General features: G+C 70.8%; 98 protein-coding genes, 1 tRNA gene and 1 pseudogene (1 of these 100 running past the window's edge). 57 read left to right on the top strand and 43 right to left on the bottom strand.

Translation table 11 applies throughout. The features are described from left to right. From E4P42_RS15435 to E4P42_RS15410, 6 genes are all read left to right on the top strand, one after another. Window positions 1-424: the 3' portion of a general stress protein gene (locus E4P42_RS15435; protein ID WP_135126945.1), read on the top strand. The gene continues 104 nt to the left of window position 1, outside the view; only the last 424 of its 528 coding nucleotides appear in the window; its start codon lies off the left edge, out of view; the stop codon is at window positions 422-424. A 176-nt stretch (window positions 425-600) separates the two neighbouring features. Further along, window positions 601-2,043, top strand: coding sequence for an ABC transporter substrate-binding protein (locus tag E4P42_RS15430; protein WP_167759497.1), 1,443 nt, complete (start codon window positions 601-603; stop codon window positions 2,041-2,043). An 83-nt stretch (window positions 2,044-2,126) separates the two neighbouring features. Further along, on the top strand, window positions 2,127-2,984 hold the full coding sequence (locus tag E4P42_RS15425) for a carbohydrate ABC transporter permease (RefSeq protein ID WP_245234042.1): 858 nt from the start codon (window positions 2,127-2,129) through the stop codon (window positions 2,982-2,984). Window positions 2,985-3,088: 104 nt separating this feature from the next. Beyond that, entirely contained in the window at window positions 3,089-3,913 is an 825-nt protein-coding gene (locus tag E4P42_RS15420; RefSeq protein ID WP_209305787.1) for a carbohydrate ABC transporter permease, read from the top strand. A gap of 4 nt (window positions 3,914-3,917) precedes the next feature. After that, window positions 3,918-5,171, top strand: a complete 1,254-nt coding sequence (locus E4P42_RS15415; protein ID WP_135126941.1) for an ABC transporter ATP-binding protein — start codon at window positions 3,918-3,920, stop codon at window positions 5,169-5,171. After that, a complete protein-coding gene (locus E4P42_RS15410) occupies window positions 5,168-5,761 on the top strand; it encodes a suppressor of fused domain protein (protein WP_135126940.1) in 594 nt (197 codons plus the stop codon). Before E4P42_RS15415 ends, E4P42_RS15410 begins: the two co-directional genes overlap by 4 nt. Here the strand turns inward: E4P42_RS15410 and corA are convergent. After that, on the bottom strand, window positions 5,758-6,867 hold the full coding sequence (gene corA, locus E4P42_RS15405) for a magnesium/cobalt transporter CorA (protein ID WP_135126939.1): 1,110 nt from the start codon (window positions 6,865-6,867) through the stop codon (window positions 5,758-5,760). The genes E4P42_RS15410 and corA overlap by 4 nt on opposite strands. A gap of 141 nt (window positions 6,868-7,008) precedes the next feature. Between corA and E4P42_RS15400 the strand changes: the two genes are divergently transcribed. Beyond that, window positions 7,009-8,184 carry an NADP-dependent malic enzyme gene (locus E4P42_RS15400; protein WP_135126961.1) on the top strand — a complete coding sequence of 392 codons (1,176 nt, stop codon included), beginning with the start codon at window positions 7,009-7,011 and terminating at the stop codon, window positions 8,182-8,184. Window positions 8,185-8,192: 8 nt separating this feature from the next. Next, on the top strand, window positions 8,193-9,029 hold the full coding sequence (locus E4P42_RS15395) for a glycine betaine ABC transporter substrate-binding protein (protein ID WP_167759496.1): 837 nt from the start codon (window positions 8,193-8,195) through the stop codon (window positions 9,027-9,029). Here E4P42_RS15395 and E4P42_RS15390 read toward each other — a convergent pair whose 3' ends face one another. After that, a complete protein-coding gene (locus E4P42_RS15390) occupies window positions 9,030-9,860 on the bottom strand; it encodes an SDR family oxidoreductase (RefSeq protein WP_135126938.1) in 831 nt (276 codons plus the stop codon). A 103-nt stretch (window positions 9,861-9,963) separates the two neighbouring features. On the opposite strand from E4P42_RS15390, the gene E4P42_RS15385 reads away from it, so the two are divergent. Next, the gene (locus tag E4P42_RS15385; protein ID WP_135126937.1) at window positions 9,964-10,335 is read left to right on the top strand and encodes a DUF732 domain-containing protein; all 372 of its coding nucleotides are present in this window, start codon (window positions 9,964-9,966) and stop codon (window positions 10,333-10,335) included. Between the two features lie 85 nt (window positions 10,336-10,420). On the opposite strand, the gene E4P42_RS15380 is transcribed toward E4P42_RS15385, so the two are convergent. Beyond that, window positions 10,421-14,236, bottom strand: coding sequence for a multifunctional oxoglutarate decarboxylase/oxoglutarate dehydrogenase thiamine pyrophosphate-binding subunit/dihydrolipoyllysine-residue succinyltransferase subunit (locus E4P42_RS15380; RefSeq protein WP_135126936.1), 3,816 nt, complete (start codon window positions 14,234-14,236; stop codon window positions 10,421-10,423). A gap of 179 nt (window positions 14,237-14,415) precedes the next feature. Beyond that, window positions 14,416-15,171, bottom strand: a complete 756-nt coding sequence (locus E4P42_RS15375) for a hypothetical protein (protein ID WP_135126935.1) — start codon at window positions 15,169-15,171, stop codon at window positions 14,416-14,418. Between the two features lie 149 nt (window positions 15,172-15,320). On the opposite strand from E4P42_RS15375, the gene E4P42_RS15370 reads away from it, so the two are divergent. Further along, window positions 15,321-16,622, top strand: a complete 1,302-nt coding sequence (locus E4P42_RS15370) for a multidrug effflux MFS transporter (RefSeq protein WP_135126934.1) — start codon at window positions 15,321-15,323, stop codon at window positions 16,620-16,622. Window positions 16,623-16,817: 195 nt separating this feature from the next. Next, complete coding sequence (locus E4P42_RS15365) at window positions 16,818-18,662, top strand: MFS transporter (RefSeq protein WP_135126933.1); 1,845 nt, start codon at window positions 16,818-16,820, stop codon at window positions 18,660-18,662. On the opposite strand, the gene E4P42_RS15360 is transcribed toward E4P42_RS15365, so the two are convergent. Next, window positions 18,659-22,075: a TM0106 family RecB-like putative nuclease gene (locus tag E4P42_RS15360; RefSeq protein WP_135126932.1), complete on the bottom strand. Its 3,417-nt coding sequence runs from the start codon at window positions 22,073-22,075 to the stop codon at window positions 18,659-18,661. The two genes, E4P42_RS15365 and E4P42_RS15360, sit on opposite strands and share 4 nt — an antisense overlap. Before the next feature lie 31 nt (window positions 22,076-22,106). After that, window positions 22,107-22,646 (bottom strand): LppP/LprE family lipoprotein, encoded by a 540-nt coding sequence (locus tag E4P42_RS15355; RefSeq protein ID WP_135126959.1) that lies wholly within the window; start codon window positions 22,644-22,646, stop codon window positions 22,107-22,109. Window positions 22,647-22,746: 100 nt separating this feature from the next. Between E4P42_RS15355 and E4P42_RS15350 the strand changes: the two genes are divergently transcribed. The 3 genes from E4P42_RS15350 to E4P42_RS15340 all read left to right on the top strand — a co-directional run bounded on the left by E4P42_RS15350 (window position 22,747) and on the right by E4P42_RS15340 (window position 26,371). Further along, window positions 22,747-24,420: a DEAD/DEAH box helicase gene (locus E4P42_RS15350; RefSeq protein ID WP_135126931.1), complete on the top strand. Its 1,674-nt coding sequence runs from the start codon at window positions 22,747-22,749 to the stop codon at window positions 24,418-24,420. Next, window positions 24,417-25,589 carry an acyltransferase gene (locus tag E4P42_RS15345; RefSeq protein WP_135126930.1) on the top strand — a complete coding sequence of 391 codons (1,173 nt, stop codon included), beginning with the start codon at window positions 24,417-24,419 and terminating at the stop codon, window positions 25,587-25,589. The genes E4P42_RS15350 and E4P42_RS15345 overlap by 4 nt, the downstream gene beginning before the upstream one ends. Before the next feature lie 65 nt (window positions 25,590-25,654). After that, window positions 25,655-26,371 (top strand): siderophore-interacting protein, encoded by a 717-nt coding sequence (locus tag E4P42_RS15340; protein ID WP_135126929.1) that lies wholly within the window; start codon window positions 25,655-25,657, stop codon window positions 26,369-26,371. On the opposite strand, the gene E4P42_RS15335 is transcribed toward E4P42_RS15340, so the two are convergent. From E4P42_RS15335 to E4P42_RS15325, 3 genes are all read right to left on the bottom strand, one after another. Continuing rightward, window positions 26,343-26,924: a TetR/AcrR family transcriptional regulator gene (locus E4P42_RS15335; protein ID WP_135126928.1), complete on the bottom strand. Its 582-nt coding sequence runs from the start codon at window positions 26,922-26,924 to the stop codon at window positions 26,343-26,345. The two genes, E4P42_RS15340 and E4P42_RS15335, sit on opposite strands and share 29 nt — an antisense overlap. Further along, a complete protein-coding gene (locus E4P42_RS15330; RefSeq protein WP_135126927.1) occupies window positions 26,924-28,144 on the bottom strand; it encodes a cytochrome P450 in 1,221 nt (406 codons plus the stop codon). The genes E4P42_RS15335 and E4P42_RS15330 overlap by 1 nt, the downstream gene beginning before the upstream one ends. A gap of 150 nt (window positions 28,145-28,294) precedes the next feature. Continuing rightward, the gene (locus E4P42_RS15325; RefSeq protein WP_135126926.1) at window positions 28,295-29,662 is read right to left on the bottom strand and encodes an FAD-binding oxidoreductase; all 1,368 of its coding nucleotides are present in this window, start codon (window positions 29,660-29,662) and stop codon (window positions 28,295-28,297) included. Window positions 29,663-29,834: 172 nt separating this feature from the next. Here E4P42_RS15325 and E4P42_RS15320 point away from each other — a divergent pair, with 172 nt between their 5' ends. Both E4P42_RS15320 and E4P42_RS15315 read left to right on the top strand, forming a co-directional pair. After that, window positions 29,835-32,174 (top strand): arylsulfatase, encoded by a 2,340-nt coding sequence (locus E4P42_RS15320; RefSeq protein ID WP_135126925.1) that lies wholly within the window; start codon window positions 29,835-29,837, stop codon window positions 32,172-32,174. A gap of 66 nt (window positions 32,175-32,240) precedes the next feature. Then, on the top strand, window positions 32,241-32,912 hold the full coding sequence (locus E4P42_RS15315) for a helix-turn-helix domain-containing protein (protein ID WP_135126924.1): 672 nt from the start codon (window positions 32,241-32,243) through the stop codon (window positions 32,910-32,912). Here E4P42_RS15315 and E4P42_RS15310 read toward each other — a convergent pair. Continuing rightward, window positions 32,909-34,147: an MFS transporter gene (locus E4P42_RS15310; protein WP_135126923.1), complete on the bottom strand. Its 1,239-nt coding sequence runs from the start codon at window positions 34,145-34,147 to the stop codon at window positions 32,909-32,911. The genes E4P42_RS15315 and E4P42_RS15310 overlap by 4 nt on opposite strands. 76 nt (window positions 34,148-34,223) lie before the next feature. Here E4P42_RS15310 and E4P42_RS15305 point away from each other — a divergent pair, with 76 nt between their 5' ends. Genes E4P42_RS15305 through E4P42_RS15295 form a run of 3 tightly spaced genes read left to right on the top strand, consistent with a single transcriptional unit; the run spans window position 34,224 to window position 37,295 of the window. Continuing rightward, the gene (locus tag E4P42_RS15305; RefSeq protein WP_135126922.1) at window positions 34,224-35,054 is read left to right on the top strand and encodes a uracil-DNA glycosylase; all 831 of its coding nucleotides are present in this window, start codon (window positions 34,224-34,226) and stop codon (window positions 35,052-35,054) included. Continuing rightward, window positions 35,054-36,193: an FAD-dependent monooxygenase gene (locus E4P42_RS15300; RefSeq protein ID WP_135126921.1), complete on the top strand. Its 1,140-nt coding sequence runs from the start codon at window positions 35,054-35,056 to the stop codon at window positions 36,191-36,193. Before E4P42_RS15305 ends, E4P42_RS15300 begins: the two co-directional genes overlap by 1 nt. Window positions 36,194-36,245: 52 nt before the next feature. Next, on the top strand, window positions 36,246-37,295 hold the full coding sequence (locus E4P42_RS15295; protein ID WP_135126920.1) for an LLM class flavin-dependent oxidoreductase: 1,050 nt from the start codon (window positions 36,246-36,248) through the stop codon (window positions 37,293-37,295). On the opposite strand, the gene E4P42_RS15290 is transcribed toward E4P42_RS15295, so the two are convergent. Together E4P42_RS15290 and E4P42_RS15285 are read right to left on the bottom strand one after the other, a co-directional pair. Next, window positions 37,292-37,741 (bottom strand): nitroreductase family deazaflavin-dependent oxidoreductase, encoded by a 450-nt coding sequence (locus E4P42_RS15290; RefSeq protein WP_135126919.1) that lies wholly within the window; start codon window positions 37,739-37,741, stop codon window positions 37,292-37,294. The two genes, E4P42_RS15295 and E4P42_RS15290, sit on opposite strands and share 4 nt — an antisense overlap. A 29-nt stretch (window positions 37,742-37,770) precedes the next feature. After that, window positions 37,771-39,519: a GAF domain-containing protein gene (locus tag E4P42_RS15285; RefSeq protein ID WP_167759495.1), complete on the bottom strand. Its 1,749-nt coding sequence runs from the start codon at window positions 39,517-39,519 to the stop codon at window positions 37,771-37,773. Between the two features lie 115 nt (window positions 39,520-39,634). Between E4P42_RS15285 and E4P42_RS15280 the strand changes: the two genes are divergently transcribed. The 5 genes from E4P42_RS15280 to E4P42_RS15260 are packed head-to-tail and all read left to right on the top strand — an operon-like array spanning window position 39,635 to window position 44,121. Further along, on the top strand, window positions 39,635-40,714 hold the full coding sequence (locus E4P42_RS15280; RefSeq protein WP_245234038.1) for an ABC transporter substrate-binding protein: 1,080 nt from the start codon (window positions 39,635-39,637) through the stop codon (window positions 40,712-40,714). Beyond that, entirely contained in the window at window positions 40,711-41,553 is an 843-nt protein-coding gene (locus tag E4P42_RS15275; protein WP_245234037.1) for an ABC transporter permease, read from the top strand. Before E4P42_RS15280 ends, E4P42_RS15275 begins: the two co-directional genes overlap by 4 nt. Continuing rightward, window positions 41,550-42,344, top strand: coding sequence for an ABC transporter permease (locus E4P42_RS15270; protein ID WP_135126917.1), 795 nt, complete (start codon window positions 41,550-41,552; stop codon window positions 42,342-42,344). The genes E4P42_RS15275 and E4P42_RS15270 overlap by 4 nt, the downstream gene beginning before the upstream one ends. A 29-nt stretch (window positions 42,345-42,373) precedes the next feature. Next, window positions 42,374-43,132 (top strand): ABC transporter ATP-binding protein, encoded by a 759-nt coding sequence (locus E4P42_RS15265; protein WP_135126916.1) that lies wholly within the window; start codon window positions 42,374-42,376, stop codon window positions 43,130-43,132. Continuing rightward, window positions 43,129-44,121 carry an amidohydrolase family protein gene (locus tag E4P42_RS15260; RefSeq protein ID WP_135126915.1) on the top strand — a complete coding sequence of 331 codons (993 nt, stop codon included), beginning with the start codon at window positions 43,129-43,131 and terminating at the stop codon, window positions 44,119-44,121. Before E4P42_RS15265 ends, E4P42_RS15260 begins: the two co-directional genes overlap by 4 nt. Window positions 44,122-44,126: 5 nt before the next feature. Here the strand turns inward: E4P42_RS15260 and E4P42_RS15255 are convergent, their stop codons facing one another. Both E4P42_RS15255 and E4P42_RS15250 read right to left on the bottom strand, forming a co-directional pair. Next, window positions 44,127-44,552, bottom strand: coding sequence for an HIT family protein (locus tag E4P42_RS15255; protein WP_135126914.1), 426 nt, complete (start codon window positions 44,550-44,552; stop codon window positions 44,127-44,129). Between the two features lie 23 nt (window positions 44,553-44,575). Then, window positions 44,576-45,043, bottom strand: a complete 468-nt coding sequence (locus E4P42_RS15250; protein ID WP_135126913.1) for a glyoxalase/bleomycin resistance/extradiol dioxygenase family protein — start codon at window positions 45,041-45,043, stop codon at window positions 44,576-44,578. A 28-nt stretch (window positions 45,044-45,071) separates the two neighbouring features. On the opposite strand from E4P42_RS15250, the gene E4P42_RS15245 reads away from it, so the two are divergent. Together E4P42_RS15245 and E4P42_RS15240 are read left to right on the top strand one after the other, a co-directional pair. Continuing rightward, window positions 45,072-45,902 (top strand): helix-turn-helix domain-containing protein, encoded by an 831-nt coding sequence (locus E4P42_RS15245; protein WP_135126912.1) that lies wholly within the window; start codon window positions 45,072-45,074, stop codon window positions 45,900-45,902. Window positions 45,903-45,926: 24 nt separating this feature from the next. Then, window positions 45,927-47,309 carry an amidase gene (locus E4P42_RS15240; protein ID WP_209305786.1) on the top strand — a complete coding sequence of 461 codons (1,383 nt, stop codon included), beginning with the start codon at window positions 45,927-45,929 and terminating at the stop codon, window positions 47,307-47,309. A gap of 9 nt (window positions 47,310-47,318) precedes the next feature. Here E4P42_RS15240 and E4P42_RS15235 read toward each other — a convergent pair whose 3' ends face one another. Then, window positions 47,319-47,819 carry a DNA-deoxyinosine glycosylase gene (locus E4P42_RS15235; protein ID WP_135126910.1) on the bottom strand — a complete coding sequence of 167 codons (501 nt, stop codon included), beginning with the start codon at window positions 47,817-47,819 and terminating at the stop codon, window positions 47,319-47,321. 11 nt (window positions 47,820-47,830) lie between these two features. On the opposite strand from E4P42_RS15235, the gene E4P42_RS15230 reads away from it, so the two are divergent. Beyond that, a complete protein-coding gene (locus tag E4P42_RS15230) occupies window positions 47,831-48,964 on the top strand; it encodes an adenylate/guanylate cyclase domain-containing protein (RefSeq protein ID WP_135126909.1) in 1,134 nt (377 codons plus the stop codon). Here the strand turns inward: E4P42_RS15230 and E4P42_RS15225 are convergent, their stop codons facing one another. The 4 genes from E4P42_RS15225 to E4P42_RS15210 are packed head-to-tail and all read right to left on the bottom strand — an operon-like array spanning window position 48,965 to window position 53,848. Continuing rightward, window positions 48,965-51,172 carry a cation-translocating P-type ATPase gene (locus tag E4P42_RS15225; protein WP_135126908.1) on the bottom strand — a complete coding sequence of 736 codons (2,208 nt, stop codon included), beginning with the start codon at window positions 51,170-51,172 and terminating at the stop codon, window positions 48,965-48,967. Continuing rightward, a complete protein-coding gene (locus E4P42_RS15220) occupies window positions 51,169-51,369 on the bottom strand; it encodes a heavy-metal-associated domain-containing protein (protein WP_135126907.1) in 201 nt (66 codons plus the stop codon). Before E4P42_RS15220 ends, E4P42_RS15225 begins: the two co-directional genes overlap by 4 nt. 50 nt (window positions 51,370-51,419) lie before the next feature. After that, window positions 51,420-52,988: a class I adenylate-forming enzyme family protein gene (locus tag E4P42_RS15215; protein WP_135126906.1), complete on the bottom strand. Its 1,569-nt coding sequence runs from the start codon at window positions 52,986-52,988 to the stop codon at window positions 51,420-51,422. A gap of 5 nt (window positions 52,989-52,993) precedes the next feature. Further along, on the bottom strand, window positions 52,994-53,848 hold the full coding sequence (locus E4P42_RS15210) for an AIM24 family protein (protein ID WP_135126905.1): 855 nt from the start codon (window positions 53,846-53,848) through the stop codon (window positions 52,994-52,996). A 156-nt stretch (window positions 53,849-54,004) separates the two neighbouring features. On the opposite strand from E4P42_RS15210, the gene E4P42_RS15205 reads away from it, so the two are divergent. Then, the gene (locus E4P42_RS15205; protein WP_209305785.1) at window positions 54,005-54,568 is read left to right on the top strand and encodes a hypothetical protein; all 564 of its coding nucleotides are present in this window, start codon (window positions 54,005-54,007) and stop codon (window positions 54,566-54,568) included. On the opposite strand, the gene E4P42_RS15200 is transcribed toward E4P42_RS15205, so the two are convergent. From E4P42_RS15200 to E4P42_RS15190, 3 genes are read right to left on the bottom strand one after another with little or no spacing between them, the layout of a single operon-like run. Next, window positions 54,565-56,742, bottom strand: coding sequence for a molybdopterin-dependent oxidoreductase (locus E4P42_RS15200; RefSeq protein WP_135126904.1), 2,178 nt, complete (start codon window positions 56,740-56,742; stop codon window positions 54,565-54,567). The two genes, E4P42_RS15205 and E4P42_RS15200, sit on opposite strands and share 4 nt — an antisense overlap. A 60-nt stretch (window positions 56,743-56,802) precedes the next feature. After that, a complete protein-coding gene (locus E4P42_RS15195) occupies window positions 56,803-58,686 on the bottom strand; it encodes an ABC transporter ATP-binding protein (protein WP_135126955.1) in 1,884 nt (627 codons plus the stop codon). An 8-nt stretch (window positions 58,687-58,694) separates the two neighbouring features. Continuing rightward, window positions 58,695-60,437 (bottom strand): ABC transporter ATP-binding protein, encoded by a 1,743-nt coding sequence (locus tag E4P42_RS15190; RefSeq protein WP_135126903.1) that lies wholly within the window; start codon window positions 60,435-60,437, stop codon window positions 58,695-58,697. 77 nt (window positions 60,438-60,514) lie between these two features. On the opposite strand from E4P42_RS15190, the gene E4P42_RS15185 reads away from it, so the two are divergent. Further along, complete coding sequence (locus E4P42_RS15185) at window positions 60,515-61,105, top strand: DUF3558 domain-containing protein (RefSeq protein ID WP_135126902.1); 591 nt, start codon at window positions 60,515-60,517, stop codon at window positions 61,103-61,105. Beyond that, on the top strand, window positions 61,102-61,653 hold the full coding sequence (locus E4P42_RS15180) for a DUF3558 domain-containing protein (RefSeq protein WP_135126901.1): 552 nt from the start codon (window positions 61,102-61,104) through the stop codon (window positions 61,651-61,653). Before E4P42_RS15185 ends, E4P42_RS15180 begins: the two co-directional genes overlap by 4 nt. Before the next feature lie 48 nt (window positions 61,654-61,701). Here the strand turns inward: E4P42_RS15180 and E4P42_RS15175 are convergent, their stop codons facing one another. Continuing rightward, window positions 61,702-62,226 (bottom strand): histidine phosphatase family protein, encoded by a 525-nt coding sequence (locus E4P42_RS15175; RefSeq protein ID WP_135126900.1) that lies wholly within the window; start codon window positions 62,224-62,226, stop codon window positions 61,702-61,704. 132 nt (window positions 62,227-62,358) lie between these two features. On the opposite strand from E4P42_RS15175, the gene E4P42_RS15170 reads away from it, so the two are divergent. The 4 genes from E4P42_RS15170 (at window position 62,359) to E4P42_RS15155 (ending at window position 68,498) form a co-directional block, all read left to right on the top strand. Beyond that, window positions 62,359-63,510 (top strand): exonuclease SbcCD subunit D, encoded by a 1,152-nt coding sequence (locus E4P42_RS15170; protein ID WP_135126899.1) that lies wholly within the window; start codon window positions 62,359-62,361, stop codon window positions 63,508-63,510. Further along, window positions 63,507-66,140 carry an AAA family ATPase gene (locus E4P42_RS15165; RefSeq protein WP_135126898.1) on the top strand — a complete coding sequence of 878 codons (2,634 nt, stop codon included), beginning with the start codon at window positions 63,507-63,509 and terminating at the stop codon, window positions 66,138-66,140. The genes E4P42_RS15170 and E4P42_RS15165 overlap by 4 nt, the downstream gene beginning before the upstream one ends. Before the next feature lie 28 nt (window positions 66,141-66,168). Continuing rightward, window positions 66,169-67,716 (top strand): GMC family oxidoreductase, encoded by a 1,548-nt coding sequence (locus tag E4P42_RS15160; RefSeq protein WP_135126897.1) that lies wholly within the window; start codon window positions 66,169-66,171, stop codon window positions 67,714-67,716. A gap of 92 nt (window positions 67,717-67,808) precedes the next feature. Next, window positions 67,809-68,498, top strand: a complete 690-nt coding sequence (locus E4P42_RS15155; protein WP_305801108.1) for a histone H1-like repetitive region-containing protein — start codon at window positions 67,809-67,811, stop codon at window positions 68,496-68,498. A gap of 39 nt (window positions 68,499-68,537) precedes the next feature. Here E4P42_RS15155 and E4P42_RS15150 read toward each other — a convergent pair whose 3' ends face one another. From E4P42_RS15150 to E4P42_RS15130, 5 genes are all read right to left on the bottom strand, one after another. Then, window positions 68,538-70,199, bottom strand: coding sequence for an ABC transporter family substrate-binding protein (locus E4P42_RS15150; RefSeq protein ID WP_135126896.1), 1,662 nt, complete (start codon window positions 70,197-70,199; stop codon window positions 68,538-68,540). A gap of 11 nt (window positions 70,200-70,210) precedes the next feature. Next, window positions 70,211-72,046, bottom strand: coding sequence for an ABC transporter ATP-binding protein (locus E4P42_RS15145; RefSeq protein WP_135126895.1), 1,836 nt, complete (start codon window positions 72,044-72,046; stop codon window positions 70,211-70,213). Beyond that, the gene (locus E4P42_RS15140) at window positions 72,043-72,948 is read right to left on the bottom strand and encodes an ABC transporter permease (protein WP_135126894.1); all 906 of its coding nucleotides are present in this window, start codon (window positions 72,946-72,948) and stop codon (window positions 72,043-72,045) included. The genes E4P42_RS15145 and E4P42_RS15140 overlap by 4 nt, the downstream gene beginning before the upstream one ends. After that, the gene (locus E4P42_RS15135; protein ID WP_135126893.1) at window positions 72,945-73,922 is read right to left on the bottom strand and encodes an ABC transporter permease; all 978 of its coding nucleotides are present in this window, start codon (window positions 73,920-73,922) and stop codon (window positions 72,945-72,947) included. Before E4P42_RS15135 ends, E4P42_RS15140 begins: the two co-directional genes overlap by 4 nt. Window positions 73,923-74,015: 93 nt before the next feature. Then, a complete protein-coding gene (locus E4P42_RS15130; RefSeq protein WP_135126892.1) occupies window positions 74,016-74,255 on the bottom strand; it encodes a hypothetical protein in 240 nt (79 codons plus the stop codon). Between the two features lie 168 nt (window positions 74,256-74,423). Between E4P42_RS15130 and E4P42_RS15125 the strand changes: the two genes are divergently transcribed. From E4P42_RS15125 to E4P42_RS15080, 10 genes are all read left to right on the top strand, one after another. Further along, the gene (locus E4P42_RS15125) at window positions 74,424-75,128 is read left to right on the top strand and encodes a response regulator transcription factor (RefSeq protein WP_167759498.1); all 705 of its coding nucleotides are present in this window, start codon (window positions 74,424-74,426) and stop codon (window positions 75,126-75,128) included. Next, window positions 75,103-76,701, top strand: coding sequence for a cell wall metabolism sensor histidine kinase WalK (locus E4P42_RS15120; protein ID WP_135126890.1), 1,599 nt, complete (start codon window positions 75,103-75,105; stop codon window positions 76,699-76,701). The genes E4P42_RS15125 and E4P42_RS15120 overlap by 26 nt, the downstream gene beginning before the upstream one ends. 22 nt (window positions 76,702-76,723) lie before the next feature. Continuing rightward, the gene (locus E4P42_RS15115) at window positions 76,724-78,607 is read left to right on the top strand and encodes a glycosyltransferase family 39 protein (protein WP_135126889.1); all 1,884 of its coding nucleotides are present in this window, start codon (window positions 76,724-76,726) and stop codon (window positions 78,605-78,607) included. 47 nt (window positions 78,608-78,654) lie between these two features. Then, window positions 78,655-79,929 carry a bifunctional glycosyltransferase family 2/GtrA family protein gene (locus E4P42_RS15110; RefSeq protein WP_167759494.1) on the top strand — a complete coding sequence of 425 codons (1,275 nt, stop codon included), beginning with the start codon at window positions 78,655-78,657 and terminating at the stop codon, window positions 79,927-79,929. Between the two features lie 28 nt (window positions 79,930-79,957). Continuing rightward, a complete protein-coding gene (locus tag E4P42_RS15105; protein ID WP_135126953.1) occupies window positions 79,958-81,832 on the top strand; it encodes a glycosyltransferase family 39 protein in 1,875 nt (624 codons plus the stop codon). Window positions 81,833-82,112: 280 nt separating this feature from the next. After that, the gene (cysD, locus tag E4P42_RS15100) at window positions 82,113-83,042 is read left to right on the top strand and encodes a sulfate adenylyltransferase subunit CysD (RefSeq protein ID WP_135126887.1); all 930 of its coding nucleotides are present in this window, start codon (window positions 82,113-82,115) and stop codon (window positions 83,040-83,042) included. Window position 83,043: 1 nt separating this feature from the next. After that, window positions 83,044-84,900: a sulfate adenylyltransferase subunit CysN gene (cysN, locus tag E4P42_RS15095; RefSeq protein ID WP_135126886.1), complete on the top strand. Its 1,857-nt coding sequence runs from the start codon at window positions 83,044-83,046 to the stop codon at window positions 84,898-84,900. Then, entirely contained in the window at window positions 84,897-85,625 is a 729-nt protein-coding gene (locus E4P42_RS15090) for a 3'(2'),5'-bisphosphate nucleotidase CysQ (protein ID WP_135126885.1), read from the top strand. Before cysN ends, E4P42_RS15090 begins: the two co-directional genes overlap by 4 nt. 14 nt (window positions 85,626-85,639) lie before the next feature. After that, window positions 85,640-86,239, top strand: coding sequence for a cysteine hydrolase family protein (locus tag E4P42_RS15085; protein ID WP_135126884.1), 600 nt, complete (start codon window positions 85,640-85,642; stop codon window positions 86,237-86,239). A 9-nt stretch (window positions 86,240-86,248) separates the two neighbouring features. Continuing rightward, window positions 86,249-86,734, top strand: coding sequence for an RrF2 family transcriptional regulator (locus E4P42_RS15080; protein ID WP_135126883.1), 486 nt, complete (start codon window positions 86,249-86,251; stop codon window positions 86,732-86,734). Between the two features lie 6 nt (window positions 86,735-86,740). Here the strand turns inward: E4P42_RS15080 and E4P42_RS15075 are convergent, their stop codons facing one another. From E4P42_RS15075 to E4P42_RS15065, 3 genes are all read right to left on the bottom strand, one after another. Continuing rightward, window positions 86,741-87,811 (bottom strand): dihydrodipicolinate reductase, encoded by a 1,071-nt coding sequence (locus tag E4P42_RS15075; protein WP_135126882.1) that lies wholly within the window; start codon window positions 87,809-87,811, stop codon window positions 86,741-86,743. After that, window positions 87,811-88,200 (bottom strand): VOC family protein, encoded by a 390-nt coding sequence (locus tag E4P42_RS15070; RefSeq protein WP_135126881.1) that lies wholly within the window; start codon window positions 88,198-88,200, stop codon window positions 87,811-87,813. Before E4P42_RS15070 ends, E4P42_RS15075 begins: the two co-directional genes overlap by 1 nt. A 68-nt stretch (window positions 88,201-88,268) precedes the next feature. After that, window positions 88,269-89,798 carry an HNH endonuclease signature motif containing protein gene (locus E4P42_RS15065; RefSeq protein WP_135126880.1) on the bottom strand — a complete coding sequence of 510 codons (1,530 nt, stop codon included), beginning with the start codon at window positions 89,796-89,798 and terminating at the stop codon, window positions 88,269-88,271. Between the two features lie 161 nt (window positions 89,799-89,959). Here E4P42_RS15065 and E4P42_RS15060 point away from each other — a divergent pair, with 161 nt between their 5' ends. Beyond that, window positions 89,960-90,208 carry a hypothetical protein gene (locus E4P42_RS15060; RefSeq protein WP_135126879.1) on the top strand — a complete coding sequence of 83 codons (249 nt, stop codon included), beginning with the start codon at window positions 89,960-89,962 and terminating at the stop codon, window positions 90,206-90,208. A gap of 48 nt (window positions 90,209-90,256) precedes the next feature. Here the strand turns inward: E4P42_RS15060 and E4P42_RS15055 are convergent, their stop codons facing one another. From E4P42_RS15055 to E4P42_RS15045, 3 genes are read right to left on the bottom strand one after another with little or no spacing between them, the layout of a single operon-like run. Next, window positions 90,257-91,150, bottom strand: coding sequence for a DUF4097 family beta strand repeat-containing protein (locus E4P42_RS15055; protein WP_135126952.1), 894 nt, complete (start codon window positions 91,148-91,150; stop codon window positions 90,257-90,259). 20 nt (window positions 91,151-91,170) lie between these two features. After that, entirely contained in the window at window positions 91,171-91,815 is a 645-nt protein-coding gene (locus E4P42_RS15050) for a response regulator transcription factor (RefSeq protein WP_135126878.1), read from the bottom strand. Beyond that, window positions 91,803-93,110: a histidine kinase gene (locus E4P42_RS15045; RefSeq protein WP_167759493.1), complete on the bottom strand. Its 1,308-nt coding sequence runs from the start codon at window positions 93,108-93,110 to the stop codon at window positions 91,803-91,805. Before E4P42_RS15045 ends, E4P42_RS15050 begins: the two co-directional genes overlap by 13 nt. Window positions 93,111-93,279: 169 nt before the next feature. Between E4P42_RS15045 and E4P42_RS15040 the strand changes: the two genes are divergently transcribed. Together E4P42_RS15040 and E4P42_RS15035 are read left to right on the top strand one after the other, a co-directional pair. Then, on the top strand, window positions 93,280-94,161 hold the full coding sequence (locus E4P42_RS15040; protein ID WP_135126950.1) for an LLM class flavin-dependent oxidoreductase: 882 nt from the start codon (window positions 93,280-93,282) through the stop codon (window positions 94,159-94,161). Between the two features lie 3 nt (window positions 94,162-94,164). Continuing rightward, window positions 94,165-94,836, top strand: a complete 672-nt coding sequence (locus E4P42_RS15035) for a DUF899 domain-containing protein (RefSeq protein WP_245234035.1) — start codon at window positions 94,165-94,167, stop codon at window positions 94,834-94,836. A 130-nt stretch (window positions 94,837-94,966) separates the two neighbouring features. Here E4P42_RS15035 and E4P42_RS15030 read toward each other — a convergent pair. Beyond that, window positions 94,967-95,962, bottom strand: a pseudogene (locus E4P42_RS15030) (glycosyltransferase); the annotation flags it as partial. 100 nt (window positions 95,963-96,062) lie between these two features. On the opposite strand from E4P42_RS15030, the gene E4P42_RS15025 reads away from it, so the two are divergent. Together E4P42_RS15025 and E4P42_RS15020 are read left to right on the top strand one after the other, a co-directional pair. Then, complete coding sequence (locus tag E4P42_RS15025) at window positions 96,063-97,037, top strand: Gfo/Idh/MocA family protein (RefSeq protein WP_135126876.1); 975 nt, start codon at window positions 96,063-96,065, stop codon at window positions 97,035-97,037. Continuing rightward, window positions 97,030-98,121, top strand: coding sequence for a zinc-binding alcohol dehydrogenase (locus E4P42_RS15020; RefSeq protein ID WP_135126875.1), 1,092 nt, complete (start codon window positions 97,030-97,032; stop codon window positions 98,119-98,121). The genes E4P42_RS15025 and E4P42_RS15020 overlap by 8 nt, the downstream gene beginning before the upstream one ends. A 63-nt stretch (window positions 98,122-98,184) precedes the next feature. Here E4P42_RS15020 and E4P42_RS15015 read toward each other — a convergent pair whose 3' ends face one another. The 6 genes from E4P42_RS15015 to E4P42_RS14990 form a co-directional block, all read right to left on the bottom strand. Then, window positions 98,185-98,613 carry a hypothetical protein gene (locus E4P42_RS15015; RefSeq protein WP_135126874.1) on the bottom strand — a complete coding sequence of 143 codons (429 nt, stop codon included), beginning with the start codon at window positions 98,611-98,613 and terminating at the stop codon, window positions 98,185-98,187. Between the two features lie 254 nt (window positions 98,614-98,867). Then, window positions 98,868-99,686, bottom strand: a complete 819-nt coding sequence (locus E4P42_RS15010; RefSeq protein WP_135126873.1) for a mycofactocin-coupled SDR family oxidoreductase — start codon at window positions 99,684-99,686, stop codon at window positions 98,868-98,870. 2 nt (window positions 99,687-99,688) lie between these two features. Beyond that, window positions 99,689-100,522 carry an oxidoreductase gene (locus E4P42_RS15005; protein WP_135126872.1) on the bottom strand — a complete coding sequence of 278 codons (834 nt, stop codon included), beginning with the start codon at window positions 100,520-100,522 and terminating at the stop codon, window positions 99,689-99,691. Window position 100,523: 1 nt separating this feature from the next. Then, complete coding sequence (locus tag E4P42_RS15000) at window positions 100,524-101,777, bottom strand: DUF1214 domain-containing protein (protein WP_135126871.1); 1,254 nt, start codon at window positions 101,775-101,777, stop codon at window positions 100,524-100,526. Then, window positions 101,774-102,964, bottom strand: coding sequence for a sulfotransferase (locus E4P42_RS14995; protein ID WP_135126870.1), 1,191 nt, complete (start codon window positions 102,962-102,964; stop codon window positions 101,774-101,776). The genes E4P42_RS15000 and E4P42_RS14995 overlap by 4 nt, the downstream gene beginning before the upstream one ends. A gap of 4 nt (window positions 102,965-102,968) precedes the next feature. After that, a complete protein-coding gene (locus E4P42_RS14990) occupies window positions 102,969-103,412 on the bottom strand; it encodes a nuclear transport factor 2 family protein (RefSeq protein WP_135126869.1) in 444 nt (147 codons plus the stop codon). 77 nt (window positions 103,413-103,489) lie between these two features. On the opposite strand from E4P42_RS14990, the gene E4P42_RS14985 reads away from it, so the two are divergent. After that, window positions 103,490-104,380, top strand: a complete 891-nt coding sequence (locus E4P42_RS14985) for an SDR family NAD(P)-dependent oxidoreductase (RefSeq protein ID WP_135126868.1) — start codon at window positions 103,490-103,492, stop codon at window positions 104,378-104,380. A gap of 10 nt (window positions 104,381-104,390) precedes the next feature. Here the strand turns inward: E4P42_RS14985 and E4P42_RS14980 are convergent, their stop codons facing one another. Next, complete coding sequence (locus E4P42_RS14980; protein ID WP_245234034.1) at window positions 104,391-106,316, bottom strand: SpoIIE family protein phosphatase; 1,926 nt, start codon at window positions 106,314-106,316, stop codon at window positions 104,391-104,393. A gap of 727 nt (window positions 106,317-107,043) precedes the next feature. On the opposite strand from E4P42_RS14980, the gene E4P42_RS14975 reads away from it, so the two are divergent. Next, on the top strand, window positions 107,044-107,994 hold the full coding sequence (locus tag E4P42_RS14975; protein ID WP_135126867.1) for an esterase family protein: 951 nt from the start codon (window positions 107,044-107,046) through the stop codon (window positions 107,992-107,994). A gap of 72 nt (window positions 107,995-108,066) precedes the next feature. On the opposite strand, the gene E4P42_RS14970 is transcribed toward E4P42_RS14975, so the two are convergent. Continuing rightward, a tRNA-Arg gene (locus tag E4P42_RS14970) sits at window positions 108,067-108,142 on the bottom strand. A 99-nt stretch (window positions 108,143-108,241) separates the two neighbouring features. Between E4P42_RS14970 and argS the strand changes: the two genes are divergently transcribed. The 6 genes from argS to E4P42_RS14940 form a co-directional block, all read left to right on the top strand. Beyond that, complete coding sequence (gene argS, locus E4P42_RS14965) at window positions 108,242-109,894, top strand: arginine--tRNA ligase (protein WP_135126866.1); 1,653 nt, start codon at window positions 108,242-108,244, stop codon at window positions 109,892-109,894. Between the two features lie 35 nt (window positions 109,895-109,929). Further along, entirely contained in the window at window positions 109,930-111,309 is a 1,380-nt protein-coding gene (lysA, locus tag E4P42_RS14960; RefSeq protein ID WP_245234040.1) for a diaminopimelate decarboxylase, read from the top strand. 4 nt (window positions 111,310-111,313) lie between these two features. Beyond that, window positions 111,314-112,639 carry a homoserine dehydrogenase gene (locus tag E4P42_RS14955; protein WP_135126864.1) on the top strand — a complete coding sequence of 442 codons (1,326 nt, stop codon included), beginning with the start codon at window positions 111,314-111,316 and terminating at the stop codon, window positions 112,637-112,639. Next, window positions 112,636-113,718 (top strand): threonine synthase, encoded by a 1,083-nt coding sequence (thrC, locus tag E4P42_RS14950; RefSeq protein WP_135126863.1) that lies wholly within the window; start codon window positions 112,636-112,638, stop codon window positions 113,716-113,718. The genes E4P42_RS14955 and thrC overlap by 4 nt, the downstream gene beginning before the upstream one ends. Window positions 113,719-113,729: 11 nt before the next feature. Then, a complete protein-coding gene (gene thrB, locus E4P42_RS14945; RefSeq protein WP_135126862.1) occupies window positions 113,730-114,674 on the top strand; it encodes a homoserine kinase in 945 nt (314 codons plus the stop codon). 291 nt (window positions 114,675-114,965) lie between these two features. After that, a partial coding sequence (locus E4P42_RS14940; RefSeq protein WP_209305783.1) for a Rho termination factor N-terminal domain-containing protein occupies window positions 114,966-115,343 on the top strand: 378 nt, incomplete at its 3' end.

Raw genomic sequence — 115,343 nt, 5'->3', positions numbered from 1 at the left:
GCCGATCGGTTCCTACTCGACCTACGCCGAGGCGCAGCGCGCGGTCGACCACCTGTCCGACCAGCAGTTCCCGGTGCAGCAGGTGACCATCGTCGGCGTCGACCTGATGCAGGTGGAGCGGGTCACCGGGCGGCTGAGCTGGCCCAAGGTTCTCGGCGGCGGTGTGCTGACCGGGGCCTGGCTGGGCCTGTTCATCGGCCTGATCCTCGGCTTCTTCAGCCCGAATCCGTGGAGCGCGCTGCTCACCGGTGTGGTGGCCGGTGTGTTCTTCGGTCTCATCACCTCGGCGATCCCGTACGCGATGGCGCGCGGCACAAGAGATTTCAGCTCGACCATGCAGCTGGTGGCCGGCCGCTACGACGTGCTGTGCGACCCGCAGACCGCCGAGCAGGGCCGGGATCTGCTGGCGCGCTTGACGATCTGAGGCGCCCGCGCGCCCGGTCACGCCGCGTCGGGCTATGACACGCTGAGGTCACGATCGGGCCAGGAATCGTCCGGCTCGGGCGCCGAAGTGTTGCACATCACGCTCATCTGCCTCTACGGTTTGCCCGCGGGAGGTTCCCGCCCAAGGCCCCGGCGGCGGTATCGGACACGGCTCCGATGCGCTGCTCCGGCGGCTTTTCGGAGGCGGACGGGAGGCGCGCGTTGCGGGCTCGGCGGCTCTGTGCTGCAGCACTCGCCGCGCTGACGGCGGCGTCGACAGTGTCGGCGTGCAGTTCCGGCGGCGGCGGACTGGTCATCAACTTCTACACGCCGGCCAACGAGATGGCGACGTTCACCGCGGTCGCGCAGCGGTGCAACGAACAGCTCGGTGGGCGGTTCACCATTCAGCAGCTCAGCTTGCCCAAGGGCGCCGACGATCAGCGGCTGCAACTCGCGCGCCGGCTGACCGGTAACGACTCGTCGCTCGACGTGATGGCGCTCGACGTGGTCTGGACGGCGGAGTTCGCCGAAGCGGGCTGGGCGCTTCCGCTGTCCGACGACCCGGCGGGGCTGGCCGAACGCGACGCCACCACCGACACGCTGCCCGGTCCGCTGGAGACGGCGACCTGGCAGGACAAGCTCTACGCGGCGCCCGTCACCACCAACACCCAGTTGCTCTGGTATCGCGCCGATCTGATGGCCCAGCCGCCGCAGACCTGGGACGCGATGGTGGCCGAGGCCACCCGCCTGCACGCGGAGGGCAAGCCCAGCTGGATCGCGGTGCAGGCCAAACAGTACGAAGGCCTGGTGGTGTGGTTCAACACGCTGCTCGAGAGCGCGGGCGGCCAGGTGCTCTCCGACGACGGCGAGACCGTCACGCTGACCGACACCCCCGAACACCGGGCGGCGACGGTCAAGGCACTGGAAATCATCAAGGCCGTCGCCACCGCCCCCGGCGCGGACCCCTCGATCACCCAGACCGATGAGGGCACCGCGCGGCTGGCGCTCGAGCAGGGCAAAGCCGCGCTCGAGGTGAACTGGCCGTTCGTGCTGCCGTCGATGCTGGAGAACGCGGTCAAGGGTGGCGTCGGCTTCCTGCCCCTCAACCAGCGACCGGACCTGGCGGACGCGATCAACGACGCGGGCACCTTCTCACCCACCGACGAGCAGTTCCGCGCCGCCTACGATGCGAGCCGCGAGGTGTTCGGGTTCGCGCCGTTCCCGGCGGTGCAGGAGGGCCAGGAGGCCCGCGTGACGCTCGGCGGGCTGAACCTGGCGGTCGCCAATACCAGCCGGCACCGCGCCGAGGCCTTCGAGGCGATCCGCTGCCTGCGCAACCAGGAGAACCAGCGCTACACGTCGGTCGAAGGTGGCCTGCCCGCGGTGCGCGCCTCGCTCTACGACGATCCGGCGTTCCAGGCCCGCTACCCGCAGTACGACATCATCCGCCAGCAGTTGATCAACGCGGCGGTGCGGCCGGCCACGCCGTCCTATCAGGCGGTTTCGACGCGCATCTCGGTGGCGCTGTCGCCGATCACCGACATCGACCCGGAACGCACGGCCGACGAACTCGCCGAGCAGGTGCAGAAAGCCATCGACGGCAAGGGGTTGATCCCGTGACGGCCACCGCGGAACCCGCGACCACCACCGCGCCGCCCACCGCGGCCACCGGCGGCACCGACGACAGCAGGTCCGAGCGGCGGCTGGCGTTCCTGCTGATCTCGCCCGCGGTCTTCCTGATGCTCGCGGTCACCGCGTACCCGATCGCGTACTCGGTGTGGCTGAGCCTGCAGCGCTACAACCTGGCCCAGCCGGCGGACACCGAATTCGTCGGGCTGCAGAACTACATCACGGTGCTCAGCGACGGGTACTGGTGGAGCGCGTTCGCGGTGACGCTGGGCATCACGATCGTCTCGGTGGCCATCGAGTTCGTCCTCGGCATGGCGCTCGCGCTGGTGATGCACCGGACGATCTTCGGTAAGGGCGTGGTGCGCACCGCGATCCTGGTGCCGTACGGCATCGTCACGGTGGCCGCGTCCTACAGCTGGTACTACGCGTGGACGCCGGGCACCGGATATTTGGCCAACCTGCTGCCCGAAGGCAGTGCGCCGCTGACCGAACAGTTGCCGTCGCTGGCGATCGTCGTGCTCGCCGAGGTGTGGAAGACCACGCCGTTCATGGCGCTGCTGCTGCTGTCCGGATTGGCGCTGGTGCCGCAGGATCTGCTCAACGCCGCGCAGATGGACGGCGCCGGCGCGTGGAAGCGGCTGGTGAAAGTCATTCTGCCGCTGATCAAACCGGCCATCCTGGTGGCGCTGCTGTTCCGCACGCTCGACGCGTTCCGCATCTTCGACAACATCTACGTGCTGACCGCGGGGGCGAACAACACCGGATCGGTGTCGATCCTGGGCTACGACAACCTGTTCAAGGCATTCAACCTCGGGCTCGGTTCGGCGATCAGCGTGTTGATCTTCCTGTCGGTGGCGATCATCGCGTTCATCTACATCAAGCTGTTCGGGGCCTCGGCCCCAGGCTCCGACGATGCGGAGGCGCGGCGATGAGCGCTTGCGCGAAGAGCGGAGGGCACCGATGAGCGCTTGCGCGAAGAGCGGAGGGCACCGATGAGCGCTTGCGCGAAGAGCGGAGGACACAGGTGAACGAGCGGGTGGGTGCCGGTCGGGCGACCGGATGGGCCGTCATCAACATCCTGGTGGTGCTCTACGCGCTGTTCCCGGTGCTGTGGATCCTGTCGCTGTCGCTGAAGCCGACGTCGAGTGTCAAGGACGGCAAGCTCATTCCCAGTGAGATCACCTTCGACAACTACAAGGGGATCTTCTCGGGCAACGCGTTCTCCTCCGCGCTGATCAATTCGATCGGTATCGGGCTGATCACCACCGTGATCGCGGTGCTGTTCGGGGGGATGGCCGCCTACGCGGTGGCGCGCTTGGCGTTCCCCGGTAAGCGGCTGCTGATCGGGGTGGCGCTGCTGATCGCGATGTTCCCCCAGATCTCGCTGGTGACACCGTTGTTCAACATCGAGCGCAGCCTCGGCCTGTTCGACACCTGGCCCGGCCTGATCATCCCTTACATCACGTTCGCGCTGCCGCTGGCGATCTACACGCTGTCGGCGTTCTTCCGGGAGATCCCGTGGGATCTGGAGAAGGCCGCGAAGATGGACGGCGCCACCCCGGCGCAGGCGTTCCGCCGCGTGATCGCGCCGCTGGCCGCGCCGGGCATCGTCACCGCCGCCATTCTGGTGTTCATCTTCGCCTGGAACGACCTGCTGCTGGCCCTGTCGCTGACCGCGACGGAACGGGCGATCACCGCACCGGTGGCGATCGCGAACTTCACCGGCAGTTCGCAGTTCGAGGAGCCGACCGGGTCCATCGCCGCCGGCGCGATGGTGATCACGATTCCGATCATTATCTTTGTTCTCATCTTCCAGCGACGGATTGTCGCCGGGCTGACGTCCGGTGCGGTGAAGGGGTAATTCGATGGCCGAGATCGTCTTGGACCGGGTGACCAAGAGCTACCCCAACGGCGCGACGGCCGTGAAGGATCTGTCGATCACGATCGCCGACGGCGAGTTCATCATCCTGGTCGGCCCGTCCGGGTGCGGAAAGTCCACGACGCTGAACATGATCGCGGGGCTGGAGGACATCTCGTCGGGTGAACTGCGCATCGGCGGGCAGCGGGTCAACGACAAGGCACCCAAGGATCGCGACATCGCGATGGTGTTCCAGTCCTACGCGCTGTACCCGCACATGTCCGTACGGCAGAACATCGGCTTCCCGCTCACGCTGGCCAAGGTCCGCAAGGAGGACATCAACGCCAAGGTGGAGGAGGTGGCCAAGATCCTCGACCTCGCCGAACTGCTGGACCGCAAACCCGGTCAGCTCTCCGGCGGCCAGCGCCAGCGCGTGGCGATGGGGCGGGCGATCGTGCGCAATCCCAAGGCATTCCTGATGGACGAACCGTTGAGCAACCTGGACGCCAAACTGCGCGTGCAGATGCGCACGGAGATCTCCCGGCTGCAGGACCGGTTGGGGACGACCACCGTGTACGTCACCCACGATCAGACCGAGGCCATGACGCTCGGTGACCGCGTGGTGGTCATGCTGGCCGGGGTGGCACAGCAGATCGGGTCGCCCGAAGAGCTGTACAACCGGCCGGCCAACCTGTTCGTCGCCGGCTTCATCGGATCCCCGGCGATGAATTTCTTCCCGGCGGAGATGACCGATGTCGGGGTGCGGCTGCCGTTCGGTGAGGTCACGCTGACCACCGAGATGTACGACCTCGTCAATCGGCGCGGCAAGCCGAAGAAGGTCATCGTCGGTGTGCGTCCCGAGCATCTCGAGGACGCGGCGGTCCTCGACGGCTACGCGCGGATTCGGGCGCTCACCTTCGACGTCAAGGCGGACCTGGTCGAGTCGCTGGGCGCCGAGAAGTACATCCACTTCCGCATCGAAGGCGCCAGTGCGCACGCCGACCAGTTGGCGGCGCTGGAGTCCGGGACGGGCGAAGACGAGTTCGTCGCGAGGGTGTCCACCGAATCCACCGCCCGACAGGGCGAGACCGTGTCGCTGGCGTTCGACACGTCGAAGCTGGTGATCTTCGACGCCGAGTCGGGGGAGAACCTCACGATTCCGCCCGCAGGCAGCGACGCACCCACGCCGCCGGTCACCCCCGAGCCCGACGAGCGGGCCCTCGCGGACGCGGGTGAGGAACCGGCCAAGCCGGCCGAGTGACCGACGTCCTGGCCGCGGTGCGCGCCCACCTGGGCGCGCACTACCGCCGGAACGGGATCGACGCCGAACCCGTCGCCGCGACCGTGACGTTCCTGGGCACCGAGCAGGTCGAGGTGCTGCGCTTCGGGCCGGATTCGCACGGCGTCGCACACTACGTGTCGCTGGGCTGTTCGCGGCACCCGATGTTCGACCCGACCGAGATGGTGACCGACCCGGTGCACGGCCCCCGCGCGGAGATCGTGGTGTCCCTGCGCGGGTCGACGCCGAAGGGCCTCGCCCGCTCGGTCGCGGTGGTGGCCGCGGCGCCCGCGGTGGAGGGGTTGGTGCTCGAGGCCGGCGCGCTGATCGACCTCGAGTCACCGCTGTGGGAGGGCGCCCCGTTCACCGCGTTCCTGTTGGGCGACAGCGATATCGACGACGTCGAGCTTCCCGGTCCGATGCCTGCGGTGCGGATCTTCTCGGCGACGCCGATCACCGCGACCGAGGCCGCGTGGGTCCGGCTCAAAGGCGCCGACGCGATGCGCGAGGCGTGGGTCAGCGACGGGGTCGACGTCCTGGACCCGGCCAGGCGGGCGGCCAGTCCGTCCTAGAGCCAGTGGTTGCGCCGGAACGTGCGGTACAGCAGGAAGCAGATCGCCGCCATCACCGCCAGCACCGCCGGATAGCCGTAGGTCCAGTGCAGTTCGGGCATGTTGTCGAAGTTCATGCCGTAGATGCCCGCCATCGCCGTCGGGACGGCCGCGATCGCCACGTACGCCGAGATCTTGCGCATGTCGATGTTCTGCTGCATCGACACCTTGCCCACCGCGGCCTGCACCAGCGAACTGAGCACCTCGTCGTAGCTGGCGATGCGGTCGGCGGCCTGGGTGTTGTGGTCGAGGACGTCGCGGAAGTAGCGCCGGATCTCCTTGGAGATCAGGTCGTTGTGGTCGCTGCCGATGCGCTGCAGCGCCAGGGTCAGCGGGCTGATCGCCCGCCGCATCTCGACGACCTCCCGCTTCACCAGATAGATCTGTTCGATGTCGGTGGCGCTGCGGGGGGAGAAGACGTTCTCCTCCAACGCGTCGATGTCGGTCTCGACCGAATCGGTGACGTCGAGGTAGGAGTCGACGACGTGGTCGGCGATCGCGTGCATCACCGCGTACGGCCCGAGTGTGCAGCGCGCCGGGTTCGTGTCCATCCGGTGGCGCACTCCGGCCAGTCCGCCGTGGTCGCCGTGGCGGACCGTGACCACGAAGTCGGTGCCGACGAAGATCATGATCTCGCCGGTCTCCACGATCTCGTGCGTCTTGGCGACCGATTCGTGTTCCACATAGGTGATGGTCTTGAGCACCAGGAACAGGGTGTCGTCGTAGCGTTCGAGCTTGGGCCGCTGATGGGCGTGCACCGCATCCTCGACCGCGAGTTCGTGCAGGCCGAACACGTCGGCGACCGCCTGCATCTGATGTTCGTCGGGTTCGTGCAGTCCGATCCAGACGAACGCGGACGTGCCTTCGCCCTCGAGTTCGCGGACCTTGGCCAGGGCGGCGCCGTGGGTGTACTTGCCGGGCAGCCGGGTCCCGCCGGCGTAGACGCCGCAGTCCACCGTCGCGCGGGCGACCGGGACGTGAATGCTGCGGGCGTCGGGTTCGATCGAGGTGTTCGGCCGGCCGCCCTGGCGCAGCAGCGACGGTGGCAAGGCGCGGAACGACGGCATGCGAACCTCCCCTCGACGGCGATCGGCCCGGGTCGGACCTGCACAGATGGTACGCGCCAGTTCTGTGGGAGCCCGTTCTCACCGAGGGGGAAGGGCACCCGGTGAGAAGCCGGGGTCCGATACTGTAGCGCCGTGACTGAGATGGTGCGCACACCGCAGGTCGTCATCGACGAGGCCGAGATCTTCGCTGCTCACGAGGGTGGCAAACTCTCGGTGGAACTCAAGGAGCCGTTGGACACCCAGCGCGCCCTGTCGATCGCCTACACGCCGGGGGTGGCGCAGGTGAGCCGCGCCATCGCCGCCGACCCCACGCTGGCGGCCCGCTACACCTGGGCCAACCGGCTGGTGGCGGTGGTCAGCGACGGCAGCGCCGTGCTGGGCCTCGGCGACATCGGCCCGGCGGCGTCGCTGCCGGTGATGGAGGGTAAGAGCGCGCTGTTCAAGACGTTCGGCGGGCTCGATTCCATCCCGATCGTGCTGGACACCAAGGACCCCGACGAGATCGTCGAGACCCTGGTGCGGCTGCGGCCCACCTTCGGCGCGGTCAACCTCGAGGACATCTCGGCGCCGCGCTGCTTCGAGATCGAACGCCGCGTCATCGAGGCACTGGACTGCCCCGTCATGCACGACGACCAGCACGGCACCGCGATCGTCGTGCTGGGCGCGCTGATGGGGGCCTGCAAGGTCCTCGACCGCGACATGCACACGCTGCGCATCGTGATCTCCGGCGCCGGCGCCGCCGGGGTGGCGTGCGCGAACATCCTGCTGGCGGCGGGCGTCGCCGACATCACCGTGCTCGACAGCAAGGGCATCGTGCACACCGGCCGCGACGACCTCAACCCGGTCAAGGCCGAATTGGCCGAACGCACCAATCCGGCGGGCCGCACCGGCGGTGTCGCCGAGGCGCTCCACGGCGCCGACATGTTCCTGGGTCTGTCGGCCGGTGTGGTGCCCGAGGCGCTGATCGCCACCATGGCCCCCGGCGGCATCGTGTTCGCGCTGTCCAACCCGGACCCGGAGATCCATCCCGACGCCGCGCGCAAGCACGCCGCCGTGGTGGCGACCGGGCGTAGCGACTTCCCGAATCAGATCAACAACGTGCTGGCGTTTCCCGGGGTGTTCCGCGGCGCGCTGGACGCCGGTGCACGCCGCATCACCGAGCGAATGAAGGTGGCGGCCGCCGAGGCGATCTTCTCGGTGGTCGGCGACGAGCTCGCGGTGGACCGCATCGTGCCCAGCGCGCTGGATCCGCGGGTCGGCCCCGCGGTCGCCAAGGCCGTGGCGGCGGCGAGCCAGACTGACACCGAGCAATCCTGAGCCGCCGCATGGCGTTGCGCCGGCTGATGGTGGCCGTGTGCGCGGTGGTGCTGACCGCGTGCGGTAACCCGGCGCCCGGCCCCTCGCTGACCCTGGGGTCGGGAGAGGACGCCGAATCGCAGCTCACCGCGCACCTGTACGCGGCGGCCCTGCGGTACTACGGCACCGGCACCCGGGTCGAACCGTCGGCCGAGCCATTGCGCGCGCTCGACGCCGGCGAGGTGTCGGTGGTGCCCGGCTTCACCGGCCGGCTGCTCGAGCGTTTCCAGCCCGGCGCGACCGCGCGCGCCGACGAGCAGGTCTACCGGCAGATGATCTCGTCGCTGCCCGAGGGGGTGGCAGCCGGTGACTACACCACCTCGGCGGAGGACAAACCCGCCGTCGCGGTCACCGAGGCCACCGCGGCGGAGTGGGGCGGCGGGGAACTGTCCGCGCTGACCCGACGGTGCGGCGAAGTGCGCTTCGGTGCGGTGCGCGGGAACCGCCCGCCGGCCGCGGTCGGCACCTGCCGGCTACCCGGACCGCAGACATTCACCAACGCGGACGCGATGTTCGCCGCGCTGCGGGCCGGCCGTATCGACGCGGCGTGGACGACGACGGCTGCGCCGGGTGTTCCGGCCGACGTGGTGCTGCTCGCCGACGGCACGTCGCTGATCCGGGCGGAGAACGTGGTGCCGCTGTACCGGCGCAACACGCTGGGCGAGGCGCAGATCCTCGCGCTCAACGAGGTCGCCGGGGTGCTCGACACCGCGGCGCTCGCCGAGATGCGGGGCCGGGTGAACGACGGCGCCGACCCGGCCGTGGTGGCCGACGAATGGCTCGCCGAGCACCCCCTGCGGGACTGACTAGTGCGTCGAGGGCATCAGCTTCGAGGTCACCGACGAGAACAGCCGCTGGTAGTGCGGGCCGGTGACGCGCACGATGATGTCGAGCACCTTCGCGTCGTTGCCGATGAGCACGCGGGCCTTGTTCTTGCGCACCCCGTCGAGGATGACCCGCGCCGCGGTCTCCGGTGAGGTGGTGGCGAGCTTGCGGTCGAAGGTCTTGGCCAGCTCCTGCGGGTCGAGGCCCTCGGCGGCGGTGGCGTTGCGGGCGATCGCGGTCTTGATGCCCCCGGGATGCACGGTCGTCACCTTCACCGGGTGACCGGCCACGGCCATCTCCTGGCGCAGCGCCTCGGTGAAGCCGCGCACCGCGAACTTCGCGGCGTTGTAAGCGGCCTGGCCGGGCACCGAGAACAAGCCGAACACGCTGGAGACGTTGACGACGTGGCCGTCACCGGAGGCGATGAGGTGCGGCAGGAACGCCTTGGTGCCGTTGACGACGCCCCAGAAGTCGACGTCCATCACCCGTTCGATGTCCTTGAACTGGCTGACCTCGATGTCACCGGTGAACGCGATGCCGGCGTTGTTGTAGATCTGGTTGACCTTGCCGAAGTGCTCCCTGACCTCGTCGGCGTAGAGCAGGAACGCCTCGCGTTCGGTGACGTCGAGCCGATCGGCCTTCACCGGCGCGCCGATCTCCTTGATACGCCGCTCGGTGTCGGCGAGTCCCTCGGTGTTGACGTCGCTGATCGCGACGCTGGCGCCGGAGCGGGCCAGCTCGATGGCCAGTGCCTGACCGATTCCCGACCCGGCGCCGGTGACGACGGCGACCTTTCCGGCGAAGCCCTGCATGCGTTGTCTCCTCGTGTCGGTTGACTCGTGTCGAGGCTAGTCGGTACCTGCGGTACCGCCGCAGTGGGGTAACGGCCGGGCGCCGCGGGGCGATGGTCCTGGCATGAAGCGCACCACCCGCACGGCCGCCGCCACGCTCGCCGTCTCCGCCGGCCTGATGGGCGCGGCGCTCTCTGCCGGACCGGCCACCGCCCACGCCGACACCGCCACCGACGTGTTCCTCGCCGCCCTCGACGGGCCCGGGCTGGCCGGTCTCGACTCGGCCACCGCCGCCCGCGTCGGCCAGCAGGTGTGCCCGATGCTGGCCGAACCGGGTCAGAACCTGGCCAACGTCGCCGCCGACGTCTCCGAAGCGATCGGCCGTCCGCTCGGCCCGGCCACGATGTTCACCGGCCTGGCGATCCAGATCTTCTGCCCGGGCGCGGTGGCGGCGCTGGCCTACGGTCAGTCGCCGATCCCGCTGCCGGGGCTGTAGCGGCGCGCCGGCCGAGCCCCGAAAGAGAAGTCAGGGTCGTGATCCGCGGAGGATCACGACCCTGACTGCTATCTGAACCGCGGGGCTACGGCGCGAACGCCTCGTCGAGGATCTCCTGCTGCTCGACGGCGTGCACCTTCGACGAACCCGACGACGGCGCCGACATGGCCCGGCGCGAGATCCGCTTGATGCCGGTGAAGTGGTCGGGCAGCATCTCGGGCAGCGTCAGACCGAACGACGGCCACGCACCCTGATTGGCCGGCTCCTCCTGCACCCAGAATTTCTCCTCGACGTTGGGGTAGCTGTCCAGCGTCTCGGCCAGCCGCCGCTTGGGCAGCGGGGCGAGCTGCTCGACCCGCACGATCGCGACGTCGTCCCGCTTCTCCTTGGCCTTCCGGGCGGCGAGTTCGTAGTAGATCTTGCCGCTGGTCAGCAGGATCCGCTTGACCTTCGACCGGTCACCGTCACCGTCGGTGTAGGTGGGCTCCTCCATCACCGAACGGAACTTCTGCTCGGTGAAGTCGCGGATGTCGGACACCGCGGCCTTGTTGCGCAGCATCGACTTCGGGGTGAAGACGATCAGCGGACGCTGGATGCCGTCGAGGGCATGGCGGCGCAGCAGGTGGAAGTAGTTCGCCGGGGTGGACGGCACCGCGATGGTCATCGACCCCTCGGCCCACAGCTGCAGGAACCGCTCGATGCGGCCCGACGTGTGGTCGGGACCCTGACCCTCGTGGCCGTGCGGCAGCAGCAGCACCACGTCGGAGAGCTGGCCCCACTTGGCCTCACCGGAGCTGATGAACTCGTCGATGATCGATTGGGCGCCGTTGACGAAGTCGCCGAACTGCGCCTCCCACAGCACCATCGCGTCGGGGTTGCCGACCGAGTAGCCGTACTCGAAGCCGACGGCCGCGAACTCCGACAGGGGGGAGTCGTAGACCATGAACTTGCCGCCGGTCGGGTTGCCGTCGGCGTCGGTGGCCAGGAGCTGCAGCGGGGTGAACTCCCGGCCGGTCTTGCGGTCGATCACCACCGAGTGCCGCTGGGTGAACGTGCCGCGCCGGGTGTCCTGACCGGAGAACCGGACGAGCTTGCCCTCGGCGATCATCGTGCCCAGCGCCAGCAGTTCGGCGAACGCCCAGTCCACCTTGCCCTCGTAGGCCATTTCGCGGCGCTTCTCGAGCACCGGCTTGACCCGCGGGTGCACGGTGAAGTCCTCGGGCACCGCCAGGAACGCGTCGCCGATGCGGGCCAGTAGCGACTTGTCCACTGCCGTCGACAGCTTCGCGGGGATCTGCTGGTCGGACTCGACCGACTCGCTGGGCGCGATGTCGTGCTTCTCGAGGTCGCGGACCTCGTTGAACACCCGCTCCAGCTGGCCCTGGTAGTCGCGCAGCGCGTCCTCGGCCTCTTTCATGGAGATGTCGCCGCGGCCGATCAGCGCCTCGGTGTAGCTCTTGCGGACGCCGCGCTTGGTGTCGATGACGTCGTACATCGACGGCTGCGTCATCGACGGGTCGTCACCCTCGTTGTGCCCGCGGCGGCGGTAGCACAGCATGTCGATGACGACGTCCTTCTTGAACTTCTGCCGGAAGTCGACGGCCAGCTTGGCCACCCACACGGCGGCCTCGGGGTCGTCGCCGTTGACGTGGAAGATCGGCGCGCCGATCATCTTCGCCACGTCGGTGCAGTACTCCGACGACTTCGCGGCGTGCGGCGAGGTGGTGAAGCCGATCTGGTTGTTGACGATGATGTGGATGGTGCCGCCGGTGCGGTACCCGCGCAGCAGCGCCATGTTCAGCGTCTCGGCCACCACGCCCTGCCCGGCGAACGCGGCGTCGCCGTGCAGCATCAGCGGCACCACGGAGAACTTCGTCTCGAGGTTGTCCGCGCCGTCCTCCAGGTCCAGCAGATCCTGCTTGGCCCGCACCAGGCCTTCGAGCACCGGGTCGACGGCCTCGAGGTGGCTGGGGTTGGCGGTCAGCGACACCGCGATGTCGTTGTCGCCGAACATCTGGATGTAGGTGCCGGTGGAACCGAGGTGGTACTTCACGTCGCCCGAGCCGTGCGCCTGGCTCGGGTTCAGGTTGCCCTCGAACTCGCTGAAGATTTGGCTGTAGGGCTTGCCGACGATGTTGGCCAGCACGTTGAGCCGGCCGCGGTGCGGCATGCCGATGACGACCTCGTCGAGCGCGTACTCGGCACACTGGTCGATCACCGCGTCCATCATCGGGATGACGGTCTCGGCGCCCTCCAGCGAGAACCGCTTCTGCCCGACGTACTTGGTCTGCAGGAACGTCTCGAACGCCTCGGCCGCGTTGAGCTTGCTCAGGATGTACTTCTGCTCGGCGACGGTCGGCTTCTCGTGCTTGATCTCGACGCGCTCCTCGATCCACTTCTGCTGCTCGGGTTCGAGGATGTGGGTGTACTCCACGCCGACGTGACGGCAGTAGGAGTCGCGCAGCAGGCCCAGCACGTCGCGCAACTTCTTGCGCTCGGCGCCGGCGAAACCGTTGACCTTGAACTCGCGGTCGAGGTCCCACAGCGTCAGGCCGTGGGTCAGGACGTCGAGGTCGGGGTGGCTGCGGAATCGGTTGTTGTCCAGCCGCAGCGGGTCGATGTCGGCCATCAGGTGACCGCGGTTGCGGTACGCGGCGATCAGCTCGATGACGCGGGCGTTCTTGTCCTCGATCGGGTCGGGGTTGTCCTGCCGCCACCGCACCGGCTCGTACGGGATGCCGAGTTCCCGGAAGATCTCGTCGAAGAAATCGTCGGACAGCAGCAGCTGGTGCACCGTGCGCAGGAAGTCGCCGGACTCCGCACCCTGGATGATGCGGTGGTCGTAGGTCGACGTCAGCGTGATCAGCTTGCCGACGCCCAGGTCGGCGATGCGCTCCTCGCTCGCGCCCTGGAACTCGGCCGGGTACTCCATCGCGCCGACGCCGATGATCGCGCCCTGGCCGCGCATCAGGCGGGGCACCGAGTGCACGGTGCCGATGGTGCCGGGGTTGGTCAGCGAGATCGTCACACCGGAGAAGTCCTCGGCGGTCAGCTTGCCGTCCCGGGCGCGCCGCACGATGTCCTCGTAGGCGGCGATGAACTGGCCGAAGGCCATGGTGTCGGCCTTCTTGATCGCCGCGACGACGAGCTGGCGGTTACCGTCCTTGCCCGGCAGGTCGATGGCCAGGCCCAGGTTCGTGTGCGCCGGCGTGACCGCGTTCGGCTTTCCGTCGACCTCGGCGAAGTGCCGGTTCATGTTCGGGAACTTCGACACCGCCTGGACGATCGCGTAGCCGATCAGGTGGGTGAAGCTGATCTTGCCGCCGCGCGTGCGCTTGAGGTGGTTGTTGATGACGACGCGGTTGTCGATCATCAGCTTGGCGGGGATGGCCCGCACGCTGGTCGCCGTCGGCACCTCCAGCGACGCCGACATGTTCTTGGCGACCGCGGCGGCCGCGCCGCGCAGCACCTGGTTCTCGTCGGCGCCGTCGGACGCCGCGGCCGGGGCCTTCGGCGTGGCCGGCGCCGACTTCGCGGTTCCGTTGCTCGACGACGGCTTGCTCTCGGCGGGCTTGGCGTCGGCGGGCTTATTCTCGGCGGGCTTGGCCGCCGGCTTGGCCGACGACTTCTGGGCCGGCTTCTCCGCCGGCTTGGCGGGTGCCGACTTGGGCGCCGGCGCGGGCGCGGGCTCCGGCGGAGCCTTCGGAGCGGCGGTCGTGGTGGCACTGCGGGTCTGCTGCCCGTTGGCGCTGGTGCTGGTCTCGGTGGTCGGCTCGGGGTTGTAGTCGACGAGGAACTCGTGCCAACTGGGATCAACCGACGAGGGATCCTCGCGGAATTTGCGGTACATCTCCTCGACCAACCATTCGTTCTGGCCGAATGGTGAAGGTGAACTGCTCACGGCAGCTACTCGCCTCGATTCGTTCGTCTCAGGCGAGCATGGCAAGGATGCTCGCCGCTCATGTGTTTTTGTCCGCGGTTACCCGCTTTTGCGCCGCCTAAAGGCTAGCGCTCCCATCTCGGACAAACCACGCCAACGCCCTGTTCGGCACCCCGAGGAGGGATTGTTCACACCTGGGGTCACGGATTGGGCGGTGCGGGCGGCAGCAGGTGCAACGTCGAGGGCCACCGCGGCGGCGGCGCGCCGAACGCGGTGCGGGCGTTCTCGACGATTCGCTTCGCCATCATCCGATTGCCAACACCGCCGACCACCGCACCGATCCCGACCGGGAGAACTTTGCCGAAGGCCAGGGCGCCGCGCTTGAGCGTGTACCGCTTCACGAAGTACTTCAGCAACCGCGAGTTCAGCTGCGACACCGCGGGCAGCGGCAGCGTGGCCGCGCCGTCGCTGATCCAGGAGCCGCTGGTGCGGCCGGGCCCGATGAGGTCGGCGACCGCGCGCTTGCTGTCCTCACCGACGAGGACCGACAGCACCAGCGCGCGGCGTCGCTCACGCTCCTGGGCCGGGATGCCGTGCACCTCGGCGACGGCCAGCACGAACAACGACGTCGCCTCGAGGAACACCACGGTCTCGCCGGCGACCGCCGACATCGCGGTCAGCGTGCCGATGCCGGGGAAGGCGGCCGCCGAACCGACGGCCGCACCGCTGGCCATGACCGCGGCCTTGTAGTGCTTCTCCAGGCGCGTGACGATCTCGGCGGGGGAGGCGTTCGGATCGGCCGCCCGCAGCCGGTCGACGTAAGCCTTCACCGCGGGCGCCTGCACCCGCGAGCTGCGCTCGATGATCTGGGAGAGCACCTTGGCGGCCGCGCCCGGCTTGTCGTCCCTGCCGTCGACGGCCTGCAGCGCGTTCTTGCGGTGCGATCGAGCACGCATGCCGAGACCTCCCTTGACCGTGGCGCGGTAGTTCACAGGCTATCGGTCGGTCAACGAACGACGGTGGGCGCCGGGTGCCCGGACGTGACGGCGGTCACTGTTCGGGCGTGGGCGGAAGAAAATATTGATATGACTCGCTAACCAATTGCATGGCATCATCCACGCACGTGACCGTGAGCCCTGCCCGCAATACGCCGCTCCCGGTGACGCCGAGCCGCTGGCGGATGATCCTCGTGCTCGGGGCGCTCGTCGCGCTCGGCCCGCTGACCATCGACATGTACCTGCCCGCGCTGCCGGGCATCGCCGACGAGCTCGGGGTGTCCTCGTCGATCGCGCAGCTGACGCTGACCGGCACGTTGGCCGGGCTCGCGCTCGGACAGCTGGTGATCGGACCGCTGTCGGACTCCCTGGGCCGGCGCCGGCCGCTGATGGCCGGGATCGTGCTGCACATGCTGGCGTCGGTGCTGTGCATGTTCTCGCCCGACATCATGACGCTCGGGATCGCGCGCGCCCTGCAGGGCATGGGCGCGGCCGCGACCATGGTGGTGGCGATCGCGGTGGTCGGCGACCTGTTCACCGGATCGGTCGCCGCGACGGTCATGTCGCGGCTGATGCTGGTGCTCGGCGTGGCCCCGGTGGTGGCGCCGTCGCTGGGCGCGGCGGTGCTGCTGCACGCCTCGTGGCCGTGGGTGTTCGCCGCGCTGGTGGTGCTCGCCGGCGGTCTGCTGCTGCTCGCCGCGCTGGCGCTGCCCGAGACGCTGCCGCAGGCGCACCGCAGGCCGCTGAAGGTGGGCGGCATCGTCGCCACCTACGGCAAGCTCCTGCGCGACGTGCGGTTCGTGGTGCTGGTGTTCGTCGCGGCGCTCGGGATGTCGGGGCTGTTCGCCTACATCGCGGGGGCGGCCTTCGTGCTGCAGGGCCGCTACGGACTCGACCAGCAGTCGTTCGCGCTGGTGTTCGGCGCGGGCGCGGTGGCGCTGATCGGCGCGACGCAGTTCAACGTCGTGCTGCTGCGCAGGTCCTCACCGCAGCGCATCGCGCTGTGGGCGCTGGCCGCCGCGTCGGTGGCGGGTGTGGTGTTCGTCGGGCTCACCGTCGCCGAGGTGGGCGGCCTGTTCGGCTTCCTGGTTCCGGTGTGGGCGATCCTCGCGGCGATGGGGCTGGTGATCCCCAACGCGCCCGCGGTGGCGCTGTCCCGGCACAACGAGGCGTCCGGCACCGCGGCCGCCCTACTCGGCGCCGCGCAGTTCGGCCTGGGCGCTGCGGTGGCCCCGCTGGTCGGCGTGCTGGGCAATGACGCGTTCGCGCTCGCCGTGGTGATGACCGCGGGCGTGGTGGTGGCGTTGGTGGCGCTGCTGGCCGTCGGTGTGGCCGGCGGCAGGGACGCCGAGATCACCGGTGAACTGACCGCGGACGAGGCGGTCGCCGAGCCGGTGAGCGAGCCCGCCTGACACGCCGTGCCGGCACCCTGGTGGACTTGTTCGCACCGCGGGCGGGCACATAGCGTCGGCGGAATCGTTGGTGAGGCGAGTCGACTCTTGAAGTTCTCCACGTCATCTGCCCGGAGGGCGGGCCACACCGGTGCGGCGCGGCCGCGGCCGGGCGGTGCAGGCACGCCCGACAATCCCTGGCACGCGCTGTGGGCCATGATGGTCGGCTTTTTCATGATCCTGGTCGACGCGACGATCGTCGCCGTCGCCAACCCGCCGATCATGGAGGCGCTGCGGGCCGACTACGACGCGGTGATCTGGGTGACCAGTGCCTACCTGCTGGCGTATGCGGTGCCGCTGCTGGTGTGCGGCCGCCTGGGCGACCGCTTCGGCCCGAAGAACCTCTATCTGATCGGGCTGGCCGTCTTCACCGCGGCCTCGCTGTGGTGCGGTCTGGCCGGGACCATCGACATGCTGATCGCGGCGCGGGTCGTGCAGGGCATCGGTGCCGCGCTGCTGACCCCGCAGACGCTGTCGACGATCACCCGGATCTTCCCGCCGGAGCGGCGCGGGGTCGCGATGAGCGTGTGGGGCGCGACGGCCGGAGTCGCGACGCTGGTGGGGCCGCTGGCCGGCGGTGTGCTGGTCGACCACCTGGGCTGGCAGTGGATTTTCTTCGTCAACGTCCCGGTCGGGATCCTCGGTCTGGCGCTGGCGTACCGGCTGGTGCCGCAGCTGCCGACGGCCGGGCACGATTTCGACGTTCTCGGGGTGCTGCTGTCCGGCGTCGGGATGTTCCTCATCGTCTTCGGCCTGCAGGAGGGGCAGGCCCACGACTGGACGCTGTGGATCTGGGCGCTGATCCTGCTCGGGTTCGCGGTGATGGCCGGCTTCGTCTACTGGCAGGCCGTCAACCCGCGCGAACCGCTGATCCCGCTGCAGATGTTCCGGGACCGCGACTTCTCGCTGTCGAACCTCGGCGTCGCCACCATCGGCTTCGTGGTGACCGGCATGATCCTGCCGGTCATGTTCTACGCGCAGGCGGTGTGCGGTCTGAGCCCCACCGAATCCGCCCTGCTGACCGCGCCGATGGCGATCGCCACCGGACTGCTCGCACCGGCGGTCGGGCGCCTCGTCGACCGGTTCCATCCCCGCCCGATCATCGGGTTCGGGTTCTCGGCGGTGGCGATCGCGCTGACGTGGCTGTCGTTCGAGATGGCGCCGGACACGCCGATCTGGCGGCTGGTGCTGCCGTTCGTGGTGATGGGTGTGGGGATGGCGTTCATCTGGTCCCCGCTGGCGGCGACCGCGACCCGCGGTCTGCCGCCGCGGCTGGCCGGTGCCGGATCGGGCGTCTACAACGCGACCCGCCAGGTCGGTTCGGTGCTCGGCAGCGCGAGTATGGCGGCGTTCATGACGTCGCGGATCAGCGCGGAGATGCCCGCCGGCGGTGCGGCGCCGCAGGGCGAGGGGGCGGTATCGGCGCTGCCGGAATTCCTGCACGTCCCGTTCGCCGCGGCGATGTCGCAGTCGCTGCTGCTGCCGGGATTCGTCGCCCTGTTCGGGGTGGTGGGAGCACTGTTCCTGCTCGGCTTCGGCACGCGTCCGGCCGAGCTCCCCGGCCTTTCCGTCGCCGATGCTCCCCGCCGGCCGGATGCCGGTGACCACGACCCGCACGGCCTGCACGGCCTGCACGATGATGACGAGTACCTGGAGTACACCGTCGACCTGGGCGATCTGGAACCCGAGACCGAACCACTGAAAGCGGGGGCGCGGCCGGCACCGGGGTCGGCGTGGCGCGACGGCGGACCGGTCCCGGCCGACGAGCCCGCCACGGCCGAGATCCCGGCGCAGCCGCTGCCGCCGCGCGCTCCCGCCGACGACCCGTGGCGCCGCGTCATCGACGAACTGCTGCCGGAGCTGCCGCCGCGGACCTCCGCAGAACCGGTCGGTTTCGCGCACAACGGGTCTCACGTCGATGCTGGGGAGCGCAGCGGCCGGCATGCGCAGCGGGGCGGCGACGCCTCACCCGGTCGCCACGCGCGGCGCGGCGACGACTAACCGGCCAGCGACAGGAACGCGCCCAGTTCGACCAGGCCCCTCGGCGTCGACGGCAGGTAGTCGGTCAACGCCGCCGAGCGCGCGATCACCGCGGCGTACTCCGCCCGGCTGACCGCCACGTTGAGCCGGTTGCGGTTGAGCAGGAACGAGATGCCGCGCGGCACGTCGTCGATCGACGACGCCACCATCGAGACGAACACCACCGGCGCCTGCTGGCCCTGGAACTTGTCGACGGTGCCGACCCGGACCTCCGACAGGCCGGCCGCGTCGAGGCGCTGCCGCAGCAGCACCACCTGGGCGTTGTAGGGCGTCACCACCAGCACGTGGCCGGCGTCGAGCGGGCGGGTGCCGTCCTCGTCGGTCCACGGTGACCCGAGGATCCCGGCGATCTCGGCGACGATCGCGTCGGCCTCCTCGGGGCTGTCGGTGGCGTTGCCGTCGTGGTCGACAAGCAGGGAGCGCACCCCCGGCGGATAGCCCGCGAGCACCCGCGCCGCGGTCACCTCCTCGACGCTGCGCAGCCGGTTGTCGTAGGACAGCCGCGACACCGGACCGCACACCGCGGGATGCATCCGGTAGGTGCACTCCAGGAAGTAGCCCCGTTCGACGGGCAGCGTGTGGTGGCCGTCGACCAGCCAGCCGAGTGCCGACGCGTCGACCGGCTCGGGATGGATGCCCTGGCTGACCTGGGGAAGCTGCTGAGGATCGCCGAGCAGCAGCAGGTTGCGCGCGGCGCGGGCCACGGCGATGGTGTTGGCCAGGCTGAACTGGCCGGCCTCCTCGACGACGAGCAGGTCGAGGGCGCTGTCCGGGACGCGGGTGTCGTTGGCGAAATCCCACGCCGTGCCGCCCAGCACGCACCCCGTCGCGTCGGCCTGGCTCTCGGCGACGAACGACGCGTAGCGGCTGCCGTCGAGTTCCTGCCAGGCGGGGTGGGCGCCGCCGGGCTTCTTGGCCACCCGCTGCGGGTCCACCCCGGCCGCGAGCACCCCGCGGAACAGGTTCTCCACCACCGCATGCGACTGCGCCACCACCCCGACCCGCCAGCGGTGTCCGGTGACCAGGCCGGCGATGACCCCGGCGGCCGTGTGCGTCTTCCCGGTGCCGGGCGGACCGTGCACGGCCAGATACGAGCCGTCCAGGTCGAGCAGGGCGGCGGTGATGTCGGCCACCACGTCGCCGCCGCGGGGCAGTTCGCGGCCGCTGCGGGTGCGGGGCCGGGCGCGCAGCAGGATGTCGACGACCGGGGTGGGCGGCAGGTTGGGCAGGCCGGCCGCGACCGCGGCGGCCATCGCGTCGATGGACTCGCGCTGCTTGGGCGTCGGGATCGGCGGCCCCGGCGTCAGCGCGAACGGGGTCTGGGCGAAGACGTCGCCGTCCTTGGGCTGTTTTTCGACGATGTCGACGGCGGTCGGGATGTCGGGGTCGTCGCAGCCGATCACCTCGACCTGACCGAAGCCGCGCCGGTCCGGATCGTCGGCGAGGCCGGCCGGCGCCGGCGGTTCGTAGAGCGCGTACATCTCGCGGCACAGTTCACCGGCGGCGATGGCCCCACGCAGCCGCACGTGCCGTCGCGGTTTGCGCGCCCGCGGCGGCTGATGCCAGTCCTCGACCACCTCGGCGGTGTCGGCGACGAATACGTCCGGGGCGTCACACCATTCGTCGAGCGGGCTGTTGAGCCGGTCGAAGTGCGCCCACCAGAACGGTTTGTCCTCGCGGCGGTGATAGCCCCGGGCCGCGGCGACCATCGCGACCGCCGTCTGCTCGGGGCTGCGGGCGGCCGGATCATCCCCGACGAACCGGGCCAGCGTGCGGGCCACCTGATCGTCGTCTTCGACGCGCACGCCGTCGCCGACCGGTTGCGGGCCCATCGGCGGCACCGCGCACTCGAAGGCCAGCTTCATCAGCCAGTCCCGCAGCCGCCGCGTCGACGTGCAGTCGTAGTGGTTGTACTCCTCGATCTCCTTGAGCACCGTCGCCGCCTCGTCGTGGCGGCCGGCCGCCCGCAGGTCGGAGAAGGTGGCGTACTGGGTGATCGAATCGGTGGCGGTGGTGACGTCGCCGGAACGCAGCTGCGTACCCATGTACAGCGGCTCGAGGGATTTGATGCTGTAGTTCTCGCTGCCCACCCGCACGCTCTTGCGCACCAGCGGGAACAGGTCGACCAGCACACCGGCCCGCAGCAGGTCGTCGACCTCGTCCTCGCCGGTGCCGTGCCGGCCCGCCAGCCGCAGCAGCGCCGTCTTCTCGTATGGCGCGTAGTGGTAGACGTGCATCTTGGGATACCGCTTGCGGCGCTTGCGGACCAGGTCGAGGAAAGCCCGCAGCGCGGCCTTCTCGCCCGCCCGGTCGTGCGCCCACAGCGGGGTGAACTCACCGGACATGGCGAGCACGCCGAACAGGTACTCCAGCCCCCAGTCGCGCCCGTCGGCGGTCCACAGCGGATCACCCTCGAAGTCGAAGAACAGGTCGCCGCGGTCCGGGTCGGGCAGCACCATCAACGGTTGGGCGTCGACCACCTCGTACGGCGGCTTCCCGTCGGTGCGTGGCGCCACCTGCAGCGCGGCCTGCGCGACGAGGTTCGCGGTGGTGCGCGCCGACAGCCCCGCGACCGGGCCGGTGTGGGCGGCCAGCGCCGTGCGGGTGAGGATCCCGGCCTCGAGCAGCCGGGCGCGCTGGCTGACCCGCATACCGGCGACCAGCAGCAGATCATCCGAGGCACGGACCTGTTCGGTGCACTCGGGGCAGCGGAAACACGCACGGACCCGCTCGTCGGCCCAGTCGACCGGGCGGTCGCCGGCGTGGTGGGTGTCCAGCAGGCGCTGCAGCGCGGCCCGGCGGGCCCGGTAGACCGGCAGCAGTTCGTCGAGCCGGTAGCGGGCGACCGCGCCGTCACCGAGCACGATCTCGGCCTCGGCGGCGACGGGCACACCGGCGCGGGCCAGCGTGTCGGCATAGGCGGCGAGCTGCAGCAACGCCTCGACCTTGGCCGAGCGCGCGAGTTTGGTGTCGGCGACGCGGTAGCCCTCGTCGGTGAGGATCAGGAAGTCGGCGAATCCGGCGAAGCGGCCGTCGAACATCGCCGCCTGGTAGATCACCGGTACCCGGCCGGCCACCGCGCGCATGGTCTGGTCGGCGGCCGCGCGCAGCCCGGCATCGGTGTAGGGCGGGCGGCCGATGACCGTGACCTCGCCGCCGAACTCCGCGCGCAGATCCTCGAGGCGGCGGTGTTCGTGGTCGTCGCCCAGCGAGGCGGTGCGGGCCAGCAGATCGTCGGACACCGTGACCCGCGGGCCGCGGCCGAGTTTCGCGTCGAACGCGCGCAGCAGCGCGTATTCGCAGCGCGCCGCGGCGGCGAGGTCGGATGCGCTGTAGATGACCGTGGAGTCGGGGCCGCCGCCGGTGACGAACACGGTCGCCACTGTAGGGCAGGGGACCGACAGGTTAGCCGGTGTTGCCGATCAGTTCGACACCGTTGCCGTTCCACCGGAACCGCACCACGCTGGCGAGACCGTCGACCTCGCCGGCGTAGCGCAGTGCGACGGTGTCGCCGGTGGTGTTCGCGGCGTCGAGGCCGTTGAAGCCGTAGGTGTCCGGCACGCCGTCGGGGATGAATCTGCCGAGGTGGAACATCACCGCGCGGGTGTTCGGGTTCTCGGCGTTGGTGTTGGCGCGCACGATGACCGCCGAGAGCTGTGCGCACGGGTTGTAGTTGCCGGCAATGGGTTCGGGGCTCCAGGCCTGGTTGCTGCGGGGGTCGCGCGGCAACGTGGAGACGGCCTTGGCGATCTCGGGCGCGGCGAGGTTGACCGCGCACGGGTCCGACGGCGGCGCGGCCGGCGGCGGCGGGCCGACCGTCGGCGCCGGCGCGGGCGGTGCGGTGGCGGCGGGCGGGGGTGCGGACGCCTCAGGTGTCTTGGAGACGGTCGAGTCGCCGTCGCCGCAGGCGGTGAGAGTCAGCACGGCCACCGCGACCGGAATCATGACCTCCCGCTTCACAACAGCGCACCGTACCCGGTGACGGTGCCGGCTTCGGTCAGGCGTGGCCGGGGAACGGGCCCGGGGCCACTAGACTCGGTAGCCGATGACGTCGCCTGAACCGGGATCGCCCGGCCCTGACCCCACCTTCGCCGACCTGCAGATTCACCCCGAAGTGCTGCGGGCCGTCTCCGACGTCGGATACGAGACGCCGTCGGCGATCCAGGCCGCCACGATCCCGGCGATGCTGGCCGGCTCCGACGTCGTCGGCCTCGCGCAGACCGGCACCGGCAAGACCGCGGCGTTCGCGATCCCGATCCTGTCGAAGATCGACCCCGACAGCCGCCACACCCAGGCGCTGGTGCTGGCCCCCACCCGCGAGCTGGCGCTGCAGGTGGCCGAGGCGTTCGGCCGCTACGGCGCCCACCTGTCGGTCAACGTGCTGCCGGTCTACGGCGGCTCCTCCTACGGACCCCAGCTGGCCGGTCTCCGGCGCGGGGCGCAGGTCGTCGTCGGGACGCCCGGCCGGGTGATCGACCACCTGGACAAGGGCAGCCTCGACCTGTCGCACCTGGACTACATGGTGCTCGACGAGGCCGACGAGATGCTGCAGATGGGATTCGCCGAGGACGTCGAGCGCATCCTCGCCGACACCCCCGAGTACAAGCAGGTGGCGCTGTTCTCGGCGACCATGCCGCCGGCGATCAAGAAGATCACCGCGAAGTACCTGCACGATCCGGTCGAGGTGACGGTCAAGGCCAGGACCCAGACCGCCGAGAACATCACACAGCGGTACTTCCAGGTGTCCTATCCGCGCAAGATGGACGCGCTGACCCGGCTGCTCGAGGTCGAGCAGGGCGACGCGATGATCGTGTTCGTCCGCACCAAACAGGCCACCGAGGAGGTGGCCGAGAAGCTGCGGGCGCGCGGCTTCGCGGCGGCGGCCATCAACGGCGACATCCCGCAGGCGGCCCGGGAACGCACCATCGCGCAGCTCAAGGACGGGTCGATCGACATCCTCGTCGCCACGGACGTGGCCGCCCGCGGGCTGGACGTCGAGCGGATCTCGCACGTGGTGAACTTCGACATCCCGCACGACCCGGAGTCCTACGTCCACCGCATCGGCCGCACCGGGCGCGCCGGCCGCTCGGGTACCGCGCTGCTGTTCGTCACGCCGCGCGAACGCCATCTGCTGAACTCGATCGAACGGGTCACCCGCCAGAAGCTGGTGGAATCCCAGCTCCCGTCGGTCGAGGACGTCAACGCCCAGCGCGTCGAGAAGTTCCGCGATTCGATCAGCGAGGCGCTCAACGCACCCGGCACCGACCTGTTCCGCCGCCTCATCGAGGACTACGAACGCGACAACAACGTGCCGATGGCCGACATCGCCGCCGCGCTGGCCGTGCAGTCGCGCAACGGTGAGGAATTCCTGATGACCGAGCCGCCGCCGGAGAAGCGGCGCGAGCGGCCCGCCCGCGAGGACACCGGCCCCCGCAAGCCGCGGGAGCGCAGCCGGGAGGATCTCGTCACCTACCGCATCGCGGTGGGCAAGCGGCACAAGGTGATGCCGGGCGCGATCGTCGGCGCGATCGCCAACGAGGGCGGGCTCAACCGCAGCGACTTCGGCCACATCTCGATCCGGCCGGACTTCTCACTCGTCGAACTGCCCGCCGACCTGCCCAGGAACACGCTCAAGAAGCTCGAGCGCACCCGCATCCAGGGTGTGCTGATCAACCTCGAACCCGACCGCGGGCCCAAGGCGCGCCACAAGCGCAAGTGACCGCACCCCGGGGCGTGCAGGAGTCCCTCTCGGCAGCACCGGCCCAGGGCGGGCTGGAATCGGTCTCCGCCGCCGAACGGGTCGCGTCGCTGACCGGGGTGCGCGCCGTCGCCGCCCTGCTGGTGGTGCTGACCCACGCCGCGTACACGACGGGCAAGTATCCGCAGGGATATCTCGGTCTCGTCTACTCGCGCATGGAGATCGGGGTGCCGGTCTTCTTCGTGCTGTCGGGGTTCCTGCTGTTCCGGCCGTGGGTGCAGGCCGCCGCGAACGGCACGGCGGCGCCCTCGGTGCGCCGCTACGCGTGGCACCGGGTGCGCCGGATCATGCCGGCCTACGTCGTGACGGTGGCGGCGGCCTACCTCGTCTACCACTTCCGCACGGCCGGACCGAATCCCGGGCACACCTGGGAGGGTTTGTTCCGCAACCTGACCCACACGCAGATCTACACCGACCACTACCTGTACTCCTATCTGCACCAGGGTCTGACGCAGATGTGGAGCCTGGCCGTGGAGGTCGCGTTCTACCTGGTGCTGCCGGTGCTGGCCTACGTGCTGCTGGTGGCGCTGTGCCGGCGGGCGTGGCGCCCGGCCCGGCTGATCGCCGGGCTGGTGGTCCTGGCCGCGGTGTCGCCGCTGTGGTTGTGGCTGGTGCACAGCGTGACGTGGCTGCCCGACGGCGCCCGGCTGTGGCTGCCCGGCTACCTGATGTGGTTCCTCGGCGGCATGCTGCTGGCCGTCCTGCAGGCCATGCGCGTGCGCGCCTACGCCTTGGCGTGCCTCCCGCTGGCGGTGGTCTGCTACCTGATCGCCTCGACCCCGATCGCCGGGGAGCCGACCACCTCACCGGCCGGCCTCGACGAGGCGTTGGCGAAAACCCTGTTCTACGCGGTCATCTCGACCCTGGTGGTGGCACCGCTGGCGCTGACCGGCTCCGGCGGCGGGCAGGGGCTGTACGGGCGGTTCCTGGCCAGCCGGCCGATGGTGTTCCTCGGCGAGATCTCCTACGAGATCTTCCTGATCCATCTGCTCACCATGGAGTTGGTGATGGTGGAGATCCTGCGTTACCCGATCTACACCGGGTCGATCGGCGCGCTGTTCGTCGGCACCATGGTCGTGACCATCCCGCTGGCATGGGTGCTGCACCGCTTCACCCGCGTGCGGAGCTGACCCGCCGCACGGCCGTCTCGTTAGGTTAAGCTGCCCTAAGTTGTCGAGACGAAGGGTGTGGACGCATGTCCGACAGGAAACCGTCGCGCGGGTTCTCCGGCGCGGTGCTCAAACTGCTCCGGGCGGGCGACTACCGGCTGACCGTGACCGGTAAGCGCGAGATCGGTCCGCACTACCTGCGGCTCAGCTTCACCGCGGGCGGCATGCTCGCCGACCACCCCGTGCACCCCACGCAGTGGATCCGCATGTGGTTCGCCGACGGCGACAAACAGCACCAGCGCGGCTACACGCTGGTCGACCCCGACCCGGCCGCCGACACCGTCGACATCGAGTTCGCGCTGCACGACGGGGTGGCGTCGCGGTGGGCGCAGGACGCGCAGCCGGGCGACACCATCGACGTCACCGTGCTCGGCAGCAATTTCGCCCTGCCCGAACCGCGTCCGGCGGGCTACGTGATCGTCGGCGACACCGCGTCGCTGCCGGCGATCAACTCGCTGCTGTCCGCGATCGGCGAGGCCCAGGCGCGGGTCTTCCTCGAGGCCGGCCACGATGAGGACAGGCAGCTTCCCGTGGTGCGCGGCTCCGACGTGACGTGGGTGGACCGCAAGAACGCCGGCGAGGCGCTCATCGAGACCGTTGCCGCGGCCGCGTTCGACGCCGCCGACCACTTCGGCTGGGTGGCCTGCGACAACCGCACCACCCGCGCGGTGGTCAAGGTGCTGCGCGAGGACTACAAGATCCCGAAGAAGTCGATCAAGGCGCAGGCGTACTGGCAGGTCTGAGCACCACCGGCACCACGAACTCGTCGAGCATCGCCCGTTCGTCATCCTCGTCGCGGCCGGGGAACAGCAACAGCGACGTCAGGATCCGGACCAGCCAGCGTGACCGCGGTTCGACGGCGTCGTCGTCGATGCCGAGGGACCGCACGAACGCCCCGACCATCACGCCCACGACCTCCGAGCGTTCGGCCATCTCGCCGCCGATCGGCGGGCCCGTGTGGGTGAACCACGATGCCAGCGGCGGACTTTCGCGCACGCTGCGCACCGCGGTCAGCATGCCTTCGACCAGCCGTTCGCGCGGATCGGTCAGGCCGCCGACCCGCGCGGTCAACTCCCGGTAGAGCCGCTGCGCCTCACGGTGCACGTAGGCGGTGTAGAGCGTGTCGCGGCTGTCGAAATAGCGGTACAGCGTGGCGCGCGAACAGCCCGCCGCCCGGGCGATCTGGTTCATGCCGACGGCCGCGGCGTCGCGCTCGGCGAACAGTCGCTCCGCGGCGTCGAGGATGCGGTCGGCGGCCGCCTCCGTGCGCCGGTCGGACAGCCAGTCGGCAGGCATCAGCCGCCCGTGCGGAACGGTACGGACAGCGGACGGCGCACGTAACTTCCACCCGCCCAGATGATTCCGTCTTCGTCGACGCTGAACTCGGGGCAGCGGGCCAGCAGTTCGGTGAGCGCGACGCGGGACTGCATGCGGGCTGCGGCGGCGCCGAGGCAGAAGTGCGCGCCGTGGCTGAACGTCAGGATGTTGCGCGGCTTGCGACAGACATCCAACTCCGCTGCATCGGGGCCGAATTCGCGTTCGTCGCGGTTGGCCGACCCGTACAGCAGCAGCACCTTGCGGCCGGCGGGGATCGTGGTGTCGCCGATCGTGACGTCGCGCGTGGCGGTGCGGGCCAGCCCCTGCACCGGAGAGGTCAGCCGCAGGAACTCGTCGACGGCGTCGGCGATGAGCGCCGGGTCATCGGCCAGCAGACGGCGCTGGTCGGGCCGCCGAGCGAGCAGCTGCACGGAGCCGCCCAGCATCCCGGTGGTGGTGTCGTTGCCGCCGGTGACCATCGTGAACGTGAACGCCAGCACCGACAGGGTGCCGGCGATGTCGCCGTCCGCGCCGACACCCGCGGCCACCAGATGGCTGATCGTGTCGTCACCGGGGTCGCGGCGGCGTCGCTCGATCAGCTCGGCGAAGTAGGCCATCATCTCGCCGATCGCGTCGCCTGCCCCGGTCACTCCGGTCGACTCGGTGCTCGCCGCGACGATCGCCTCGGTCCAGCCGTCGAACCGGGCGCGATCGGCCTCGGGCACGCCGAGGTAGTGCGCGACGACCATCGAGGGCAGCGGTTTGAACAGCTCCCGGACGATGTCGCCGCCGCCGTCCGCGCGCAACCTCTCGATGCGCTCGACGACGAACGACCGCACCGCGGGTTCGACCGCCTCGACCTGGCGCGGGGTGAACCCACGCGACACCAGCTTGCGGAACTCGGTGTGCACCGGCGGGTCCTGCATGACGAACGGCGGATTGTCGGCCAGGCCGATCATCTCCAGTTCGCCGTAGTTGACGGTCAGGCCCTGCGCCGAGGAGAACGTCTCGTGGTCCCGCGCGGCCCGCCAGACGTCGGCGTGCCGGGACAGCACGTAGTAGTCGTGCTCCGGGCGGTCGTCGGGCACGACGTGGTGCACCGGATCGTGATCGCGCAGGGCTGCGTACATCGGCCAGGGGTCGGCCCACGTGTCGGCCGAGGCCGGCTCGAACCGCACGTGAGACACATCCGCACTCATGTCTCATGAGTACGACAGTAGCGCCTGTGTGTCAACCCTCCATACACCGCGAGCAGACGCACACTCGCGTGATCACGGGTGGAATCGCGCGCGTCTGTGTCTGCTCGCGGAAGAGGGGGCGCGCGGGGAAGAGCGGCGCGCGGGGAAGGGCTAGAACGCCGCGCCGGGGTTGAGGATGCCGGCCGGGTCGAGCGCGTGTTTGATCCGGCGGTTGAGCTCCATCGCCTCGGGCCCGATCTGCCCCGCCAGCCACGGGCGCTTGAGCCGGCCGACGCCGTGTTCCCCGGTGATCGTGCCGCCGAGGCGCACGGCCAGGTCCATGATCTCGCCGAACGCCTGCTGGGCGCGGTCGGCCATGGCGGCGTCGGCCGGGTCGAACACGATCAGCGGGTGGGTGTTGCCGTCGCCGGCGTGGGCGATCACCGAGATCATCACGTCGCGGTCGGCGGCGATCTTCTCCACTCCGGCCACCAGGTCGGCCAGCGCGGGCAGCGGCACCCCGACGTCCTCGAGCAGCAGCGTGCCCTTCGCCTCGACGGCAGGGATCGCGAAGCGCCGGGCCGCCACGAACGCCTCACCCTCCTCGGGGTCGGAGGTCGAGAACACCTCCGTGGCACCGGCTTCGGCGAACACCTTCGCCATGAACTCGGCGTCGTCGGCGCCCGCCGCGCCCCGGTCGTCGGAGGCGGCGACCATCATCGCGGCGGCGTTGCGATCCAGGCCCATGCGCAGCTTGTCCTCGACGGCGTTGATCGCGACGGCGTCCATGAACTCCAGCATCGACGGGCGGATCCGGCCGGTGATCGTGACGACGGCGCCGGCGGCGGCCTCCACCGAGTCGAACGTCGCGACCACCGTGCAGGGAGCGTGCTGCGGCGGGAGCAGGCGCAGCGTCACCTCGGTGACGATGCCGAGCGTGCCCTCGCTGCCGACGAACAATTTGGTCAGCGACAACCCGGCGACGTCCTTGAGCCGCGGCCCGCCCAGGCGCACCGCGGTGCCGTCGGCCAGCACCACCTGCAGTCCGAGGACGTAGTCGGCGGTGACGCCGTATTTCACACAGCACAACCCGCCGGCGTTGGTGGCGACGTTGCCGCCGATGCTGCAGATCTCGTACGACGACGGATCCGGCGGGTACCACAGCCCGTGTTCGGCGACGGCCTTCTTCACCTCCGCGTTGAGCAGTCCGGGCTGCACGACGGCGGTGCGGGTCACCGGGTCGACGGTGATGTCGCGCATCTTCTCGGTGGACAGCACGATCGCGCCGTCGAGCGCGGACGCCCCGCCGGACAGCCCCGTGCCCATCCCGCGCGGCACCACGGCCACCCCGTGCGCGGACGCCCAGCGCAGCACCGTCTGCACCTCCTCGGTGCGGGTGGGCCGGACGACGGCGAGCGCGGTGCCCGCCCCCGGATCCGCCGCGCGGTCCTGGCGGTAGGACGCGACGATGTCGGGATCGGTGACGACCATGCCTTCGGGCAGTTCGGCGGTGAGCTCGGCGAGCGTGTCGGTGCTCATGCAGCGATGCTATGCCGCGCGCCCTCCGGCGATTCACCATCACGGCGTTGACGGGGCTGAATCCATTGGGAAGTATCAAGATCAAAAGGCGAAGTCCGGCATTCCCGACGTCGCGAGTCGCATGATCACCACGGGGAGGCATCCGCCGACCGGTGGCAGGAAGGGGCGAGTGATGGCCGAGGAACGAGCGGACGCGATCGTGGCTCCGGTGCTGCAGGGCGGTGGCGTGCTGCCGTTCGCGCCGACACCGTCGGCCAGCATCGCCGGGCGCACGCTGGCCGAGTCGACCTATGCGCCGCGGTCGGTGCCGCGGCGGCTGCACCCCGACAGCCCCAACATCGTCATCGTCCTCATCGACGACGCCGGGCCCGGGCTGCCGTCCACGTTCGGCGGCGAGGTGCGCACCGCGACGCTGGACCGGATCCGGGACGAAGGGGTCAGCTTCAACCGCTTCCACACCACCGCGATGTGCTCACCGACGCGGGCGGCGTTGCTGACCGGCCGCAACCACCACGAGATCGGCAACGGGCAGATCGCCGAACTGGCCAACGACTGGGACGGCTACGCGGGTAAGATCCCGCGCAGCAGCGCCACGGTGGCCGAGGTGCTCAAACATTACGGCTACGCGACGTCGGCGTTCGGGAAGTGGCACAACACTCCCGCCGAGGAGACCACGGCGGCCGGCCCGTTCGAGAACTGGCCCACCGGACTGGGTTTCGAGTACTTCTACGGTTTCCTGGCCGGCGAGGCCTCGCAGTACGAACCACATCTGGTGCGCAACACCACGGTCGTCGCCCCGCCGCGCACCGCGGAGGAGGGCTACCACCTCTCCGAGGACCTGGCCGATGACGCGATCGCCTGGCTGCGCCGGCACAAGGCGTTCAACGCGGACAAGCCGTTCTTCATGTACTGGGCCAGCGGCTGCCTGCACGGACCGCACCACATCATGAAGGAATGGGCGGACCGGTACGCCGGGAAGTTCGACGACGGCTGGGATGCCTACCGGGAGCGGGTGTTCGAGCGCGCCAAGGCCCAGGGCTGGCTCCCGGCGGACTGCCGGCTGACCGAACGCGACGAGACGCTGGCGTCCTGGGAGTCGATCCCCGAGGACGAGAAGCCGTTTCAGCGCCGCCTCATGGAGGTCGCCGCCGGCTACGCCGAACACGTCGACGTGCAGGTCGGCCGGATCGCAGACGAGCTCGACCATCTCGGGTTCGGGGACAACACCCTGTTCTTCTACATCTGGGGGGACAACGGGTCCTCCGGTGAGGGACAGAACGGCACCATCGCGGAACTGTTGGCGCAGAACGGCATTCCGACCACCGTGCGCCAGCACATCGACGCCCTCGAGGAGCTCGGCGGGCTGGACGCGCTGGGCTCGCCGCTGGTGGACAACCAGTACCACGCGGGGTGGGCGTGGGCCGGATCGACGCCCTACAAGGGCATGAAGCTGCTGGCGTCGCACCTGGGCGGCACCCGCAACCCGATGGCGGTGCGCTGGCCGGCCAAGATCGCCGCCGACACCGTCCCGCGCGACGTGTTCCTGCACTGCAACGACGTGGTCCCCACCATCTACGAGGTCGTCGGCGTACAGCCGCCGCGGGTGGTCAACGGTGAGCCCCAAATCCCGCTGGCAGGAGCGAGTTTCGCGCGGACGCTGACCGACCGGGCGGCGCCGGGCGGGAAGCGGACCCAGTACTTCGAGATCATGGGCAGCCGGTCGATCTATCACGACGGGTGGCTGGCCAGCGCCCGCGGCCCGCGGCTGCCGTGGGTGCCCGGCCAGCCGGAGGGCATCGCCACGTGGACGCCGGACAACGACAGCTGGGAGCTCTACCACCTGGATGAGGACTGGTCACAGGCCGTCGACCTCGCCCAGCAGTCACCCGAGAAGCTGATCCAGATGCGGGAGATGTTCGCGATCGAGGCGGCCCGCAACGCGGTGCTGCCGATCGGTGGCGGACTGTGGGTGCCGGTCTACCATCCCGAGTTGCGGATCTCCCCGCCCTACCGGGAGTGGGAGTTCTCGGGCGACATGGTCCGCATGCCGGAGTTCTGCGCCCCCGCGCTGGGCAACAAGAACAACGTCGTCACCATCGACGCGGACCTCCCCGCCGACGCCAACGGCGTCCTGTACGCGCTGGGGGCCGCGGCCGGCGGCCTCACGTGCTACCTCGACGACGGCCATCTCTGCTACGAGTACAACCTGTTCATCCTGCAGCGCACGAAGATTCGCTCCGCGCAGAAGATCCCCGCCGGCCCCGCCACCATCACCGTCACCACCCGCTACGCCGAGCAACGCCCGGCCGGACCGCTGGACGTCGAGATGACCGTCGGCGGTGACACCGTGGCGACGGGCCGGGTGCCGGTCAGCGCGCCGCTGCTGTTCACCGCCAACGACTGCCTGGACATCGGCACCTGTCTGGGGTCGCCGGTGTCGCTGGACTACCGCGAGCGGGCGCCGTTCCCGTTCGAGGGCCGCATCGACCGGGTCCACGTCAGCTACACCTGACGCGCATTGTGGTTGTGAATTCCAAGTCCGCACGTCGGGCGGCCGAAGCTGGATTACGCTCGCCGCATGCCCCGCTCCTACGGTCAGCACTGTGCCGTGGCGAAAAGCCTCGATCTGGTCGGTGACCGGTGGACGCTGCTGATCGTGCGCGATCTGCTCGACCGCCCGCGGCGCTACGGTGACCTGCTCTCGCGGCTGGCGCCGATCGCCACCGACATGCTGGCGGGCCGGTTGCGCGAACTCGAGCGCAACGGTCTGGTGCGCCGGCGCGAACTGCCGCGCCCCGCGTCGGGCAACCTCTACGAGCTGACCGACGACGGGCTGGCGCTCGAGGAGGTCATCAACGCGTTCGCGCGCTGGGGTCGCCACCTGCTGCACAGCCGCACGCCCACCGATCTGGTCCGGCCCGAGTGGCTGGTCCGCGCCGTGCGGGCGTATGTGCGCGACGGCCGCAGCGGTGACGACCTGCTGATGCGCCTGGCGGCGCCGCAGTGCGGGGTGACGGTGCGGATCGCCGCCGACCTGGTCGAGGTCGCCGACGACGGTGCGATCCCTGACGTCGTGCTGACCGGTGATGTCGACGTCCTGGCCGCCGCGCTCGATCCCGAGCGCGTCGACGACCTGGTCGCGGCGGGCCGGCTGCACGTCGCGGGCACCCCGGAGGCGTTGGGGCGCCTGGCCGATGCGTTCACCCCGCCGCGGGCGGCGGTGGCCGAACCAGTCCGCGCCGTCGTTTAGACCGGGTCCGCGGCCGGGGTCCGGTCCAGGTCGCGCAGCGCGGGCAGGAACACGGCGACCACACCGAGCGCCAGCATCGGCAGCGACAGCGCCAGGAACGTCACGTGCAGGCCGGCGCCGTCGGCCAGCGGGCCCGCCACCACGAGCCCGAGCGGACCGGCCGCGTACGCCAGCGACCCCATCACCCCGACCACCCGGCCGCGCAGATGCGCCGGGGCGCGGGTCTGCATGACGTAGTTGTAGATCGGCGCGATCGGCCCGTAGACCAACCCGACGACGGCCGACAGCACCAGGATCACCGGGAGCGGCGGCAGGAACGCGATCACGGTCATCACCACACCCAGCGTGAGCACCGCGGTCAGCATCACCGTGCGCCGGTTGGCGTAACGGGACAGCACCGCGTACCCCAGCGCCCCGACCAGCCCGCCGATCGACAGCGCCATCAGCACCCAGCCCAGCTGCGCGGGTTCGTCACGGTCGGTGAAGTACTTGGGGAACAGCACGCTCTCCATCGGCATGTACAGCCCGGTGGCGACCAGGTCCACCGCAGCCAGGGTGCGCAGCACCGGGGTGTGCCAGACGAACCGCAGCCCCTCCACGATGCCCGCCCACACCCGTTCGGGCAGGTGCTCACGCTCCGGCCGGCCGGCCCCCTCCAGGCGCAACACCGCGATCGCCGCGATCGACAGACCGAACGCCGCGGCGGTGACCCACATGGTGTCGATGCCGCCGAGGGTGGCGATCAACAGTCCGCCGATCCCGGGCCCGACGATGTAGGCGAGGTTGAAGACGGCCTCGTACACGCTGTTCGCGTGGTCGAGGGTCCAGCCCGCGCGGCGCGCCGCCTCGGGGAGCATGGTCTCGCGCGCGGTCATGCCGGCCGGGTCGAAGAACGCACCGAGTGCGGCCAGCGTGGCGAGCACCGCGACGTTGACCGCCTCGACCCCGGCGCTGTGCGCCAGCACGGGCACCGCGGCCACCGACAGTGCGGACAGCGCGTCGGAGATCATCGACACCCGCCGCCGCCCGAGGTAGTCGACCGCGGCGCCGGCGATCAGCGTGGCCACCAGCAGCGGCAGCGTGCCCGCCATCGCCACGATCGATGCGTCGACCGCAGAGCCGTTGCGCTGCAACACCAGCCACGGGAACGCCACCATCGAGATGCCGTTGCCCGACCCGGCGGTCAACGCCGAGAAGAAGATGAGGAGAAGCGGTCCGCGCTTGCCGGTGGTCATGGGATATCGCGGCTGAATCTAACAGCGCGCGTTGACCGGTCGCCACGGATTTTGCCGCGCACGGCACAGTGGAGGGGTGCAGTTGCCCCATCCACGCACCGGTGACCTGTTCGGCTCACCCGTGCCGCCCGGTACCGGCTGGCCCGGCGACCCCGCGACCGACGCCACGGCGGTCGCCGACTCCGCGGCGGCCGTGGCGTCGCTGGCCGGACCGGTGCGCACGCTCGGCGAACTCGACGCGCTGGTCTCGGTGTGCCGGGCGTGCCCGCGGCTGGTCGAGTGGCGTGAGGAGACCGCCCGCAAGAGCCTCGCGAAACGCCGGTCCTTCGCCGACCAGCCGTACTGGGGACGCCCGGCGCCCGGGTGGGGTGACACCGCCCCGCGGATCCTGGTGGTCGGGTTGGCGCCCGCCGCGCACGGCGCCAACCGCACCGGGCGGGTGTTCACCGGCGACCGCTCCGGGGACTTCCTCTACGCCGCGCTGCACCGGGCGGGTCTGGCGAACCAGGCGGTGTGCGTCGACGCCGCCGACGGTCTGGAACTCGACGGGATCCGGGTCGCCGCCGCGGTCCGCTGCGCGCCGCCGGCCAATGCGCCGACGCCGGTGGAGCGGGCGACGTGCGCACCGTGGTTGGACGCCGAATGGCGGTTGGTCAGGTCGCATGTCCGGGTGGTCGTCGCGCTGGGCGGGTTCGCGTGGAAGGCCGCGCTGCAGATGCTGCGCCGCGGCGGCGAGGCGGTGCCCGTCCCGGCGCCGATATTCGGGCACGGCGCCCCGGCGACCGTCGGCGAGGTGACGCTGCTGGGCTGCTACCACCCCAGCCAGCAAAATACCTTTACCGGCAAGCTCACCGCGGCGATGATGGACGACGTTTTCACCGACGCGAAGAAGAGGGCTGGGCTCTGATGGCTACCGTGCTGGTGTCCGGCGCGAGCGTCGCCGGGACGGCGACCGCGTATTGGCTGGCGCGACAGGGTCATTCGGTGACCGTCGTGGAGCGGCACCCGGGGTTGCGGCCCGGCGGCCAGGCCATCGACGTGCGCGGGCCCGCGTTGACGGCGCTCGAGCGGATGGGTCTGCTGGACGCGGTACGAGCCCGCGCCATCACGTTCCGCGGCATGTCGGCGGTGGACGCCGCCGGGACCGAGACCTCCCGCGACACCGAGAAGACCGCGACCGGCGGGCTGATCGGCAGCCCGGACATCGAGATCCTGCGTGATGATCTGGTGGCCGTGCTGTATGCGGCGACACCCGATGTGGACTACGTGTTCGGCGACACGGTCGCCGCGCTCGACGACACGGGTGAGGCGGTGCGCGTCGATTTCGAGCGGGCCGGGACCCGGACCTTCGACCTCGTGGTCGGCGCCGACGGACTGCACTCGGCGGTGCGCCGGGCCGCGTTCGGCCCCGAGGAACGTTTCATCAAGCCCATGGGCATGTTCCTCGCGGTGGGCACGGCGGCGAACGTGCTGGGTCTGGACCACTGGCAGACCTGGTACGGCGAACGGGAACCCGAGCTGTTCTGCGGTGTCTACAGCGCCCGCGACAACACCGAGGCGCGGGTGATGTTCGGCTTCACCGATCCCAGCCTGCGTCTCGACCACCGTGACGTGGCCGCGCAGCGGGCCGAGATCGAGCGGCGGTTCCGCGGCGCCGGCGCCTTCGCCGAGCGGCTCCTTCAGATGACGCGCGACATCGGCCAGTTCTACTGCGACGAGGCCGCGCAGATCGTCATGGACCGGTGGTCGACGGGCCGCATCGCGCTGGTCGGCGACGCCGCGCACTGCGCGTCACCGCTGTCCGGTCAGGGCTCGAGCCTCGCGCTCATCGGCGCCTACGTGCTGGCCGGGGAACTCGCCGCGGCGGGCGGCGACCACGGCCGGGGCTTCGCGGGCTACGAGGCGGCGTTGCGGCGCTACGTCACCGACAACCAGGCGCTGGCGTTCGAGGACAGCAGTGACGACGACGCCTGGTGGGACCGCTTCTACCCGGTGGTCAACGGGCTCACCCTCGGCGACTATCCCGACCTCGCCGCCGCCCGCTGAGATCACACCGGCGCGCGGGAACGTCCCGGGCGCGGAATGCGTTGACGTTGCCATGCGCCTTTCTGTCCTGGATCTCGTTCCCGTGCGCACCGATCAGAGCACCTCGGATGCGCTGGCGGCCACCACACGCCTCGCACAGACCGCCGACCGGTTGGGTTTTACGCGCTACTGGATCGCCGAACACCACAACATGCCCGCGGTGGCGGCCACCAGCCCGCCGGTGCTGATCGCGCATCTGGCCGCGCAGACCGCCCAGCTGCGGTTCGGTTCGGGCGGGGTGATGCTGCCCAACCACGCGCCGCTGGCCGTGGCCGAGCAGTTCGCGTTGCTCGAAGCCGCCCATCCCGGACGCATCGACCTCGGCATCGGCCGGGCGCCCGGCTCGGACCCGGTCACTTCGATGGCGCTGCGCGGCGCCGCGGGCCGTGACGACACGGACATCGAACGCTTCCCGCAGTACCTCGACGATGTGGTCGCACTGATGGGCGCACAGGGCGTGCGGGTGTCGTTGCCGCGCAACCTGATGCGGGAGAACTACATCCTCAGGGCCACCCCCGCCGCGGCCAGTGAGCCCCGGCTGTGGCTGCTGGGCTCGTCGATGTACTCGGCGCACCTCGCGGCGGCCAAGGGCCTGCCGTACGTGTTCGCCCATCACTTCTCCGGTCAGGGCACCGCGGAGGCATTGGCCACCTACCGGGCGGAGTTCCGGCCCAGCGACCTGGCGCCCGAACCGGTGACGTTCCTGACCGTCAACGCCGTGGTTGCCGACACCCACGCCGAGGCGGTCGCGCTGTCGCAGCCCAACCTGCAGATGATGGCCAAGCTGCGCACCGGTAGGCCGCTGACCGCCCTCGACCTGGTCGAGGACGCCGAGCAGCAGCCGCTGTCGGCCCAGGAACGCGCGATCGTCGAATCGGCATTCGGCCGGTCCGTCGTCGGCTCACCCGCGGAGGCCGCCGAGCAGGTTCGCGCGCTGGCCGCCGAATTCGACGTCGACGAGGTGATGGTGAACCCGGTCGCCTCCGCCCGCCGCGGCACCGACCCCGCCACCGCGCCGGGTCGCGAGACCACGCTCGAACTGCTCGCCAAAGAGCTGTTCTAGGGCGTCAGCACCACGACGGGAATCGGTCGGCTGGTCCGTTTCTGGTAGCCGATGTAGCGGTTCGCGTTGCCCTTCATGTCGTTGACGATCCGCCACAACCGGTCGAAATCCGGATCGCCGGGGAACACCGCGCGCGCCGTCACCGCGAACCGCTTGGGCCCGGCGTTGATCTCGGCCCGCGGATCGGCCTTGAGGTTGTGGAACCAGCCCGGTGCGCGGGAGTCGCCGCCGTTGGACGCCACCACCAGGTAGTCGGCGCCGTCGCGGGCATAGGACAGCGCGTTGGTGCGCGCCTTCCCGGTCTTGGCGCCCACCGTGTGCAGCAGCAGGCAGGGCGGCCCGAACGGGATGTGATGTCCGATGCGGCCGCCTGTCTTCCGGTAGACGGTGTCGTGCACGCGCAGCAGGCGCAGGCCGACCTGTTCGGCGGGGGAGAGGTGGCTCATGTCCCCAGTGTGTCAGGGTCGCGAGCGGGTCAGCCCATCCCGGCGATCTGAGCCACGGTCAGTGCCGCGGTCAACTGCAGCAGATCGCGGGGCCGGGTCAGCCGCAGGCCGGTGAGGTCCTCGAGGCGGCGGATGCGCTGCTGCACGGTGTTGGGGTGCAGGTGCAGCAGGGCCGCGGTGCGTCGCCGGTCCAGGTCCTGGTCGAGCAGCGCGCGTGCGGTGCGCAGCAGTTCGGTGCCCCGCTGGCGGTCGTAGTCCAGCGCGGGCCCGAGCGCGGCCCGGGCGAAGGCCCGCAGCCGTTCGGGATCGTCGAGCTGCAGCAGCAGATGGTCGATCGCCATGTCCTGCAGATCGATCACCGACGAGGTGGCGCCCGGGACGGCGAGGTCGAGCGCGCCGCGCAGCGTGCGGAACGTCGCGGGCAGGTCGGCGACGGCGCCGGCCGCCGCCACGGCCGCGACCGCCCGTTCGACCAGGGCCGCGCCGGTCAGCGAGTCCACCAGCCGCGCCGCCAGATGCCGCGCCGCACCGGCGCCGTCGCCGGTGGGCGAGACCAGGACCAGGTCACCGCGGTGCACCGCGACCAGCGGCCGCGGCGCCAGCCGCGAGACGAGGCGGTCGGTCGCCGCGAGCAGCCGCTCCGTCGCGGGACCGCCACTGCCCGAGCCGAATCCGCGCACCGCCAGCAGCGCTTGCGGCCCGGACAGATCCCAACCGAGGCGGCGGGCCCGGTCGAGCAGGTCGGCCAGATCGTCGCCGTCGGCGGACAGCAGATCGGCCACCAGCGACCCGCGCAGCCGCTGCTCGACCTGGGCGGCGGTGCGGGAGCGCAGCAGTTCCAGGGCGGTGACCACGGCGGCATGCTCGACCGCCCGGACGTCGAGCCCGCTCAGCGATCCGCGGGGTGCGCGCACGTGCACGCGCGCCACGACGTCGCCGTCGAGCACCACGCCGGCCACGGTCGCGAACTCGCCGGACACCACCTCGCCCGCGGCCAGGTCGTCATCGATCCCGACGTGTCCGGCCGCGCTCTCCGCATCCGTGACGACGGCGTCGTCCCAGGCCGTCGCCGCCAGCCGCTCGCCGTAGACGTCCTCGATCAGCACCGCCCGGTTCAGGAGCTCGGACAGCGCGGCCGCGACGCCGGCGACCCCTTCCCCGCGCAGCGCCGTCGCGGTCAGCAGCGCGTGCACCTCCTCGGCGCGGCGCAGCTCGCGGATGGTGTCCTGTTCCCGCGCGCGCAGCTGCGCGGTGCCCAGGGCGATCGCCACCTGGCTGGCCAGCGTGGTGACCAGGCTGATCTCGGCCGCGTCGAAGCGGTGCGGCCCGGCCCGGTAACCGTTGATCGCACCGACCACCGCCCCGGCCCGGCGCAGCGGCACCGAGATCAGCGCCCGGTAGCCCTGTTCGTGGGCGACCCCGCCCCAGGCGAAGCCCGGCTGGAGCTCGATGTCGGACAGCACCACCACCTCGCCGGTGCGGAACGCGATGCTGGTCGGCGCCTCGTCGGCCCCGCGGACGTCGAGCAGGATCGGCCGGGTGGCATTCACCTGGGCGACGTAGTCGGGGGACAGCCCGTGCGACCCGACGATGCTCAGCGACCGCCCGTCGGTGTCCGGTAGGAAGACGGCGCAGAAGTCGTAGTCGAGCAGGGTGCACGCGGTCCGCGCGACCCGGTCGAGCAGGTCGGCCACCGGTTCGTCACCGCCGACGGCAGCGCCGATGTCGGCGAGCGCGTCGAGCCACCGCTCAAGCGGCGGCGGTGTATTCACGGACATGTGCGCGAGCATAGATGTGTGTTCGCAGACATTGTGGCGACTCGGTCACACCGCGCATCGTGATGGCGTGACGGTGAGCGCCGTCACATGCGGACGGTCAGCAAGGAGGTTTCCGTTGCGCACATCAGACGGTCCCGGGCGGACGGCCCGGTGCCTGCGGTCGGCGGTCGCGGTGGCCGCCGCCGTCGCGGTGGCGGCGAGCACGGCGTGCTCGGCGGGCCTGGGCGGACCCGCGTCGTCACGGGCCGCCCAGAACGGCGAAATCCGCTTCACCTTCGCCCCGGACCCCATCTGGGACCACATGAACGAGACCGGCCTGGTCGAGGCGTGGGAGGCCGACACCGGCTACACCATCGAGACCAGCGCCACGTGGGACGAATTCGGGCTGTTCGCCGGCGGGCACGCCGACATCATCTCCACGGCCTCGTTCGAGGTGCCGTATCTGGAGGAGCAGACGCAGCGCGAGACCGTGGTCATCGGGCGCTACAACGCCGAGCGCAGCCGGATGCTGGTACGCGCCGACGACCCCGCGCAGTCGCTGCAAGACCTGCGGGGCAAGCGCATCGGCGTGTTCACCACGGTCTCCGGCACGCTGGTGTGGAGCGCGCTGGTCAAGCAGATGCACGATCTGGACCTGGTGGACGAACACGGCGGCGACAGCGACTTCCAGATCGTGGTCGCCGACATCCAGAACCTGTCGAACCTGTTGGCGCGCGGTGAGATCGACGCGTGCATCTGCTATCCGGACCTGTCGGCGCGGGAACTGCGCGACGGTGCGGTGCGCCCGCTGTACGACGGCAAGTCCTCGGCCGACCTGTTCGCCGACCTCAACGCACCCGGCCACGACGGCCCGATGGGCAACGTGTTCGTGGCCCGCGAGGACTGGGTGCAGGGCCACCCCGACGAGGTGTCGGCGTTCCTCGACCTGTGGGACCGCGGGCTCGCCGAATGGCGGGCGCACCGCGACGAGATGATCGAGCGCTATCCCCAGCACTTCGCCGTCGCCACGCCGGAAGACGTCGAATTCATGAAACAGTATGTCGCCGAACATGACTGGGTGGTCGACGAAGTCCGCTTCGACCAGAAGTGGGCCGATGACGAAAGCTCGATCTTCGACCTGATGCGCACCACCGGGATCATCGGCGACGACGTCGCGGATCCGCAGTTCCTGCCGACCGAAGGAGTCCAGCAGTGACCCAGACCATCGCGCCGCCCGATCGGCGCCAGGAGGCCGGCGGCCCGGCCCCGCGCCCGCGGTGGCGCCGCCGCAGCGGCCGCACCGCGGGACCCCGACGGTGGCTGGTCTCGGGCCTCGCGCTCGTCGCCGCGGTCGGCGCGTGGGCCGCGGTCGCGGCGTGGGTGAACGACCCCATCCTGCCCAAACCGACGGCGGTGTTCGACCAGGTCGTCGCGATCACCGTCTCCGGCGAGGCGGTCACCAACTTCGCCTCCAGCATCGGCAAGATCGCCGCCGGCTTCGCCATCGCGATGGTGGCCGGTCTGGTCATCGGGTTCGCCATGGGCCGGTCCCGGTTCATGACGAGCTACTTCTCGCTGCCGCTGTTCGTGCTGGGCAACATGCCGGGGTTGACGTACGCGGTGTTCGGCCTGCTGATCTTCGGGGTCGGCGCCGGCGGCCCGATCGTGGTGTCGGCGCTGGTGGCGTGCCCGTTCATCGCGATCAACGTCGCCGAGGGGGTGCGCTCGGTCGACGGCAGCCTGTTGGCGATGTGCCGCGCGTTCGAACGCAACCGGCGCGACGTGCTGCGCCACCTGTACCTGCCCGCGCTGGCGACGTTCGTGTTCGCCGGCGTGCGCTACGGCTTCGCGATGGCGTGGAAGGTCGAGGCGCTCACCGAGGTGTTCGGCGCCAGCGACGGCGTCGGTTTCATGATCCGCAAGGCCTACCAGGAATTCCAGGTGGCCGACATGCTCGCCTGGACAGCGCTGTTCATCATCACGATGATCCTGATCGAGCGCGGCCTGGCCCACACCGAAGCCCGATTCTTCGCATGGCGGAAGGACCTCGCATGACCACCACCGTCCCGGCCGGGCTGCCGTCCTGGCAGCGCCACCTCAGAGCGCAGGGCTCCTCGGCGGTCGCCGTCGCCGCCGCGGTGCTGAGCATCCTGGCGGTCTGGCAGCTCGCGGTCGTCGTGGGCAACCGGGTGCCGTCGCCGGCGCAGACCGTGGACCGCCTGGCGTCCGAGGCGGCGATCGGCGAGCTGTGGCACAACCTGGCGCTGTCGATGAACCGCTTCCTGTTCGGCCTGGCGCTGGCGCTGGTGGTGGGCACCGCGATCGGGGTGCTGATGGGCCTGTCGAAGCTGGCGGATCTGGCGTTCTCCGACCTCAACGCCGCGGCGCTGGCCATCCCGGCGGTCATCTGGGCGCTGCTGACCACCATGTGGTTCGGCTTCGGCTGGCTGACCCCGGTGGTGACGGTGTTCCTGTCCGGGCTGCCGTTCGTGATCGTCAACATCGCCAAGGCCACCCGCGCGGTCCCGGCCGACCTGGTGCTGATGGCCCGCTCGTTCGGAGTGCCGCGCATCCAGGTGCTGCGCCAGATCGTGGCGCCGGCCGTCGCCGGATCCACCGTCGCCGCCGTACGTTTCGCGATCATGAGCGCCTGGAACGGCCTGCTGCTCGCCGAATGGTTCGGCGCCACCTCGGGCGTCGGCTGGCGGTCCCGGTATTGGTATGACGCCAATCAGCTCGACGGCTTCTTCGCCTGGGTGCTGGTGTTCATCCTGCTGCTCGTCGTCGCCGACCTGCTGCTGCTCGGACCGATCGAGCGTTACGTCACCCGCTGGCGCTCGGCCTGACCACCCCCCATCACGAGAAAGAGACACCCATGGCTTCCATCGAAATCCGGGATCTGGTCAAGGATTTCCACGACCGGCACGGTAACCGCACCCGCGTCATCGACGGCATCGACCTGACCATCTCCGGCGAGACGTTCGTCTCCGTCGTCGGCCCGTCGGGCAGCGGGAAGACCACGCTGCTCAACATCGTCTCCGGCATCGAGACCCACAGCGGGGGCTCGGTGCGGCTGCGGTCGGACGGGCACGACGCGCGGGTCGGCTACGTCTTCCAGGATCCGCGGCTGCTGCCGTGGCGCACCGTGATGGCCAATCTCGGCTTCGTCCAACACGAACGGCCCGGCTGGCAGGACCGCGCGCGGCACTACCTCGACCTGGTCGGACTGAGCCACTGCGCCGACCGGTACCCGTCCCAGCTGTCCGGCGGCCAGCAGCAGCGCATCGGCATCGCCCGCGCGTTCGCCGTCGAACCCGACGTGCTGCTGATGGACGAACCGTTCTCCCACCTCGACGCGATGACCTCGCGCACGCTGCGCGAACACCTCGAGCGGATCTGGCTGGAGTCGCGGCGCACGGTCATGTTCGTCACCCACGACGTCACCGAAGCGGTCCAGCTGTCCGACCGCATCGTCGTGCTCGAACCGGGTGGCCGGGTACACGAGATCATCGACGTCGACCTGCCGCGCCCCCGCAAGGCCTCCGACCCGGCGGTGGCCGTGCTGCAGGCCGAGGTGCTGGCCCGCTTCGAGGCCCTGGAGGCCCTGTCGCAGAAGAGTGAGGTCACGGTATGACCGCCGACATCCGGCCCGGCGCGATCGACGTCCACGCGCACTGGCTGCCCGAGGACCTGTTCGGGCTGCCGCCCGGTTCGCCGCTGCCCGCGTTGCACGGCCGCGACGGCCAGCTGCACCTCGGCGAACTCCCGCTGTCGATCGCCACTGAGGCGATGAGCGACCCGGCCCGGGTGCTCGCCGACACCGACGCCGCCGGGCTGGGCTGCCGCGTGCTGTCCGCGCCGCCGTTCGCGTTCCCGGTCGGCGACGACCCGGCCGACCGGGCCGGAATCGACGACTACGTCGGCCGGTTCAACGACGCGCTGACCCGGATCTGCCGCGACAGCAACGGCTGGCTGCTCGGGCTCGGGCTGGTGTCGCTGCACGATCCCGACGCCGCCCGCAAACAGATGGACGCGCTGCGTGCCACCGAGGTGGTGCGCGGGATCGCGGTGCCCCCGCTGCTGGGCACCGCCTCGTTCGACCGCGGGCCGATGCGCGAGGTGCTGGCGTTCGCCGCAGAACAGGATCTGGCGGTCATCGTGCATCCGATGCAGTTGCCGCGGCCGGAGTGGTCGTCGTACTACCTGGCGAACCTGATCGGCAACACCGTCGAAACCGCCACGGCTGCAGCGTCACTCGTCCTCGGCGGGGTGCTCGAACAGCTGCCGGCGCTGCGGGTCGTGCTGTTGCACGGCGGCGGGTGCGCCCCCGCCCTGCTGGGGCGCTGGCAGCACGGCTGGCAGCAGCGCGCCGATGTCCGGACCGCGGGAACCCGTTCGCCACGCGAGGGTTTCAGCGCGCTGTGGTTCGACACGCTGACCCATGACGGGCCCGCGCTCGAGCTGCTGCGCGCCCACGCCGATCCGGCACACCTGATGTGCGGCAGCGACTATCCGTTCGACATGGGCGTGACACGCCCGCTCGACCTGCCGCACGCCGCGGGCCTGACCGACGACGAGCTCGAACGCAACGCCCGCCGGTTTCTGGGGTTGCCGGGGCGCTGACGGCCTCAGGCGTCGAGTTCGGCCAGCGCCTCGCGCAGCAGGCGGCCGGACTCCTCGCGGTCGGGGTCGCGCCGCAGCACCATGTTCTTGGCGAACGACAGCTTGTCCCCGGACCGGCGGGGCAGCACGTGCAGGTGGATGTGGAAGACGGTCTGGAAGGCCGCCTTCCCGTCGTTGATCACGATGTTGTTGCCGTCGGCGTGCAGCCCGGACCGCCGCGCCGCCCGGGCGATGCGCTGGCCGATGCGGGCCAGCTCGCCGATCGTCTCGGGCGGCGTGTCGGTCAGGTCGGTGCTGTGGCGCTTGGGAATCACCAGCGTGTGGCCGCGCGCGAACGGCCGGATGTCGAGGATGCCGAGGTGGTCGTCGTCCTCGTAGACGCGGATCGCGGGTGCCGTACCGGCGACGATGTCGCAGAACACACAGGCCATCGGTTCACGGTAGCGGTGCGCGGTCAGACGTTCTCCGACGCCCACGCGGCCAGCCGCCGGTCCCGCTCCTCGGCGGACACCTCCTCGACGCGGGTCATCACCGCCCACCGCTGGCCGAACGGGTCGACGATCGAACCGAACCGGTCGCCGGTGACGAAGGTCCGCACCGGCTCGCGCACCGTCGCGCCCGTCGCCTCGGCCCGCGCGACGACGTCGTCGGCGTCGGGGCAGTACAGCACCATCGAATGGGTGACCGATTCGCCGCGGGGCGGCGCCTCGAGGCCGTACTGCGGGTTCGGGTCCGACAGCTGCAGCCGGCCGTGGCCGAAGTCGAGTTCGGCGTGGGCGACCGTGCCGTCGGATGCGGCCATCCGCTCGACGACCTCGGCGCCGAAGACGCTCGTATAGAACTCGATCGCGGCGGCCGCGCCGTCGACGACGAGGAACGGGGTCAGACTGGTGTAGCCCGGCGGGATCGGGAAAATGCTCATGGCTTTCGAGCTTTGTAGCCTGACCGCGATGGACGCTTGGAAAAACCCGCCAACCACGCCGGTGCGCGGCGTGGTGGGCCGCGCCACCAGCGGGTCGGCGTTCGATCTGCAGCGGTGGGCACCCTCGCAGGCCACCGCGGAGTTCGTCGACCACTTCTGGTCGGTGACGTGGGATCTGCGGGGCGGCGCGCCGGTCGACACCACCGTGATCACGTTCCCCGTCATGCATTTGACCCACGAGTGGGGCGGCGACTCGGAACGCCACGGTCACCGGTTGCCCGCGACGCTGATCCACGGCGTGGTGGAGCGCGTGTTCGGTGTGACGATCCGCGACCGCGGCGCGGTGGTGGGCGCCCGGTTCCGGCCCGGCGGGTTCGCGGCCCGGTTCGACCGCGACGCCGCGCGCCACACCGGCACCGTCGTCGCGGCCGACCCCGATCTGTTCCCCGCCCCGCTGCGGCTCCCCGAGGACGTGGCGGCGGCGAGCGCCGCCCTGGACGCGGCCATCGCCGCCACAGCGCCGCCGGTGGACCCGACCTACCGGAGCGTGACCGAACTGGTCGACCGGATCCGCGACGACGACCGCCTGCAGCGCGTCGACCAGGTGGTGGCCGCGGCGCCGTGGAGCGAACGCACCACCCAGCGCGTCTTCCGCCGCTACGTCGGGGTTCCGGTGAAGTGGGTGCTGTGCCGTTTCCGCCTGCAGCAGGCTGCACTCGAGATCGAGAGCCGCCCGGCGGTCGATCTCGCCGACCTGGCCACCCGACTCGGGTGGTACGACCAGGCGCATTTCAGCAACGACTTCCGCGCGATGCTGGGCTGCACCCCCGGCGAATATGCCTCCAGGCACGGCGCCTGACCGGATACGCTGCGGCGGGTGGACATCTCCGGCCTGCCCTTCGCCGGCGCCGCCGAACAGGCGCGACGGCTCGCGGCGGGAACCGTCACCGCGCCGGCACTGCTGCAGCGGTACCTCGACCGCATCGCGCGACTCGATCCCGAATTGCGGTCCTACCGGGTTCTCGACGGCACCGCAGGCGACCAGGCCGCCGCGGCGCAGGCCCGCCTCGACGCCGGGGAGCGGTTGCCGCTGCTCGGTGTGCCGGTCGCGATCAAGGACGACGTCGACGTCGCCGGCGAGCTCACCACCTACGGCAGCGCGGCGCACGGTCCGGCCGCGACCGCGGACGCCGAGGTGGTGGCCCGCCTGCGCGCCGCCGGGGCGGTGATCGTCGGCAAGACCGCGGTGCCGGAACTGATGGTGTGGCCGTTCACCGAGACCATCACCTACGGCGCCACCCACAACCCGTGGAACACCGCCTACACACCGGGCGGCAGCAGCGGCGGCAGCGCGGCCGCGGTGGCGGCGGGGCTGACGGCGATGGCGCTGGGCTCCGACGGAGCCGGGTCGATCCGCATCCCGTCGACGTGGTGCGGGGTGTTCGGGTTGAAGCCGCAGCGCGACCGGGTTCCGTTGACCCCGCACGACGACGCCTGGTGCGGAATGAGCGTCAACGGGCCGATCACGCGGACCGTGGAGGATGCGGCACTGTTCCTGGACGTGACGTCGACGCCGCCGGGGCCGACGGGCGGGTTCGTCACCGCGGCCACCCGCGACCCGGGCCGGCTGCGGGTGGCGTTGAGTGTGAAGGTGCCGCCGACGCTGACGGCCCGGGTGGGCCGCGCGCAACGGGCCGCGGTGCACGAGGCGGGCGCGTTCCTGCGCGACCTCGGGCACGAGGTGATCCACCGCGACCCGGACTATCCGGTGTGGGCGGTGTACGGGCACGCGTTGCCGCGGATGCTGCGCGGCATCCACGACCACGCGCGGACGCTGCCGCACCCCGGCCGGCTGGAGGCCAGGACGCGCGAAATGGTGCGGATCGGCGGGTTGATCTCCGACCGCCGCATGGCCCGCATCCGCGCCGCCGAGCCCGCGCTCACCGACCGCATCACCGGCATCTTCGACGACGTCGACGTGGTCATCACGCCGGGCACGGCGGCCGGGCCGTCGCGCATCGGGGCCTACCGGCGCCGCGGCGGGGTGTCGACGCTGGCGCTGGTGGCGGCGCGGGTGCCGTTCCAGCTGCTGTTCAATGCGACGGGTCAGCCGGCCGCCGTCGTGCCGTGGGGCTTCGACGGCGCCGGCCTGCCGACGTCGGTGCAGCTGGTCGGCAGGCCGTTCGACGAGGCGACGCTGTTGTCGCTGAGCGGGCAGATCGAGCGGCTCCGGCCGTGGTCGCAGCGCCGCCCGCCGGTCAGCTGAGGCCGGCGGCTAGTCGATCTGCAGCGCCGCCCGCCACGCCGCCAGCTTGAGCTCGTAGCGCATGGTCTGCGCGGGGCTCGTCGAGGGCAGCCGCTCGTAGGTCAGACCGAACGTGTCCGCGACCAGCCGACGGAAGTTCCGCTCGGCGGCCGCCCCGTTGAACAGCACTCGCCGGATCGTCGGGTGCCGGCCGAAGAAGCCGTGGAAGTCGTTGGCCACCATGCTGTCCGGCACCACCGCGGAGTCCAGGCTGCCGGCCCGCCTGCAGGACTTCAGCACATCCCACACCGCGACGCCGTGCGCCGTCACCGCGGCGGTGCGCTGCTCGTAGGGGTCGTCCGCGGCGAACCCGTACAGCTCACCGGCGATGCGCCAGAACGCGTTGCGCGGATTGCCGTAGTACTGGTGTCGGGCCAGCGCCAGCACACTCGGTGCGTTGCCCAGCACCAGCAGCCGCGGCGCCGGTCCGACGATCGGCGGAAATCCGTGCAGCAGGGGAGCGGTGGTCATCACCGACCATGATGCCGACTCCTGGGCGGTACGTTTCACGCGTGGCCGATGATTCCCCTCTGCTCGACGGGCTGTCGGGCGACGCGCGCGCCGAACGCGCCGAACTGATCGACTGGTTGCAGCAGCGCGGTGTCACCGAAGCCGAGATCGGTGAGGCGTTCGCGCCGATGCTGCTGGCGTCGCGGCGCCTGGTCGGCGACGACGGGGTGTACGTGTCGGCGCGCGAGATCAGCGAGAAGCACGGCGTGGACCTCGAATTGCTGCAGCGGGTGCAGCGCGCGATGGGGCTCTCCCGCGTCGACGACCCGGATGCGGCGGTGCATCTGCGCGCCGACGCCGAGGCCGCCGCGCACGCCCAGCGCTTCGTCGACTTCGGGCTCGAGGCCGATCAGGTCGTCCAGGTGGTGCGCGTGCTGTCCGAGGGGCTGGCCAAGGCCGCGGAGGTGATGCGCTACACCGCGCTGGCCGCCGTGCTGAGACCCGGCGCGACCGAATTGCAGATGGCCCAGGGCTCCGAGGCCCTGGTCCGCGACATCGCGCCGCTGCTGGGGCCGATGATCACCGACATGCTGCTGCTGCAGCTGAGGCACGCGATGGACACCGAGGCCGTCACCGCCACCGAACGTGCGCAGGGCGTGCCGCTGCCGGGCGCCCGCGAGGTGTCGATCCTGTTCGCCGATCTGGTCGGCTTCACCCGGCTGGGCGAGGCGGTGGCCCCCGAGGATCTCGAGCAGCTCGCCCGCCGCCTCGGCGACCTCGCCCGCGAGCTCGCGGTGGCGCCGGTGCGTTTCGTCAAGACGATCGGTGACGCGGTGATGCTGGTGAGCACCGATGCGGCGGCGCTGCTCGAGGTGGCGCTGGCCCTGGTCGACGCCACCGACACCGACGACGACTTCCCGAGCCTGCGGGTGGGGGTGGCCGGCGGGCTGGCCGTGAGCCGCGCAGGCGACTGGTTCGGCAGCCCGGTCAACCTCGCCAGCCGCGTCACCGCGGCCGCCCGGCCGGGGTCCGTGCTGGTCGCCGCCGCGGTCCGGGAGGCGGTCGGCGACGACGAGCGCTTCACGTGGTCGTTCGCCGGCGCCCGTCACCTCAAGGGCATCAAGGGCGACACCAAACTGTTCCGCGCCCGCCGTGCCGCGGACTGATCAACGCGACGGGGTGAACCGGCGCAGCCGCAGGCTGTTGGTGACCACGAACACCGAGCTGAACGCCATGGCGGCACCGGCGATCAACGGGTTGAGCAGTCCGGTCGCCGCCAGCGGCAGCGCCGCCACGTTGTAGGCGAACGCCCAGAACAGGTTGCCCTTGACGGTGCCCAGCGTCGCGCGCGAGAGCCGGATCGCGTCCGGGACGGCGCGCAGGTCGCCGGTGACCAGCGTGAGGTCGGCGGCCTCGATCGCGACGTCGGTGCCCGTACCCATGGCCAGCCCCAGATCGGCCTGGGCGAGCGCGGCCGCATCGTTGACCCCGTCGCCGACCATCGCGACGACCTTGCCCTCGGCCTGCAGTTCGCGCACCACGCCGACCTTGTCGGCGGGCAGCACCTCGGCGATCACCCGCTCGATGCCGACCTGCTCGGCGACGGCCTGCGCCGCCCGCCGGTTGTCCCCGGTGAGCAGCACCGGCGTCAGGCCGAGGCCGCGCAGCTCCGCGACGGCGCCGGCGGCGCTGTCCTTGACCGCGTCGGCGACGACGATCACCCCGCGCAGCTTCCCGTCGGCGGCGAACCACACCGGCGTCTGACCGCGCGACTCGGCCTCCTCGGCCGCCACCCGCAGAGGCTCGGGCACGCTCACCGCGAGGGTTTGGGTCAGCCAGCTCAGCCGGCCGGCCGCCACCGCACGGCCCGCCACGGTGCCGCTCACCCCGCGGCCGCCGTGGTTGGCGAAGTCCTCGACTGCGGGCAGTTCGTGGCGGTCGGCGGCGTGCGCGGCGATCGCCGCGGCGATGGGGTGCTCGGAGGCGTTCTCCAGCGCACCGGCGAGCGCGATCATCTCGTCGTCGCCGGCCGGGTGCACGGCCACCACGGACATCGCCCCGGTGGTCACGGTGCCGGTCTTGTCCAGCACGACGGTGTCCACCCGGCGCGTCGACTCCAGGATCTGCGGACCCTTGATCAGGATGCCCAGCTGCGCGCCGCGGCCGGTGCCGACCAGCAGCGCGGTCGGCGTGGCCAGTCCGAGCGCACACGGGCAGGCGATGATCAACACGGCCACCGCGGCGGTGAACGCCGTGCTCACCGCACCGCCGGACAGCAGCCAGCCCGCCAGCGTCGCCAGCGCCAGCCCGATCACCACGGGCACGAACACCGCGGAGACCCGGTCGGCGAGCCGCTGCACGTCGGCCTTGCCGCTCTGTGCCTCGGTGACCAGCCGGGCCATCTGCGCCAGCTGCGTGTCCGACCCGATCCGGGTGGCGCGCACGGTGAGCCGGCCGCCGACGTTGACGGTGGCGCCGACGACGTCGTCGCCCGGTGCCTTCTCGACGGGCACGGACTCACCCGTGAGCATCGAGGCGTCGACGGCCGAGGAGCCCGAGACGACCACGCCGTCGGTGGCGATCTTCTCGCCGGGCCGCACCACGAACTCGTCACCGACGGCGAGTTGTGCGATGGGGATCCGCCGCTCCTGCGTACCGCGAAGCACCGCGACGTCCTTGGCGCCCATGTCGAGCAGCGCGCGCAGCGCCGCGCCGGAACGCCGTTTGGCGCGGGCCTCGAAGTAGCGGCCGGTGATGATGAAGGTGGTCACCGCCGCGGCCACCTCGAGGTAGAGGTGCGGTTCGGCGGTGCCCGACGGCAGCAGGTCGAACGACATGGTCATGCCGGGCATGCCGGCGTGGGTGAAGAACAGTGCCCACAGCGACCACAGGTACGCGGCGGTGACGCCGACCGAGATCAGCGTGTCCATGGTGGCCGCGCCGTGGCGCAGATTGGTCAGCGCGGCGCGGTGGAACGGCCACGCGCCCCACACCACGACGGGCGAGGCCAGGGTCAGCGTGAGCCACTGCCAGTTGTCGAACTGCAGCGCCGGGACCATCGACAGCAGCACCACCGGCACCGTCAGGGCGGCCGAGATGCCCAGCCGCCGACGCCACTGCGCCGCCTCGTCGTCCTCGGCGGGTGCGTCGTCGGACGGCGGTTCTGCGGTGGGCAGGGTGGCCGTGTAGCCGGTGGCCTCGACGACTGCGACCAGATCCTCGGGCCGGACGGTGTCCGGATAGTCGACCGTTGCCTGTTCGGTGGCGAAGTTCACCGCGGCCGACACCCCGTCGATCCGGTTGAGCTTCTTCTCGATCCGTGCGGCGCACGACGCGCACGTCATACCGCCGACCGAGAGGGTGACCGAACTCATGCCGCGCGGACGTCGTATCCGCAGTCTTCGATGGCCTCGACGACGTCGGCTTTCTCGGCCTCGCCGGCCACCGAGACGGCGCCCCTGGACAGGTCGACCGTGACACCGGTGACGCCGGGCAGCGTCTCGACCGCCGCGGTGATGCTGGTGACGCAGTGTTGGCAACTCATACCGTCGACGTTCAGAACCATGCTCATGCCGACAGCTTATACCCATAGGGGGTATGGGTAAACCGACCCCGCGTGCCCTACGGGTGGGCGGCGAAGCCCGCCGCCAGACGCTTCTTGTCCACCTTCTCCCCGGCCAGCGTCGGCAGCGGTTGGTCGGTGATGTGCCAGCGGGTCGGAACGGCGAACGACGACACCACGCCTGCGAGGTGGCGGCGCAGGTCGTCGACGGACGGCGCGTGCGCGCCGCGGTAGACCACCACCGCAGCCAGCTCCTCGCCGAGATCGGCGTGCGGCACGCCGAGCGCGGCCGCGTCCGCCACGGCCGGGTGGGTGGCCAGCGCTGCCTCGACGTGCGGGCACGCGATGTTCTCACCACCGCGGATCACGATGTCCTTGCTGCGGCCGTCGATGTACAGGTAGCCGTCGTCGTCGACGTGGCCGAGGTCGCCGGTGTGCAGCCAGCCGTCGGCGTCGACGGTGTCGTCGGCCCGCAGGCCGGCGTATCCGAGCATCACCGCGGGCGAGCGGGCCAGCACCTCGCCGACCCCGTCGGCGTCCGGCCGGTCGATGCGCAGTTCCACCACCGGATAGGGGCGGCCGACGGTGCCCGGCCGGGCAGCCAGGTCCCGGCCGTCGGCGACGGTGAGGAAGCCGCCGGCCTCGGTCATCCCCCAGGTGTTGGACAGCCCGCGCTCCCGCAGTCCGGGCAGCGCGGTGCGGATGCGGTCGAGCAGCTCGGTGCGCACCGGCGCGCCGCCCAGCGGCCACGAGCGCAGGCTGCTCAGATCGTAGGTGCCGAAGTCAGGATGCTCGAGCACGCGAATCGCCATGGTGGGCACCGCACCCCACACCTGCACGCGTTCGCGTTCGACCAGCGCCATCACCTCGGCGGCGTCGAACCGGCCCTGGGTGAGCACGATCCGGCCGCCGGTCAGGAAATGCGTGAGCAGGCTGGACAATCCGCCGATGTGGAACATCGGCGTGCTCGCCAGGCTGACCGCCTGCGGGGACCCGGCGTCGAGTCGCTGGGGCAGCCGGCCGTTGCGCACCAGGATGTTCTGCTGGTTGGCGATCACCGAGCGGCGCGACAGCTCAACGGCTTTCGGCATTCCCGAGCTGCCGGAGGTGAACAGCACGAGTGCCACCTCGTCGACGCCGGCCTCGGCCGCGGCAGGCGCGGTGTCCGGGTCCGGGTGCTCCAGGGCGGCGGCCAGCCCGGCCAGCGGGCTCGCCGGGGTCGCGGTGTCCAGCGGGGTGTCGGTGAGGACGTGGCGGACGCCGAGAAGTTCGAGCGCGTGGGCGATCTCCGCGCCGCCCCACCACCGGTTGCCCAGCACCGGGACGGCGCCGTGCAGCCACAGCGCCCACACGGCCAGGACCCACTCCGGGCTGTTGTAGCCGAACACCAGCACGCGGTCGCCCGCTCCGATGCCCAGGTCCGCCAGGTGCTCGCGGGCCGGGCCGAGCGCACCCCGGAAGCCGGCGTAGGTGATCTGGCGGGCGCCGTGCACCAGGAAGACGCGGTCAGTCCAGCACCGGGTGCCCTCGATCAGCTCCGCGACCGTGGTGGGGCCGTCGCGGTAGAGCAGACCCGGATGCCCGGCGTAGGTGCCGACCACGGTGGCGGTGTCCCAGTCGACGGCCATGATCGCTACTGCGCCGGGATCTGCACGCCCTCGGACGGCTGCACGATCACGAAGCCCTGCCCGGAGAACGCCACCTGCATGGCTTCCCCGGAGCCGCGGCCGATCAGCGCGCCGGCCTTGAAGCTGGTCCGCAGCTGGGTCTGCAGGTTGGCCGACCAGGCGACGACGGCGTTGGTGTCGGCGAAGGTCGGCGCCTCGGCGGCGTTGAGCACGACGGGCGGGCCGTCGGTGGTCAGTGCCACCCAGCCGGTGCCGCGCAGCGTCGTGTTGAACAGGCCGCCGGTGGCCATGCTGCCGCCGCGCACCCGCTCGATGTTCCAGTCCAGCCCGGCCGAGAACGCCAGCACGTTCTTCCCGCTGATCGACAGCCCGCCGTTGGACAGGTTCAGCAGGTGCACGTCGTAGTTGCGTTCGGCGAGGAACACATCGCCCTGGCCCTGGCACCGCATCAGCGGAAGGCCTTCCCCGGTCAGCGCCTTCTTGATGAACTTCGACGCGCCGCCGCCCTCGAACGCGAAGTCGACGTTGCCCTGGTAGGCGACCATCGAGCCCTGGCGCGCCATGAACGGTTCGCCCAACCGGACCCGCAGCATCTTGATGTTCTGGTTCGCGACCGCAGCCGCTTCCTTCTCGCTGAAGCGGCCGTCGACCAGGTCGCCGGAGATGCCGGCGAAGCCGTCGCCGGCGGCTGCGGGCGCGGGCGACGGTGCGCCCACCGCCTGCGGCGCCCCCGCCGGGGGACCGCTCAGCGGGGCGGTGACCACCTGGCCCCGGTCGGACACCTGGTCGGTCCAGGTCTGGCCGTCCCACCAGCGGTAGTCGTAGCGGCCTTCCGGGTCGGGCAGCCATTGACCGGTCACGCGTACTCCTCTCGTCGGGTGCATCGGCGCAGTGCGGCACTGCTGCGCTCGACCCTAGGCGACCCCGATACCCGGCACGGCGGCCCACGGATGGCGGCGTCGTTCGCGGTCGGTGAACACCCACCACAAGCGCTGCAACGGTGTAATCATGTAATCATGAAGGCACATCATCGTCGCGGCCGCGGACGTTCCGGCGGCTGGCAGCAAGCACAGCAGCCCGATGCGGGCGACGCCGGCGACTGGTTCGCCGGCCGGATCCCCGACGGCTGGTTCAGCGGTGACCCCACCGTGGTGGTCGACCGCGAGGAGATCACCGTGATCGGCCGGCTCGCCGATTCCGGTGAGCAGGACAGCGAGGCCCGCGCGTCGGGCCGCGCCGCCCGATTCCGGGAGCAGACCCGGCCCGAGCGAATGCAGATCGCCGACGAGGCCGAGGCCCGCTACGGCCGCAAGGTGTCGTGGGGTGTAGAGGTCGGTGACGCCGAGCATGCCGAGCGAATCCTGTTCACCCACATCGCGGTTCCGGTGATGACCCGGCTGCGGCAGTCGGAGCGGCAGGTCCTCGACACGCTGGTCGACGCCGGTGTGGCCCGGTCGCGGTCGGATGCGCTGGCCTGGTCGGTGCGCCTGGTCGGCGAGCACGCCGACGAGTGGCTGGCCAAGTTGCGCGAGGCGATGTCCACCGTCGACGAGCTGCGCGCCGAGGGCCCGCAGCTCTAACCGGACCCGCACACCTTCTCGATCCCGACGTGGACACCGCCCAGCGTGGAGGTCTGCGACAGCGGGTCCAGGGAGTCGCCGTCGGCGAGCAGGTTGCGGTTGACGCCGTAGGACTGCGGTGCGCCGCCGCCGCGCGGATCGAAGATCCGCGACCCCCACCCGTGGTCGACGATCACCTGGCCCGGTCGCGGGCGGTCGCTCACCGCGGCAGGCAGTTCCACCGCACCGACGGGGGAGAACACCCGCACCCGGTCGCCGTCGGCGATGTCCAGCGCCGCCGCGTCGTCGGGGTGGATCACCACCTCACTGCGCTTACCCGCCGGATGCAGCGCGGGCAGGTCGTTGAGCCAGGAGTTCATCGAGTGCCGGTGGCGCCGGTTACCGAGCTCGAACGGGTAACCCGGGGGCGCTGACGGCGGCCCGGCGGCGAGCAGTTCGCGCGCCCGCGCGACGAACTCCGGCGGCGCGACGTGCACCTTGCCGTCCGGGGTGCGCAACGCCGCGCGGAAGTGCCCGTACTCGCGCGGCCCCAGCACCAGCCCGTGCGGATGCGCGACGACGTCCCGCCAGCGCAGCTTGCGGCCGTTGACCTTTCGCGACGTCGCGACCACGATCCGGTTGATCCACTGCGGTCCGAACGCCAGGGCGGGACGGCCGCAGACCGCGGCCACCCGGCGGGTGGCGCGCACGAACGCATTCAGCCCGCGCACCCCGAACAGCGGCCGGCGCATCGCCAGCGCGAGGTCGGTGAAAATCTGCCACTCCTCGCGCACCCCGGCGGGCGGGTCCACCGCCCGCCGGCCGAGTTGGACGAACGGCTCGTCGTGCATGCTGCTGGTGAACGCCAGCAGGTCGTCGCGCTCCAACCAGTGCGCGGCGGGCAGCAGCCAGTGCGCGTGCCGGTGGCTCTCCCGCTGCACCAGGTCGATCACCACCAGCAGATCCAGCGTGGCCAGCGCGCGGTCCAGCTTGGCCCCGTCCGGTCCGGACACCACCGGATTGCCGCAGTTGATGACCAGCGCCTTGATCTGACCGGGGCCGGGGGTGGTGATCTCGTCGGGCAATTCGGCCAGCGCGTGCGCGCCGGTGACCATGGGGCGCCCGGCCACCCGGCTGGTGTGCGGGGTGCCCTTGGCGAGCTCGGCCAGGCGCAGCGCGTCGACGTAGCCGCGTTCGAAGCGCCGTCCGCCCGGCCGGTCCATGCGCCCGGTGATCACGTTGAGCACCTGACCGAGCCATTCGGCCACGGTGCCCGCGGCGTGCAGCGACACCCCGGTGCGGGTCACCACCATCGCGCCGCGCGCGCCGGCGAAGTCGCGCGCCTCGGCCTCGAGCACCGCGCGGTCGATGCCGCAGCGCGCGGCCAGATCGTCGAGGTCGGCCGCGGCCACCAGCGCGCGCAGGGTATCGACGCCGACCGCCAGGTCCGCGCAGTCCTGCCGGTGCTCGAGTCCCTCGTCGAGCACCACCTTCACCAGCGCCAGCAGCAGCGCCCAGTCCTGACCGGGGCGCACGGCCAGGTGCAGGTCGGCCTTCTCGGCGCTCTCGGTCCGCACCGGGTCGACGACGACCATCCTGGCGCCCGCCTTCTGCCGGGCCAGCGCGCGCCGCCACCCGCCGGGTACCGTCTCCAGCCAATTCCAGGCGCTCACCGCGGGATTCGTCCCGATCAGCAGGAAGTGATCGCAGTGGTCGATGTCGGAGACCGGCGCCATGAGCATCGACCCGTACATCGCCTCGGCCACCACGTGCATGGCGTTCTGGTCGACCGACCCCACGGCGTACCGGTTGTGGGTGCCGACCGCGTCGAGCCAGGCGTTCATGAACATCACGTTCGAACCGGAGAAGCCGCTGGGGTTGCCGTAGTAGCTGGCGACCGCGTCGGGTCCGTCGGCGGCGATCGCGGCGGTCATCCGGGCCGCGATGTCGCTGATCGCCTCCTCCCAGGTGGCCTCCACGTAGCGGTCGCCAATTCGCCGCATCGGGGTGCGGATCCGGCGGGGGTGCTCGACCAGCTGGGCGGCGGTGCGGCCCTTGGCGCAGAAGTCGTGCCAGCTGTGCGGGTTCTGCCGGTCGGCGGAGATCTTGCGAACGCGGTTGTCCTCGACGGTCACCTCCACCCCGCACGATGCCAGGCAGTACCGGCAGAACGTGTGCACGGTGGTGCTCGCCATAGCGGGCATCCTGCCCGACCCGGTCGCGTGCGCGGGGCGGATTGCCAACCAGCGACGTGCTTAAACCTGTGTCATGGACCAGTATTCGCCGCGACGGGCGACGAGTTCGGTGTGCGTGCCGCGTTCGACGATCCGCCCGTTCTCCATGACGAGGATCAGGTCGGCGTCGCGGATCGTCGACAGGCGGTGGGCGATGATGAAACTCGTCCGGTCCCTGCGCAGTTCGGCCAGCGCCTGCTGGATCAGCAGTTCGGTGCGGGTGTCCACCGAGCTGGTCGCCTCGTCGAGCACCAGCAGCCTGGGCTGCGCCAGCACCGCCCGCGCGATCGTGATCAGCTGCTTCTCCCCGGCGCTGATCGCGCCGCCGTCGTCGCTGACCCGGGTCTGGTAGCCGTCGGGCAGCATGTGCACGAACCGGTCGACGTAGGCCGCCCGCGCCGCGGCGACGACCTCGTCCTCACCCGCGTCCGGCCGGCCGTAGGCGATGTTGTCGTAAATCGTGCCGGCGAACAGCCAGGTGTCCTGCAGCACCATGCCGATCCGCGACCGCAGCTCGTGCCGGGCGACGGTGGCGATGTCCACACCGTCGAGCAGGATGCGGCCCGAGTCGACGTCGTAGAACCGCATCAGCAGGTTGACCAGCGTGGTCTTACCCGCCCCGGTCGGGCCGACGATGGCGACCGTGGAGCCGGGTTCGGCGACCAGCGACAGGTCCTCGATCACCGGGGTGCCGGGCAGGTAGCCGAAGCTGACGCGGTCGAACTCCACCCGACCCCGCGGCAGGGGCAGCACGGTGTCGCGGTCGGGCGGCTGCTCGTCGGCGTCGAGCAGCTCGAACACCCGCTCGGCGCTGGCGATCCCGGACTGCAGCGTGTTGTACATGCCGGCGACCTGGGTGAGCGGCTGGTTGAACTGCCGCACGTACTGGATGAAGGCCTGGATGCTGCCCAGCGTGATCTGCCCGGTGGCGACCTGCAGTCCGCCGATCACCGCCACCGCGACATAGGAGAGGTTGCCGATGAACATCGTCGCCGGCGCCACCAGGCCCGAGAAGAACTGGGCGCCGAACGCCGACTGGTACACGTCGTCGTTGAGTTCGCGGAACTTCTCCTGGGCGGCCGCGCGGTGGCCGAAGGTCTTGACGATCGTGAACCCGCTGTAGGTCTCCTCGATGTGGGCGTTGAGCCGGCCGGTGTTGCGCCACTGAGCGACGAACATCCGCTGGGAGCGCCGGGTGATCCAGCGGGTCACCAGCAGCGACAGGGGCAGCGCCAGTACCGTGATCAACGCCAGCAGCGGCGAGATCGTCAGCATCATGACCAGCACCGCCACGAGAGTGAGCAGGGAGGTGAGCAATTGGCTGATGGTGAGGGTCAGTGAGGTCTGGATGTTGTCCACGTCGTTGGTGACGCGGCTGAGCACCTCACCGCGCTGGCGGGTGTCGAAGTAGGACAGCGGCAGCCGGTGCACCTTGGCCTGCACGTCGGCGCGCAGCGTCACCATCGTGCGCTGCACGGTCACGTTGAGCAGCCGGGCCTGCAGCCAGACCAGCAGTGCGGCAACCACATAGAGGCCGAGCGCGAGGAGCAGGGTGCGGGCGACGGCGCCGAAGTCGATACCCTGACCCGGCACCACCGCCATCCCGGACAGCAGGTCGGCAAACGTGTCGTCGCCCCGCGCCCGGGCCGCCTCGATCGCCTGCTCCTTGGTCAGCCCGGCGGGCAGCTGCCGCCCGATCACCCCGTTGAACAGCAGATCGGTCGCATGGCCCAGGATGCGCGGCCCGATCACCCCGAGCGCGATGCCGGCCACGCCGAGCGCGATCACCAGCGCCGTCAGCCCCCGCTGCGGCGTCAGCCGCTTCACCAGGCGCAGCGCCGAGCCGCGGAAGTCGCGGGTGCGTTCGGCCGGCGCCTGCGGCAGCCCGCGCAGCGGCCGGCCCATCGGCCCGGTCACGGCCGGTCCCCGGCGTCGGCGCCGACCGACTGGGAATCGGCGAATTCGGCGTAGGTGGGGCAGTCCATCAGCAGGGAGTCGTGCGTGCCGATGCCGACCACCCGGCCGTCGTCGACGACGACCACCTGGTCGGCCTCGGCGACGGTGGAGAGCCGCTGCGAGACCACGATCACGGTGGCCTCGGCCGACACGTCGCGCAGCGCGGCGCGCACCCGGGCGTCGGTGTGCACGTCGAGTGCGGAGAACGCGTCGTCGAATAGGTACACCGCGGGTCTGCGGATGACCGCGCGGGCGATCGCGAGCCGCTGGCGCTGTCCGCCGGAGACGTTCATCCCGCCCTGCGCGATCGGCATCCCCAGGCCGTCGGGGTGCGCGCGCACGAAATCCTCGGCCGCCGCGACCCGCAGTGCGGCCCACATCTCCTCGTCGGTCGCGTCCGGCTTCCCGTATCTGAGATTGTCGGCGACCGTGCCGGAGAACAGGTATCCGCGCTGCGGCACCAGCCCGATCGCCGCCCACAGCCGTTCGATGTCGTAGTCGCGGACGTCGACGCCGTCGATGTGCACCGCACCGGAGGTGACGTCGTAGAGCCGGCAGATCAGCGCGACCAACGTGGACTTCCCCGATCCGGTGGAGCCCACGACCGCGGTGGTGGTGCCGGCCCGCGCGTTGAGGGTGACGTCGGCGAGCACCGGCCGGTCCGCCCCGGGGTAGCAGAACGTCGCGGCCTGCAGCCGGATCTCGCCGCGGACCGTGTCGGGGCGCACGGCGTCGGGCGGGGTGGCGATGCCGGACTGCGTCGTGAGCACCTCGGTGATGCGTTCGGCGCAGACCGCGGCACGCGGGATGATGATCAGCATGAACGTGGCCATCAACACGGCCATCAGGATCTGCATGAAATAGCTCAGGAACGCGATCAGCGAGCCGACCTGCATCCGCCCCTCGTCGATGCGCTGGCCGCCGAACCAGATCAGCGCGACGCTGGAGACGTTGATGACCAGCGTGGTGACCGGGAGCATGAGCGCCTGCCAGCGGCCCGCCTCCAGCGCGGTGTCCGACAGCGCCTGATTCGCCTCGGCGAAGCGCCGGCGTTCGAACGGCTCCCGGGCGAACGCGCGGATCACCCGGATGCCGGAGAGCTGGTCGCGCAGCACCCGGTTGATGTTGTCGATGAGCTGCTGCATGCGGCGGAAGATCGGCAGCAGGTGCGAGACGATCCAGTAGTTCGCCACCGCCAGCACCGGAACGCTGATCAGCAGCAGCCACGACAGCCCCGCATCCTGGTGCAGCGCCATCGCGATACCGCCGACCGACATGATCGGCGCGGTGATGAGCATCGTGCAGGTCAGCTGCACCAGCAGCTGGATCTGGCCGACGTCGTTGGTGGTGCGGGTGAGCAGCGACGGCGCGCCGAACCGCGCGGTCTCCTCGGCCGAGAACCCGGTCACCCGGTCGAAGATCGCCGCGCGCAGATCGCGGCCGAAGCCCATGCCCGCGCGGGACCCGAAGTACACCGCCGCCACCGCGCACACCACCTGCAGCGCGGTGACCCCGAGCATCACCAGGCCCAGCCGGACGATGGCGTCGGTGTCGCCGACCGCCACCCCCTCGTCGATGATCGCGGCGTTGACCGTCGGCAGGTACAGCGAGGCGAGCGTGCTGACCACCTGCAGGCCGGCGACCACCGAGAGCAGCCCGCGGTACGGCGTCACATACCGCCGCAACAGGGCCCACAGCATCCCGCTACTGTGGCACACCCGAAGAAAAGCCAGGTCAACCGGCGTGCCGGTGGTTGGCGGTCGGTGCGGCCGCTACAGTGCATGGCGTGATCACCAGCACGCGCAGGCCGGGATGGACCCGCAACGCGAAAGCGCTGGCCGCGCTGGCGACGGCCATCATCCCGGTGGTGGCGGGCTGCTCCGACTCCGGCGAGCCGGCGGCTCCGGGAGAGGCACCGCAGACCACGCAGGCCCAGCAGAACACCTCGCACGGACCCTTCTTCCCGCAGTGCGGCGGGATCAGCGATCAGACCGTCAGCCAGCTCACCGAGCGGCCCGGGCTGGTGAACACGGCGACGACGTCGGTGGGCTGCCAGTGGCTGGTCGGTGGCAGCATCGTCGGTCCGCACTTCTCCTTCACCCACTTCCGGGGCAGCCCGATCGGGCGCGAGCGCAAGACCCAGGAGCTCTCGCGCACCAGCGTCGAGGACATCAACATCGAGGGCCACGACGGGTTCATCGCCAAGTCCGACGACCTGTTCACCGGCACCACCAACCTGTGTGAGGTCGGCATCCAGTTCGGCGACGATTTCATCGAGTGGTCGGTCAGCTACGACGCCCAGCCGTACCCCGACCCGTGCCAGGTGGCCACCGAACTCACCCGCCAGTCGATTGTGAACTCCGAATGAGCCGACGCGCACGACTTCTCGCCGCCGTCGCCGCCCTGCTCGCCGTCGCCTCGATGCTGCTCGGCTGCACCCGCACCGTCGAGGGCACCGCCGCGCGCGAGGGCACGGGCGGCGGCCCGAGCAACAACGACTCCGAACGGCAGTACCCGAACCTGCTCAAGGAGTGCGACGTGCTGACCGAGGACATCCTCGCCGAGACGGTGGGGGCGGATCCGCTCGACATCCAGAGCACGTTCGTGGGCGCGGTGTGCCGCTGGCAGGCGGCCAATCCGGCCGGCCTGGTCGACATCACCCGGTTCTGGTTCGAACAGGGCAGCCTGGACAACGAGCGCCAGACCGCCGAACGGCTGCAGTACCGGATCGAGAGCCGCTCGGTGGCCGGTGTCCCGTCGATCGTGATGCGCCCGGGTGACCCCAACGGTTCCTGCGGGGTGGCCAGCGACGCCGGCGGCGTCGTCGGCTGGTGGATCAACCCGCAGGCCCCCGGCATCGACGCGTGTGGGATGGCGATCAAGCTGATGGAGCTGACGCTCGCCACCAATTCCTAGCGATTTCGGTGTCGTTGGTCGCGCCGGCCGCGACCGACGACGCCGAAATCACCGTGGGATGTGGAAGGTGACCAGCGCGGCGCCGCCCAGTTCCAGCCGGTCCCACGGCGCAGAGGTCTGTAGCACCGCCATCGCCGAGGTCGGGAACTTCGCCGAGAGCCGTTCTGCCGCCTCGGCGTTGCTGTCCGCCGTGTCGGCCAGACAGAGAGCCAGGCCCGACATCACCGGTTCGTGGCCGATCACCAGCAGCGTGGACACCGCGTGGTCGAAGTGCCGCGCCAGCGCGTTGATCTCGCCGAGCACGATGCCCGGCGTGGCGTCGTAGATCCGGTCGACGAACCGCACCGGCGCATCGATCGCGGTGCGCTCGAGGGTCTGTCGGGTACGGGTCGCGGTGGAACACAGCACGGCGTCCACGGGCGGCAGGTGGGCCCGCAGCCAGTCGCCCGCCAGACCGGCCTCCCGGACCCCGCGCGGGGCCAGGGGCCGCTCGTGGTCGGCGGCGCCGGGCGGGTAGTCGGATTTGGCGTGCCGTAGCAGCACCAGGGTGCGGAGGTCCGGGGTCACCCGCATCACGTTAGGGCAGTGCGCGTACATGCCGGTCGAGGTCCGCCGACTTGTCAGAGCCCGGACCTACACTCGCCATGCACACGACGCCGACCCGGCGAACAGGTGCGATGACGAGGTGGAAAGGGGCGGGTAGCCATGCGATTCGTGCACACCGCCGACTGGCAGCTCGGGATGACCCGGCATTTCCTCAACGGCGAGGCACAGCCGCGGTATTCGGCCGCGCGGCGCGAGGCCGTCGTGGCGGTCGGCGCGCTGGCCGCGGCCTCCGGTGCGGAGTTCGTGGTGGTCGCCGGGGACGTGTTCGAGCACAATCAGCTCGCGCCCCGTGAGGTGAGCCTGTCGCTGGAGGCCATGCGCTCGATCGGGGTCCCGGTCTATCTGCTGCCCGGCAACCACGATCCGCTGGACGCCTCGTCGGTGTACACCAGCGCGCTGTTCGCCGCGGAGTGCCCGGAGAACGTCACGGTGCTCGACCGCGCGGGCGTTCACGACGTCCGCCCGGGTCTGCAGATCGTGGCCGCGCCCTGGCGGTCGAAGTCGCCCACCAGCGACCTGGTCGCCGACGTGCTCGACGGGCTGCCCGCCGACGGGGTCACCCGGGTGCTCGTCGGGCACGGCGCGGTGGACCTCGTCGATCCGGGGAAGGACAAGCCGTCGCTGATCCGGCTGGCCGCGGTGGAGGCGGCGCTGGCGCGCGGTGCGGTCCACTATGTGGCGCTGGGAGACAAGCACTCCCGCATGCAGGTGGGCGGTACCGGCCGGGTCTGGTACTCGGGTTCGCCGGAGGTCACGAACTACGACGACATCGAGTCGGAGTCGGGTCATGCGCTGGTCGTCGATCTCGACGAGGACGACGCGCGCCGCGCCGTGCACATCACCCCGGAGCGGTTGGGCCGCTGGCGGTTCGTCACGCTGTCGCGCACCGTCGACAACAGCCGCGACATCGCCGATCTCGACCTCAATCTCGACCTGATGACCGATAAGGAGCGCACGGTGGTGCGCCTCGGCCTGACCGGGTCGCTGACCGTGACGGATAAGGCCGCACTGGACGCCTGCCTCGACAGGTACTCCCGGCTGTTCGCGGCATTGACGTTGTGGGAACGCGGATCTCACCTCGCCGTGGTGCCTGCCGACGGGGAATTCGACGATCTGGGCATCGGGGGTTTCGCCGCCGCGGCCGTCGAGGAGCTGGTCGGCGCGGCCCGCGCCGACGGTGAGGCCGCCGAGGATGCGCGCGCCGCGCTGGCCCTGCTGCTGCGCCTGGTCGATCGGAGTGATGTCGCATGAGACTGCACCGCCTGGTGTTGACGAATTACCGGGGAATCACCCACCGCGACATCGAGTTCCCCGCTCACGGTGTGGTGGTGATCAGCGGCGCCAACGAGGTCGGCAAGTCCTCGATGATCGAGGCGCTGGACCTGTTGTTCGCCGCCAAGGATCGCTCGACCAAGAAAGAGGTCAAGCAGGTCAAGCCGACGCATGCCGACGTCGGCGCCGAGATCACCGCCGAGATCTCCTGCGGTGCCCACCGGTTCGTCTACCGGAAGCGGTTCCACAAGCGGGCCGAGACGGAGCTGACGGTGCTGGCCCCGCACCGTGAGCAGCACACCGGGGACGAGGCCCACGAGCGGGCGCTCGCCCTGCTCGACCAGAGCGTCGACATGGATCTGTGGCAGGCGCAGCGGGTGTGGCAGTCGGCGTCCACCGCGGCGGTCGACCTGTCGGGCTCTGATGCGCTGGCCCGGGCGCTCGACGTCGCCGCCGGGGAGGCGGCCACGCTGTCCGGCGCCGAACCGCTGCTCGTGGACCGCATCGACGAGGAGTACGGCCGCTACTTCACCGCGACCGGCAGGCCCACGGGGGAGTGGGCCGCGGCGACGAAACGGCTGCAGGCCGCCGAGGCGCAGGTGGCCGAGTGCGCGGCCGCGGTCGCCGAGGTCGACGAGGCGGTGCGCCGGCACGCCGCGCTGACCGACGAACTCGCCCGGCTCACCGCCGAGCACGCCGGAGCCCGGCAGCGGGTGGCCGAGGCACGGGCGGCGGCCGAGGCGGTGTCGGCGCTGCGCCGCCGCCTCGCCGACGCCGAGGTGCGGGCGACGGCGGCCGACGCCACCCGCACGGCGTCGCTGGCCGCGGTCACCGAACGCCGCCGCATGCGCGCCGACATCGACGAGCGGGCCGAGACGATCGCGTGGCTCGACACCGCGCTCACCGCCGCGGTCGACGACGAGGCCACCGCGCGGGAGGTCCACGACGCCGCCGAGCAGGCCGCCGAACAGGCCCGCGCGACGGTCGAGGCGCAGCAGGCGGCGGTCGACACCGCGCGGGTGGTCGCGCATCGGCTGTCCGACCGCGACGAAGCCGACCGGTTGGCCACTCGGCTGGCCAAACTGGAAGCCGCACTGCGAGATTCGGCGTCAGTTGACGGCGAGCTGTCCGGTATTCGCCTCACCGACGCGACCATGCGCGCGGTGGAGACGGCGGCGCTGGCCGTCGAGCGGGCGGCGGGGCAGGCCGAGCTCGCCTCGGCGCGTATCGAACTGGAGGCGGTGGCCGGGGTCGACCTGTGCATCGGCGACGAGCCGGTGCAGCTGACGGCCGGGCAGAGCTGGTCGGCCAACGCCACCGCACCGACCGTGATCACCGTGCCGGGGCTGCTGACCGCGCGCATCGTGCCCGGGACGCCCGCGGCGCAGACGCAGGCCAAGCTGGATGCCGCGCACACCGAACTCACCGCGGCACTGCAGGCCGTCGGCGCCGACAGCCTGGATGCGGCCCGCGCGCTGCACGAGCGCCGCCGCGACCTGACCGGCCGGCGCACCGAGCTGGCCGCCACCGTCCGCGCGCTGACCGGCGATGACACGATCGACGCGCTGCGCGACCGGCTGGCGCTGCTGCGGGACGGACAACCCGCGGAGGCGGCGTTGTTCGATCTCGACGGGCCCGCCGACGCGGCGGCGGCCCGCGCCGAACTCGACGCCGCCGTCGCCGCACACCAGCGGGCCGTGGCCGACTGCGAGACGCACCGCAAGGTCGCGGTCGCGGCGTCGAAGCGGTTGGCGGAGAAGAGCACTCGGCTCACCGCCGTCCGTGAAAAGGCCACCGCGGCCCGCGCCGAGCTCGAGGTGGCCACCGCGCGGCTCGCTGCGGCGCGGGCCGTCGTCACCGACGAGGCGCTGGCTGTGGCGGCCGAGGCCGAGCGGGAGGCCGCGGAGCGTGCCGCCGCGCAGGTGGCCGCCCTGCGCGACGAACTGGCCCGCAGCGCGCCGGAGGCCGTCGACGCGGCCTTCGACGAGGCCCAGCGGTGTGCGCGCACCGTGGCGACGCGTCAGCAGGACGCGGCCGGACAGCTGCGGGAACTCGCCGCCGCGCTGCGGGTGTACGGCACCGAGGGCAGGCACGGCCGGCTGGACGCGGCGAGCACGGAGCGCGAACACGCCGAATCCGACTACGTGCGGGTGCAGCGGCGGGCGCGCGCGGCCGATACGTTGCGCTCGGTCATGAGCCGGCACCGGGCGGCGACGCGTCAGCGCTACGTCGACCCGTTCCGCCGCGAGGTCGAGCGGTTGGGCCGCCTCGTGTTCGGCGAGAGCTTCGAGGTGGAGATCGACCCGGAGTTGCGGATCACCCACCGCACCGTGGCCGGTCGCACGGTGCCCTACGAGTCGCTGTCCGGCGGGGCGAAGGAGCAGCTGGGCATCGTGGCGCGGATGGCCGGGGCGGCGCTGGTGGCCACGGAGGATTCGGTGCCGGTGGTGATCGACGATGCGCTCGGGTTCACCGATCCCGACCGCCTGCTCAAGATGGGCGGCGTGTTCGACGTGGTCGGCGAGGACGGCCAGGTGATCGTGCTGACCTGCGACCCCCAGCGCTACGCGGCGGTGGCCGGAGCCCACCACATCGAATTGACCTCCTGACCCCATTCCGGCTCCTACACTTGCGGCGATGCATGCCGACTACGTCGTGGTGGGAACCGGCTCGGCCGGTTCGGTGGTGGCCAACCGGTTGAGCGCCGACCCCGGTGTGACGGTGCTCGTGCTCGAGGCCGGCCCGCACGATAAGGACAAGTTCGTCCACATCCCCGCCGCGTTCTCCAAACTGTTCCGCAGCGAGCTCGACTGGGACTACCGCACCGAACCGCAGAAGGAACTCGACGGCCGCGAGCTCTACTGGCCGCGCGGGCGGATGCTCGGCGGGTCGTCGTCGATGAACGCGATGATGTGGGTGCGCGGGTACGCCGCCGACTACGACGAGTGGGCGCAGCACGCCGGCGAGCAGTGGAGCTTCGCCGCCGTCGAACCCTACTTCCGCCGCATCGAGGCCGGGCCGCTGGTCATCTCGCGCCAGCGCAGCCCGCGGGCGTCCACCGCCGCCTGGCTGGCGGCGGTGCGGGAACTGGGCTTCGCGATCGAGTCACCGAATACCGATGCGCCGGAAGGTTTCTGCGAGACGCGGGTGACCCAGCGCCGCGGCGCCCGGTGGAGCGCCGCCGACGCCTACCTGCGGCCCGCCCTGCGGCGCGACAACCTCACCCTGCTCACCGACGCGCTGGCCACCCGGGTCCTCATCGAGGACGGCCGCGCCGTGGGTGTCGAGTTCCGCCACGGCGGCGCCACCCGCACCGTGCGCGCCACCCGCGAGGTGATCCTGTGCGGCGGCGCGATCAACAGCCCGCAGCTGCTGATGCTCTCGGGCATCGGCGATCGGGAGCGGCTCGCCGACCACGGCATCGCCACCGTGGTGCACGCCCCCGAGGTCGGCCAGAACCTGATGGACCACCTCTGCGTGCCGCTGGGCTTCAATGTCGCCCACGATTCGCTGTTCACCGCCGAGAAGCCGCTGGAGCTGCTCAACTACCTGCTGCGTCGCCGCGGGATGCTGACCTCCAATGTCGGCGAGGCCTACGGATTCGTGCGCAGCCGTCCCGATCTCGACCTGCCCGATCTCGAGCTGATCTTCGCGCCCGCGCCGTTCTTCGACGAGGGGATCGGTGACCCCTACGACGGGCACGCAGTGGTGTTCGGTCCGATTCTGCTCACCCCGCACAGCCGCGGAACGGTCACGCTGCGTTCCGCGGACCCGGCCGCCAAGCCGCTGATCGACCCGCGTTACCTCACCGACGACGCCGGCGCCGACCGCGCCGCGCTGATGGAGGGTCTGCGCATCAGCGCGCGGATCGCCCAATCGCCGATCCTGCGTGACGATCTCGGCACGCTGGCTCGGCCGCTGCAGTGCCGCGAACTCGACGAGGCCACGCTCGAGAAGGCATTGACCACGTGTTCGCAGACGCTGTACCACCCCGTGGGCACGTGCCGGATGGGTCGCGACGACGCCAGTGTCGTCGACCCCGAATTGCGGGTGCGCGGCGTCCACGGGTTGCGCGTGGCCGATGCGTCGGTGATGCCGGTGATCATCCGCGGCCACACCCACGCCCCCGCGGTCCTCATCGGGGAGAGAGCCGCAGACCTGGTTGCGGACCGCACCAGAATCTGACGTCCGGGCCCGATGCGTGGCACGCGCCACGTGAGGTATCCGTCAAAACGGGTATGTGACCGACGAGTCAGACGTGACGACGGGAGACGATGGTGTCATCAGATGGAAGCAACGCGCCGATACAGCAGCGCGTAGCCGACCTGCTCAGCGCCGCCGCGGCGGCGCTCACCGAATTGGCGCAGCGGGCACGCGAAGCTGTGGAGGGGGCGGCCGAACGGGTCGGTATCGGATCGTCGGACGACGACACCGGCAGCGGCGCCGCGGTCACCGCGCTGCCCGCGGGCGGCGACAGGGCGGCGACCGAGAAGGCTCCGCTCACGGTGGTGCCGTCGCCGGACGAACCCGCCAAGAGGGCTCCGGCGAAGGCGCCGGCGAAGAAGGCTGCGGCGAAGAAGGTTCCGGCCGAGAAGGCGCCGGCCAAGAAGGCGCCGGCCAAGAAGGGCGCGGTGAAGGCGACCCCGGCGAAGACCGAGGCCGCCAACGTGCCCGGCGCGACCGAGGCGCCGGCGAAGAAGGCGCCGGCCAAGAAAGCGCCTGCCAAGAAGGGGGCGGTGAAGGCCGCTCCGGTGAAGAAGGAGACCCCACCGGCGAAGAAGCCGCCGGTGACGCAGGCCGCCAAGAAGACCCCGGCGCAGAAGACCCCGGCGCAGAAGACCCCGGCGCAGAAGACTCCAGCGCAGAAGGCCCCGGCCAAGAAGGCCACCGCCAAGAAGGCGCCGGCGAAGAAGGCGGCCGATTCAGCGACCGCGGATGCGAACAAGCCGGCCACCGATCGAGCCTGACCGCCACAGCGGCCGTACGCGGCCGACCCCGCCGCGGCGCTACTTCATGAAGCCGATCTTGGTGTAGTCCAGCGTGCCGATCCCGGTGGGTCCGTAATTGGCCAGGTTGCTGCGCACCGCGACGTTGCCCGCGGACTGGAACAGCGGCAGGCTGAACGTCTCCGCCCAGATCAGGCGGTCGAGTTCGTTGGCCAGAGTGCGCGCCCGCTGCGGGTCGAGTTCGGACAGCGTCTCCTCGATCTTGGCGTCGACCTCGGGTGAGCCGATCTTGCCGTAGTTGCTCTCGCCGTTGGAGGCGTAGATCTGGGTGAGCCCGCCGAACGGGAACGCATCTCCGCCCCAGGCGAATTGGGCGATGTCGAAGTTACCTGGCGTGACGTAGTCGGTGAACAGCTTGCCGCCGGGGGCGGCGACGAGTTGCAGGTCCACGCCGATCTGGGCGAGGTTGTTCTGCGCGATCTGCCCGATCTGGCGCGTGCTCTGTGCGTCGTAGTAGACGTCGCGGATGGTCAACCGGCGGCCGTCTTTCTCGCGGAACTGGCCGTTGAGACGCCAGCCGAGTTCGTCGAGTTCGCGTGTGGCCGCCTCCGGGTCGAACGCGGTGCCGTTGTCCTGGTAGCCCTCCTGGCCGGCCACGTAGATGTGGTTGTTCAGCGGGACGGGGTTGTCGACGAGCCCCCGCTGGGACACCGCCGCGATGGCCTGCCGGTCGATGCCCTTGGCCACCGCGCTGCGCAGCGCCGGGTCGGCGAGGATCGAGCCGGGCGCGCCGTTGAACGTGAAGTGGTACCAGCTCGGCGCCGGAGCGCGCCGGATCGCGATGCCCTGGGTGCGTCGGGCGATGGTCAGCTCGTCGAGCGACGCCAGTCCCGACGCATCGATCGAATTGTTCTGCAGCGCCGGGATTCTCGCCGCATCGTCGAGGACCGTGTAGGTGATCGAGTCAAGCTTCGGCGGGGCGCCCCACCACTTCGGGTTGCGGCTCAGCGTGATCCGCTGCGCGCCGCGGTCGATGCCGGTGATCATGAACGGCCCGGCCGAGGGGCCGAAGTTGTCGAGGTAGCCGGTGTTGAACGCCTCGGGCGTCGCGGTCATCACCTTGGGCGCGAGCATGGCGTTGCCGGCGAACATCCCCTTCCAGTCGGCGTAGTGCCGGTCGAAGGTCATCACGGCCTGCCGGTCGTCGACGCCACGGGTCACCGAGGCGACCCGTTCGCTGCCGTTCGGCGACGCGAACAGGAAGTCGGGGTTCTTCCCGCTGGTCGCGTTGATCTGGGAGGCGATGTCCTCCCACGTGATCGGGGTGCCGTCCGACCAGACCGCCTTCGGATTGATGGTGTAGGTGACCACCTGCGGGTCGGTGCCGGTCAGCTCCACGCTGGTGAAGTAGTCGGTGTTGACCGAGGTCTGCCCGTCGGGGGAGATGACGAACGCGCGCGGCAGCGTGGCCCGCAGCAGGGAGCCGTACTCACCGAGGTTGCCGTCGATGTGCAGGTAGTTGAAGTTGGGCGGGAAGCCGGTCATCGCCAGGCGCAGGTTGCCACCGTCGCGCAGGCTCGCCGGAACCTGCGGATTGATATCCGCGGTGGCGCCCAGTTCGGCGTCGCCACCCGCAGACGGCACGTCGGTGTCACTGCTCGAGCATCCGGCGAGCGTGAGCGCGGCGATCGCGGTGGCGGCGGCGAGGCGGCGGAATCTCATGCGCACCGACTCTAACGGTGCCCCGCCTCGGCGCGGGGGACCGCCGCGATCAGCTGCCGGGTGTACTCGTGCTGCGGGTCGGCCAGCACCGTGTCACTGTCGCCCTGTTCGACGATCGTGCCCCGGTACATCACCGCCACGTGGTGGGCGAGGTGTTTGACCACCGACAGGTCGTGCGAGACGAACAGGTACGTCAGGCCGAACCGGCGCTGCAGATCGAGCAGCAGGTTGATGATGCCGGCCTGGATCGACACGTCGAGCGCGGACACCGGTTCGTCGAGCGCCAGGATCTTCGGCTGGGTGGCCAGCGCACGGGCGATCCCGATGCGTTGCTTCTGGCCGCCCGAGAACTCACCGGGATAGCGGCTGGCGTCCTCCCGGCGCAGCCCGACTGTGCCGAGCAGTTCGGCTACCCGGTCGTCGATGTGTCCGCGTTCGAAGCCGTTGGCCTGCAACGGTTCGGCGATCAGATCGAACACCGGCAGCCGGGGGTCCAGCGAGGCGACGGGATCCTGGAACACCACCTGCACGTCGCCGCGCAGCGCCCGCAGCGCCGCTTTGTCCAGCGTCGCGACGTCGGCGCCCAGCACCTCGATGCGGCCGGACTGCGGCGCGGCCAGTTCGAGGATCTGGTGCAGCGTCGTCGTCTTGCCCGACCCCGACTCGCCGACGATGCCCAGTGTGCGGCCCTGACGCAGCGCGAAGCTGACGCCGTCGACCGCGCGGACCTCGCCGACCCGTCTGCGGAACACCACGCCCTTGTGCAGGGGATACACCTTGACCAGGTCCTCGACCCGCAGCACCACGGGCCGGTCGGCGGACGGTTCGTCGGCCGGCGGCTCGGTCGAGACACCGTAGATGTCGGCGGCGCTGCGCCCGTCGACCACATCGGTGCGGATGCAGGCCGCGAAATGGTCGGGGCCGACCTCGATCAGCGGCGGTTCGGCGGCCCGGCACTCGTCGACGGCCAGCGGGCAGCGCGGGGTGAACGGGCAGCCCGGCGGCAACGCGGCCGGCGACGGCGGCGTGCCGGGGATCGGTACCAGCCGGGCGCCCTGAGGCGCGTCCAGGCGCGGCGCCGAACCCAGCAGCCCGACGGTGTAGGGCATCCGGCGCTGTCCGTACAGCCGGTTCACCGGCGCGGTCTCGACCGCACGGCCGGCGTACATCACCAGCGCGCGGTCGGCGAATTCGGCGACGACGCCGAGGTCATGGGTGATGATCAGCACGCCGGCGCCGGTGACGTCGCGGGCGGTGCGCAGCACGTCGAGGATCTGCGCCTGCACGGTGACGTCCAGCGCGGTGGTCGGCTCATCGCAGATCAGCAGGTCCGGGTCGTTGGCGATCGCGATCGCGATCACCACCCGCTGCCGTTCCCCACCGGACAGCTCGTGCGGGAACGCCCGCGCCCGTCGTTCGGCCTGCGCGATGCCGACCAGGTCGAGCAGTTCGACGGCACGGGCTCGGGCGGCGCGCCGGCCGATCGTCCGGTCGTGGACCTGCAGCGCCTCGGCGATCTGGTCGCCGACGGAGTAAACCGGCGTGAGCGCCGACATCGGATCCTGGAACACCGTGCCGATCCGCCGGCCGCGGATCGCCGACATCTGCGCATCGGAGCGGCCGATCAGCTCCTCGCCGTGCATCCGCACCGATCCGGACACCTCGGCGTACTCGGGCAGCAGGCCGACGACGGCCATCGCGCCGGCAGATTTGCCCGCACCGGATTCGCCGACCAGCGCGACCACCTCACCGGCGTCCACATGGTAGGTCAGGCCGCGCACGGCGGCGACGGTCTCGGTGTCGGTGGGGAATGCGACGGTCAGGTCCGTCACCTCGAGCAGCGTCATCGCTTGCGGCGCTTCCGTAGGGGGCGGGCGGCGGGATCGATGGCGTCGCGCAGGGCGTCGCCGATGAGGTTGGCGCAGAGCACGATCGCCACCAGCACCCCGGCGGGGAACAGGAACACCCACGGGAACGTCGTCACCGACGGGGTGCCCGCGGCGATGAGCGTGCCCAGCGAGACGTCGGGCGGCTGCACCCCGAAGCCCAGGAAGCTGAGCCCGGTTTCGGCGAGCACCGCGACACCGACGTTGAGCGCGGTGTCGATGATCAACAGCGAGGCCACGTTCGGCAGGATGTGGCGGGTGATGATCCGCCGGTTGCTCACCCCCATGTAGCGGGCGGCCACCACGAATTCGCGGTCGCGCAGGGTCATGGTCATCCCGCGCACGATGCGTGAGCTGATCATCCAGGAGAAGAGCGCCAGCAGCACGATCAGCCACAACACGCTGTTCTCCGCACGGGGTGTCACGATCGCGATGAGCAGGAACGCGGGCACCACCAGCAGCAGGTCGACCACCCACATCAGGGTGCGGTCGCGCCAGCCGCCGAAGTAGCCGGCGACGGCCCCGGCGGTGGCGGCGATCAGCGTCGACGCGAACGCCACGCAGATGCCGATCAGCAGCGATTTCTGCATTCCGCGCAGGGTCTGGGCGAGGATGTCCTGGCCGAGGGCGTTGGTGCCGAACCAGTGCCGGGCGCTCGGCGGCTGCTGCAGCGCGTAGTAGTCGAGGTCGGTGTAGCTGTAGGGCAGCAGCGGCGGCAATGCGTAGCACCCGACGACCATGGTGACCAGCACGGCCAGCGAGACCACTGCGGGCTTGTTGCGCACGAACCGGCGCCACACCAGGGTGCGCCGGGACGCGAAGCGGTGCTCGTCGAGGCCGGACTGCGTGGTCAGTTCGCTCATGAGGCGCGCACCCTCGGGTCCACCGCCGCGTAGATGACGTCGGAGAGCAGCCCGGCGAGCAGGATCGCGACGCCGGAGAACACGGTGACCGCGACGACGATGTTGGTGTCCTGACCGGTGATGCCCTGCACCCACCACTCGCCGAGACCGTGCCAGCCGAAGATCTTCTCGACGAACACCGCCCCGGTCACCAGGCCGCTCACCCCGTAGGCGAACAGCGTGGCCATCGGGATCAGCGCCGTGCGCAGGCCGTGTTTGAACAGCGCCTGCCTGCGGGTCAGCCCCTTGGCTCTGGCGGTGCGGATGAAGTCCTGGCCGAGCACGTCGAGCATCGCGTTGCGCTGGTAGCGGCTGTAGCCGGCGATGCCCACCAGCGCCAGCGTGAAGCTCGGCAGCACCAGGTGCTGGACTCGGTCGGCGATCTGGTTCCAGGTGCCCTCGACCGGGGTCAGCGAGGTCTCCCCGGTGTACTCGAAGATCTGCACCCCGAGCACGTTGTTGACGTTCAGCGCGGCCAGGATCAGCAGGTTAGCGGTGACGAACGCCGGCGTGCTGAGGATCAGCAGCGACACCACGGTGATGACCCGGTCGGAGAGCCGGTACTGCCGGATCGCGCCCCACGCGCCGACCACCACGCCGATCACGGTGCCGAGGACGGAGCCGATGACCAGCAGCCGCAGGCTGATGCCGGCGCGCCGCCACAGCTCGTCGGACACCGGCTGACCCGCGACCGTCGTGCCGAAGTCGCCGCGGACGGCGTCACCCAGCCAGTGCGCGTAGCGCAGCGGGATCGGCTGGTCGAGTCCGAGTTCGGCCGCCTTCGCGTCGATCACCGCCTGCGGTGGCCGCGGGTTGCGCTCCAGCAGGCTGTCCAGCGGGTTGAACGACACCGAGGCCAGGGTGAACGCCAGCACCGAGGCCAGCGCCAACAGGGCCAGGTAGTTGAGCAGCCGGCGCGCGAGAAAGCGCGTCATCGGCGACTGCCCGCCGGGGCGCATGGCTGCATGGGCAACCAGCGTAGAGAAGATCGGCGCCCGGGCAGGTGTTGGCGGTGCCGGGCGCGCCGCTCAGGGCCGTGGGGCGGGCGGACCGCCAGGGGCGCCGCCCGGGCCGCCGGGCCCGCCGAACCCACCGGGCGGCGGGCCGAACTGGTGTGAACCGGGTCCCGTCGAAGCCTGGTCCGTCGCTGCGTACACGGCCGCGCCGCCGAATGCGGCGATGACGGCCGCGACGGCGACGGCGGCCGCGGTCTCCCGGATGCCCCAGCGCTCACCGTCGGGCTTCCCCCAGACATGCTCAGTGCTCATGGACGACACTGTGCCGAGGCCCGATGTGCGCCGGCTGTGTGCCGGATCGGCCGCGACTGTGGGTTCGGCGCTCACAGCGGGCGCATAGGAACGGCACAGGCATCGCCCATCGCCGCGCGAATAATGGATGCCATGAGTCCGAACCAGTCCGAGACGGAGCGGTCCGTGCTGCGCCGCGCGGACGGCAATCCGGTGCGCGTGCTGGTCGTCGACGACGAGCCGGTGCTCGCCGAACTGGTCTCGATGGCGCTGCGCTACGAGGGCTGGGACATCGTCACCGCTGGTGACGGCGCCACGGCCATCGCGGCCGCGCGGGAGACCCCGCCCGATGTGGTGGTGCTCGATGTGATGCTGCCCGACATGAGTGGCCTCGACGTGCTGCGCCGGCTGCGCGAGCAGATCCCCGGCCTGCCGCTGCTGCTGTTGACCGCGAAGGACTCCGTCGAGGACCGCATCGCGGGGCTGACCGCCGGCGGCGACGACTACGTCACCAAGCCGTTCTCGCTCGAGGAGGTGGTGCTGCGGCTGCGGGCCCTGCTGCGGCGCACCGGTGTCACCGAGACCGGCGGCGCGAAGATCGTCGTCGGGGATCTGGTGCTCGACGAGGACAGTCACGAGGTGACCCGCGCCGGAGACCAGATCACGCTCACGGCCACCGAGTTCGAGCTGCTGCGCTTCATGATGCGCAACGCCAAGCGGGTGCTGAGCAAGGCGCAGATCCTCGACCGGGTGTGGAGTTACGACTTCGGCGGCCGTTCCAACATCGTCGAGCTCTACGTTTCCTACCTGCGCAAGAAGATCGACAGCGGGCGCGATCCGATGATCCACACGCTGCGCGGCGCGGGCTATGTCCTCAAACCGGCCGCCCGCTGAGCCCGGCCGGGCCCGGCTGCGTGCTCCGCGGACGTGGTCGCTGCGGGCACGGCTGCTGGTCACCCAGATCGCGCTGCTCGCCGTGGTGTGCGCCGCGGTGGGCATCGGCACAGAATTCGCCCTGCAGCGGTTCCTGACCCATCAGCTCGACAACCAGCTCGCCGAGACCGGCCGCCGGTCGGCCGGCCTGTTCATGCTCGGTCCGCCACCTGCGGGCCCGCCGATGATGCTGCCCGCACCGGGATTTCCGCCGCCGGACTACCCCCACCGCATGGTGATCCGCGACCCGGGGCCCGGGCCGGCGTTCCTCAACGCCCCCGGGCAGGCCGTCGGCACCGTCGGAGCGATCGTCACCCGCGGTACCGCGGCCGACGCCGGGCTGATCACCGCCGACGGCACCCGCGAGCAGATCAGCGCGACCGCCGCCGCACAGCTGGCCACCGTGCCGGCCGACGCACCGCCCCGGACCGTCGAGCTCGACGGACTCGGCCGCTACCGCGTCGTCGCCCTGCCCGCCCGCGGGCCGGGCGAGACCATCGTCACCGGCCTGCCCCTCTCGGACGTCGACGACACCCTGCTGACCGTGCTGCTGATCTTCTGCGTGGTCGGGGCGATCGCGCTGATCGGCGCCACGACGGCCGGGGTGGTGATCATCCGCAGGCAGCTCGAACCGTTGTCGCGAGTGTCGGCCGCCGCGCGGACGGTGGCGGACCTCGAACTCGACCGCGGCGAGGTGCGGCTGCCCAGCCCCATCGTCGAGGTCGACCCGGCGGCCGCCCACACCGAGGTCGGTCAGCTCGGCTCGTCGCTCAACCGGATGCTCGACCGCATCGCCGGCGCCCTGACCGCCCGGCACGCCAGCGAGACCCGGGTACGTCAATTCGTCGCCGACGCCAGCCACGAACTGCGCACCCCGCTGGCCGCCATCCGTGGATACACCGAACTGGCGCAACGCAGATCCGACGTGCTGCCCGACGACGTCGCGCACGCCATGAGCCGGGTGGAATCCGAGACCGAACGCATGACGCACCTGGTCGAGGACATGCTGCTGCTGGCCCGCCTCGACACCGGCCGGCCGTTGCAGCGCGAACCGGTCGACCTGTCGCGGCTGGTGGTCGACGCCGTCAGCGACGCCCACGCCGCCGGGCCGGACCATGCGTGGTCTCTGGACCTGCCCGAGGAGCCGGTGGTGGTCGCCGGTGACGAGGCCCGCCTGCACCAGGTGCTGGCCAACCTGCTCGCCAATGCCCGCGTGCACACCCCGCCCGGCACCACCGTGACCACGGCGCTGGCTCCTGCTTCCGACGGCGGCGCGGTGCTCACGGTCACCGACGACGGCCCGGGCATCCCGCGCTGGCTGCAGGGTGAGGTGTTCGAGCGGTTCGCCCGCGGCGACTCGTCCCGGTCGCGCCGTGGCGGCAGCACCGGGCTGGGGCTGGCCATCGTCGCCGCGGTCGTCAAGGCCCACCGCGGCACCATCGAAGTGCACAGCGCCCCTGGCCGGACCGAGTTCGTCGTCGCCCTGCCCGCCGGCACACAGCCCGCACACAGCCACGACCCATCACCGGCCTAGCGCGGCCCGCGACCATGGCGGGATGACCCTGACCCTTCCCCGCCGGCAGGCCCCCGCAACCGGGAGGGACGTGCCGTCAAATCGCGCGAGAGGCGCTGCGCTCACCCGAGTTCCGGCCCGCCCGCACCGGTTCGCGTTCGCCGCGCTCCTGGCCGCCACCGCGGTGCTGTACCTGTGGAATCTCTCGGCGAGCGGATGGGCGAACGCGTTCTACTCCGCGGCCGTGCAGGCCGGGAGCCAGAACTGGACGGCCATGCTGTTCGGGTCCAGCGACGCCGCCAACGCGATCACGGTCGACAAGACGCCGGCGGCGATGTGGGTGATGGACCTCTCGGTGCGAATGTTCGGGCTCAGTTCGTGGAGCATCCTGGTCCCGCAGGCGCTCATGGGTGTCGCCGCGGTCGCGGTCCTCTACGCGGCGGTGCGCCGGGTGAGTGGACCGGGTGCGGCACTGCTGGCCGGCGCCGTGCTGGCGGCCACCCCGGTGGCGGCGTTGATGTTCCGGTTCAACAACCCGGATGCGCTGCTGGTGCTGCTGCTCGTGTTCGCCGGGTACTGCGTGCAGCGCGCCTGCGAGAAGGACGGCAGCCGGTGGTGGCTGGTCGGCGCCGGAGTGGCGGTGGGGTTCGGCTTCCTGGCCAAGATGCTGCAGGCGCTGCTGGTGCTGCCCGGCTTCGCCGCCGCCTACCTGCTCACCGGCCGACGCCCGGTGGGCCGACGACTGGCCGACCTGCTCGGCGCCGCGGCCGCGATGGTCGCCGCCGGCGGCTGGTATCTGGTGCTGGCCGAGTTGTGGCCGGCCGACGCCCGCCCGTATATCGGCGGCTCGCAGCACGACAGCATCATCGAGCTGGCGCTGGGCTACAACGGTGTCGGCCGGCTCACCGGTGCGGAGACCGGCGGGCTGGGCAACCTGAACCACGACGTCGGCATCGGCCGACTGCTCGGGTCCGGGATGGGCCTCGACATCGCCTGGCTGCTGCCCGCCGCACTGGTCTGTCTGGGCGCCGGGTTGCTGCTCACCCGCCGGGCGCCACGCACCGACGTCACCCGCGCCGCGCTGATCAGCTGGGGTGGCTGGCTGCTGGTCACCGCGCTGGTGTTCAGCTTCGCCAACGGCATCGTGCACTCCTACTACACCGTCGCGCTGGCCCCCGCCATCGGCGCGGTCGTCGGTATCGGTGCTGATCTGCTGTGGCACAGCAGGTCCCGACCTCGGTGTGCCGTGGCGCTGGCCGGCATCGTGCTGACCACCGCGATCCTGGCCGCGGTGCTGCTGGCGCGCAACGTGAATTGGCTGCCGTGGCTGCGTGCGGCGGTCGCGGTCGGGGGAGTGGGGACGGCGGTGCTGCTCGTGGTCGCCGGGCGGTTGGGGGACGGGGTGGCCCGGGTGGTCGCGGCGCTGGCCGTCGTCGTGTGTCTGGCGGCGCCGGCCGCGTATTCGGTCGCCACCGCCGCCACACCGCACCGCGGCGCGATTCCGTCGGTCGGCTTCGCGCGCGGGCCCGGTGGCGGTTTCGCCGGGCCCGGTGGCCTGCTGGACGCCCCGGACCCCGGGCCGGCCGTCGTCGCGGCGCTGAGCGCGGATGCCGCACGCTACCGCTGGGCCGCGGCCGTGGTCGGCTCCAACAACGCCGCCGGCTATCAGTTGGCCACCGGCGCACCGGTGATGGCGCTCGGCGGGTTCAATGGCACGGACCCGTCGCCGACCCTCGAACAGTTCCAGCGGTACGTTGCCGACGACGACGTCCACTACTTCATCGCGGGCACCCTGGGGCGCCTGGGCGACGACGCCCGGACCGGCAGCCGCGCCGCCGCGGATATCACCGAGTGGGTGGAAAGTCATTACCCAGCAGTGGATTTCGGTGACGTGACGATCTACGACCTCACCGCTGGTGACTCATAGCTGACGCATAGCCACGACCCATCGCCGGCACAAGCAGCGCCACCACCATGGTCGTCATGACAGACATCGCCGTGGATCCCGCCACCGACCGGGCTTACCCGTTGCCCTTCGAGCCGCGGCCGGACGCCGCGGAGTACGCCCGCGATGCGGGCGTGCCGGTCCTCGATGTGGTCGTGCCGGTCTACAACGAGGAAGCCGCGCTGGCCGGCTCGGTACACCGGTTGCACAGTCATCTGCGCGCGCACTTCCCGTTCCGGGCGCGGATCACGATCGCCGATAACGCCAGCGTCGACGCCACGCCACGGATCGCCGCCGACCTCGCGGCCGCGCTGCCTGACGTGCGCGTCGTGCGGCTGGAACAGAAGGGCCGGGGCCGCGCCCTGCACGCGGTGTGGTCCGAGTCGGACGCTCCGGTGCTGGCCTACATGGACGTCGACCTGTCCACCGAACTGGCCGGCCTGGCGCCGCTGGTGGCGCCGCTGATCTCCGGGCACTCCGACCTCGCGATCGGCACCCGCCTCGGGCGCGGCTCACGCGTCGTGCGCGGACCGAAGCGCGAGATCATCTCCCGTTGTTACAACCTCATCCTGAAATCTACGCTGGCAGCCCGGTTCTCCGACGCCCAGTGTGGGTTCAAGGCGATCCGCGCCGACGTCGCGCGCCGGCTGCTGCCCTACGTCGCCGACACCGGCTGGTTCTTCGACACCGAGCTGCTGGTGCTCGCCGAGCGCAGCGGCCTGCGCATCCACGAGGTGCCCGTCGATTGGGTCGACGACCCGGACAGCCGGGTCGACATCGTCGCCACCGCGGTCGCAGACCTGAAAGGGATCGGCCGGATGCTGCGGGGTTTCGCCGACGGTTCGATCCCGGTACACCTGATCGCCGCACAACTCACGCCGTCACGGGCGGCGGCCGGGCCGCGCTCGCTGTTGCGCCAGGTCGTGCGGTTCGGCGCTGTCGGCGTGGTGTCCACCCTCGCGTACCTGATGCTGTTCCTGCTGACCCGCGACTGGCTCGGCGCGCAGCCGGCGAACCTGGTGGCGCTGCTGGTGACAGCGATCGGCAACACGGCGGCCAACCGGCGCTTCACCTTCGGTGTCGCCGGGCGCGCCCGGGTGGCCCGCCACCATCTGGAGGGCCTCATCGTGTTCGCGATCGCGTTGGGCATCACCAGCGGCTCGCTGGCCGTGCTGCACGCCGTCGCCGCCGTACCGGACCGCGGCGTCGAACTCGGCGTGCTGGTCGCGGCCAATCTGGCCGCCACCGTCATGCGCTTCCTACTCCTGCGCGGCTGGGTGTTCCACCCCCGGCGCACCCACTGACCCTGCCCCTGTGACGACGAGGATGACGATGACCCTGACCGCCGACGCGCGGCCGCTGGCCGCCCCCGACCCCATGGCCCCCGCAAGGCCCCGCTGGGAGCGTCCCGCCCTGGCGGCGCTGCTGGCCGCCACCGCCGTGCTCTACCTGTGGGGCCTGGGTTCCTCGGGCTGGGCCAACGAGTACTACGCGGCCGCCGTGCAGGCCGGGACGCACAACTGGACGGCCTGGCTGTTCGGGTCGCTGGACCCCGGCAACGCGATCACCGTCGACAAGCCGCCGGCCTCGCTGTGGCTGATGGTGTTGTCCGCCAGGCTGTTCGGCTTCAGTGCGTTCACGATGCTGCTGCCTCAGGCACTGCTGGGCGTCGCGTCGGTCGGCGTGCTGTTCGCCGCGGTGCGACGGGTCAGCGGCCCGGCCGCCGGGCTCATCGCGGGGGCCGTGCTGGCCACCACTCCGGTGGCGGCGTTGATGTTCCGGTTCAACAACCCGGATGCGCTGCTGGTGCTGTTGCTGCTCGTCGCGGCCTACGCCATGGTGCGAGCCATCGAGACGGCGAGCACCCGGTGGATGGTGGTGGTCGGCTGCGCGCTGGGGTTCGCGTTCCTGACCAAGATGCTGCAGGCGTTCCTCGTGATGCCGGGACTCGCGCTGGCGTTCCTTGTCGCCGCGCCGGTGAGCCTGTGGCGCCGGATCGGCACCCTCGCCGTGGGTGCGGTGACGATGGTGGTCGCCGCCGGGTGGTACATCGCGCTGGTCGAGCTGTGGCCGGCGGACTCCCGGCCCTACATCGGCGGGTCGACCGACAACAGCCTGCTGCAACTCGCGCTGGGCTACAACGGGATCCAGCGCATCGCCGGCGGTTCGCAGGGGCCGGGCGGCGGCGGTGGACCGGGCGGCGGCCCGGGTGGCGCCAATCTGTTCTTCGGCGGCGACCCGGGGGTCGGCCGGCTGTTCGGGGCGTCGATGGGGGTGGAGGCGTCGTGGCTGCTGCCCGCGGCGCTGCTCGGCCTGGCCGCGGGGATCTGGTTCACCCGGCGCGCCGTGCGCACCGATGCAGTGCGGGCCGGTCTGTTGATGTGGGGTGGATGGCTGCTGGTCACCGGTGCGGTGTTCAGCTTCATGGACGGCACCATCCACCCCTACTACACCGTCGCGCTGGCGCCTGCGGTCGCGGCGCTGGTCGGCATCACGGTCGCCGAGCTGTGGCGCGGCCGGCGCTTCACGGCGCCCCGCCTGCTGCTGGCCGCGATGCTGGCCGCGACGGGCGGCTGGGCGTTCGTTCTGCTCAACCGGACGCCGGACTGGCTGCCGTGGCTGCGCTGGGTGGTGCTGGTGGCCGGGCTGGTCTCGGCGGTGGTGTTGGCCGTCGGCGCGCGCCGGATGCGCCGGGCCACGGTGGCGGTCGTGATCGCCGCCGCCCTGGCGGGCCTGGCCGCACCGGCGGCGTTCGCGGTCTACAACGTCGCGCATCCGGCCGCGGGGCCCGGCACGATGTCGGGCCCGGCCCGCGACGGCGGCTTCGGCGGGATGCCGCCGGGTGGGCCCGGCGGTCGGGGCCCCGGCGACGGGGACGATGCGGCCCTGCAGGAATTGGTGAGCGGTGTCGACAGCCGGTGGGCGGCGGCCACCGTCGGCTCGATGGGCGCGGCTGGCCTGCAGCTGGAGAGCGGCGTGTCGATCATGGCGATCGGCGGCTTCACCGGCGGGGACGACTCACCGACGCTTGCGCAGTTCCAGCAGTACGTCGCCGACGGGCAGGTCGGCTACTTCATCGCCGGTGACCGCATGGGTCCGTCCGGCGACCGCGGCGGCGCCGCGGCCGCCATCACCGCGTGGGTGAAACAGAACTACATCGCGCTCGACGTCGGCGGGACGACGGTCTACGACCTGCACTCGCGCTGACCGCAGACCGCGGCGGCCGTCTCGCCACCCCCGGGCGGGACGGTCGCCGCTTCCTCGTATCGGCGCGTGCAGCAACCGCGTCGCCAGACTGAACACACGCAGCGAAAGTTCGAGAGCGGTGCTGCGTGGCTTCAGTGTCGACCGCAGATCCGTCCGGTCGTCGCCGCTGCGCTGCTGTCCCGGTCGTCGACCGCTCGATTGACAGCCGGAGCCGCCCGCCGCTACCTTTCCCACTAAAGGCAGTAAATCTGGCAAGTTCTACCAACTTTATGGGGAATCGATGACAGCCGCTCAGGTATCCGTCCCGGAGCCCGGCCAGTACGAGCTGAGCCATCTGCGCTCGCTCGAGGCGGAGGCGATCCACATCATCCGCGAGGTCGCCGCCGAGTTCGAACGGCCGGTGCTGCTGTTCTCGGGCGGCAAGGACTCGATCGTGATGCTGCACCTGGCGATCAAGGCGTTCGCGCCCGCCCGGCTGCCGTTCCCGGTCATGCACGTCGACACCGGCCACAACTTCGACGAGGTCATCTCCACGCGCGACCGGCTGGTTGCCGAGAACGGCGTGCGCCTGGTCGTCGCGTCGGTGCAGGACGACATCGACGCCGGCCGGGTGGTGGACAACGGCCCGTCGCGCAACCCGCTGCAGACGGTCACGCTGCTGCGCGCGATCCGCGAGAACAAGTTCGACGCCGCCTTCGGCGGGGCCCGCCGCGACGAGGAGAAGGCCCGCGCCAAGGAGCGGGTGTTCAGCTTTCGCGACGAATTCGGCCAGTGGGACCCGAAGGCGCAGCGCCCCGAGCTGTGGAACATCTACAACGGCCGGCACCGCAAGGGCGAGCACATCCGGGTGTTCCCGCTGTCGAACTGGACCGAGTACGACATCTGGGCCTACATCGGCGCGGAGAACATCACGCTGCCCGCGATTTACTACGCCCACACCCGGCCGGTGTTCCAGCGCGACGGCATGCTGCTCGCGGTCCACCCGTACATGCAGCCCCGCGACGGTGAAGAGGTCTTCGAGACCAGCGTGCGATTCCGCACCGTCGGCGACGTCACCTGCACCGGCTGCGTGGAATCGACCGCCGCGACCGTTGAGGACATCATCGCCGAGACCGCGGTCTCGCGCCTGACCGAACGCGGCGCCACCCGCGCCGACGACCGCATCTCCGAGGCCGGGATGGAAGACCGCAAGCGCGAGGGGTACTTCTGACATGACCGAGACGACGCTTCTCAGGATCGCCACCGCCGGATCGGTGGACGACGGCAAGTCCACGCTGATCGGCCGGCTGCTGTACGACTCGAAGGCCGTCATGGAGGACCAGCTCGCCGCCGTCGAGCGCACCTCCAAGGAACGCGGTAACGACTACACCGACCTCGCCCTGGTCACCGACGGGCTGCGCTCCGAGCGTGAGCAGGGCATCACGATCGACGTCGCCTACCGCTACTTCGCCACGGCCAAGCGGAAATTCATCATCGCCGACACCCCCGGCCACATCCAGTACACGCGCAACATGGTCACCGGCACCTCGACCGCGCAGCTGGCCATCGTGCTGGTCGACGCCCGCCACGGACTCCTCGAGCAGTCGCGCAGGCACGCGTTCCTGGCCTCGCTGCTCGGTGTGCAGCACATCGTGCTCGCGGTGAACAAGATGGACCTGATCGACTGGGACGAGCAGAAGTTCAACGACATCCGCGACGAGTTCCACGCCTTCGCCGCGCGGCTGGACATCCACGACGTCACGACGATCCCGATGTCGGCGCTGCTGGGCGACAACGTCGTCACCAAGTCCGACAAGGCGCCGTGGTACGACGGCCCCGCGCTGCTCAGCCATCTCGAGGACGTCTACATCGCCGGTGACCGCAACCTGGTCGACGTGCGGTTCCCCGTCCAGTACGTGATCCGCCCGCAGACCCGCGACCACGCCGACCACCGCAGCTACGCCGGCACGGTGTCCAGTGGCGTCATGCGCGTCGGCGACGAGGTCGTCGTGCTGCCCAGCGGTAAGAACAGCACGATCACCGCGATCGACTCGCCGACCGGCCCGGTGACCGAGGCGTTCCCGCCGATGGCGGTGTCGGTCAGCCTCGCCGACGACATCGACATCTCGCGCGGCGACGTCATCGCCCGGGTCAACAACCAGCCGCACGTGTCGACGGAGTTCGACGCCATGGTGTGCTGGATGGCCGACGGATCCGCGCTGGAACCCGGCCGCGAGTACCTGGTCAAGCACACCACGAGGACCACCAGGGCCCGGGTGGCGGCGCTGGACTACCGGCTCGACGTCAACACCCTGCACCGCGACAAGTCGGCGACCGCGCTCAAACTCAACGAGCTGGGCCGGGTCACGCTGCGCACCCAGCAGCCGCTGCTGCTCGACGAGTACTCACGCAACGCCTCGACCGGGTCGTTCATCCTGATCGACCCCGACACCAACGGCACCGTCGCCGCGGGCATGGTCCGCGACACCACCCCGGTGGCCAACCGCACCGCCAGCCCGAACACCGTGCGGCACCAGTCGCTGGTGTGCGCCGAAGACCGGCTGTCCAAGGGCCGCACCGTGTGGTTCACCGGCCTGTCCGGCTCCGGGAAGTCGTCGGTGGCGATGCGCGTGGAGCAGAAGCTGCTCGAACGGGGTTGCCCCGCATACGTTCTCGACGGGGACAACCTGCGTCACGGGCTCAACGCCGACCTCGGCTTCTCGATGGCCGATCGCGCGGAGAACCTGCGCCGACTGGCCTACATCGCGACGCTGATGGCCGATTCGGGGCTCACCGTGCTGGTGCCGGCGATCAGCCCGCTCACCGAGCACCGCGACCTGGCCCGCCGGGTGCACGCCGAACAGGACTTCGATTTCTTCGAGGTCTTCTGCGACACCCCGATCGAGGACTGCGAGAGGCGGGATCCCAAGGGGCTCTACGCCAAGGCGCGCGCCGGCGAGATCACGCACTTCACCGGGATCGACAGCCCCTACCAGCGGCCCCGCAACCCCGATCTGCGCCTGACCCCTGACCGCAGCGTCGACGACCTGGCGCAGCAGGTGATCGACCTGCTCGACAGTCGCCGATGAACGACCACGAACTCGCCGCGCGGCTGGCCACCAGGGCGGGCGACCTGCTGCTCGATGTGCGAGCCGAGTTCGCCGGTGCGACGGTCGAGGAACGGAAGGCTGCGGGCGACAAGCGTTCTCACGACTTCCTGATGGCCGAGCTGGCGTCGGCGCGTCCGGGTGACGCGGTCCTGTCGGAGGAGGGCGCCGACGACCCCGTGCGGTTGCGCGCGCAGCGGGTGTGGATCGTCGACCCGCTCGACGGCACCCGCGAGTTCTCCGAGCTGGGCCGCGAGGACTGGGCCGTGCACGTGGCGCTCTGGGCGGCCGGCGAGCTGGTCGCCGGGGCCGTGGCGCTGCCGGCGCAGAACACCACGCTGGCCACCCCGGACGTCGCGCCCCCGAGGCCGGTGCCCGACGCGCCGCGCGTCGTGGTGTCGCGGACGCGTCCGCCGGCCATCGCGCTGGCGGTCCGCGACGCGCTGGGCGGCACGCTGGTCGAGATGGGCTCGGCCGGCGCGAAGGTGGCCTCGATCGTGCAGGGGGTGGCCGACGTGTACGTTCACGCCGGCGGGCAGTACGAATGGGATTCGGCGGCGCCGGTGGCGGTGGCGCGCGCGGCCGGCCTGCACTGCTCGCGGATCGACGGCTCGCCGCTGGTCTACAACGCCGAGGATCCCAAGCTGCCGGACCTGGTGGTGTGCCGGCCGGAACTGGCCGAGGCGGTGCTGGCCGTCACACGTTGAGTACGCTCATCCGCGTGCCGAACCCGACCCTTCGCGTCCTGGCCGATCTGCCGCAGCAGCCGGTCAACCTGTCCTCGTCGACGCTGGTGCTGATCGACTGCCAGAACACTTACACCAAAGGCGTGATGGAGCTCGACGGAGTCGAGGCGGCCCTCGACGAGGCCGCCGCGCTGCTGGACCGGGCGCGCAGCGCGGGCATCCCGATCATCCACATCCAGCACTCCGACGGGCCGGACTCCCTCTACGACATCGACGGGGAGACCGGGGCGATCGTGCCCGCGGTTGCGCCGCGCGAGGGGGAGCCCGTGGTGGTCAAGCAGTTCCCGAACTCGTTCGTGCAGACCGACCTCGACGACCGGCTCAAGGCCGTCGGCGCGTCGAACCTGGTGCTCGCCGGCTTCATGACCCACATGTGCGTGAACTCGACCGCGCGCGGCGCCTTCAACCTCGGCTATGCGCCCACCGTGGTGGCCTCGGCGACGGCCACCCGCGCACTGCCGGCCCTCGACAGCGACGAAAGCGTGTCGGCGGCGGCGATGCAGGCGGCCAGCCTGGCGGCGATGGCCGATCTCTTCGCCGTGGTGGTTCCCGGATCGCAGGACATCCCGGACTAGATTGGCATCATGCGGATGTCGGCCAAGGCGGAGTACGCCGTCCGGGCCATGGTGCAACTGGCCACCGTCGACGACGGTGTGCTGGTGAAGACCGACGATCTGGCCAAGGCGCAGGGCATCCCCGCGCAGTTCCTCGTCGACATCCTGTCGGACCTGCGCACCGATCGGCTGGTGCGCAGCCAGCGCGGCCGCGACGGCGGGTACGAGCTGGCGCGGCCGGCGCGCGAGATCAGCATCGCCGACGTGCTGCGCTGTATCGACGGCCCGCTGGCCAGCGTGCGCGACATCGGGCTGGGGGACCTGCCGTATTCAGGCCCGACAGCGGCGCTGACCGACGTGTGGCGGGCGCTACGGGCCAGCATGCGGTCGGTGCTCGAACAGACGAGCCTCGCCGATGTGGCCGCGGGGGCGCTGCCGGTGCACGTCTCAGCGCTGGCGGGTGACTACCTCGACCAGGAGGACAAGCGGGGCCACCGTAGCCGCGGCGCGGGGTAGGTCGTTTCAGGCGTTGCCGAAGCCGACCGCGCTGCGGATCAGCGGCAACGTCGCCATGGTGGCGAAGCCCGGTTCGGCCGCGCACACTGCGGGCACGGCGTTGAGGACCTGCATGCCGGTGGCGATGTTCGCGGCATTCACGTGTTCGGCCATGCTGGCCGTGCGACTGAAGCTGGCCAGCGCGATGAAGTGCGCTTGCATCGACGGATCGCCCTCGATGGTCAGCGTCCAGCCGTGGCGCGGGGTGGGCCAGTGCGACGGGTATTCGTTGCCGACCGTCCACAGCGTCTCGATCTCCACGAGCGGTTCGCCGTTTCGGCGGCCCGCCCAGTTCCAGCGCTGGCCGGCGGTGGTGCCCGCGCGCAGGGTGTGGTCGAAGATCTCGTGGTCCTGTTCGGCGGCGACGGCCTCGACGGATGCCGTCACCTCGTCGATGCCGGCGTGCAGCGCGTCGGCCAGCAGCCACACCTCCTCGGCGAAGATACCGCTGTTGAAGGCGAGGAACTCGGTTGCGGTGGGGCTGATCTCATCGACGGGCCGGCCGAAGGACATGTTGTCGAACGTGATCGCGGTGCTGTCGTAGACCGACCAGTCGGCGCGCTCCTGCAGGGTGACCTTGTCGATGGTGCGGCTCATTCCCGACAGCGCGAGCGGCAGCACGCCCGACAGGTTGCCCGGGTTGATCCCGCTGCCGTGCAACGTGCTTCGGCCCTGTCGGCAGGCGTCGGCGAGGCGGCTCCTGACCTCGGCGGGTTGGCGGTCGGGGTGGAAGAGGAACGCCGTGGTGACGATGTTGGTGCCGCTCGCCAGGATTGCGCACACCTCATCGAGGTCGGTGAGGCGCGGGGTGTAGATGACGCAGTCGGCGCCAAGAGCCAGGATGGCCGCGGTGTCGGTGGTGGCGGCCACTCCGATGGGTGGACGGTCGACCAGTGCGCCGGCGTCGACGCCATCCTTGGTGTCGGAGTACACCTTGACGCCGACGACCTCGAGATCGCTGCGGTGGTCGAGGACGGTCGCGAGGATCTCTCTGCCCACCGCGCCGGTGCCCCATTGGACGACGCGCAGCCCGGCCATCAGCTGCCCGATCCGTACGGTCTGGTGATGATCTCGAGGTAGTGGCCGGCCGGGTCCTGGAAGTAGACGCCGCGGCCGCCGTCGTGATGGTTGATCTCGCCGGGGTGCTGACCGTGCGGGTCCGCCCAGTGCTGGAGCGCGCGGTCGCGGATGCGCCCGTAAATGGCGTCGAATTCGTCCTCGGACACCAGGAACGCATAGTGCTGCGGTCGGATGTCCTCCGCGGCATCCACCTGCGCGTAGTCCAGGGACACACCGTGATTGAGCTCGACGGCGAGGAAGGGACCGAACTCGCGGGCGGCAGGCAACCCGAACAGTTCGGTGAAGAAATCGGCCGACTGCTGCCGGTCCCGGGCTGCGACGATCGTGTGATTGAACGTGATGGCCATATCGCTTCAGTCAAGCAGCCAAGATCACGCCGGCACAAGGATGTGCCAGCACACGACCACCGCAGATCTCAGAAGGGTGGTGGGTCGTCGCCGGGGTCGGCTGGTGGGGTGGGTTGGAAGTAGGGGTGGATGCGTTGCCGGCGCTGGATGCGGGCCTGGTGGTTGTGGGCGCGTTCGGCGGCGATGGCTGCGGCGCGGTGTTCGGCGCGGGTGCGGCGGCGTTGCGGTGCTTTGGCCAGGCGGTCAGTACCGGCTACCGGGGGTGTCGGCGGGGTGCGGCGGGTCGCGGGCGCGGTGGGCGCGCACAGGGTGGGGAAGATGAGGGCGGAGCCGGGGGTGGTGAGGTAGGTGTCCCCGGCCGGCGAGGTCCAGATGACGGTGCCGTCGGGGAGTTGTTGGTCGGTCCAGCCGCCGAACGTTTTGAGCAGGTGATGGGCCCGGCACAGGCATTTCAGGTTGGCGGCCTGGGTGGGCCCCCCGGCGGCGTGCGGGATGGTGTGGTCGATATCGGCGCTCACGGCGGGCTGCTTGCAGCCCGGGAACCGGCACGTCAGATCCCGGCAGCGGACGTACTCCGCCAGCGCGGTGCTGGGTGTGTAGCCGGCTTCGGGTGGGGCGTCGCCGGGGAACACGACGGGGCGGATGGTGGCGTGGGCGGCGAGGTCGGCCACCACCTCCGGTGGCAACAACCCGTCGGCCCCCAGCAGCACCCCCATGCCGGCCGCCGGTTCCGCCGAAGCGGCGGGGTTTGCATCTGTCCCACCACCATTAACGGCGATGGTGTCGGTGATGAGGTGCAGCACCACCGGTGCGGCGGTGGCCTCGCGGGCAGGGCAGTCAGGGCGTTGGCAGTGGCAGGCCATCCGGTCGGCGCCGAGGGTCATCGCCGCCATCGCATCGGCGCGGCGCTGCTCGAGGGTGCGGGGATCGCGGTCACACACCGTGCCCGCCAGCGCGGTGAGCCGGTCCAGCCAGGCGTGCGCGGTGGGTGAGGCGACCATGCCGCCGAACAGGCTCATCCCGCCGAGCTGGTCGCTGACCCAGACTTCGCGTTTGTCGGCGTAACTCTTGCGGCGCCGCACCCCATCGGGATCCAGGCGGCCCACGATCCGGTCGACGTAGGTGAGTAGCGCCCGGTACGACATCCCCGGCAACCGGGCCGCCGCGGCGGCCAGTTGGGCGTCGATGCGGGCCAACACCCCCAGATCGACCACCAACGCGGTGCGATGCACCAGCGTTTCGACCACGCGCTCGGTGATGTCGCCGGCGGCGAACACCGCGGCCACCAGCGGCAGGCGGTCGCGCAGGTCTTTGGCCAACCCGACCTGCGCCGACGCGGCCAGGTGGGTGATGTTCAACGCGGCGGCGACTTCGGCGGCCACCGCGCTCACCGTGTCCACCACATGGCGTTCGGCGTCAGGGCCGGCGGTGGCGGAGCGCAGGGCGAACAGGTCGGCGATCGCGGTCAACCGGGCCGCGGCCTCCCGATTCTCGCGCCGCGCGGCGGCCGCGATCTGCTCGACCAGCGCCGCCGATTCCGGCGTCACCGCCGGGCAGCGCCGCTCGAACCCCAAGTCGAGAGGACCCTGACCGAACATACTTTCGATCTTAAATCCACCCCCCGACAACCCGATCCGGCTGATTCCTGCCAGGCGCCGGTCAATCACTGCCACCGGAAATCAATGCCCTGACGTGCGGGTTTGGACAGTCAGAACCGGAACACAAGCGCTCCGGACGGCCACTGAAAGAAGTGAGAACGATGAACAAGTTCGCCGCCACCACCCTGCTCGCCGCCGCCACCACCGCCGCCCTGTTCGGCCTGGCCGCCCCCGCCAACGCCGCCCCCGCCGGCCCCGGCAACGCCGCCGACACCATCAGCTCCCTGGATGACCGCGGCTACCAGGTCCGCGTCACCCAGCAGGGCATGACCAAGCCGCTCGATCAGTCCAGCATCGTCTCGGTCCGCTACGACAACGACGACCGCATCGTCTACGTCACCACCCGCTGACCCCACACCAACACACAAGGGGCCGCCCACCCGGGCGGCCCCTTCGTGTCAGCGGTGGCGGTGCGTGTCGGTCTCCACGATCACCACGCTGCCGTCGTCCGTGCGGGCGGTGACCTCGCTCGCCGCGGCAGCGGGGTTCGTCGTTTCGGGCACCCGCACCTGCGTCGACTCACCCGACTGGGCGCGCACCAGATACGGACCCCGCCCGGGCAGACCGAGCACGATGTCGCCGTCGCGGCTGACCGCCTCCACGGTGGCCGGGGCGGCGTCACGGAAGTCGACCGCAATGTCCCCGTGGGAGGTGTTGACGACGAAGCGTTCGCTGACCGAGATCGCTCCGCGCGCAGTCACATCGCCGTCGACGGTCTGCACCTCGATCCGGCGGGCCGAACCCCGCAGGATCACCGGTCCGTGTGTGGTGCGCGCGATCAGCTGGTCGAGATCGGCCTGCGCCATCACCACTCCGGCGTCCTGTTGGGTCCGTACGGTCATCCGGCGCGCCTGCTCGGGTGGGAGCGTCACGGTGAGCTCGCCGCCCCGCGCCCACGGCAGTGTCGGTGACGGCCGGCCCTCGAGCACCACGCGGCTCTCGGCGCCCTCGGTGGTGACCGCCAGGCGGTGCTCACCGGGATCCGACATGTTGACCAGCCGCAGCGCCGCACGCGGCTCACGGGCCTGCTCGTCGGTGACGATGCGGATCGCCACCGGCACCTCACCGGTGTCGACCACCAGCGTCCGCGTTCCCGGGGGCAGGCTCTGGGTCTCGCTGATCACGCGCACACTGCTGACGCCCCAGGCGGTGACACCGAGCCCGATGAGGCTGCCCACCAACAGGAGCGCGGCGGCGGCGATCAGCGCACCGCGGATCGCGGTGCGCCCACCCGGTGACAGATGCGGCGGTGGTCCGGTGGGCACGGGCGGCGGGGGAGCGATCGTGGTCATGGGGAAACCCTTCTGCTCGTTCATGATTCGAGGAAACGCAGCACGGCCAGCACGCGGCGGTTCTCGGTCTCGTCCTGGGCCAGGTCCAGCTTCTGGAAGATCGACGCGATGTGCTTCTCGGCCGACCCGACCGAGATGTGCAGTCCCGCAGCGATCGCGGAGTTCGTCTTGCCCTCCGCCATCAGCTGCAGCACCTCTTGTTCGCGTGGGGTCAGCTCGTCGAGGGCGGCCCGTCGGTGTGAGCGGACCAGGATCTGGGACACCACCTCGGGGTCGAGCACGGTGCCGCCGTTGCCGACCACCTCGACGGCGTCGAGGAAGGCCGGCACGTCGGCCACCCGGTCCTTGAGCAGATAGCCGAAACCGCGGGTGTCCGAGGCGATCAGGTCGGCGGCGTAGCGCTCCTCGACGTAGTGCGACAGCACCAGCACCGGCGACTCCGGATTCTGGCGGCGCAGCAGCGCGGCGGCCCGGATGCCCTCGTCGGTGAAGGTGGGCGGCATCCGCACGTCGAGGATCGCCAGGTCCGGCCGGGCCTCGTTGACCAATCGCAGCAGGTTCGTCGCATCCGGCACCCCGGCGACCACGTCATGCCCGGCGTCGGCCAGGATCCGTTCGATTCCGGCCCGCAGCAGGGCGGAATCCTCGGCGATCACGATCCGCATGGCAGCACCGCGGTGACGATCGTCGGGCCGGTGGCCGGGCTGGACACCGTGAACGTGCCGTGCGCCGCGCGTACCCGTTCGTCCAGGCCCCGCAGCCCGGTGGCGTTGTCGTCCTCGGTGACGGCCGCGCCGCCGCGTCCGTCGTCGAAGACCGACACGTGCAGCGCCCCGGCCTGCTCGTCGAGCCGGACGGTGACGACGGCCTGCGAGGCGTGAGCGTGTTTGGCCACGTTGGTCAGCGCCTCCGCGACGACGAAGTAGGCCACGGACTCCACCTCCTCGGGCAGGCGCCGCGGCAGGTAGAGATTCAGCGTGGTGGGCACCCCCGAGTTCTCGGCGCGCTGCACGACCGCCGAGAGGGCGGCGTCCAGCCCCCGGTCGGCCAGGATGGTGGGCGCGATGCCGCGGACCACGTTGCGCAGATCGACCAGCGCGTTCTTCGCCTCGTCATGGGCTTCGGCGATCAGCTGCCGGGCGGCGGGCAGATCGGTGTCCAGCTTGGTCTGGGCCAACCCGATCGCCATCGCCAGCGACACCAGCCGGGGCTGGACGCTGTCGTGCAGGTCCCGTTCGATGCGGTGCCGTTCGGTCTGCGCCGACGACACCGCCCCCGCGCGGGCGTGACTCAACGCCTTCACCTGGTACTTCAGCGCCGCGGTCGGGGACGGCGAGAGCAGCCAGCGGTCGATCCTGGCGTCGACGGCCGGAGCGAAGACCAGGATCGCCACGGCGGCCGCGGCCGCCACGACCGCGAGGATCCAGGCGAGCAGCGGGGGCAGGAACGCCAGACCGGCGTCGTCGTCGCTGCGGCTCACGGCCATGGCCGCCGCGGGTCCGAGGAAGGCGAACGCCAGCAGCACGAACGCCAGGCCGGCGGCGGCGATGTCGTAGAGCATCCGCAGGTAGTGGTGGGCGAGGGCTTTCCAGAACGGCGCGCTGCTCACGTCCAGCCAGCCCTGGTGCAGCCACCGCTGGAAGCCGGTGTAATGCGACATCCGCCGGAACGGCCGGCCGATGCCCAGCCCGAACACCGCCTCGCTGCGGACCCGCTCGACCCGGTCGACACCGCGGACCAGATAGACGAAAACCACCGCGGCCACGATGAATCCGACGCCGGACGGGATCGACGATATGCCGATGACCGCGACGGCCAACGGAACCCAGAACCACACCACCCCCAGCGCGGCGCCGGTCAGCATCGACGCGGTCGGGACGACGCCCAGGACGCGGGGCGGGGCGGGGGTGTCGGGAGGCGCGGCGGGCGCCGGAGCGGGTGGGTGGGTGACTGCGACCATGTGTCCAACCTATGGATCCGGCGGTCGCGGCAACACAGCGTTTTCCGGACAGCTGGGCGGGGGGAAACCCCCACTCCCACCGGCGCGTCACCCCGGAGCGGCCCCGCCCGTCGCATAGCCCGGTGCGGCGGATGCCCCACGTGTCAGAATCGCCGTCGTGCGTATCGGGATGACGCTGCCGGTCATGGAACCCGACCTGGACTCGCAGCTGCTGCGGGACTGGGCGCGGGTGGTCGACGAGGGGCCGTTCTCCGCGCTGTGCTGGGGTGAGCGCATCGCGTTCGACAATCCGGACAGTCTGACGCTGCTGGGCGCGGTGGCCGCCTGGACCGAGCGGGTGCGGCTGGTGACCACCGTCATCGTGCCGCAGCTGCATGACCCGGTGATGCTGGCCAAGGCGCTCGCGACCGGTGACATGATCAGCGGCGGCCGGCTGACCGTGGGTATCGGAGTCGGTGGGCGCCATGAAGATTACCGGTCGGTGGGCGCCGATCCCGCCACCCAGACCATGCGCGGCATGGCCGAGCGGGTCGCCACCATGAAGCGGGTGTGGGCGGGTGAGAAACTCACCGATTCGGTACTGCCAGTCGGTCCGCGGCCGGTGCAGCCGGGCGGGCCGCCGCTGCTCGTCGGCACGATCGGGCCCAAGACGGTGCGCAGTGCCGCGGCATGGGCGCAGGGCATGGCGGGCACCATCCTGGACCTCGACGTCGCCAAGCAGGCCGAGTTGTTCGACGTGGCCCGGCAGGCCTGGGCGGACACCGGCAAGCCCGCGCCCCACCTCGCCACATCCTTCTGGTTCGCGATCGGTGAGCCCGATGAGGCCCGCGCGCAGATGCACCGCCACCTGCGCCGGTACATGAACTGGATCCCCGGCGAGTACGTCGACGCGATGGCGCCCGCGACCGGATTCGCCGGCACGGAGGACGAATTGGTCGAGACACTGCGAACATTCGAGGAGATCGGCACCGACGAGGTGCATCTGATCCCGACCAGCTCCGACATCGGCCAGCTGCACCGGGTGGCCGGCGCGGTCAAAGAGTTCGGCTGAGCCATGACCGACCACGCGCTCCCAGCCATCGTGTCCCGCGCGGAATGGGAGACGGCCCGCGCCGAGCTCCTGGTGCAGGAGAAGGAACTGATGCGGCACAAGGACGCCGTCAGCGCCGCGCGTCGGCGGCTGCCGATGGTGGAGGTCACCGAGCCCTACGTGTTCGACACCGAGACGGGCCCGGTCGGACTGCTCGACCTGTTCGACGGGCGGCGGCAGTTGATCGTGCAGCACTTCATGTTCGGCGCCGACTGGGAGCAGGGCTGCGAGGGCTGCTCGATGATGGCCGACCACATCGGTCCGCTGTCGCACCTGCACGCCAAAGACACGTCGTTGGCCCTGGTCTCCCGGGCGCCGATCGGCACGCTGCTGGCATTTCGCGACCGGATGCAGTGGGCGCTGCCGTGGGTGTCCTCGGGAGCGACGACGTTCAACGAGGATTACCGCGTCACCGTCGACGGGGAGGAACGCCACGGGATCAGCGTGTTCCTGCGCGACGGTGACCGCGTGTTCCACACCTGGTCGACCTACCAGCGCGGTGAGGAACCGTTCATGCTGGTCTTCGACCTGCTGGACCTGACGCCGTACGGCCGGCAGGAGACGTGGGAGGACTCCCCGCCGGGGTGGCCGCAGCGACCGCCGTACGAGTGGATGCGCCTGCACGACGAGTACTGACCGCGCAGCGGGCGCGGTAGCCGGCCCGTTCGTAGAGCCTCAGGTAGCCGGCGGCCATGGCGGCGGGGGAGAACCGCTGCTGCGCGTCGACCCGGCACGCGGCGGGGTCGAGGCGGTCCGCTTCGTCGAGGGCGGCGCCCAGTGCCGCCTCGTCGCCGGGATCGGCGAGCCGGCCGGTGGAACGGGTGACCAGTTCGGGCAGGCAGCCGCGGCGGTAGCCGACGACCGGTGTGCCCAGGGCCAGCGATTCGATCACCGCGGTGCCGCCGGGTTCCTCCCAGTCGAGCGGGAACAGCGTGGCGCGGGCCGTGGCGACCAGGCGGTCGCGGGCGGCACCGGCCAGGCTGCCCACCCAGCGCACCCGCGTGCCGTCGACCAGCGGTGCGACGGCCTCGCGGAAGTAGCGCACGTCGGGGTAGCGGTCGGCCTGATCGTCGGCGGCGAGCGCGGCGGCGTCGGCGTACGGGCCGACCGGGCCGGCGAGCACCAGATCGACACCGCGCCGGTGGGCGATCCGGGCCGCGGTGTGCTGGCCCTTGGTCGGGGTGATCCTCGCGACCAGGGCGAGGTGGCGGCCCTTGGTGGCCGGGGGCGGTACGGCGGCGGCCAGCGGCGTCGCGAGGTAGACGTGACCGAGGCTGCGCCGCCGCAGCGCCGTGGGCCCGCGGGCCAGTTGCGCGGCCGACACCCCGTTCACCCACAGGCGGTCGGCGACCAGATTGCCGTACAGGCCCGGGTGTTTGCACAGGTCCCAGTGCAGGGTGTGCAGGACCGGCGGCAGCCGGCCGCCCGCCGCAGCGAGCACGGTCGGGCCGAACGCCTCGAGGTGGTCGTGGATCAGGTCGATGTCGTCGCGGCCGGCCAGTTCGGTGGTCACCCGGTGCATGTGGGTGGCGGCGATGCCCATCACCTGGTTGTACGGCTCGGTGAGGTGGGAGAACTGCGGCCCGTCGAACGTCGGGAGCGTCTCGTCGACGTCGACGGTGCTCCCGCCGACCGTGGCCAGCACCACGCGCACTCCCGCCCGCCGCAGCTCCGGCACCAGCGTGGCGATCATGTTCTCGATACCGCCGTATCCGCGGGGTGGAACTGTCAGCCACGGGCCCGCGTTGATCAGGACCGTCATGGACATAGCGGTCGGGTACCCACTGAATCGACAGTTCCGTCAAAACCTCGCTTACCGTGGCCGCGCCCGGGTATCCGACGCGGGTAGGGAGGGTGGTCGTATGGCGCGCTGCAGGGTCGGATTCGTCGGGGCCGGCGGGGTGGCGGCGCGCCACGCCCGTCATCTCGCCGAGATCCCGGATGTGGATGTCGCCGCCGTCACCGACCTCGCGTCCGCAACGGCCGGTGCCTTCGCGGAGGCGACCGGCGCCAAGCGAGTCCCGGACCTCGCCGCCCTGCTCGACGAGTCACCGGATGCGGTGTACGTCTGCGTGCCGCCGCACGCCCACGGACCCATCGAACAGCGACTGGCCGAGGCCGGTGTCGCGCTGTTCGTGGAGAAGCCGCTGGGCACGGACCCCGACACCGCCGGCCGTACCGCCGCGCTCATCGCCGAACGCGGCGTCGTCAGCGCTGTCGGCCACCACTGGCGGTACTCCGCGGCGATCGCCATGGTTCGAGAGGCGTTGCACGAGAGCGACATCCGCTTGGCGGTCGGGTCGTGGCTGGACAAGGTGCCGCCGGTGGCATGGTGGTGCCGCCGCGACCTGTCGGGTGGGCAGATCATCGAGCAGGCGGTCCATGTGCTCGACCTGCTGCGTCATCTCGTCGGTGAGGTCAGCGAGGTGAGCGCCTACGCCAACGCCGCGCCGCCGGCGCATCCCGGCGCCGACGTCGACGGGGCCACCGCGGCGACGCTGCGCTTCACCTCCGGTGCGGTCGGCACGGTCGCCGCCGCCTGCTGTCTGACCTGGAAACATCTGGCGGGCATCGACATTCATGCCGACGGCGTCAGCGTCACCGTGCGGGAGGACGCGGTCGTCGCGCACACCGCCGAGGGGCCCGTGCACCGGGACCTGGACCCCGACGACGCCAAACGAGCCGCCGACCGCGCCTTCGTCGACGCGGTGCTGGGGCGCGGCGCGGGTCCCGGCGGGATCCTCGTCGACTACGCCGAAGCCCTGCGCACTCACGAATTGGCCTGTGCCATCGCGGCGTCGGCACAGCAGTCCCGCCCGGTGGCGCTGCATGCATGACAACGGGTTCGCCGTCGTGGTGGACCGGCCGGGCGAGGTGCGGCTGCAGGACCTCCCGCCCCGGGATGGATTGCCGGACGGGCAGTTCGACGTCGAGACGGTGTTCAGCGGGCTGTCCGCCGGCACGGACCTGAGTTGGGTCAAGGGCAGCAACCCGGCGCTGCACCGGCACTTCGACACCGATCTGGGCCTGTTCCTGCCCGGGGCGGCGCACGCCGGCTACCCGGTGGAGCGCTTCGGCTACATGCAGGTCGGCCGGGTGACCGCCAGCCGGACGCCGACCGTGACGCCGGGCGACCTGGTCGCGATGACCTACGGGCACCGCAGCCACTACCGCGCGGACGCCCTGCGCGATCGCTTCGTGCCGCTACCCCGGTCGCTGGACCCGGTGCTGGGGATCTATGTCGCGCACATGGGGCCGATCTGCGCGAACGGCCTGCTGCACGCGGCGGCCGACGTGGTGGGCGCCGATGTGCGCGGACTGGGTGACGGCGTACGCGGGCGGCACGTCGCGGTGGTGGGGGCCGGGGTGGTGGGCCTGCTCACCGCGCTGCTCGCCGCGCACCACGGCGCGGACGTGCTGGTGTTCGACGAGACCGCCGAGCGGTGCCGCATCGCCGAGCGGCTCGGCCTGCCGACGCTGAATCTGCGCGCGGGCGATCCGGCGGTCGTGGTCAAACAGCGCTGGGGCCGGCCCGGCGAACGCGGCGCCGACGTCGTGTTCCAGTGCCGGGGCCGGGGCAGCGCGCTGGCGCTCGCGTTGCGCCTGCTGAGACCGCAGGGCACCGTTATCGACCTGGCCTTCTACCAGGGTGGGTGCGACGAGGTGCATCTGGGCGAGGAGTTCCACCACAACGGGCTTTCCGTGCGCTGTGCGCAGATCGGCCGGGTGCCGCGCGGCACCGCGCACCTGTGGAACCGCGACCGGCTGAGCGCCGAGACCGTCGCGCTACTCGATGACCGGGGCGATGCGATCGTCGAGCACCTCATCACCGACCGCGTCCCGCTCGTCGAGGCGCCGCAGGTGCTGACGCGGCTCGCGGCGACCCGGCATCAGGGGTTGCAGGTCGTGTTCACCGGCTGACCCGGCCCCACAGACGACGATGGCCGCCTCGACGGGAGGCGGCCATCGACGACAGCTGTCAGATCACCACGGCGTCAGCTTGGCCCACGGCATCGAAGGCATCTTCGGCATCTGCGGTGCCGGCAGGTTGACCTCCGGCGGGTTGAGGATGAACGGCACGCTGAACCCGAAATCCGGCACCACGTCGGGCAGCACGACATCGGGCAGGCCGATCTCGACGGGCACGCTCGCCTCGACCGGCGAGGGGAGGTTCGCCACGTTCTTGGCGACCTCGCGCGACCACTCCTCCGGGATCTTGATCGCCGGGCCGTCGGACGCGGTGTTGCGCTTCTCGGCCGGCTGCTCCTCGGCGGGGCGCTCGCAGGCCGCCGGGTCGGCGCACTCCTGGGCGGGGGCCGGCTGAGCAGCGGCCACGCCGGTGCCCAGGAACCACGCCGGCAGGCCGACGACGCCGACGATCGATGCGCCGGCAAGTACTCGTTTGATGTCCACGGTGAACCCCTCGCAATAGGAAATCGGTTAGATCATATGCCTATCGCGCGAGTCGTGCGCACCGTTCCATGCCGCCGACCGCCCGGAGCGGGGTTTGCTTGTCCGCAATGCGCAACTGCCGACAGCAGCGCCGATCCGGGCGACCGCCCATTGCTGACGACCGCGCGCGAAACCGGCAAAGGGCACCGCGCGGCACCACAGGTCGTTGCCTGCGGAAACGTCGAGGGGCGGCGTTGTGGCGAACACCGAGGCGGTCAGTTACGCAGCGTGAACCCGGCGTCGAGCGGCCAGGACGTCCCAGTGATGAATCTCGCGGCATCGGAGACCAGCCACGCCACCGCCGCGGCGATGTCGCCGGGCTGCAGCAGCGCGATCGGCAGCGCGTTCTGCTGGGCCATCAGCCACGGATCCTCGGCGGCCGCCAACGCCATCGTGGCCTCGTTGATGATCATGTCGGTGGCGACGCCGCTGGGATGGATGGTGTTGACCCGGATCGAGTGCGGCGCGAGCTCGGTGGCCCAGCCCTGCATGAGCGCGACGAGGGCGCGCTTCGACGCGGCGTAGGCCTGTAGGCCCGGCCGGTCGGTGCCCGACGCCTTGAGGCCCTGGGTGGAGCTGGCCAGCACGATGGATCCGCCGCGGCCGCCCTCGATCAGCGCGGGGATGGCGGCGTCGACCGTGTTCCACGCACCGATCAGGTTCACCTCGACGATCTCGCGGAATGTCCGCGGCCGCTCGTCGGTGTCGGTGACCCGGATGACGCCCGCGTTGGCGATCACGATGTCGAGCCGGCCGAACTCCCGCACCGCCGCGGCGACCACCGCGTCGACCGCCTCGGCGTCCCGCACGTCGGCGCGGTGGGCGAGGATCCGGCGGCCCCGTGCCTCGACGAGCCGGACCGTCTCGGCCAGGTCCTCCGGCGTAGCGCCGGGGTAACCGGTGGTGTCGAGGCTCGCGCAGAGATCGAGGGCCACGATGTCCGCGCCGTCGCCGGCGAGCTGCACGGCGTGCGCGCGGCCCATACCGCGGGCGGCGCCGGTGATGAACGCCACGCGGCCGTCGAGAGTGCCCATGCTCAGCCCTTCGGGAAGTTGACGTTCTTGGTGACGGTCTCCCACTCGTCGATCGACGCGGAGAACGCCGCCAGCTTGTCACGCACGGCCTTGAGCACATCGCGGCCGAGCAGCAGCCGCAGCGGCGGCTCGTCGAGCGTGGTCACCATCACCACCGCTTCGGCGACCTTGCGGGGGTCGCCGGGCAGGTGGTTCGCGAACTCCTTGATCATCGTCTTGCGCGCGCCGACGGTGTCGTCGTAATCCCCGATCGGCGTGGCGGATTCCCACATCGACCGCGCCGCCCAGTCGGTGCGGAACGCGCCTGGCTCGATCGCGGTCACCTTGATCCCGAGCGGTCCGACCTCCTGAGCCAGCGCCTCGGTCAGCGCCTCGAGCGCGAACTTCGTCGACGAGTAGTACGCGTTCGGCGGGTTGGCCACCAGCCCGGTCATCGACGAGATGTTGACGATGTGGCCACCGCGGCGGGACCGCATCTGGGGCAGCACCGCCTTGATGGTGTCGACCACGCCGAAGTAGTTCGTGTCGAACAATTTCCGGACCTGCTCGTCCTCGCCCTCCTCGACCGCGGAGAGGTATCCGTTGCCCGCGTTGTTGACCAGCACGTCGACACCGCCGAAGGCGTCCTCGGCCGTCTGCACCGCGGCGGCGATCTGCGCCTTGTCCGTGACGTCGAGCGCGGCAACCGCGACGCGCTCGCCGAACGTCTCGGCGAACTCGGCGACGGACTCCGGGCGGCGGGCGGTCACCACCACCGAGTGCCCCGCTTCCAGTGCGGCGCGGGCGATCTCCCGGCCGATACCCGTCGAGCAGCCGGTGACCAGCCAGCGTGCCATCTCAGATCGTCCCTTCCGGGAGCCGGCGCAGATACGCCGCGCGCCGGGCGGCGAGGTCGGCCGCCCGCTGGTCTGCCGACACCCGGGCCAGCATGGGCACCTCGCGGTCGAGATCGTCGAGGTGGATCACGCGCCCGCGCGCGCCGAGGTCCGGTGTGGGCCCCTCGGCCCCGAACTCGGCCATCCGCAGCGTCAGGATCCCCTCCCGCAGGCCGTCGGAGTCGATCCAGTTCGCGACGCCCGGGTCGGTGGGGGAGATGACGTAGGTGTAGGTACCGTCCGCGTTCGGTGCCGACTGCGCCTTGTTGAGGCTGCCGGTGCGATCGACGATGTCGAGCGTGGTGCCCCAGATGTTGCTCAGCGGAACGGTGAAGTACTCGGCGCCGCCGTCGCTGACGTCGACGACGAACGCTTCGCCGGGTGCGAGGTCGAAGCGGCCCATCACGTACACCTGATTGCGCATCGCGCCCACCGTGTCCGCCGACCATGCCAGGTTGAAATGATTCGGCGGCATTTTGTAGATGCCGTGGCTGAGCTTGCCGGTGAAGTTCGCGAAGTGGGCCATCATCGCCGCGGTGGCGTCGGCCTGTTCGTCGAGGGTGCGGGCCGACCGGTCGGGGGCTCCGCCGAGCCGCTGCACGGCGAGGTGATTGGGATCGTCCCGGTCCCAGTTCAGCAGGACGTCGCGGATGTAGAACTCGTGGGCCTCGGGCGTGGTCTGGACGTGATTGGGTCGACCGCCGGCCGGGTCGGCGTCGACGGCGATGGTGAACGACCCGTCGGCGTCGACCTCCATGGTGCGCCCGTTGAGGACCGCGACGGTGCCCATGTCGGCGTCCCACAGCGTGAAGTAGTTCTCGGTCATCCGGTTGGCGCCGACCCGCCCGTGGATCTCGTAGCGTTCGGCGCCGGAGATCGGGATGACGCGGTAGACGCTGTCGGGATTGTCGATGCCCCAGCGCGACCCGGGGACGGCGCGCCCGGCGACGGGATGGCCCAGGCGGGTGATGCAGCTGACCCTGGGACGCAGCGGATCCTGGTTCGACGACCACATCGCCGCGGAGAACATCACCTCGGCGAACGCGTCGTCGAAGCGTTCCCGCATGGCGTCGGACGCCCTGGCCCGCGAAAGCCACGTCTCGGCGACGCTGCGGTAGGCCGCCTTCACGGTTGGGTGGGCCGTCAGCTCCAGGGCGGCCAGTTCCTGTTCGTGTTGCGATGCCGTCGCGACCGGGTCGCCGGTGAAGTCGGTCATGCGGTCCTCCCGGATAGGTCGGCGCCGGTGCGGAATCGGCGGTTGTAGGCAGCGAACCGTTCGTCGATCTGCGCGTCGCGCAGGCCGTAGTCGGCCGCGGTGTACGGCGGCCGGGCCGGCTCACGCGGCCGATCGGTCAGCCAACGGCGCATCGCGGCCTCGGCGTCGGCGGTCAACGGGAGGCCGATCGCGTCGTACACGCGTGCCACCTGGCCGATCGGATCGGCGACGGCGTCGGCGAATTCGATGTCCGTGCAGCGCGCCGAATCGTCGCCCCATCGGCCCCGGGTGGCCATGGCGCGGTCGTTGGCCCAGCCCATCCGCTCCAGCCATTCCGCGCCCACCCGATGGCGGTCCACCCGGTCGGCGTGCATCGCGTGCAGCGTGGCGTTGAGGCCGGCGCCCGACGGGATCGTCTCCCGAGGGTCGCGGTGCATGTGCACGATGTGCAGGTCCGGGAACCTGTCCCGCAGCGTGTCCAGATAGCCAAGGTGTGCAGGTGATTTCAGCACCCAGCGATCAGCGGTCACACCAGCCCGCTTCTTCTGCCACTGCAGGAACTGCAGCATCCGGTGCAGATGGGCGTAGGCCGGGCCGAAGTCCTGCCCGTCGATCCACGCGCGGTAGGCCGGCACATGCGCACCCGACTCCGGGACGTGCGACAGGAAGGCGTCGGAGAGGAAGACGATCTCCTCCTCGGCTTCGCGGGCGTACATCGGGTGGATGCTGAACAACTCCGGCGCCAGCTCGCGCGAGACCGCCTCGCGCTTCTCGCTGACCGCGATCCGCGGATCCTCGCCGCCGCCGAAGTCGTAGCCGAGCTGCGGTGCCACCTCGACGACCTCCCAGCCGTACGCACACCGGAACCGCTCGTCGGCGGCGAGGAGGCGCTGCAGGAGGGTGGTTCCGCTGCGCATCATGCCGACCACGACGACCGGTGCGGCGATGACCTCGTCGGTGATCTCGGGGTGGCGCCGGATCCACTCCTGGGCGCGCAGCCGCATCCGCAGACTGTGCACCAGGCCCGAGCGCAGGATGTGCCCGCCGATGTCGTTGAGGTCGGCGCCGGAATAGCTTTCGGCGAGCACACCGAGCGGCTCCTCGAACGGCAGCGGACCCCATTCGGTGACGCCCTCCTTGCGCTGCGCGGTGGCCATGAGCGCGGCCGCGTCGAAGGAGGGCGTCATGGGGTCAGAACTTCAGGTGATGGCTGGTGTCGCCGACCTGATCGACGAACATGACCCGGGTGTCGAACCACCAGACACCGTCGATGCGGTGGAAGGTGTCGCGGTAGTGGCCGGTGACGATGACCTGCAGCGGCAGGTCGGGTGTCGCCTGGGTGACGCAGTAATACGCGCTGCCCCGGGCCGTCCCCGCCGAATCATCAACGTAGATCTGCACATTCGTGGTGAAGTGCCGGGTCTTGGGCGTGCCGTCGTCGTACAGGCGGGTCGCCATGTCGTACATCTGCCGCACGCGATCGGCGCCTTCGAAGACCGTCTCGGGCGGTCCGTCCGCCATCCCGCAGATGCGGCCGTGGGCGAACAGCGCGGCGACTCCGTCGAGGTCGCCGGCATCGATGCGCTCGGCGTAGGTGTACACGAGGTTCTCGATCTCGCGGGCGCCGTCGCTCACGGGCGTAGACAATCAGCTCCCGTCACCGATGTCAACGCTTGTGTTCACGGTCCGCGCGGCGTGGCTAGTCTGGCAGCGTGACAGCACAGTGGTCGCCGGCCCGGCTCGGCGATATGAGCGGTAAGCGGATCATCGTCACCGGCGCCACCAGCGGGGTGGGGTTCGCGACCGCGCGGGCCCTGGCTCACGCCGGCGCCCAGGTGATCCTCGCCGTGCGCAACCTTGAGCTCGGCGCGCAGCGCGCGGCCGAAATCGGCGGCGACACAACGGTCCTGAAACTCGACCTGGCCGATCAGTCGTCGGTGCGCGCGTTCCCGGAGCTGTTCACCGGCGACGTCGACGTACTGATCAACAACGCCGGCGCGGTGGCCCAGACCCGCAGGGAGACCGTCGACGGCTTCGAGATGACGCTGGGCACGAACTTCCTCGGCCCCTTCGCGCTGACCAATCTGCTGTACCCGCGGGTGCGGTCGAAGATCGTCAACGTCGGATCCGACGCCCACAAGTCCGCGACGATCACCCTCGACGATCCGCATCTGCGCTCGCGGAAGTGGTCGGCGTTCCCCGCGTACGCCCGCTCGAAGCTCGCCGTCATGCTGTGGGGCCTGGAACTCGACCGGCGGCTGCGGGTTGCGGCTTCGCCGGTCACCACCTACCTCACCCATCCGGGCTGGGTGACCTCGAACCTGGCGAAAGTGGGCGAAACCCGCGTCATGTCGGCGTTCCACGCGATGGTCAACTCGGTGGCGGGCGTCATCGGCAACGACATCGACGCGGGGGCCGCACCGACGCTGTACTGCCTCACCGAGCCGATCCCGCCGGGCAGTTACGTGGGCATCAACGGACGTTTCGGATTCCAGGGTGCGCCGACGTTGAGCGGCCGGACCCCCAACGCCTGTGACTACGACGACGCCCGCAGGCTGTGGGAGTTCGCGGAGAAGGAGACCGGTACCTCCCTGGGCAGTTAGAGAATGCCCGTCAGCGGCCTGACTCCACCGGCTCGCGGCGCAGGACGACGGCGGTGACGTCGTCGCGTTCCAGCTGTCCGTTCGCACCCGCGCACAAGGCGTCCACCAGCGCCTGCGGACTGGAGCCGTGCTGTTGCGCGCAGTGCGCGACCGCGTCGGAGAGCTGCTCCACCGAGCCACCCCACAGATCCATCACCCCGTCGCTGACGAGCAGGATCGCATCACCCGGGTGCAGCGCGCCACGCTTCTCGTCCCAGCCGTCGTCCAGCCCCATCGGCAGATCGCTCGACGGCACCCGCTCGACGCGATTGCTCCCGGTCCGCACGATGAAGTGCAACCCGTGTCCGGCGTCGGCGAAGCGGAAGTCACCGGTGTGGAGGTCGACCAGCACGTAGGTCAAGGTGATGAACGCGCTGGTGCGCTGGAGGTCGCGGTCGATGACGCCGGCCACCCGGCTCACCGCCGCCGACGGGCTGAGCTCGGGATCGTTGGCGCGCAGGGCCGCCCGGGTGGCCGCGGCCAGCATGCCCGCACCCATGCCCTTGCCCATGACGTCGCCGAGGCTGAGCACCGCGTGCGGAACCTGGACGCGGATGTCGTAGAAGTCCCCGCCCACCTGGCGCGCGGGAACCGATGCCGCGCCGGAACTCCACCCGGGAGTGGCGGGGAACTGCCCGGGCAGCAGCGCCCGCTGGACCTCCGCGGCGCGTTCCAGCTCCGCCTGTTCCAGGCGGCGGGCCCGCAGGGCTTCGGTGATGTCGTAGAACTGCAGGGCCAGGGTGCGGCGGTCGTCGTCGGTGCTGATCGGAGAGATGCTGACGTTGAGCACCTGGCCGCTGACGGTGGTCAGCGTGAGGCGGGCGTTGCCGTCGGCCATCGCGTCGGCCTTCGCGGACAGCGCGTCGATCGCCTCGTCGCCCAGCACCGCGGCGAGGCGCGCCATGTCGCCCTCGAGCTCCGGCAGCATGGCCACCGCCGAGGCGTTGCTCCGCAGCACGGTCCACCCGGTGTTGTCGCGGACTGCGATCACCATCCCGGCCACCGACGTGTCGAAGATCTTGCGGAACAACTCCTCGCTCTCGACCAGTCGTGCGGCAGTGTGCCGCTCGGCGGTGACCGCCAGAGCGAGCGCGAGGAACACCACCACCATCGACAGCTCGAAGATCTGCAGGACGACGTTGCCGGTCTCGGTGCCGAGGAGGTGGAACGCGAACGGTCCTTCGCCGTGGGCGCTGCCCGCCGAGGCGATCACGGCGATCGCCAGCATGAGCACGATCACCTCGCGGGTGGACAGCCGCATCGCCGCCCACACCAGCGGCATGAACGGCAGGAACGACAGCGGCATCCCGGGGTTGAACGCGAACACGAACGTGACGAGCGCCAGCGTGGCCGCACTGAGGATGACCGTTTCGACCGGACCCGCCCGGTGGGGCCGGCGCGGCAGATCCATGAACAGCGGAGCCACCAGCAGCATGCCGGCGGCATGCTTCGGGGCGGAGGTCACCAGACGCGTCCACGCCGCCGACGAGTCGACGATCAGGAAGGTCGCCGCGGTGGCGACCACGTCGTACACGGCGGCCGCCGAGACGACCGCGATCAGCAGCCGACCGAGGTCCCGCGGATCGGACAGCGTCGGCAACCTGTCGCGCCGGCCGCGCAGGATCAGCGTGCCGACGGCCATCTGGATCCCCACCGCCACGGCGAGCGCCGCGGCCAGCAGGGCCGGCCGGCCGGCGATGTAGAGCAGCGGCAACGTCACCGCGGACACCGCGGCGGCCAGGATCCAGGTGTACCGGCGGGGGAAGCGCAAGCCCAGGCCGAGGGCGATCCCGGCGACCGGCCACCAGGCCGTCGACGCCAGCGCGGCGGGTTGGGTGACGAGCGAGAACCAGCCGATGATCCCGACCGCCACCAGGGAGACGAGAATGAATGCCACGGCGGACGACCGACGCTCAGCTTTCCGCAATTCCATCCCACCCCGGTCAGAACTCACCCGTTCACTATTTCATTTTCAGCGAATGGCGGGAGCAGGTCGGGCCGGGGATTCCCGGATGAGCACAGGAAAGCACAAGATCAATTGCTGACGGCCGGATGCCGCCGGGCGACGCCGCGGCAGGACCGGTCGGATGCAGGAACAGACAGGCGTCGCGGGACCGACGTTGCAATCTTGCCACATTTGCTTCGCATGGCGAATGAAGCAGGGGACGAAGCCACGTATTCCGCCCTCAAGGCCGAGATCGCTCGGTCGCCGCCGGCCCTCGGTGGCGGCGCCGAAGTTCATCATGGAATGACGAACGCCATTCGAGCTGTGGCGAGGGAGCGGCACTCACCCGGGTCTGGTGAGGCCTGCTTCGTGCGCGACGGATTTCACCGACGCGCTCAGGCATCGAGCGATCGGATCGGCAACTGCGTCGGCCCGACGGACCGGACGCGACGACGCGGTGGCTTGAAATCACCGTCCAGCACGTCACTACGTTGCGCTTGAGCGAGAATCGCGCGCAATGTGGGCACCCCGCACGGCAATTCGGCGCACGGTGGAGACCCCTTCTGGCTCCGGAGGTTTCCCGGGCAAAGATGAGCTGTGCGTCGTGAGCGGTTCGCGCCCGGCGCGCCTGTGGCGGGCGTACTGTGCGGCCAGGCCGTCAGCCACGGGAGGTCTTGCTATGGCATCACTTCGGGTGTTCGTTGTCATGACCGTGGCGATGGTGCTCTTCGCCGGCGGCGCGATCGCGCCGGCAACGGCGACGGCGTTCTCCAACCCGAGCCTCCCCGTCGAGCAGCTCGACGTGCCATCGGCAGCCATGGGCCGCGACATCCGGGTCGAATTCCTCAGCGGCGGAGACGGTTCTCATGCGGTGTACCTCCTCGACAGCATGGAGGCGCCCGAGGACTTCAGCGGCTGGGACCGCAACACCGCGGCCTTCGACATCCTGAACGGCTCGGGTCTGTCGGTGGTCATGCCCGTCGGCGGGGAGTCCAGCTTCTACAGCGACTGGTATCAACCCGCGGTCGGTAACGGCAAGACCGTCACCTACAGGTGGGAGACGTTCATCACCGAGGAATTGCCGGCGTGGCTGGCCGCCAACCGCAATGTCGCCGCGACCGGCAACGCCGCGGTCGGGGCGTCGATGGGCGGTTCGGCCGCGCTGACGCTGGCGATCTACCACCCGCAGCGGTTCGTTTACGCCGCCGCGCTGTCGGCGTTCCCCAACCTCTCCGAAGGTCAGTGGCCCGGGCTCGTCGGCCTGTCGATGAACTGGAATGGCGGGTTCAGTTCGGCAGCCATGTGGGGTCCGTCCGGCGATCCGGCGTGGGTGCGTAACGACCCCACCGTCAACGTCGCCCGACTGGTTACCAACAACACACGGATCTGGGTCTACTGCGGCAACGGTTCGCCCACCGACGTCGCCTACGCCAATCCCGCACCGGTGGCTGGCGAGGGCTTCCTCGAAGGGTTCGCGATCGAATCGAACCGGACGTTCGAGCAGCGGTACCTCGCCGCGGGCGGGCGCAACGGCGTGTTCAATTTCCCGCCGAACGGCACGCACAACTGGGGTTACTGGGCGCAGCAGCTACAGCAGATGCGGCCGGATCTGCAGCGGGTGCTCGGTTAGCGGCGACGGCCCCACCAGCGCGAGGGTCTGCGTAGCCGGCGACGCCGCCTGAGGCCGGCTCGTCGATCGGTGTGGTGCCCCCGGCAGGATTCGAACCTGCGGCCTTCTGCTCCGGAGGCAGACGCTCTATCCCCTGAGCTACGGGGGCGCGTGGAACACCGCGCCATTGGGCGTGGACAGCGTAACGCATCCAGCGCCGCCGCACGGATTCGGGCTCTGACCACCCCAGACCATAGGATGGACCCCCGTGACACCCGCCGACCTCGCCGAGCTGCTCAGGGCCACCGCGACCACCGTGCTGACCGGGCGCGACCTGGACACCGCCGCCCTGCCGGCGGTCGTGACGGTGGAGCGTCCGCGCAACCCCGAGCACGGCGACTACGCCACCAACCTCGCGCTGCAGGTCGGCAAGAAGGTCGGCGTGAACCCGCGGGAGCTGGCGGGCTGGCTGGCCGACGCACTGACCGCCGCCGAGGGCATCGCCGCCGCCGAGGTCGCCGGGCCGGGATTCGTGAACCTGCGGCTTGAGGCGTCGGCGCAGAACGTCATCGTCGGCAACGTGATCGCCGCCGGGGACCGCTACGGGCACTCGGCCGAGCTGTCCGGACGCCACATCAACCTCGAGTTCGTCTCCGCCAACCCGACCGGGCCGATCCACATCGGCGGCACCCGCTGGGCGGCGGTCGGGGACGCGCTGGGCCGGCTGCTGTCCACCCAGGCCGCGCAGGTCGTCCGCGAGTACTACTTCAACGACCACGGCGCCCAGATCGACCGGTTCGTCAACTCGCTGATCGCCGCCGCGAAGGGCGAGCCCACGCCCGAGGACGGCTACGCCGGCAGCTACATCGGCGACATCGCCGCCCAGGTGCTGGCCAAGGACCCCGACGCGCTGAGCCTGCCGGACGAGCAGATGCGCGAGACGTTCCGGGCCATCGGCGTCGACCTGATGTTCACCCACATCAAGGCCTCGTTGCACGAGTTCGGCACCGACTTCGACGTGTTCACCCACGAGGATTCGATGCACACCAGCGGCCGCGTCGACCAGGCGATCGCCCGCCTGCGCGAGACCGGCGCGATCTACGAGAAGGACGGCGCGACGTGGTTGCGCACCACCGACTTCGGTGACGACAAAGACCGCGTGGTGATCAAGAGTGACGGTGCGCCCGCCTACATCGCCGGCGACCTCGCCTACTTCCTGGACAAGCGGCAGCGCGGATTCGATCTGTGCATCTACATGCTCGGCGCCGACCACCACGGCTACATCGCGCGGCTCAAGGCCGCCGCGGCGGCCCTCGGCGACGACCCGGACACCGTCGAGGTGCTGATCGGGCAGATGGTCAACCTGGTCCGCGACGGGCAGCCGGTGCGGATGAGCAAGCGGGCCGGCACCGTCATCACGCTCGATGACCTGGTCGAGGCCATCGGCGTCGACGCCGCGCGCTACGCGCTGATCCGCTCGTCGGTGGACACCCCGATCGACATCGACCTGGCGCTGTGGTCGTCGGCGTCCAACGAGAACCCGGTGTACTACGTGCAGTACGCCCACGCCCGGCTCTCCGCGCTGGCGCGCAACGCCGCCGACCTCGGCGTCGTCGCGAGCACCGAGCACCTCGACCTGCTCACCCACGACAAAGAGGGCACGTTGATCCGCAACCTCGGCGAGTTCCCGCGGGTGCTCAAGGCCGCCGCGGCGCTGCGCGAGCCGCATCGCGTGTGCCGCTACCTCGAGGACCTCGCCGGCGACTACCACCGCTTCTACGATTCCTGCCGGGTGCTGCCGCAGGGCGACGAGGCGGCGGGCGACCTGCACTCCGCGCGGCTCGCGCTGTGCCAGGCCACCCGCCAGGTGATCGCCAACGGCCTGGCGATCCTCGGCGTGACCGCACCGGAGCGGATGTGAACGCCCATCCCGCCGGTCCCCGGCACGCCGAGGAGATCCACCACGCCGGTGCGCCGCAGCGCCCGTCGTCGGTCGACGAGGTGCTGCAGATCGCGCCGAATGTGTGGCCCCGCAACGCCGTTCGTGGCGCCGACGGCGTGGTGTCGATCGCCGGGGTCCCGGTCACCGACATCGCCGCCGAGTACGGCACCCCGTTGTTCATCATCGACGAGGACGACTTCCGGTCACGCTGCCGCGAGATCGCCGCGGCGTTCGGCGGCGGCGACTACGTCCGCTACGCGGCGAAGGCGTTCCTGTGCACCGAGGTGGCGCGCTGGATCGACGAGGAAGGTCTCGGGCTCGACGTCGCCAGCGGGGGAGAGCTCGCGGTGGCGCTGCACGCCGGCTTCCCCGCCGAGCGGATCGCATTGCACGGCAACAACAAGTCGATCCGCGAGCTCACCCTGGCGGTCGAGTCCGGGGTCGGCCACGTCGTCGTGGACTCGATGATCGAGATCGACCGGCTCGACGAGATCGCCGCGAACGCCGGTGTGGTGCAGGACGTCCTGGTGCGGGTCACCGTCGGGGTGGAGGCCCACACCCACGAGTTCATCTCCACCGCCCACGAGGACCAGAAGTTCGGGCTGTCGCTGGCCAGTGGCGCGGCGATGGACGCCGTGCGCCGGGTGTTCGCGACCGACAACCTGCGGCTGCTCGGGCTGCACAGCCACATCGGCTCGCAGATCTTCGACGTGGCCGGCTTCGAGATCGCCGCGCACCGCGTGATCGGGCTGCTGCGCGACGTGGTCGCCGAATTCGGGGTGGATAAGACCTCGCAGATGTCGATCGTCGACCTCGGCGGCGGGCTCGGCATCTCCTATCTGCCGCAGGACAATCCGCCGCCGATGACCGAACTCGCCGATAAGCTGCTCGAGATCGTGCGCAGCGAGTCCGCCGCCGTCGGCCTGCCCGCACCCCAGCTCGTCGTCGAACCCGGCCGCGCGATCGCCGGGCCGGGCACCATCACGCTCTACGAGGTCGGCACCGTAAAAGACGTGGCGGTGAGCCCGACCGCGCACCGCCGCTACGTCAGCGTCGACGGCGGGATGAGCGACAACATCCGCACTTCGCTGTACGGCGCCGAGTACGACGTCCGGATGATCTCGCGCGTCAGCGACGCCGCGCCCACGCTCGGCCGGGTGGTCGGGAAGCACTGCGAGAGCGGCGATATCGTCGTCCGCGACGCCTGGTTCCCCGACGACGTGACCCCCGGCGACCTGCTGGGCGTGGCGGCCACCGGTGCGTACTGCTATTCGATGTCGAGCCGTTACAACCTGATCGGCCGCCCCGCCGTGGTGGCGGTCAAGGACGGGCAGACCCGCCTGATCCTGCGCCGGGAGACGGTCGACGACCTGTTGAGTCTGGAAGTGAGGTGACGCCGTGAGCGCATCAGAGAAGCCCGTCGGCGTGGCGGTGTTGGGGCTGGGCAACGTCGGCAGCGAGGTGGTCCGCATCATCGAGGACAGCGCCGCCGACCTGGCCGCCCGCGTCGGGGCGCCGCTGGAGCTGCGCGGCGTCGGGGTGCGGCGGGTGGCCGACGACCGCGGTGTGCCGGTCGATCTGCTGACCGACGACATCGAGCAACTGGTCTCCCGCGATGACGTCGACATCGTCGTCGAACTGATGGGCCCCGTGGAACCGGCCCGCAAGGCGATCCTGTCCGCGCTCGAACAGGGCAAGTCGGTGGTGACCGCCAATAAGGCGCTGATGGCGCAGTCCACCGGTGAGTTGGCCCAGGCCGCCGAATCCGCCCGCGTCGATTTGTATTTCGAGGCCGCGGTGGCCGGTGCGATCCCGGTGATCCGTCCGCTGACGCAGTCCCTGGCCGGCGACACCGTGCTGCGGGTGGCCGGAATCGTCAACGGCACGACCAACTACATCCTCTCGGCGATGGACGACACCGGTGCCGACTACGCCGGTGCCCTGGCCGACGCCGGCGCGCTGGGGTACGCCGAGGCCGATCCGACCGCCGACGTCGAGGGCTACGACGCGGCGGCCAAGGCCGCGATTTTGGCGTCGATCGCCTTCCACACCCGGGTGACCGCCGACGACGTCTACCGCGAGGGCATCACCAAGGTGTCGGCGGCCGACTTCGCATCGGCGCGCGCGCTGGGCTGCACGATCAAGCTGCTGGCCATCTGCGAGCGGCTGACCACCGGCGACGGGCAGCAGCGGGTGTCGGCCCGGGTGTACCCGGCGCTGGTGCCGCTGAGTCACCCGCTGGCCTCGGTCAACGGCGCGTTCAACGCCGTGGTGGTCGAGGCCGAAGCGGCCGGACGGCTGATGTTCTACGGCCAGGGCGCCGGCGGTGCGCCGACGGCGTCGGCGGTGATGGGCGATCTGGTGATGGCCGCGCGCAACCGCGTGCAGGGCGGCCGGGGCCCGCGGGAATCGAAGTACGCCGCGCTGCCGGTGTCGCCGATCGGCTTCATCCCGACCCGCTACTACGTCAACATGAACGTCGCCGACCGCCCGGGCGTGCTGTCGTCGGTGGCGGCGGAATTCGGCAAGCGCGAGGTGAGCATCGCCGAGGTGCGCCAGGAGGGCATGGTCGACGAGGTCGGGCAGCCCTGCGGGGCCCGCATCGTCGTGGTGACCCACCGCGCCACCGATGCGGCACTGTCCGAAACCGTTGCCGCACTCGCCGATCTCGATGCGGTGCAGAGCATCAACAGCGTTCTGCGCATGGAAGGAACCAACGAATGAGTACGCCATCGCAGGCGGTGCACCGGCCGTGGCCGGGCCTGATCGAGGCCTACCGGGACCGGTTGCCGATCGGCGACAACTGGACGCCGGTCACGCTGCTCGAAGGCGGCACGCCGCTGATCCACGCCAAGCGGATCAGCGAATACACCGGATGCACAGTGCATCTGAAGGTCGAGGGGCTCAACCCGACGGGTTCGTTCAAGGACCGGGGCATGACGGTGGCCGTCACCGAGTCCGCGGCGCGCGGTCAGCAGGCCGTGCTGTGCGCGTCGACCGGCAACACCTCGGCGTCGGCCGCGGCGTATGCGGCGCGGGCGGGGATGACGTGCGCGGTGCTGATCCCGCAGGGCAAGATCGCGATGGGCAAGCTCGCCCAGGCGGTCATGCACGGCGCGCGGATCATCCAGGTCGACGGCAATTTCGACGACTGCCTGGAGCTGGCCCGAAAGCTCACCGCCGACTTCCCGACCATCGCGCTGGTCAACTCGGTCAACCCGTACCGCATCGAGGGGCAGAAGACCGCGGCGTTCGAGATCGTCGACGCGCTGGGCACCGCCCCGGACGTGCACGCGCTGCCGGTGGGCAATGCGGGCAACATCACCGCGTACTGGAAGGGCTACACCGAGTACCACCGCGACGGCGTGTCCGACCGGTTGCCGAAGATGCTCGGCACGCAGGCCGCCGGCGCCGCACCGCTGGTGACCGGCGAGCCCGTCAAGAACCCCGAGACCATCGCCACCGCGATCCGCATCGGCGCCCCCGCTTCGTGGAACGGCGCGGTGGAGGCCCAGCAGCAGTCCGGTGGCCGGTTCCTGGCGGCCACCGACGAGGAGATCCTCGCGGCCTACCACCTGGTGGCGCGCACCGAGGGCGTGTTCGTGGAACCGGCGTCGGCGGCCAGCGTGGCCGGGTTGCTCAAGTCCATCGAGGACGGCTGGGTCGCCAAGGGGTCCACGGTGGTGTGCACGGTGACCGGGAACGGACTCAAGGACCCTGACACCGCGCTCAAAGGCATGCCGACGGTGACCCCCGTCCCGGTGGATCCGGTGGCGGTCGTCGCCGAACTCGGACTGGTCTGACGGGACGGCCGGTGACCCACACTCTTCCCGCCGGGCTGTCGGCGACGGCCGTCGTCGCGGCCTCGAGCGCCAACCTCGGGCCCGGATTCGACAGCCTCGGCCTGGCGTTGAGCCTGTACGACGACGTCGTCGTGGAGACCACCGAGTCGGGGTTGACCGTCGAGGTGGAGGGGGAGGGTGCCGGCCAGGTCCCGCTCGATGCCGGCCACCTGGTCGTCCGGGCGATCGAGGCGGGGCTGCGGGCAAGTGGCTGCGCCGCGGCGGGCCTGGTGGTCCGGTGCCGCAACGACATCCCGCATTCGCGCGGACTCGGCTCGTCGGCGGCCGCAGTGGTGGGTGGTCTGGCCGCCGCCAACGGGCTTGTCGCACAGTCCGGTTCGACGCCGTTGACCGATACCCAGCTGGTGCAGCTGTCGTCGGAGTTCGAGGGTCATCCGGACAACGCGGCGGCCGCGGTGCTCGGCGGCGCGGTGGTCACCTGGACCGACGAATCGGCCGGGCGGGCCCGCTACGCGGCCGCGCCGCTGCGGCTGCACCCCGACATCCACCTGTTCCCGGCGATCCCGCAGGAGCGTTCCTCGACGGCCGAGACCCGCGTGCTGCTGCCCGAGCAGGTCAGTCACGCCGACGCCCGCTTCAACCTCAGCCGCGCCGCACTGCTCGTGGTGGCGCTGACGGAGCGTCCGGACCTGTTGATGGCGGCCACCGAGGATGTCCTGCACCAGCCACAGCGGGCGCCGGCCATGCCGGCCTCGGCGGAATATCTGCGCGTGCTGCGTCGTTGTGGTGTACCAGCGGTGTTGTCGGGCGCCGGACCTGCGGTGATCGCGTTGAGCACCGAGGCCGAGCTCCCCGCCGAAGCGCTCGAGTACGGCACCGCGAATGGTTTCACCGTCGCCGAGATGTCGGTGGGTGAGGGAGTCCGCTGGTCGTCGGGTGTCGCCGCGCGTCGATGACCTTCGACACGCTGCCGGGGTGGTGCGGGGGTTTCTTGCTTCCGGCTGCCAAGCGGGATATCCTCGCTTTCGTCCAGCAATCGCAGCGTTTCTAGCTGCGCCGACACTAGGACGCCACCCATCTCTCCCGTTTTTCACCCGTGGACTGACGGTTCGCCTCATGGCGGCGAATCCCGGCGATCACCGTTGCACAGGCGGCGGTGGGACCTTCGCGTTCAGCGGATGGGCTGAGCGCCGAGGAATTTTGAGCCCTCGCCCAACGCAGTCAGCGAGGGATAAGAAAGGAAATCCGTGACCGATACGGACCTCTTCACGGCCGAAAACGCCGAGGTGCCGAACGCCGTGACGACTGACATCCCTGCCGCGCCGGAGAGCGCGCCCGTCACCACGACGACCGCGGAAACCGCTCCGACCGCCGATGTGGCGTCCGGTGACCGCGCCAGCTCGTTGACCTCCATGGTGCTTCCCGAGCTGCGGGCACTGGCCCGTCAGATCGGTGTCGAAGGCGCCTCCGGCATGCGCAAGAGCGAACTGATCGCCGCGATCCGCGAACGCCGCGGTGATGCCAACGGTGCTGCCAAGGCCGACGGCGCCGACGCGCCGGCGACCCAGGCCGCGCCGCGCCGCGAGCGCCGCTCCTCGTCCCGCCGCGCGGGCGCCCCCGCCGCC

The sequence above is a fragment of the Mycobacterium sp. PS03-16 genome (genome assembly GCF_004570325.1).
Taxonomy (GTDB): domain Bacteria; phylum Actinomycetota; class Actinomycetes; order Mycobacteriales; family Mycobacteriaceae; genus Mycobacterium.
The sequence above is the reverse complement of the archived record's forward strand: the minus strand, read 5'-3'. Positions and strand labels throughout refer to the sequence as shown.

Coding starts and splice junctions, on each gene's coding strand:
- E4P42_RS15040 (WP_135126950.1), top strand. CDS start 93,280: ATGACGCTGCCGGTCATGGAACCCGACCTGGACTCGCAGCTGCTGCGG.
- E4P42_RS15035 (WP_245234035.1), top strand. CDS start 94,165: ATGACCGACCACGCGCTCCCAGCCATCGTGTCCCGCGCGGAATGGGAG.
- E4P42_RS15075 (WP_135126882.1), bottom strand. CDS start 87,811: ATGGCCGGGCTGCGCGTCGTCCAATGGGGCACCGGCGCGGTGGGCAGA.
- E4P42_RS15080 (WP_135126883.1), top strand. CDS start 86,249: ATGCGGATGTCGGCCAAGGCGGAGTACGCCGTCCGGGCCATGGTGCAA.
- E4P42_RS15175 (WP_135126900.1), bottom strand. CDS start 62,226: ATGCGGGTGACCCCGGACCTCCGCACCCTGGTGCTGCTACGGCACGCC.
- E4P42_RS15350 (WP_135126931.1), top strand. CDS start 22,747: ATGACGTCGCCTGAACCGGGATCGCCCGGCCCTGACCCCACCTTCGCC.
- E4P42_RS15025 (WP_135126876.1), top strand. CDS start 96,063: ATGGCGCGCTGCAGGGTCGGATTCGTCGGGGCCGGCGGGGTGGCGGCG.
- E4P42_RS15260 (WP_135126915.1), top strand. CDS start 43,129: ATGACCGCCGACATCCGGCCCGGCGCGATCGACGTCCACGCGCACTGG.
- E4P42_RS15365 (WP_135126933.1), top strand. CDS start 16,818: ATGATGGTCGGCTTTTTCATGATCCTGGTCGACGCGACGATCGTCGCC.
- E4P42_RS15000 (WP_135126871.1), bottom strand. CDS start 101,777: ATGACCGACTTCACCGGCGACCCGGTCGCGACGGCATCGCAACACGAA.
- E4P42_RS15250 (WP_135126913.1), bottom strand. CDS start 45,043: ATGAGCATTTTCCCGATCCCGCCGGGCTACACCAGTCTGACCCCGTTC.
- E4P42_RS15310 (WP_135126923.1), bottom strand. CDS start 34,147: ATGACCACCGGCAAGCGCGGACCGCTTCTCCTCATCTTCTTCTCGGCG.
- E4P42_RS15335 (WP_135126928.1), bottom strand. CDS start 26,924: ATGCCTGCCGACTGGCTGTCCGACCGGCGCACGGAGGCGGCCGCCGAC.
- E4P42_RS15395 (WP_167759496.1), top strand. CDS start 8,193: ATGGCGTTGCGCCGGCTGATGGTGGCCGTGTGCGCGGTGGTGCTGACC.
- E4P42_RS15415 (WP_135126941.1), top strand. CDS start 3,918: ATGGCCGAGATCGTCTTGGACCGGGTGACCAAGAGCTACCCCAACGGC.
- cysD (WP_135126887.1), top strand. CDS start 82,113: ATGACAGCCGCTCAGGTATCCGTCCCGGAGCCCGGCCAGTACGAGCTG.
- E4P42_RS15060 (WP_135126879.1), top strand. CDS start 89,960: ATGAACAAGTTCGCCGCCACCACCCTGCTCGCCGCCGCCACCACCGCC.
- E4P42_RS14995 (WP_135126870.1), bottom strand. CDS start 102,964: ATGACGCCCTCCTTCGACGCGGCCGCGCTCATGGCCACCGCGCAGCGC.
- E4P42_RS15375 (WP_135126935.1), bottom strand. CDS start 15,171: ATGCGTGCTCGATCGCACCGCAAGAACGCGCTGCAGGCCGTCGACGGC.
- E4P42_RS15090 (WP_135126885.1), top strand. CDS start 84,897: ATGAACGACCACGAACTCGCCGCGCGGCTGGCCACCAGGGCGGGCGAC.
- E4P42_RS15020 (WP_135126875.1), top strand. CDS start 97,030: ATGCATGACAACGGGTTCGCCGTCGTGGTGGACCGGCCGGGCGAGGTG.
- E4P42_RS15145 (WP_135126895.1), bottom strand. CDS start 72,046: ATGACGCTGCTCGAGGTGACGGACCTGACCGTCGCATTCCCCACCGAC.
- E4P42_RS15195 (WP_135126955.1), bottom strand. CDS start 58,686: ATGGGCCGGCCGCTGCGCGGGCTGCCGCAGGCGCCGGCCGAACGCACC.
- E4P42_RS15265 (WP_135126916.1), top strand. CDS start 42,374: ATGGCTTCCATCGAAATCCGGGATCTGGTCAAGGATTTCCACGACCGG.
- E4P42_RS15235 (WP_135126910.1), bottom strand. CDS start 47,819: ATGACCACCGCTCCCCTGCTGCACGGATTTCCGCCGATCGTCGGACCG.
- E4P42_RS15370 (WP_135126934.1), top strand. CDS start 15,321: ATGGCATCATCCACGCACGTGACCGTGAGCCCTGCCCGCAATACGCCG.
- E4P42_RS15290 (WP_135126919.1), bottom strand. CDS start 37,741: ATGAGCCACCTCTCCCCCGCCGAACAGGTCGGCCTGCGCCTGCTGCGC.
- E4P42_RS15255 (WP_135126914.1), bottom strand. CDS start 44,552: ATGGCCTGTGTGTTCTGCGACATCGTCGCCGGTACGGCACCCGCGATC.
- E4P42_RS15170 (WP_135126899.1), top strand. CDS start 62,359: ATGCGATTCGTGCACACCGCCGACTGGCAGCTCGGGATGACCCGGCAT.
- E4P42_RS15070 (WP_135126881.1), bottom strand. CDS start 88,200: ATGGCCATCACGTTCAATCACACGATCGTCGCAGCCCGGGACCGGCAG.
- corA (WP_135126939.1), bottom strand. CDS start 6,867: ATGCCGTCGTTCCGCGCCTTGCCACCGTCGCTGCTGCGCCAGGGCGGC.
- E4P42_RS15115 (WP_135126889.1), top strand. CDS start 76,724: ATGACCCTGACCCTTCCCCGCCGGCAGGCCCCCGCAACCGGGAGGGAC.
- E4P42_RS15140 (WP_135126894.1), bottom strand. CDS start 72,948: ATGAGCGAACTGACCACGCAGTCCGGCCTCGACGAGCACCGCTTCGCG.
- E4P42_RS15110 (WP_167759494.1), top strand. CDS start 78,655: ATGGTCGTCATGACAGACATCGCCGTGGATCCCGCCACCGACCGGGCT.
- E4P42_RS15340 (WP_135126929.1), top strand. CDS start 25,655: ATGTCCGACAGGAAACCGTCGCGCGGGTTCTCCGGCGCGGTGCTCAAA.
- E4P42_RS15190 (WP_135126903.1), bottom strand. CDS start 60,437: ATGCTGTGGGCCCTGTTGCGGCGGTATGTGACGCCGTACCGCGGGCTG.
- E4P42_RS15135 (WP_135126893.1), bottom strand. CDS start 73,922: ATGACGCGCTTTCTCGCGCGCCGGCTGCTCAACTACCTGGCCCTGTTG.
- thrC (WP_135126863.1), top strand. CDS start 112,636: ATGAGTACGCCATCGCAGGCGGTGCACCGGCCGTGGCCGGGCCTGATC.
- E4P42_RS15010 (WP_135126873.1), bottom strand. CDS start 99,686: ATGGGCACTCTCGACGGCCGCGTGGCGTTCATCACCGGCGCCGCCCGC.
- E4P42_RS15160 (WP_135126897.1), top strand. CDS start 66,169: ATGCATGCCGACTACGTCGTGGTGGGAACCGGCTCGGCCGGTTCGGTG.
- E4P42_RS15055 (WP_135126952.1), bottom strand. CDS start 91,150: ATGACCACGATCGCTCCCCCGCCGCCCGTGCCCACCGGACCACCGCCG.
- E4P42_RS15320 (WP_135126925.1), top strand. CDS start 29,835: ATGGCCGAGGAACGAGCGGACGCGATCGTGGCTCCGGTGCTGCAGGGC.
- E4P42_RS15285 (WP_167759495.1), bottom strand. CDS start 39,519: ATGTCCGTGAATACACCGCCGCCGCTTGAGCGGTGGCTCGACGCGCTC.
- E4P42_RS15165 (WP_135126898.1), top strand. CDS start 63,507: ATGAGACTGCACCGCCTGGTGTTGACGAATTACCGGGGAATCACCCAC.
- E4P42_RS15205 (WP_209305785.1), top strand. CDS start 54,005: ATGAAGGCACATCATCGTCGCGGCCGCGGACGTTCCGGCGGCTGGCAG.
- E4P42_RS15105 (WP_135126953.1), top strand. CDS start 79,958: ATGACCCTGACCGCCGACGCGCGGCCGCTGGCCGCCCCCGACCCCATG.
- E4P42_RS15180 (WP_135126901.1), top strand. CDS start 61,102: ATGAGCCGACGCGCACGACTTCTCGCCGCCGTCGCCGCCCTGCTCGCC.
- E4P42_RS15385 (WP_135126937.1), top strand. CDS start 9,964: ATGAAGCGCACCACCCGCACGGCCGCCGCCACGCTCGCCGTCTCCGCC.
- E4P42_RS15400 (WP_135126961.1), top strand. CDS start 7,009: ATGGTGCGCACACCGCAGGTCGTCATCGACGAGGCCGAGATCTTCGCT.
- E4P42_RS15300 (WP_135126921.1), top strand. CDS start 35,054: ATGGCTACCGTGCTGGTGTCCGGCGCGAGCGTCGCCGGGACGGCGACC.
- cysN (WP_135126886.1), top strand. CDS start 83,044: ATGACCGAGACGACGCTTCTCAGGATCGCCACCGCCGGATCGGTGGAC.
- E4P42_RS15065 (WP_135126880.1), bottom strand. CDS start 89,798: ATGTTCGGTCAGGGTCCTCTCGACTTGGGGTTCGAGCGGCGCTGCCCG.
- E4P42_RS15225 (WP_135126908.1), bottom strand. CDS start 51,172: ATGAGTTCGGTCACCCTCTCGGTCGGCGGTATGACGTGCGCGTCGTGC.
- E4P42_RS15200 (WP_135126904.1), bottom strand. CDS start 56,742: ATGGCGAGCACCACCGTGCACACGTTCTGCCGGTACTGCCTGGCATCG.
- E4P42_RS15150 (WP_135126896.1), bottom strand. CDS start 70,199: ATGAGATTCCGCCGCCTCGCCGCCGCCACCGCGATCGCCGCGCTCACG.
- E4P42_RS15330 (WP_135126927.1), bottom strand. CDS start 28,144: ATGAGTGCGGATGTGTCTCACGTGCGGTTCGAGCCGGCCTCGGCCGAC.
- E4P42_RS15315 (WP_135126924.1), top strand. CDS start 32,241: ATGCCCCGCTCCTACGGTCAGCACTGTGCCGTGGCGAAAAGCCTCGAT.
- E4P42_RS15230 (WP_135126909.1), top strand. CDS start 47,831: ATGCCGACTCCTGGGCGGTACGTTTCACGCGTGGCCGATGATTCCCCT.
- E4P42_RS15295 (WP_135126920.1), top strand. CDS start 36,246: ATGCGCCTTTCTGTCCTGGATCTCGTTCCCGTGCGCACCGATCAGAGC.
- E4P42_RS15120 (WP_135126890.1), top strand. CDS start 75,103: ATGTCCTCAAACCGGCCGCCCGCTGAGCCCGGCCGGGCCCGGCTGCGT.
- E4P42_RS15355 (WP_135126959.1), bottom strand. CDS start 22,646: ATGATTCCGGTCGCGGTGGCCGTGCTGACTCTCACCGCCTGCGGCGAC.
- E4P42_RS15215 (WP_135126906.1), bottom strand. CDS start 52,988: ATGGCCGTCGACTGGGACACCGCCACCGTGGTCGGCACCTACGCCGGG.
- E4P42_RS15005 (WP_135126872.1), bottom strand. CDS start 100,522: ATGGCACGCTGGCTGGTCACCGGCTGCTCGACGGGTATCGGCCGGGAG.
- E4P42_RS15220 (WP_135126907.1), bottom strand. CDS start 51,369: ATGAGCATGGTTCTGAACGTCGACGGTATGAGTTGCCAACACTGCGTC.
- E4P42_RS15050 (WP_135126878.1), bottom strand. CDS start 91,815: ATGCGGATCGTGATCGCCGAGGATTCCGCCCTGCTGCGGGCCGGAATC.
- E4P42_RS15325 (WP_135126926.1), bottom strand. CDS start 29,662: ATGAGCACCGACACGCTCGCCGAGCTCACCGCCGAACTGCCCGAAGGC.
- E4P42_RS15270 (WP_135126917.1), top strand. CDS start 41,550: ATGACCACCACCGTCCCGGCCGGGCTGCCGTCCTGGCAGCGCCACCTC.
- E4P42_RS14975 (WP_135126867.1), top strand. CDS start 107,044: ATGGCATCACTTCGGGTGTTCGTTGTCATGACCGTGGCGATGGTGCTC.
- E4P42_RS15390 (WP_135126938.1), bottom strand. CDS start 9,860: ATGCAGGGCTTCGCCGGAAAGGTCGCCGTCGTCACCGGCGCCGGGTCG.
- E4P42_RS15130 (WP_135126892.1), bottom strand. CDS start 74,255: ATGAGCACTGAGCATGTCTGGGGGAAGCCCGACGGTGAGCGCTGGGGC.
- E4P42_RS15245 (WP_135126912.1), top strand. CDS start 45,072: ATGGACGCTTGGAAAAACCCGCCAACCACGCCGGTGCGCGGCGTGGTG.
- E4P42_RS15045 (WP_167759493.1), bottom strand. CDS start 93,110: ATGGTCGCAGTCACCCACCCACCCGCTCCGGCGCCCGCCGCGCCTCCC.
- E4P42_RS15430 (WP_167759497.1), top strand. CDS start 601: ATGCGCTGCTCCGGCGGCTTTTCGGAGGCGGACGGGAGGCGCGCGTTG.